Origin of the sequence: Allobosea robiniae (assembly GCF_900102525.1) — a bacterium.
GTDB classification, from domain to species: domain Bacteria; phylum Pseudomonadota; class Alphaproteobacteria; order Rhizobiales; family Beijerinckiaceae; genus Allobosea; species Allobosea robiniae.
The window spans coordinates 110,625-223,513 of record NZ_FNBZ01000009.1 but is presented as its reverse complement, the minus strand read 5'-3'; the positions used below and the strand labels follow the sequence as shown (position 1 = coordinate 223,513).

The 112,889-nt window shown below is 66.7% G+C and carries 99 protein-coding genes (2 of these 99 cut by a window edge); 45 read left to right on the top strand and 54 right to left on the bottom strand.

What is annotated here, in order from left to right:
- The 3 genes from BLQ70_RS23230 to htpX all read right to left on the bottom strand — a co-directional run.
- Positions 1-895, bottom strand: the 5' portion of a protein-coding gene (locus tag BLQ70_RS23230) for a heparinase II/III family protein (protein ID WP_244512132.1). Its footprint begins 824 nt before the window's first position; only the first 895 of its 1,719 coding nucleotides appear in the window; it begins with the start codon at positions 893-895; its stop codon lies beyond the left edge, outside the window.
- 84 nt (positions 896-979) lie between these two features.
- Positions 980-2,344 carry an RsmB/NOP family class I SAM-dependent RNA methyltransferase gene (locus BLQ70_RS23225; RefSeq protein ID WP_091861953.1) on the bottom strand — a complete coding sequence of 455 codons (1,365 nt, stop codon included), beginning with the start codon at positions 2,342-2,344 and terminating at the stop codon, positions 980-982.
- Position 2,345: 1 nt separating this feature from the next.
- A complete protein-coding gene (gene htpX, locus BLQ70_RS23220; protein ID WP_091861950.1) occupies positions 2,346-3,275 on the bottom strand; it encodes a zinc metalloprotease HtpX in 930 nt (309 codons plus the stop codon).
- A gap of 116 nt (positions 3,276-3,391) precedes the next feature.
- Between htpX and BLQ70_RS23215 the strand changes: the two genes are divergently transcribed.
- Both BLQ70_RS23215 and BLQ70_RS23210 read left to right on the top strand, forming a co-directional pair.
- Positions 3,392-3,613 (top strand): DUF1674 domain-containing protein, encoded by a 222-nt coding sequence (locus BLQ70_RS23215; protein WP_091861947.1) that lies wholly within the window; start codon positions 3,392-3,394, stop codon positions 3,611-3,613.
- Between the two features lie 84 nt (positions 3,614-3,697).
- Entirely contained in the window at positions 3,698-5,002 is a 1,305-nt protein-coding gene (locus tag BLQ70_RS23210; protein WP_091861944.1) for a class I SAM-dependent methyltransferase, read from the top strand.
- Positions 5,003-5,085: 83 nt separating this feature from the next.
- On the opposite strand, the gene BLQ70_RS23205 is transcribed toward BLQ70_RS23210, so the two are convergent.
- A complete protein-coding gene (locus BLQ70_RS23205; RefSeq protein ID WP_061965698.1) occupies positions 5,086-5,403 on the bottom strand; it encodes a DUF2853 family protein in 318 nt (105 codons plus the stop codon).
- 241 nt (positions 5,404-5,644) lie between these two features.
- On the opposite strand from BLQ70_RS23205, the gene BLQ70_RS23200 reads away from it, so the two are divergent.
- Positions 5,645-6,592: a 2-hydroxyacid dehydrogenase gene (locus BLQ70_RS23200; RefSeq protein ID WP_091862052.1), complete on the top strand. Its 948-nt coding sequence runs from the start codon at positions 5,645-5,647 to the stop codon at positions 6,590-6,592.
- Between the two features lie 4 nt (positions 6,593-6,596).
- On the opposite strand, the gene BLQ70_RS23195 is transcribed toward BLQ70_RS23200, so the two are convergent.
- The 4 genes from BLQ70_RS23195 to BLQ70_RS23180 form a co-directional block, all read right to left on the bottom strand.
- On the bottom strand, positions 6,597-7,109 hold the full coding sequence (locus tag BLQ70_RS23195; RefSeq protein WP_091861941.1) for a L,D-transpeptidase: 513 nt from the start codon (positions 7,107-7,109) through the stop codon (positions 6,597-6,599).
- A gap of 110 nt (positions 7,110-7,219) precedes the next feature.
- Positions 7,220-8,044, bottom strand: coding sequence for a heme ABC transporter ATP-binding protein (locus BLQ70_RS23190; protein ID WP_091861938.1), 825 nt, complete (start codon positions 8,042-8,044; stop codon positions 7,220-7,222).
- Positions 8,037-9,116 (bottom strand): FecCD family ABC transporter permease, encoded by a 1,080-nt coding sequence (locus tag BLQ70_RS23185; protein WP_091862049.1) that lies wholly within the window; start codon positions 9,114-9,116, stop codon positions 8,037-8,039. Before BLQ70_RS23185 ends, BLQ70_RS23190 begins: the two co-directional genes overlap by 8 nt.
- A gap of 23 nt (positions 9,117-9,139) precedes the next feature.
- Positions 9,140-10,099: a heme/hemin ABC transporter substrate-binding protein gene (locus tag BLQ70_RS23180; protein ID WP_244512131.1), complete on the bottom strand. Its 960-nt coding sequence runs from the start codon at positions 10,097-10,099 to the stop codon at positions 9,140-9,142.
- Between the two features lie 360 nt (positions 10,100-10,459).
- Between BLQ70_RS23180 and hmuQ the strand changes: the two genes are divergently transcribed.
- The 3 genes from hmuQ to BLQ70_RS23165 all read left to right on the top strand — a co-directional run bounded on the left by hmuQ (position 10,460) and on the right by BLQ70_RS23165 (position 12,937).
- Entirely contained in the window at positions 10,460-10,807 is a 348-nt protein-coding gene (gene hmuQ / locus BLQ70_RS23175) for a heme-degrading protein HmuQ (RefSeq protein ID WP_091861934.1), read from the top strand.
- Positions 10,808-10,817: 10 nt separating this feature from the next.
- Entirely contained in the window at positions 10,818-11,339 is a 522-nt protein-coding gene (gene hutX / locus BLQ70_RS23170) for a heme utilization cystosolic carrier protein HutX (RefSeq protein WP_091861931.1), read from the top strand.
- Positions 11,340-11,479: 140 nt separating this feature from the next.
- Positions 11,480-12,937 carry a hypothetical protein gene (locus BLQ70_RS23165; RefSeq protein ID WP_091861927.1) on the top strand — a complete coding sequence of 486 codons (1,458 nt, stop codon included), beginning with the start codon at positions 11,480-11,482 and terminating at the stop codon, positions 12,935-12,937.
- Between the two features lie 3 nt (positions 12,938-12,940).
- On the opposite strand, the gene BLQ70_RS23160 is transcribed toward BLQ70_RS23165, so the two are convergent.
- Positions 12,941-13,663: a fused DSP-PTPase phosphatase/NAD kinase-like protein gene (locus BLQ70_RS23160; RefSeq protein WP_244512130.1), complete on the bottom strand. Its 723-nt coding sequence runs from the start codon at positions 13,661-13,663 to the stop codon at positions 12,941-12,943.
- Positions 13,664-13,829: 166 nt separating this feature from the next.
- Between BLQ70_RS23160 and ppa the strand changes: the two genes are divergently transcribed.
- The gene (gene ppa, locus BLQ70_RS23155; RefSeq protein WP_061965715.1) at positions 13,830-14,366 is read left to right on the top strand and encodes an inorganic diphosphatase; all 537 of its coding nucleotides are present in this window, start codon (positions 13,830-13,832) and stop codon (positions 14,364-14,366) included.
- 54 nt (positions 14,367-14,420) lie between these two features.
- Here the strand turns inward: ppa and BLQ70_RS23150 are convergent, their stop codons facing one another.
- Complete coding sequence (locus BLQ70_RS23150; RefSeq protein WP_091861924.1) at positions 14,421-15,296, bottom strand: HpcH/HpaI aldolase/citrate lyase family protein; 876 nt, start codon at positions 15,294-15,296, stop codon at positions 14,421-14,423.
- Between the two features lie 91 nt (positions 15,297-15,387).
- Here BLQ70_RS23150 and BLQ70_RS26205 point away from each other — a divergent pair, with 91 nt between their 5' ends.
- The 6 genes from BLQ70_RS26205 (at position 15,388) to BLQ70_RS23120 (ending at position 21,825) form a co-directional block, all read left to right on the top strand.
- Positions 15,388-17,100, top strand: coding sequence for a serine/threonine dehydratase (locus tag BLQ70_RS26205; protein WP_091861921.1), 1,713 nt, complete (start codon positions 15,388-15,390; stop codon positions 17,098-17,100).
- A 74-nt stretch (positions 17,101-17,174) separates the two neighbouring features.
- Entirely contained in the window at positions 17,175-18,236 is a 1,062-nt protein-coding gene (locus BLQ70_RS23140) for a MaoC family dehydratase (RefSeq protein ID WP_091861916.1), read from the top strand.
- 154 nt (positions 18,237-18,390) lie between these two features.
- Positions 18,391-18,789, top strand: coding sequence for a succinate dehydrogenase, cytochrome b556 subunit (sdhC, locus tag BLQ70_RS23135; protein ID WP_244512133.1), 399 nt, complete (start codon positions 18,391-18,393; stop codon positions 18,787-18,789).
- 11 nt (positions 18,790-18,800) lie between these two features.
- On the top strand, positions 18,801-19,193 hold the full coding sequence (gene sdhD, locus BLQ70_RS23130) for a succinate dehydrogenase, hydrophobic membrane anchor protein (protein ID WP_061965723.1): 393 nt from the start codon (positions 18,801-18,803) through the stop codon (positions 19,191-19,193).
- A 4-nt stretch (positions 19,194-19,197) separates the two neighbouring features.
- Positions 19,198-21,030: a succinate dehydrogenase flavoprotein subunit gene (sdhA, locus tag BLQ70_RS23125; RefSeq protein ID WP_091861908.1), complete on the top strand. Its 1,833-nt coding sequence runs from the start codon at positions 19,198-19,200 to the stop codon at positions 21,028-21,030.
- A 9-nt stretch (positions 21,031-21,039) separates the two neighbouring features.
- Positions 21,040-21,825, top strand: coding sequence for a succinate dehydrogenase iron-sulfur subunit (locus BLQ70_RS23120; RefSeq protein WP_091861905.1), 786 nt, complete (start codon positions 21,040-21,042; stop codon positions 21,823-21,825).
- 310 nt (positions 21,826-22,135) lie between these two features.
- Here BLQ70_RS23120 and BLQ70_RS23115 read toward each other — a convergent pair whose 3' ends face one another.
- Both BLQ70_RS23115 and BLQ70_RS23110 read right to left on the bottom strand, forming a co-directional pair.
- Entirely contained in the window at positions 22,136-23,377 is a 1,242-nt protein-coding gene (locus tag BLQ70_RS23115; RefSeq protein ID WP_244512129.1) for an NAD(P)/FAD-dependent oxidoreductase, read from the bottom strand.
- Entirely contained in the window at positions 23,374-24,177 is an 804-nt protein-coding gene (locus BLQ70_RS23110; protein ID WP_082617262.1) for a glutamine amidotransferase, read from the bottom strand. Before BLQ70_RS23110 ends, BLQ70_RS23115 begins: the two co-directional genes overlap by 4 nt.
- Positions 24,178-24,426: 249 nt before the next feature.
- Here BLQ70_RS23110 and BLQ70_RS23105 point away from each other — a divergent pair, with 249 nt between their 5' ends.
- From BLQ70_RS23105 to BLQ70_RS23095, 3 genes are all read left to right on the top strand, one after another.
- Positions 24,427-25,065: a TetR/AcrR family transcriptional regulator gene (locus BLQ70_RS23105; RefSeq protein ID WP_091861902.1), complete on the top strand. Its 639-nt coding sequence runs from the start codon at positions 24,427-24,429 to the stop codon at positions 25,063-25,065.
- Between the two features lie 65 nt (positions 25,066-25,130).
- On the top strand, positions 25,131-26,312 hold the full coding sequence (locus BLQ70_RS23100) for an efflux RND transporter periplasmic adaptor subunit (RefSeq protein WP_170843507.1): 1,182 nt from the start codon (positions 25,131-25,133) through the stop codon (positions 26,310-26,312).
- An 11-nt stretch (positions 26,313-26,323) separates the two neighbouring features.
- The gene (locus BLQ70_RS23095; protein WP_091861895.1) at positions 26,324-29,545 is read left to right on the top strand and encodes an efflux RND transporter permease subunit; all 3,222 of its coding nucleotides are present in this window, start codon (positions 26,324-26,326) and stop codon (positions 29,543-29,545) included.
- Between the two features lies 1 nt (position 29,546).
- On the opposite strand, the gene BLQ70_RS23090 is transcribed toward BLQ70_RS23095, so the two are convergent.
- The gene (locus BLQ70_RS23090) at positions 29,547-30,065 is read right to left on the bottom strand and encodes a winged helix-turn-helix transcriptional regulator (protein ID WP_091861892.1); all 519 of its coding nucleotides are present in this window, start codon (positions 30,063-30,065) and stop codon (positions 29,547-29,549) included.
- Positions 30,066-30,165: 100 nt separating this feature from the next.
- On the opposite strand from BLQ70_RS23090, the gene BLQ70_RS23085 reads away from it, so the two are divergent.
- Positions 30,166-30,726, top strand: coding sequence for a dihydrofolate reductase family protein (locus BLQ70_RS23085; RefSeq protein WP_091861889.1), 561 nt, complete (start codon positions 30,166-30,168; stop codon positions 30,724-30,726).
- 9 nt (positions 30,727-30,735) lie between these two features.
- Here BLQ70_RS23085 and BLQ70_RS23080 read toward each other — a convergent pair whose 3' ends face one another.
- Positions 30,736-31,638: a DMT family transporter gene (locus BLQ70_RS23080; protein ID WP_091861886.1), complete on the bottom strand. Its 903-nt coding sequence runs from the start codon at positions 31,636-31,638 to the stop codon at positions 30,736-30,738.
- A 166-nt stretch (positions 31,639-31,804) separates the two neighbouring features.
- Between BLQ70_RS23080 and BLQ70_RS23075 the strand changes: the two genes are divergently transcribed.
- Together BLQ70_RS23075 and obgE are read left to right on the top strand one after the other, a co-directional pair.
- Positions 31,805-32,671, top strand: a complete 867-nt coding sequence (locus BLQ70_RS23075) for a LysR family transcriptional regulator (protein ID WP_091861883.1) — start codon at positions 31,805-31,807, stop codon at positions 32,669-32,671.
- 44 nt (positions 32,672-32,715) lie between these two features.
- Complete coding sequence (gene obgE, locus BLQ70_RS23070) at positions 32,716-33,759, top strand: GTPase ObgE (protein WP_061965742.1); 1,044 nt, start codon at positions 32,716-32,718, stop codon at positions 33,757-33,759.
- A 15-nt stretch (positions 33,760-33,774) separates the two neighbouring features.
- On the opposite strand, the gene BLQ70_RS23065 is transcribed toward obgE, so the two are convergent.
- Complete coding sequence (locus tag BLQ70_RS23065; RefSeq protein WP_091861880.1) at positions 33,775-34,551, bottom strand: hypothetical protein; 777 nt, start codon at positions 34,549-34,551, stop codon at positions 33,775-33,777.
- A 7-nt stretch (positions 34,552-34,558) separates the two neighbouring features.
- Positions 34,559-35,695 carry a DSD1 family PLP-dependent enzyme gene (locus tag BLQ70_RS23060; RefSeq protein WP_091861877.1) on the bottom strand — a complete coding sequence of 379 codons (1,137 nt, stop codon included), beginning with the start codon at positions 35,693-35,695 and terminating at the stop codon, positions 34,559-34,561.
- Positions 35,696-35,815: 120 nt separating this feature from the next.
- Between BLQ70_RS23060 and BLQ70_RS23055 the strand changes: the two genes are divergently transcribed.
- On the top strand, positions 35,816-37,636 hold the full coding sequence (locus tag BLQ70_RS23055) for an ABC transporter ATP-binding protein (RefSeq protein WP_091861874.1): 1,821 nt from the start codon (positions 35,816-35,818) through the stop codon (positions 37,634-37,636).
- 9 nt (positions 37,637-37,645) lie between these two features.
- Here BLQ70_RS23055 and surE read toward each other — a convergent pair whose 3' ends face one another.
- The 9 genes from surE to BLQ70_RS23010 form a co-directional block, all read right to left on the bottom strand.
- Positions 37,646-38,410, bottom strand: a complete 765-nt coding sequence (gene surE / locus BLQ70_RS23050) for a 5'/3'-nucleotidase SurE (protein ID WP_091861871.1) — start codon at positions 38,408-38,410, stop codon at positions 37,646-37,648.
- A gap of 2 nt (positions 38,411-38,412) precedes the next feature.
- Positions 38,413-39,558 (bottom strand): MBL fold metallo-hydrolase, encoded by a 1,146-nt coding sequence (locus tag BLQ70_RS23045; RefSeq protein WP_091861867.1) that lies wholly within the window; start codon positions 39,556-39,558, stop codon positions 38,413-38,415.
- 10 nt (positions 39,559-39,568) lie between these two features.
- Positions 39,569-40,660, bottom strand: a complete 1,092-nt coding sequence (locus tag BLQ70_RS23040; protein WP_091861863.1) for an ABC transporter ATP-binding protein — start codon at positions 40,658-40,660, stop codon at positions 39,569-39,571.
- Positions 40,648-42,360 carry an ABC transporter permease gene (locus BLQ70_RS23035; protein ID WP_091861860.1) on the bottom strand — a complete coding sequence of 571 codons (1,713 nt, stop codon included), beginning with the start codon at positions 42,358-42,360 and terminating at the stop codon, positions 40,648-40,650. The genes BLQ70_RS23040 and BLQ70_RS23035 overlap by 13 nt, the downstream gene beginning before the upstream one ends.
- Before the next feature lie 17 nt (positions 42,361-42,377).
- Positions 42,378-43,385 (bottom strand): ABC transporter substrate-binding protein, encoded by a 1,008-nt coding sequence (locus BLQ70_RS23030; protein ID WP_425284630.1) that lies wholly within the window; start codon positions 43,383-43,385, stop codon positions 42,378-42,380.
- Positions 43,386-43,517: 132 nt separating this feature from the next.
- A complete protein-coding gene (locus BLQ70_RS23025; RefSeq protein ID WP_091861857.1) occupies positions 43,518-44,747 on the bottom strand; it encodes a dihydrolipoamide acetyltransferase family protein in 1,230 nt (409 codons plus the stop codon).
- Positions 44,747-45,769 (bottom strand): alpha-ketoacid dehydrogenase subunit beta, encoded by a 1,023-nt coding sequence (locus BLQ70_RS23020; protein WP_091861854.1) that lies wholly within the window; start codon positions 45,767-45,769, stop codon positions 44,747-44,749. The genes BLQ70_RS23025 and BLQ70_RS23020 overlap by 1 nt, the downstream gene beginning before the upstream one ends.
- Positions 45,759-46,760: a thiamine pyrophosphate-dependent dehydrogenase E1 component subunit alpha gene (locus tag BLQ70_RS23015; RefSeq protein WP_091861849.1), complete on the bottom strand. Its 1,002-nt coding sequence runs from the start codon at positions 46,758-46,760 to the stop codon at positions 45,759-45,761. Before BLQ70_RS23015 ends, BLQ70_RS23020 begins: the two co-directional genes overlap by 11 nt.
- Positions 46,757-48,118 (bottom strand): NAD(P)H-dependent oxidoreductase, encoded by a 1,362-nt coding sequence (locus BLQ70_RS23010; protein WP_091861845.1) that lies wholly within the window; start codon positions 48,116-48,118, stop codon positions 46,757-46,759. The genes BLQ70_RS23015 and BLQ70_RS23010 overlap by 4 nt, the downstream gene beginning before the upstream one ends.
- 114 nt (positions 48,119-48,232) lie before the next feature.
- Here BLQ70_RS23010 and BLQ70_RS23005 point away from each other — a divergent pair, with 114 nt between their 5' ends.
- Both BLQ70_RS23005 and BLQ70_RS23000 read left to right on the top strand, forming a co-directional pair.
- Entirely contained in the window at positions 48,233-49,294 is a 1,062-nt protein-coding gene (locus BLQ70_RS23005) for a sugar-binding transcriptional regulator (RefSeq protein ID WP_091861842.1), read from the top strand.
- The gene (locus tag BLQ70_RS23000; RefSeq protein ID WP_091861839.1) at positions 49,284-49,640 is read left to right on the top strand and encodes a hypothetical protein; all 357 of its coding nucleotides are present in this window, start codon (positions 49,284-49,286) and stop codon (positions 49,638-49,640) included. The genes BLQ70_RS23005 and BLQ70_RS23000 overlap by 11 nt, the downstream gene beginning before the upstream one ends.
- A gap of 4 nt (positions 49,641-49,644) precedes the next feature.
- Here BLQ70_RS23000 and BLQ70_RS22995 read toward each other — a convergent pair whose 3' ends face one another.
- The 10 genes from BLQ70_RS22995 to BLQ70_RS22950 all read right to left on the bottom strand — a co-directional run bounded on the left by BLQ70_RS22995 (position 49,645) and on the right by BLQ70_RS22950 (position 60,203).
- Positions 49,645-50,166 (bottom strand): hypothetical protein, encoded by a 522-nt coding sequence (locus BLQ70_RS22995; protein WP_091861836.1) that lies wholly within the window; start codon positions 50,164-50,166, stop codon positions 49,645-49,647.
- Positions 50,167-50,177: 11 nt separating this feature from the next.
- On the bottom strand, positions 50,178-51,107 hold the full coding sequence (locus BLQ70_RS22990) for a nucleoside hydrolase (protein ID WP_091861832.1): 930 nt from the start codon (positions 51,105-51,107) through the stop codon (positions 50,178-50,180).
- A gap of 4 nt (positions 51,108-51,111) precedes the next feature.
- A complete protein-coding gene (locus BLQ70_RS22985) occupies positions 51,112-51,876 on the bottom strand; it encodes an ATP-binding cassette domain-containing protein (protein WP_091862034.1) in 765 nt (254 codons plus the stop codon).
- Between the two features lie 73 nt (positions 51,877-51,949).
- On the bottom strand, positions 51,950-52,894 hold the full coding sequence (locus BLQ70_RS22980) for a sugar ABC transporter substrate-binding protein (protein ID WP_061965773.1): 945 nt from the start codon (positions 52,892-52,894) through the stop codon (positions 51,950-51,952).
- Between the two features lie 38 nt (positions 52,895-52,932).
- The gene (locus BLQ70_RS22975; protein ID WP_244512128.1) at positions 52,933-53,889 is read right to left on the bottom strand and encodes an ABC transporter permease; all 957 of its coding nucleotides are present in this window, start codon (positions 53,887-53,889) and stop codon (positions 52,933-52,935) included.
- 69 nt (positions 53,890-53,958) lie between these two features.
- Entirely contained in the window at positions 53,959-55,476 is a 1,518-nt protein-coding gene (locus BLQ70_RS22970) for a xylulokinase (protein WP_091861829.1), read from the bottom strand.
- Between the two features lie 178 nt (positions 55,477-55,654).
- Complete coding sequence (locus tag BLQ70_RS22965; RefSeq protein WP_091861824.1) at positions 55,655-56,662, bottom strand: Gfo/Idh/MocA family protein; 1,008 nt, start codon at positions 56,660-56,662, stop codon at positions 55,655-55,657.
- A gap of 13 nt (positions 56,663-56,675) precedes the next feature.
- Positions 56,676-57,692, bottom strand: coding sequence for a Gfo/Idh/MocA family protein (locus BLQ70_RS22960; protein WP_091861821.1), 1,017 nt, complete (start codon positions 57,690-57,692; stop codon positions 56,676-56,678).
- Between the two features lie 2 nt (positions 57,693-57,694).
- Entirely contained in the window at positions 57,695-58,870 is a 1,176-nt protein-coding gene (locus BLQ70_RS22955; protein ID WP_091861818.1) for an extracellular solute-binding protein, read from the bottom strand.
- Positions 58,871-59,018: 148 nt separating this feature from the next.
- Complete coding sequence (locus BLQ70_RS22950) at positions 59,019-60,203, bottom strand: ROK family protein (RefSeq protein ID WP_170843506.1); 1,185 nt, start codon at positions 60,201-60,203, stop codon at positions 59,019-59,021.
- Positions 60,204-60,319: 116 nt separating this feature from the next.
- On the opposite strand from BLQ70_RS22950, the gene BLQ70_RS22945 reads away from it, so the two are divergent.
- The 3 genes from BLQ70_RS22945 to BLQ70_RS22935 are packed head-to-tail and all read left to right on the top strand — an operon-like array spanning position 60,320 to position 63,319.
- On the top strand, positions 60,320-61,066 hold the full coding sequence (locus BLQ70_RS22945) for a 6-phosphogluconolactonase (protein ID WP_091861812.1): 747 nt from the start codon (positions 60,320-60,322) through the stop codon (positions 61,064-61,066).
- 2 nt (positions 61,067-61,068) lie between these two features.
- Positions 61,069-62,091 carry an N-acetylglucosamine-6-phosphate deacetylase gene (locus BLQ70_RS22940; protein WP_091861809.1) on the top strand — a complete coding sequence of 341 codons (1,023 nt, stop codon included), beginning with the start codon at positions 61,069-61,071 and terminating at the stop codon, positions 62,089-62,091.
- Between the two features lie 34 nt (positions 62,092-62,125).
- A complete protein-coding gene (locus BLQ70_RS22935; RefSeq protein WP_061966052.1) occupies positions 62,126-63,319 on the top strand; it encodes an extracellular solute-binding protein in 1,194 nt (397 codons plus the stop codon).
- 210 nt (positions 63,320-63,529) lie between these two features.
- On the opposite strand, the gene BLQ70_RS22930 is transcribed toward BLQ70_RS22935, so the two are convergent.
- The gene (locus tag BLQ70_RS22930) at positions 63,530-65,074 is read right to left on the bottom strand and encodes an ABC transporter substrate-binding protein (RefSeq protein ID WP_091861806.1); all 1,545 of its coding nucleotides are present in this window, start codon (positions 65,072-65,074) and stop codon (positions 63,530-63,532) included.
- A 146-nt stretch (positions 65,075-65,220) separates the two neighbouring features.
- Positions 65,221-66,360: a C45 family autoproteolytic acyltransferase/hydrolase gene (locus tag BLQ70_RS22925; RefSeq protein WP_091861803.1), complete on the bottom strand. Its 1,140-nt coding sequence runs from the start codon at positions 66,358-66,360 to the stop codon at positions 65,221-65,223.
- Here BLQ70_RS22925 and BLQ70_RS22920 point away from each other — a divergent pair.
- On the top strand, positions 66,250-67,350 hold the full coding sequence (locus BLQ70_RS22920) for a GntR family transcriptional regulator (protein ID WP_210184342.1): 1,101 nt from the start codon (positions 66,250-66,252) through the stop codon (positions 67,348-67,350). The two genes, BLQ70_RS22925 and BLQ70_RS22920, sit on opposite strands and share 111 nt — an antisense overlap.
- A gap of 105 nt (positions 67,351-67,455) precedes the next feature.
- Positions 67,456-68,094: an SGNH/GDSL hydrolase family protein gene (locus tag BLQ70_RS22915; protein WP_091862031.1), complete on the top strand. Its 639-nt coding sequence runs from the start codon at positions 67,456-67,458 to the stop codon at positions 68,092-68,094.
- A gap of 6 nt (positions 68,095-68,100) precedes the next feature.
- Here BLQ70_RS22915 and acnA read toward each other — a convergent pair whose 3' ends face one another.
- The 5 genes from acnA to BLQ70_RS22890 all read right to left on the bottom strand — a co-directional run bounded on the left by acnA (position 68,101) and on the right by BLQ70_RS22890 (position 74,598).
- Positions 68,101-70,725 (bottom strand): aconitate hydratase AcnA, encoded by a 2,625-nt coding sequence (acnA, locus tag BLQ70_RS22910; protein WP_244512127.1) that lies wholly within the window; start codon positions 70,723-70,725, stop codon positions 68,101-68,103.
- Positions 70,726-70,887: 162 nt separating this feature from the next.
- A complete protein-coding gene (locus BLQ70_RS22905) occupies positions 70,888-71,802 on the bottom strand; it encodes an FCD domain-containing protein (RefSeq protein ID WP_091862028.1) in 915 nt (304 codons plus the stop codon).
- Between the two features lie 144 nt (positions 71,803-71,946).
- Positions 71,947-72,369 (bottom strand): cupin domain-containing protein, encoded by a 423-nt coding sequence (locus BLQ70_RS22900; RefSeq protein ID WP_091861794.1) that lies wholly within the window; start codon positions 72,367-72,369, stop codon positions 71,947-71,949.
- Positions 72,370-72,392: 23 nt separating this feature from the next.
- On the bottom strand, positions 72,393-73,478 hold the full coding sequence (locus tag BLQ70_RS22895; protein ID WP_091861791.1) for an isocitrate/isopropylmalate dehydrogenase family protein: 1,086 nt from the start codon (positions 73,476-73,478) through the stop codon (positions 72,393-72,395).
- A gap of 301 nt (positions 73,479-73,779) precedes the next feature.
- Entirely contained in the window at positions 73,780-74,598 is an 819-nt protein-coding gene (locus BLQ70_RS22890; RefSeq protein ID WP_091861788.1) for an IclR family transcriptional regulator, read from the bottom strand.
- A 95-nt stretch (positions 74,599-74,693) separates the two neighbouring features.
- Between BLQ70_RS22890 and BLQ70_RS22885 the strand changes: the two genes are divergently transcribed.
- Genes BLQ70_RS22885 through BLQ70_RS22835 form a run of 11 tightly spaced genes read left to right on the top strand, consistent with a single transcriptional unit; the run spans position 74,694 to position 87,870 of the window.
- Positions 74,694-75,455 (top strand): SDR family NAD(P)-dependent oxidoreductase, encoded by a 762-nt coding sequence (locus tag BLQ70_RS22885; protein WP_091861785.1) that lies wholly within the window; start codon positions 74,694-74,696, stop codon positions 75,453-75,455.
- A 9-nt stretch (positions 75,456-75,464) separates the two neighbouring features.
- Positions 75,465-76,409 carry a polysaccharide deacetylase family protein gene (locus tag BLQ70_RS22880; protein ID WP_091861778.1) on the top strand — a complete coding sequence of 315 codons (945 nt, stop codon included), beginning with the start codon at positions 75,465-75,467 and terminating at the stop codon, positions 76,407-76,409.
- Positions 76,410-76,412: 3 nt separating this feature from the next.
- Positions 76,413-78,458, top strand: coding sequence for a hydantoinase/oxoprolinase family protein (locus BLQ70_RS22875; protein WP_091861775.1), 2,046 nt, complete (start codon positions 76,413-76,415; stop codon positions 78,456-78,458).
- Positions 78,458-80,446 carry a hydantoinase B/oxoprolinase family protein gene (locus BLQ70_RS22870; protein ID WP_091861772.1) on the top strand — a complete coding sequence of 663 codons (1,989 nt, stop codon included), beginning with the start codon at positions 78,458-78,460 and terminating at the stop codon, positions 80,444-80,446. The genes BLQ70_RS22875 and BLQ70_RS22870 overlap by 1 nt, the downstream gene beginning before the upstream one ends.
- Entirely contained in the window at positions 80,443-81,186 is a 744-nt protein-coding gene (locus tag BLQ70_RS22865) for an SDR family NAD(P)-dependent oxidoreductase (RefSeq protein ID WP_091861769.1), read from the top strand. Before BLQ70_RS22870 ends, BLQ70_RS22865 begins: the two co-directional genes overlap by 4 nt.
- A gap of 25 nt (positions 81,187-81,211) precedes the next feature.
- A complete protein-coding gene (locus tag BLQ70_RS22860; protein WP_091861767.1) occupies positions 81,212-82,780 on the top strand; it encodes an ABC transporter substrate-binding protein in 1,569 nt (522 codons plus the stop codon).
- 34 nt (positions 82,781-82,814) lie between these two features.
- Positions 82,815-83,819, top strand: a complete 1,005-nt coding sequence (locus BLQ70_RS22855) for an ABC transporter permease (RefSeq protein ID WP_091861764.1) — start codon at positions 82,815-82,817, stop codon at positions 83,817-83,819.
- The gene (locus BLQ70_RS22850; protein WP_061965816.1) at positions 83,816-84,658 is read left to right on the top strand and encodes an ABC transporter permease; all 843 of its coding nucleotides are present in this window, start codon (positions 83,816-83,818) and stop codon (positions 84,656-84,658) included. The genes BLQ70_RS22855 and BLQ70_RS22850 overlap by 4 nt, the downstream gene beginning before the upstream one ends.
- A 2-nt stretch (positions 84,659-84,660) precedes the next feature.
- Entirely contained in the window at positions 84,661-85,665 is a 1,005-nt protein-coding gene (locus BLQ70_RS22845; protein ID WP_210184341.1) for an ABC transporter ATP-binding protein, read from the top strand.
- The gene (locus BLQ70_RS22840) at positions 85,658-86,644 is read left to right on the top strand and encodes an ABC transporter ATP-binding protein (RefSeq protein ID WP_091861761.1); all 987 of its coding nucleotides are present in this window, start codon (positions 85,658-85,660) and stop codon (positions 86,642-86,644) included. Before BLQ70_RS22845 ends, BLQ70_RS22840 begins: the two co-directional genes overlap by 8 nt.
- 56 nt (positions 86,645-86,700) lie before the next feature.
- Positions 86,701-87,870 (top strand): MFS transporter, encoded by a 1,170-nt coding sequence (locus tag BLQ70_RS22835; protein WP_139163623.1) that lies wholly within the window; start codon positions 86,701-86,703, stop codon positions 87,868-87,870.
- A 117-nt stretch (positions 87,871-87,987) separates the two neighbouring features.
- Here BLQ70_RS22835 and BLQ70_RS22830 read toward each other — a convergent pair whose 3' ends face one another.
- The 5 genes from BLQ70_RS22830 to BLQ70_RS22810 form a co-directional block, all read right to left on the bottom strand.
- Positions 87,988-89,649 (bottom strand): ABC transporter ATP-binding protein, encoded by a 1,662-nt coding sequence (locus BLQ70_RS22830; RefSeq protein ID WP_091861755.1) that lies wholly within the window; start codon positions 89,647-89,649, stop codon positions 87,988-87,990.
- Complete coding sequence (locus tag BLQ70_RS22825; RefSeq protein WP_091862023.1) at positions 89,646-90,464, bottom strand: ABC transporter permease; 819 nt, start codon at positions 90,462-90,464, stop codon at positions 89,646-89,648. Before BLQ70_RS22825 ends, BLQ70_RS22830 begins: the two co-directional genes overlap by 4 nt.
- Before the next feature lie 50 nt (positions 90,465-90,514).
- Positions 90,515-91,459, bottom strand: a complete 945-nt coding sequence (locus BLQ70_RS22820; RefSeq protein WP_091861752.1) for an ABC transporter permease — start codon at positions 91,457-91,459, stop codon at positions 90,515-90,517.
- Between the two features lie 116 nt (positions 91,460-91,575).
- Complete coding sequence (locus BLQ70_RS22815) at positions 91,576-93,117, bottom strand: ABC transporter substrate-binding protein (protein WP_091861748.1); 1,542 nt, start codon at positions 93,115-93,117, stop codon at positions 91,576-91,578.
- Between the two features lie 29 nt (positions 93,118-93,146).
- Positions 93,147-94,031: an alpha/beta hydrolase family protein gene (locus BLQ70_RS22810; protein WP_244512126.1), complete on the bottom strand. Its 885-nt coding sequence runs from the start codon at positions 94,029-94,031 to the stop codon at positions 93,147-93,149.
- Positions 94,032-94,222: 191 nt separating this feature from the next.
- Between BLQ70_RS22810 and BLQ70_RS22805 the strand changes: the two genes are divergently transcribed.
- Positions 94,223-94,888 carry a GntR family transcriptional regulator gene (locus tag BLQ70_RS22805; protein ID WP_170843504.1) on the top strand — a complete coding sequence of 222 codons (666 nt, stop codon included), beginning with the start codon at positions 94,223-94,225 and terminating at the stop codon, positions 94,886-94,888.
- A gap of 13 nt (positions 94,889-94,901) precedes the next feature.
- Here BLQ70_RS22805 and BLQ70_RS22800 read toward each other — a convergent pair whose 3' ends face one another.
- The 3 genes from BLQ70_RS22800 to BLQ70_RS22790 form a co-directional block, all read right to left on the bottom strand.
- A complete protein-coding gene (locus BLQ70_RS22800) occupies positions 94,902-96,443 on the bottom strand; it encodes an ABC transporter substrate-binding protein (protein ID WP_091861739.1) in 1,542 nt (513 codons plus the stop codon).
- A gap of 84 nt (positions 96,444-96,527) precedes the next feature.
- Positions 96,528-98,081 (bottom strand): ABC transporter substrate-binding protein, encoded by a 1,554-nt coding sequence (locus BLQ70_RS22795; protein ID WP_091861735.1) that lies wholly within the window; start codon positions 98,079-98,081, stop codon positions 96,528-96,530.
- Between the two features lie 44 nt (positions 98,082-98,125).
- Positions 98,126-99,268, bottom strand: a complete 1,143-nt coding sequence (locus BLQ70_RS22790) for a C45 family autoproteolytic acyltransferase/hydrolase (RefSeq protein ID WP_210184340.1) — start codon at positions 99,266-99,268, stop codon at positions 98,126-98,128.
- Positions 99,269-99,351: 83 nt separating this feature from the next.
- Here BLQ70_RS22790 and BLQ70_RS22785 point away from each other — a divergent pair, with 83 nt between their 5' ends.
- Positions 99,352-100,242 (top strand): GntR family transcriptional regulator, encoded by an 891-nt coding sequence (locus BLQ70_RS22785; protein WP_091861729.1) that lies wholly within the window; start codon positions 99,352-99,354, stop codon positions 100,240-100,242.
- A 108-nt stretch (positions 100,243-100,350) separates the two neighbouring features.
- Complete coding sequence (locus tag BLQ70_RS22780) at positions 100,351-101,616, top strand: aminopeptidase (protein WP_091861726.1); 1,266 nt, start codon at positions 100,351-100,353, stop codon at positions 101,614-101,616.
- Between the two features lie 15 nt (positions 101,617-101,631).
- On the opposite strand, the gene BLQ70_RS22775 is transcribed toward BLQ70_RS22780, so the two are convergent.
- Together BLQ70_RS22775 and BLQ70_RS22770 are read right to left on the bottom strand one after the other, a co-directional pair.
- Positions 101,632-102,669 carry a DmpA family aminopeptidase gene (locus BLQ70_RS22775; RefSeq protein WP_091861723.1) on the bottom strand — a complete coding sequence of 346 codons (1,038 nt, stop codon included), beginning with the start codon at positions 102,667-102,669 and terminating at the stop codon, positions 101,632-101,634.
- Between the two features lie 22 nt (positions 102,670-102,691).
- Positions 102,692-103,660 (bottom strand): hypothetical protein, encoded by a 969-nt coding sequence (locus tag BLQ70_RS22770; RefSeq protein WP_091861720.1) that lies wholly within the window; start codon positions 103,658-103,660, stop codon positions 102,692-102,694.
- 203 nt (positions 103,661-103,863) lie between these two features.
- Here BLQ70_RS22770 and BLQ70_RS22765 point away from each other — a divergent pair, with 203 nt between their 5' ends.
- The 4 genes from BLQ70_RS22765 to BLQ70_RS22750 all read left to right on the top strand — a co-directional run bounded on the left by BLQ70_RS22765 (position 103,864) and on the right by BLQ70_RS22750 (position 110,953).
- Positions 103,864-104,649 carry an IclR family transcriptional regulator gene (locus BLQ70_RS22765; RefSeq protein WP_061965842.1) on the top strand — a complete coding sequence of 262 codons (786 nt, stop codon included), beginning with the start codon at positions 103,864-103,866 and terminating at the stop codon, positions 104,647-104,649.
- A complete protein-coding gene (locus BLQ70_RS22760) occupies positions 104,646-108,494 on the top strand; it encodes a hydantoinase B/oxoprolinase family protein (RefSeq protein ID WP_091861717.1) in 3,849 nt (1,282 codons plus the stop codon). The genes BLQ70_RS22765 and BLQ70_RS22760 overlap by 4 nt, the downstream gene beginning before the upstream one ends.
- A 55-nt stretch (positions 108,495-108,549) precedes the next feature.
- Positions 108,550-110,220, top strand: a complete 1,671-nt coding sequence (locus tag BLQ70_RS22755) for an OPT/YSL family transporter (RefSeq protein ID WP_091861714.1) — start codon at positions 108,550-108,552, stop codon at positions 110,218-110,220.
- Positions 110,221-110,281: 61 nt separating this feature from the next.
- Positions 110,282-110,953: an AroM family protein gene (locus BLQ70_RS22750; protein ID WP_091861711.1), complete on the top strand. Its 672-nt coding sequence runs from the start codon at positions 110,282-110,284 to the stop codon at positions 110,951-110,953.
- A gap of 154 nt (positions 110,954-111,107) precedes the next feature.
- On the opposite strand, the gene BLQ70_RS22745 is transcribed toward BLQ70_RS22750, so the two are convergent.
- Both BLQ70_RS22745 and BLQ70_RS22740 read right to left on the bottom strand, forming a co-directional pair.
- A complete protein-coding gene (locus BLQ70_RS22745; RefSeq protein ID WP_091861707.1) occupies positions 111,108-112,529 on the bottom strand; it encodes a L,D-transpeptidase family protein in 1,422 nt (473 codons plus the stop codon).
- 198 nt (positions 112,530-112,727) lie between these two features.
- On the bottom strand, positions 112,728-112,889 hold the end of the coding sequence (locus BLQ70_RS22740) for an acetyl-CoA carboxylase carboxyltransferase subunit alpha (protein ID WP_091862017.1). 792 nt of this gene lie beyond the right edge of the window; only the last 162 of its 954 coding nucleotides appear in the window; its start codon lies off the right edge, out of view; its stop codon occupies positions 112,728-112,730.

The following is a 112,889-nucleotide window of genomic DNA, read 5'->3' as shown; positions in this document are numbered from 1 at the left end:
CGTCATAGGCCGCAAGCGTCGCCATCAGGTCGGGCGGGGTCGTGCCCATGCCGTTGAACAGGGCAAGCGCCCCGTCGCCATGCCGGAACAGGCGCAAATGCGGCATCATCCGCTCGATCGCGGTCATCACCCCACGCGGTGGCTCGAGCCCGCGAGCGGCGAAGGTCTCGCGCAGGGGCAGGAGGTCGAGCAGGAATTCGATCAACAGGCGTGGGTTGCGCGAGAGATGGCCGCCATCGGGCAGGATCTGCTCGTCGAGTTCCTCGGACAGCAGGATCTCGATCCGGCGCCGGTGGCCATCCTGCCCGTCGAGGCAGATCGCGGCAAAGGCGATGGCGATCAGGCCGTTCAGCCGGTCGGCCCCTTCGACGGCTCCGGACAGCGCCAGGCTCAGCCGGTCCGTCAGGCGCGAGACATGGCGCAGATAGCGCTCGTAGAAGGCATGGTCGGCGCCTTCCAGCAGCAGCGGGGAATGCGACAGGAAGGCGATCAGCCGACGTGCAGCGACCGCAGGGCGCCGCGCGATGTCATGGCGGTCGCGACGCCTGGCGATGAAATCCTCGACCAGGCTGCGGGCATTGGCGCGGGCGATCGCGGTGTCGGCGGCGCGCATATGGCGCAGCCAGCCGAAGCCGTAGAGCGCCTCGGCCCAGGCATCGCTCGGCGGCGTCGCGTCGAACGGCGATTCACCGTGGCTGCGCAGGGTGCGCCCGGCGAAGGCGTAATAGCCTGCATAGAAATCGCCGGCCGTCGTCGGGTCGGCGGTGCGCAGGTCATGCGGGGCGAAGAGCAGGCGCGTGGCGTTGCTGCGGCCGAAGGGCCAGAGCCTGCGGGTGGCGCCGACGAACTGGCCGCGGGTTCGCCGCGCCGCCCGTCCGATCGCGGCCTGGGCCAACCCCCGTCGCTCAGCCCACCCGCTCAAATCCCCTGTCGACTCCGTGCCCGGGCGCGGCGGTGCGCCGCGCGAATCCTGGCTCCGTCATAGCCTGATCAGGCGGGTTGCGTAAAATCCCGCCCATCCCGAAAGGCGTGGGGTTTCGCCCTGCAATTGGTGCGGCAGGGTCCGGATATCGCCATTCGAGTCGATCGCATCAGCCAAACCGCCGATTTCCTCCGGGCGGACGGGTTCGCGACGAAACTGGGGATTGCGGGCGAGAAAGGCCGCGGTCTGTTCTTCGCCTTCCTGCGGTTCGAGCGAACAGGTGCAGTAGACGAGGCGTCCGCCGGGCTTCGTCAACGCGGCGGCGGCATCGAACAGGCGCGCCTGAAGGGCAGCCAGCCGGTCGCGATCCTCGGGCAATTTCGTCCAGGCGACGTCGGGATGGCGGCGGATCGTGCCAGTCGCGCTGCAGGGCGCATCGAGCAGGACCGCGTCGAAGGGATCGGCCTTCCAGGTCACGGCATCGGCCGTGACCACTTCGGCGGAGAGGCCGAGCCGCGCCAGATTGGCCTTGAGCCGGCGCAGGCGCGGGCTCGAGCGATCGAGCGCGGTGACGCTCGCGCCGGCCGCGGCGATCTGGGCGGTCTTGCCGCCGGGCGCCGCGCAGAGATCGGCGATGCGCTCGCCGGGTTTTGGGGCGAGGAGTTTGACCGGCAGGGCGGCGGCGGCGTCCTGCACCCACCACGCACCCTCATCGAAGCCCGGCAGGCCGGCGATGGCCTGGCGCTCGCGCAAGCGCACCGAGCCGATCGGCAGGGCGATGCCGTCGAGCTTCTCCGCCCAGCCGGCGGGATCGGCCTTGACGCTGAGGTCGAGCGGCGGCTCCTCGCGATGGCTCTGCGCCATCGCGGCGGCGGTATCCTCGCCATAGGCTGTGCACCAGCTTTCGACCAGCCAGTCGGGCGTATCGCCGAAGACCTCCGCCTGGGCCTCGGCGAGGACCGCATCGCGCTCGCGGGCGAGGCGGCGCAGCACCGCATTGCCGAGTGCGGCATAGCGGGCCGAGCGCGCGTCCTCGTGCAGGTGGCGGATGGCGAGATCGACCGCCGCGTGGTCGGGCACGTCGAGGAACAGGATCTGGGCGGCGGCGGCTGTCAGGATCGGCTCGAACGGGCCGGATTTGCGCGGGCTGCCGCGCTCGAGGCGTGCGTCGATGGCGTGCTGGATCGTGCCGAGGCGGCGGAAGGCCGTGACAGCGATGGCGCGGGCGAGGCTCGCATCGGCGGCATCGAGCCCAGATTCCGGCAACATCCGCTCCAGGGTCTCATCGAGGGCGGTGCGGGCGCGCAGGACCTCGTCGATGACCGTGGCCGCAAGCCGGCGCGCCGGCAGGCCCGGGGCATCGTCGAGCTTGGGCGGCGTTTCCGGCCGAGCGGGGCGGCGCGAGGAGGATTGATCTGCCATCTCAGCCCCACGGGCCCGGCTGGCGCGGGGCATTGCCCCAGGGATTGCTGTCGGCCTGGGCGGTGAAGCCGGCTCCGCCAGCACTGCGGCCGATGCCGAGCGCACGCGCCTGCTCCATCAGGGCGGCAATGCGGTTGCCGGTGTCGGGGTGTGTCGAAAACAGATTATCCATGCCGCCGCCGGTCAAGGGATTGATGATGAACATGTGCGCCGTAGCAGGCTTGGCCTCGGCTGTCTCGCTGGGGATGTGCTGAACGCCGGCCGCGATCTTGGCGAGTGCGTCGGCGAGCCAGACCGGATTGCCGCAGATCTGGCCGCCGAGCTTGTCGGCCTCGTATTCGCGCGAACGCGAGATCGCCATCTGGATCAAGGCGGCGGCCATCGGCGCGAGGATCGAGAGCAGGATCTGGACGATGAAGTTCGGGCGGTTGTCGCGCGAGCCGAAGAACATGCCGAAGGTGACGAGCGAGGAGATCGCGCCGGCGAAGGTCGCGGTGATCGTCATGGTCAGCGTGTCGTGGTTCTTGATATGCGCGAGCTCGTGCGCCATCACGCCGGCGAGCTCCTCATAGGTCAGCGTGCGCAGGATGCCGGTGGTCGCCGCGACGGCGGCGTTCTGCGGGTTGCGGCCGGTGGCGAAGGCGTTGGGCTGGTCTTCGTGGATCAGGTAGACGCGCGGCATCGGCATGTTCGCGCGGGCGGCGAGGTCGCGAACCATGCCGTAGAGCTCGGGCGCGGTCGCAGCATCGACCTCCTGAGCATTGTGGGCGGCCAGCGCCAGCCGGTCGGAATTCCAGTAGCTGAAGAGATTGGTCACGACGGCAAAGCCGAGCGCCATCAGCATGCCGCCGCCGCCGCCGAGCAGGTAGCCAACCGCGCCGAAAAGCGCCGTCAGGCCCGCCATCAACATACCGGTGCGCACGTAGTTCATCGAAATCCCTTCTCTGGCGCCATCTGGCGTCGGCCCTCGCATCTGCGAGCATCGTGCCCTATGTGGTGAGGGCAATCCCGATCCTGCAAGAGAATCCTGCAAGGAAACGCGCCGAAATGCCCGATAAGACCGATCAGGACAGGCCGACGGATGCGCCGGAAGCCAAGATACTGTCCCCCGCCGCGCAGCGTGCTCTGGCGGAAGCGGCCGCGCGCCGCGCTGCAATCGATACCCATGCTGCCGAGATCGCCAGGCAACGCGAGGTCAACGGCCGCGGCGGGCTGGAGCCGGTGCGTTACGACGACTGGGAAGTGAAGGGCATCGCCAGCGATTTCTGATGGACGGGGCTGCTATGGCCCCGAAACATTGCCAATCCGCGGCTCTGCGTCCAAACAGGCGCCGGATAGCAGCGGATGTGCCTCATGGATAGCAACGACAAGCGCCTCGCGGCCCTGCGCCGCCTTCTTGCCGAGGCGCATGACAAGCTCGGCCTGAAGCTCGGTTTCCGGCTCTGGGACGGGAGCATGGTTCCAGCTTCCTGGCCGGCGGACGGACTCGCAATCGCTATCGCCGACCCCGGCGTTCTGGCCGCGCTGATCCGCAAGCCCAAGCTCGATACCCTGCTCAACCTGCATATCGCCGACCGGCTCTCGATCGTGAACGGCTCGCTCTTCGATCTCGCCGCGGCGCGGCCGGAAGGGAAGGTCGGCAAACTCGCGCGCAACATCCCGAAGAGCGCGGTCTTCGATGTCATCAGGCGCTTCATCTTCGCGCCGGGCACGGCCGAGGCCGCTGTCAGCCATCCCAAGGGCGACGAGATCGCGCGGGACGGCGCGCCGGCCACCAACAAGGCCAACATCGCCTACCATTACGACGTCTCGAACGATTTCTACCGGCTCTTCCTCGACGAGGAGATGGTCTACACCTGCGCCTATTTCAGCGAGGATCACGGCGATCTCGAGCGCGCCCAGCGCGACAAGCTCGACATGATCTGCCGGAAGCTGCGCCTGCAGCCCGGCGACCGCTTCCTCGATATCGGCTGCGGCTGGGGCGCGCTGGTCTGTCACGCCGCCCGCTATTACGGGGTCGAGGCTCATGGCGTGACGCTGGCGGAGGAGCAGCTCGCGCTGGCGCGCGAGAAGGTCGAGAGGCTCGGGCTTCAGGGCAAGGTCACGCTCCACCTCAAGGATTTCACCGAGATGGAGGGGGAGTTCGACAAGATCTCCTCGATCGGCATGTTCGAGCATGTCGGCATCCGCAACCATCCGTCCTATTTCCAGGCGGTGAACCGGCTGCTCAGGCCGCGCGGGCTCTATCTGCATCACTGCATCTCGCGCCGCGCCAAGAAGACCGAGAAGGCCTTCAACAAGATGCCGGCCGAGTATCGCGCGCTGGTGCGCTACATCTTTCCCGGCGGCGAGCTCGACCATCTGGGCATGTCGATCGCCAATCTCGAGCGCCACGGCTTCGAGGTCCATGACGTCGAGGGCTGGCGCGAGCATTACCAGCGTACGACGCGGCTGTGGTGGGAAAGGCTCGACGCCAACAAGGACAAGGCCGAGGCTGAGGTCGGCCCGGAGCGGACGCGGATGTGGCTGCTCTATCTCGCCGGCTGTTCGCTGGCCTTCGAGCGCGGCGGGGCGCTGGTCAACCAGACGCTGGTTTCGAAGCGGCGCAAGGGGCCGTCCGGCCTGCCGCTGACGCGCGCAGACCTCTATCGCGCCTGAACGGCACTTCGGCCGGCTCGATGCCGGCCTCCCGTCTTCTCCGATGTCGGGAAGGTCGCCCGGCGCGCGGCCGGGCCGAGGTCTTACTTCTTGACGAAGAGGTCGAGCTTTCCGTGATGCTCGGCCAGCAGGTAATAGAAGGTCAGGCGGGACTTGGTCTTGTCGGCCTTCATGTGCTCGCAGATCGCCTTGACGGAGCCGTCGAGATCGCCGGACTTCAGGCCGAGCTTCTTCTTCAGGAAGTTTTCGCGGACGCGATCGAGTTCGGCCGGATCGGAGCAGGCGACGTAGCGGGTATCGGGTTTGCTCATCACCAGTGCATAGGATTTCGACATGCCGGCGAAGGCCGCTTCGTTGAGCGCCTTCTTGGCAAACTTCTTCACGTCGGCGAGATGGTCCATCTGGTAGCCCCTTCCTGGCCCGTACGGGAGTACGGGTGGTTACGTGTCGCGGGCGGAGGTTAACGCGGTTCTTTGCGGGGGGCGAGGGGGCAAAGGATGAGATTTCGAGATTTCGGAACGGCCCGGGCCAGCCTTTGGTCGAAGGCCGGGATTGCGTGGCGCGGATGACGGGGCCAACGCCAGCATGGGTTGAGCCGGCGCCGATCCGGTGCTGCGATGCAGCATCCCCCGGAGCATGATGATGAAGCCGACGATCCTGATGATGCCGCGTCTCGCCGCCGAAGCGATCGCCCGCCTGAAGCAGAGCTACACCGTGATCGGGCCGGTTGATGGCGACGCCGCGGCCGCGATCCCGGCGGAGGCGAGGGACGCGCGCGTGCTGGTGACCTATGGCGGGCGCCGGACCGGCGCCGAACTGATGGACGCCTTGCCGAAGCTCGAGCTGATCGCCTGCTATGGCTCCGGCGTCGAGGGGGTCGATGCCGCCGCGGCCAAGGCGCGCGGCATCAGGCTCTGCAATGCCGCCGACGCCAATGCGCGCAGCGTCGCCGAATTCGCGATGGGCCTGATGCTCTGCGCCATGCGCGGCATCGGGCAGGGGGAGCGCTTCCTGCGCGACGGCCTCTGGGGCAAACCGGGGCGCGATCCGGTCGCCAACACGCCGGACCTCGCCGGCCGCAAGATCGGCATTTATGGGCTCGGCGCCATCGGCAGCCGGATCGCGAGCCGCGCCGCAGCCTTCGAGATGGAGGTGGGCTATCACAGCCGCTCGCCCAAGCCGGACCTGCCTTACCGCTTCCATGACAGCCTGCCCGGCCTTGCCGCATGGGCCGACGTGCTCGTAGTCGCTGTCCGGGCCAGTGCCGAAACCCGCAACGCCATCGACGATGCCGTGCTGAACGCGCTTGGGCCCGCGGGTTATGTCGTCAATATCGCGCGCGGCCTCGTCATCGATGAGGACGCGCTCTGCGCAGCGCTTGAACAGAAGCGGATCGCCGGCGCGGCGCTCGACGTCTTCGCTGCGGAGCCGCATGTGCCGGAGCGGCTCCGTGCGCTCGACAATGTCGTGCTGACGCCGCATATCGCGGCGAGTTCGCAGGATGCCAAGAAAGAGCAGTTGCGGATGCTGCTCGGCAATCTGGAGGCGTTCTTCGCGGGACGGCCGATCCTTTCGCCGGTCACCCTCTGAAGGATCAGGGCAGGACGACGACCGGCGTTCCCATCTGGACACGTGCGTAAAGGTCGATCACGTCCTGGTTGTGCATGCGGAAGCAGCCATAGGATGCGGCCTTGCCGACGGTGTTCGGCATGTTGGTGCCGTGGATCGCGTATTGCCCGCCGGGACCGAGGCCGATGACGCGCGCGCCCATCGGGTTGCGCGGCGAGCCGCCGGGAATGACGTCGGGCAGGCGGGGATTGTCGCGCTTGACCTCGGCCGGCGGCGCCCAGGCCGGATCGACCTGCAGTTCCTCGACATATTTGACGCCGCGCCACTGCTTGCCGGCCTTGCCGACGGCGATGGTGTAGCGGATCGCCTCGCCGGGCGAGACGACGTAGTAGAGCTTCCGCTCGCCGGTGCGGATCACGATGGTGCCGGGGTCGAAGCGCCCGTCGCGCATTCCGACGACCTCGCGGGCCTGCGCAGGCAGCGCAGCCGCAATGGCGGCCGACAGGGCAAGGGTCGCGACAGCGATATGCCGGAACATGTCTGGAACTCCCTGGAAACTGCGGGAGTTGTGCCGCCGCAGCCGTGAAGCGCGGGTTGAGCGATATAGTGAAGCGATGATTCAGGATGAATCACCGGTGAATCAGCTCTTTAGGCCGCCGGCCGAGCCCGGTGCTGCTGCGGCAGCAGGAAGGGCAGGCCGGGCGCGGGCGCGCGGCTCAGCGTCAGGTCGACCTTGAAGACCTGGCGCAGCAGCGCGTCGTCCAGCGTCCTAGCCGGCGGGCCCTGCGCGATGATCCGGCCCTGATCCATCACGACGAGATGGTCGGCATAGGTCACGGCGAGATTGAGGTCGTGCAGCACGATCAGGACCGCAACGCCGCGGGCTGCGATGGCGCGGGCCATGTCGAGCAAAGCGAGCTGGTGGCAAAGATCGAGGCTGGCGATCGGCTCGTCGAGGAACAGCACCTGCCGCTGCGCGACGCTGCGGCCGGCTTCGAGCTGGCAGAGCACGCGGGCGAACTGCACGCGCTGCTGCTCGCCGCCGGAGAGCGTCTGATAACGCCGCCCGGCGAGATCGATCACGCCGGCGGCAGTGAGGCTCTCGGCGACGATCGCCTCGCGCCGCTGGCGGGTCAGGGCCCGGCCGATGCCGTCGACGCCGAGGCTCGCGACCTCGTAGACGCTGAAGGGGAAGGCGAGGCGGGCATGCTGGGCCATCACGGAACGCAGGCAGGCGAGACGCCAGGCCGGCACCGCCGCGAGCGGTTCGTCGGCGATGCGGATATCGCCGCCGGCCGGCTTGAGCTCGCCGGTCAGCAGCTTGAGCAGGGTCGATTTGCCGGCGCCGTTGGGGCCGATCAGGATGGTCGTTGTGCCCCCGGTGAGCTCGAGGCTGGCATCGCTGACGAGCTTGCGCCCGCTGGCGAGGAAGCTGACGCCATGGCCGGAGAGGATCGGGTTCGCGTCAGACATCGATCAGGCTCGTGCGGCGGAGCAGCAGCCAGAGGAAGAAGGGCGCGCCGATCGTGGCGGTGACGATGCCGATCGGCAGTTCGGCGGGGACGACGATCAGGCGCGCGACGATATCGGCGCCGACCAGCAGCATCGCACCGCCCAAGGCCGAGAGCGGCAGCAGCAGGCGATGGTCCGGGCCGACGCAGAGCCGGATCAGATGCGGCACGACGATGCCGACAAAGCCGATCAGGCCGGCCGTGGCGACGCTGGCGCCGACGGCGAGCGCGACCAGCAGGATCGCCAGCGCCTTGATGCGCTGGACGGGGATGCCGAGATGGTAGGCCTCGGCCTCGCCGAGCATCAGCCCGTTCAGGCCGCGCGCCAGCAGCGGCATCAGGAGAAGCAGCGGCAGGATGATCGGCGCGACCACCGTCAGCTTCGTCCAGCTCGCGCCGCCGAGGCTGCCGAGCGACCAGAAGGTCAGGTCGCGCAATTGCCGGTCGTCCGACATGAAGGCGAGCAGGCCGGTCAGCGCGCCCGCGAGCGCACCGAGCGCGACGCCGGCCAGCAGCATCGTGGCGACCGAGGTGCGACCGCCGCGGGTGGCGATGAGATAGAGCGCCAGCGTCGAGATCAGGCCGCCGCAGAAGGCGCCGGCCGGCAGGGCGGCGAAGGGCAGCTTCATCATCGTGCCGGCGAGCAAGCGGTCGCCCAGCACGATGGTGGTGGCTGCCGCCAGTGCCGCACCGCTGGAGACGCCGACGAGGCCGGGATCGGCAAGCGGGTTGCGGAACAGCCCCTGCATCAGGGCGCCGGAGACGGCGAGGCCGGCGCCGACGAGCAGGCCGAGAAGCACGCGCGGCAGGCGGATATTGAGGACGACGAGGACATCGCGGCCCTCGAGCAAGGTGGTGTCCCCGGAAAGCCGCGCCATCAAAATCTCGGCGACGCGGCCTGGCGCGATCGAGATCGCCCCCTGGCCGATGGCGACGACGGTCAGGAGCAGGCAGGCGAGGCCAAGACCCGCAACCGCGAGCAGGCCGGTGCGGCGCCGGCCGGCGATCAGCGTCGTCAGGGGCGATGAAGCCATGGTCGGGGAGGGTGCCGCGAGGGTCACGGGGCGGCGGCGGTCTTGAGCGGCGGAATAGCGGCTTCCGGGTAGATCGCGGCCATCAGGTCGCGCGCCGCCATCGGCGTGCGCGGCCCGAAGCCGAGCAGATAGAGCCCGTCCATATGGACCAGCCGCTTGCCGGTCGCTGCCGGGGTCTGGGAGAAGGCGGGCATCGTGAAGAGCTCGTCGGGCGTGGTGTTATGAGCGCTGCTGTTGCGCATCATCAGCACCATGTCCGGCGCGGCGGCGGCGATCGCCTCGTCCGTCATCGGCTTGTAGCCCTCGATCGCATCGGCGACGTTGATGCCGCCGGCGAGCGTGATGATGCCATCGGCCGAGCTGTTGCGGCCGCCGACCATGGCGCGGCCGTTCTGGAGCGAGAGCAGGAAGAGGACCCGCTTCTTCTTGGCGATGCCGGAGCGCAGCGTAGCGAGCTCGTCGAAGCGCGCCTTGGTCTGTGCTGCCAGGCGCTCGGCCGGGGCGGCTGCGCCGATCGCGGCGCCGATCGCGGCGATCTTGCTGGTGACCCCGTCCGGAGTGAGTCCGTCATGGATGCGGGCGATCTTCACGCCGGATTCGGTCAGCAGCGAGACGGCATCGGGAGGGCCTGCGCCATCGATCGCCATGATCAGGGAAGGCTTCAGCGAAAGCACGCCCTCGGCCGAGAGCGCGCGGACATAGCCGACATTCGCCTTCTGCTTCAGCGCCTCCGCCGGGAACTGGCTGGTCGAATCGACACCGACGATGCGGTCCTGCAGGCCGAGCGCATAGATCACCTCGGTGATGACGCCGCCGGCGACGACGATGCGATCCGGCGTCTGGGCAAGCGCCGCGCCCGGCAAGGCGGCGGGGAGTGCGAGCCCACCGAGGCCGAGCGCGCTCAAGGCGAGTGCTGCGGTCATCTCGCGACGGTTCGGCTGCCGCAGGCCGCCATGGGCTTTGGTGATGCGCGAGCCAGACATATCGCAACTCCGTTCGGGCCCAGACGGTGGATTCTACCGACGCGGGCGCCAGGCAAGAAGGTTGTAGCCAGTTTAAAATCATTCAATACAAAGTAGATCCTGTTTTTAATTATTCAAAACAAGATCTTCTTTGCGGTATTATTGACGCTGATATGAGGCTTTACTACAAGGGGTCAAGGGCAACGCCGATGCGCGGCCGGCTTCGTCGGGCGATCTCGCCGGATAGTCGCCTGCCGGCCATGTGCATTTCCGGGTCGAGCCCTCCTTCCGGAGGCGCTTGAACGGATGGCGGTTGCCCTGCCGCGATCGCGGCATCGTTCGTTTCCGCCGGCTCCGGCGCGTCAGATGCAGGGTTTACCGATGTTCATCGCCATGAATCGCTTCAAGGTCGTCAAGGGCGAGGAGGCCGCCTTCGAGACGGTCTGGTCCTCGCGCAAGACCCGGCTCGACGAGATGCCGGGCTTCCTCTCCTTCCATCTGCTGAAGGGACCGGAGAAGGAAGATCACACGCTCTATTCCTCGCATACGAGCTGGGCCTCGAAGGAGGATTTCACGGCCTGGACCAAGTCCGAGCAGTTCCGCGAATCGCATCGCAATGCCGGCCAGCCGCGCCCGAAGCCGATGTATCTCGGCCATCCCGAATTCGAGGGCTTCGAAACCGTGCTGAGCGAGAGCAACCCGCGCCTGCCCCGCCAGGCGGCCGAGTGAGGCTGACCCGATGACGACCGCCGACACCGTCGCGCAGGACCCGATGGAGCACGCGCGCGCCCTGCTCGCGGCCAAGCCGGACGGCCTGATCGAGGCCGTGGCGCGCGAGGCCAAGGTCTCGACGCGCGCGGTCCTCGAACTCCTGCCCGCCGGGCAGCGTCAGCTCGTGGCACCCGAGCGCTTCGAGGACGTCTGGAAGGAGCTGGCGAGCTGGGGGACGGTGCTCTTCCTGATGCACACGCCCGACATCGTGCTGGAATGCGAGGGCTCGCTGCCGGTCGGCAGCTTCGGCCATGGCTACTACAACATCCATGGCGACAGCCCGATCGGCGGGCATATCAAGGCCGAGAACTGCCGGGCGATCTATCTGGTCGACCGCTCCACCGCGCAGGGCCGGCGCGCCTGCTCGGTGCAGTTCTTCAACGGTTCCGGCGAGGTGATGTTCAAGGTCTTCGTGCGGCGCGATGCCGCGCGGGAACTGCTGGCGGACCAGCTGGCGCGGTTCGAGGCGCTCAAGACAAAATTCGCCTGAGCCGCGAAAAAAACGCCATGGTGCGGTTTATGCTTCGCGCGGTACAAGCTGCGCGAAGCGGCATCAGTGACGGACATGAGCGAAATTAACCAATCGTTAACCATGTTGACGCAGCCTTCGCGGCAGAAGGCCCGTCGGGCATGACCGCATCGCGCGACCGCGAGCTCTCGGGCGACGCGGCGGCCACGCCCGACGAAAGGCTGTCCGACGGTTCGACGATGGGGGGCGATATGGCCGCGCATGTCACCATGGATCGAGCCCATCTGCCGCATGGCCGCCCCGAGCTGAGCATTGCGGCCGGGCGGAGGTTCGTGGCGAGGCGGGTTCCGGCTCTGCGGTCGAATCTGGGTTCGGCGCTCCTGCTCGGCCTGCGCTTCATTCAGGCCCGGCTGATCTCGGTCTGGGGCCTGATCATTGCGGCCGCCCTGTGCCCGCCTTTCGTCTTCGCCGCCTTCGCCGTCTTTTCATCGGCTGCGAACTTTATCTCGATCGCCTCGCTCCTGCGATTGGAGGCGGTGTTTTTCCGGAGCAGCGATCGCTTCCGGCTTGGCCTTGCCTTCCGGCTTGCCGCTGCCGTCGGGGTGGCCTTCCTGGCGATCACCACCCTGGTCCTGATCGGGCTCGCCGCGACTGGCTGGGTCGCGCCTGCCGTCGCCTTCTTCTTCCTGGTTTCGCTGGCGGCGCGTTCGGTCCTGCGTTTGCTCTGGTCCGAGGCGACGGCGGAGGGGGATTTCCGCGCCATCGGCAACAGCAATGTCGTGCAGGCGGTGGTCCAGCCGGCGATCATGCTGATCCTGATCGCGATCTTCGGGCCGAAGGCGCTGACCCTGTTCATGGCCGATGCGCTCGGGCATGTGCTGGCGGCGGCCTATCTTCTGCGGCGCCGACGGGATTCGGTCGCGGAGCTTGTCCAGCCGGGTCTGTGGTCATGGCGCAGCCTCGCCGAGGCAGCCATCCGCTGGCGGGATGCGCCGCGCGCGCTGCTGCCGTCGGCGCTGCTGGCCTATGGCTTCGCGATCGCGCCGCTGATGGCGCTGCCCTATGCCAGCAACACCGTGCTGGCCGCGCAGATCGCCCTGTCGATGCGGCTTCTGGACATGCCCACCCAGATGTTCGGCACCGTGTCGATCCCGCTCGTGCTGAACCGCCTGCGCGCCCATGCCGGCCCGCGGCGGCGTTTCTGGGCACGCATCATGGCGCTCGGCCTGATCGTCGGCGCGACGGTCCTGTTCGGCGTCATCGCCTTGGTCTCGCTCGTGGCGGATCATTGGCTGGACGGGACGCAGTGGCAGAATCTCGGTGAGGTCATCGCATTGCTGGCGGCGTTCTATATCGGCATTGCCGTGCTCGGGCCGCTGCAGGAAGTGGCGACGCTTTCGCGCCAGCCATTCTGGCAGGTTGTGATCAACGGCGTCGCGCTGATCGCTATCGTGGCGGCGATGGCGTGGTTCCGCGCATTGTCGCCGGAGCTGCTGTTGACGATCGGCGCCATCTCGATCCTGCGGACGCTGACGCATACCGTCTTCATCTGGCTGCATCTCGACGATTCCGCCGAAGCGCCGACCGATGGCCTCGCCGCTTCGGGGGCTGCCCGCTGAAGGTTATTCTCTGCGGATCAACTTGTCGGCGACCAGCGAGGAGAGAAGACCCGGCTTGAACTCGCGCTCCAGCCGCTCCGGGTCGTAGATCGTGGCGACCCAGTCCAGGAAGGCGATGCCCTTCGCCTCACCCTCGCGGCGATAAGCCTCGAAGAAGGCATCGAGGATGCCGGTCTTGGCGAAGCGGAAATGGCCGTAGCGCAGCGAGAGCTGGCGCATCGCCTCGTCGAGCGGGCGCCCTTCATGGATCAGCAGGTAGAGCGCCGAGAAGAAGCCGGCCCGGTCGGCGCCTGATTTGCAATGCACCAGTGCCGGCTCGTTGAGACTCTCGAAGAAGGCCTTGGCACCGAGAATGGTCTCGCGCTCCGGGGCGCCACGCGAGCGCAGCACGAAATCGACCAGCTTGATGCCGTGGCGCTCGCACGCCTCCTTCTGGAGCGGCCAGGAGCCGTGCTCACGCCCGCCGCGCAGGTTGACGATGGTCCTGACGCCCTTGCGCGCGAAGGCGGCGATCTGGCCGGGCGCGGGCTGGGCCGCGCGCCAGAGCCGCGGCGTGACCCGGTGCGCATTGAGATAGGCGAGCCGGAAGATGCCGTGGTCGACCAGCAGCATGTTGGCCCAGGCGCGCAGGCGCTGGCCGCGGCCCTCGATCGGCCGGTCCCAGCGGGCGATGCGGGCCATGCGGCGGGCATAGCGCTCTTCGTCGGGGCGCAGGCGGCTCAGCACGGCCTGATCTCGGGGCTGTTCATGAGGCGCCGGATAGCAGCGCGGGCGCGCCTGCGCAAATCATCAGGCAATGAGCGATCACGGAAGGGCTTGGCGTTTTCGCCGCGAACTTGCATAAGGCCCGGCAAAATTCCCAAGCGAAAATTTCCAAGCGACAGGTTCCAGCATGCGCATCGACGCCATCTCCATCGGCAAGAACCCGCCCGAAGAAGTCAATGTCCTGATCGAAGTGGCGATCGGGGGCGAGCCGATCAAGTACGAGATGGACAAGGAAGCCGGCACGCTCTTCGTCGACCGCTTCCTCTACACGCCGATGCGCTATCCCGGGAACTACGGCTTCATCCCGCATACGCTCTCGGAAGATGGCGACCCCTGCGACGTGCTCGTCGCCAATACGCGCCCGCTGGTGCCGGGCTCGTATATCGCGGTGCGGCCGATCGGCGTGATGCTGATGGAGGACGAGGCCGGCGGCGACGAGAAGATCATCGCCGTGCCCGTGCCGAAGCTGACCAAGCGCTACGAGAACGTGCACAACTACACCGACCTGCCGCAGATCACGCTCGACCAGATCCAGCACTTCTTCGAGCACTACAAGGATCTCGAGCCCGGAAAATGGGTCAAGCTCAAGGGCTGGGGCGATGCCGCCATGGCCAAGAAGCTGATCACCGAGGCGATCGATCGGGCGAAGGCCGCGAAGGGCTGAGTCCGCTCGTCCAGACGCTTTGAAAGGGCCGCGCTCAGCGCGGCCTTTTTTATTTCAGGCCGCGATCGCGTCCGCCAGCGCGACCGTGCGGCGCGCCATCTCGGCATGCAGCAGTTCGACCATGCGGCCGTCGAGCTGGATCGCGCCCTTGCCCGCGTTCTCCGGCAGGTCGAAAGCGGCAATGACCGCCCGGGCCTTTGTCAGTTCGGCCTCGTCAGGCGCAAAGACCGCGTTGGCGACCGCGACCTGCGAGGGGTGGATCAGCGTCCTGCCGTCGAAGCCGAGATCGCGGCCCTGCTCGCATTCGGCCAGGAAACCGGCCTCGTCCTTGATGTCGTTATAGACGCCGTCGAGGATGTCGATGCCATGGGCGCGGGCGGCCAGCAGCGCGCTCGTCAGCCAGGGCAGCATCGGGGGGCGGCCGGGCACGAAGCGGGCGCGCGTCTCCTTGGCGAGGTCGTTGGTGCCCATGACGAAGCAGGAAAGCCGCGTCACGGGATCGCGGGCGGCACGGGCGATGCGCTCGACATCGAGAATGGCGAGCGGGGTCTCGATCATCGCCCAGATCGCGATGGCAGGGTCCGCCCAGAGGCCGTTCAGCAGGCCGCCGACCTCGTGCAGGGTTTCCGGCGCCGAAACCTTCGGGATCAGGATCGCCTGCGGCTTCGCCTCCGTGGCGGCGGCGAGATCCTCAGTGAACCACGGCGTGCCGGTGCCGTTGACGCGGATCACCAGCTCCCGCCGGCCATAGCCGCCGGCCTTCACGGCGGCGCAGACCTGTTCTCGCGCTGTCGCCTTGGCGTCGGGAGCGACGGCGTCCTCGAGGTCGAGGATCAGGACGTCGGCCGCGATCTCGCGGGCCTTTTCGAGCGCGCGGGCGTTGGAACCCGGCATGTAGAGGGCGCTGCGGCGGGGGCGTATCGTGCTCATCGTCTCTCCTGACACGGGCCGGCTTGTGCTGCGCTGCACAGTAGAGCAACGCAGATGCAATGCCAGCGCTGCGAAAGGCGGAGGAAACGAGATGGCGTGGCTTGCCGGCGTCGATGGCTGTAAGGGCGGCTGGATCGCGGCGATCACGTCCAGCGAAGGGCGGGGTGCGCCGGTGATCCGTGTTGTGCCTCACTTCACTGATCTCTTCACGAGCGAGGTCGTGCCCGATCTGGTTGCGGTCGACATGCCGATCGGCCTCCCCGACCGGGTGAAGGGCTCCGGGCGCGGACCCGAGCAGGCGGTGCGCGCGCTGCTGGGCGACAGGCAATCCTCGGTGTTTTCGATCCCGGCGCGTCGGGCGGTCGAGGCAACTGATTATTGGGAGGCCTGTGCGCTGGCACTCGCGGCCTCCGATCCGCCGCGCAAGGTCTCGAAGCAGGGCTTTCACCTGTTCCCGAAGATCCGCGAAATCGATGGCCTGCTGCGTTCCGAGTCCGGATTGCGGGAGCGGGTCTATGAGGTTCATCCCGAGCTCGCCTTCCGCACGATGCGAGGCGCACCGCTGGTCCATCCCAAGAAGATCAAGGGCGTGGTCAATCCGGAGGGCATGGCCGAGCGGTGCAGCCTGCTGATGGCGGCCGGCATTCCGGCCGAGACTGCGAACTCCCGTCCGCCGCGCGGGGCTGCAGCCGACGATCTGCTCGATGCGCTGGCGGCGCTGGTCGTCGCCCGGCACATTGCCGCCGGGCGCGGGCGGCCCTTTCCCGATCCGCCGGGACGCGATAGCCACGGTCTTCCGATTGCGATCTGGACGTTTCGTCCAGCCTCCGAGCCTCGTCAGGATATCGTCATGAGCGCACGCCCCGTCACCCGTCCGATGATTGAGGAAGCAGCGGCGCGCATCGCCGGCCATGCCCGGATCACGCCCGTGATGCGATTGGGCACAGGGGCTTTCGGCTCCGTGGCGGATGTCTCGCTCAAGCTCGAATGCCTGCAGCACGCCGGCTCGTTCAAGACGCGCGGCGCCTTCAACAACCTGCTCTCGCTGCCGGTGCCGGCCGCCGGTGTTTCGGCTGCGTCGGGCGGCAATCATGGCGCCGCGGTAGCCTATGCCGCGATGAAGCGCCGGGTGAAGGCGACGATCTTCGTTCCGGAAATCTCGCCCGCCGCCAAGATCGAGGCGATCAAGCGCTTCGGCGCCGATGTCGTGGTCGGCGGTGCCCAGTATGACGACGCACAGGCGGCCTGCGACCGGTTCGTCGGCGAGACCGGAGCGCTCAAGATCCATCCCTTCGCTGCGGCGGAGACCATCACCGGCCAGGGCACGCTCGGCCGCGAATGGGACAGCCAAGAGCCCGATCTCGACACCGTGCTCGTCGCGGTCGGCGGCGGCGGGCTGATCTCGGGCATCGCGAGCTGGTTCACTGGGAGCAAGGTCAAGGTCGTCGGCGTGGAGCCGGAAGGCTCGCGTGCTTTGCAGGCGGCGTTCGATGCGAAGGGCCCGGTCGAGGTCAAGGTCGCCTCGGTGGCGGCGGATTCGCTGGGCGCCCGCAATGTCGGTCAGCTCGTCTATGACGTGACCCGGGACAGCGTCGATCACGTCGCTCTGGTGCCGGATGCGGCGATCACCGAGGCGCAAGGCGTGCTCTGGCGCGATTTCCGCCTTGCGGTCGAGCCCGGCGGGGCGGCGGCGCTGGGTGCTCTGCTCTGCGGGGCCTACAAGCCTGCGCAGGGCGAGCGGCTCGGCGTGCTCGTCTGCGGTGCCAATGTCGACCTGGCGAAGCTGGCTACGATCGTCGGCTGACGTTCGGCCTTTCGTCGGGGCTGGACGATCGCCTTCGTTGCAACGCACACTCGTCCGCGATCAGGAGGCGATGCATGCCCGGCTCGACGCCAAAGACCAGTTCCGGCCGTTTCTTCGAGGATTTCCACCTCGGCGACAGCATCGTCCATGCCACGCCGCGCACGGTGCGGGCCGGCGACGCGGCGCTCTATTCGGCGCTCTACGGCTCGCGCTTCGCGGTGCAGTCCTCGGACGCCTTCGCTGGCGCGATCGGCTATCCGACGGCGCCGATCGACGACCTGCTCGTCTTCCACATCGTCTTCGGCAAGACGGTGCCGGATGTCTCGCTCAATGCGGTCGCCAATCTCGGCTATGCCGATGGACGCTTCCTGAGGCCGGTCTATCCCGGCGACACGCTCTCGACGACCTCTGAGGTGATCGGGCTGAAGCAGACCTCCGCCGGGGATGCCGGCATCGTCTATGTCCGCTCGATCGGCCGCAACCAGCGCAATGAGATCGTGCTGAGCTATGCGCGCTGGGTGCTGGTGCGCAAGCGCGAGCCGGGCACGCTCGCTCATGCCGAGCAGGTGCCGGAGCTGGCCAAGGCCGTGCTGCCGGAGCAACTCGGCGAGGGTTGCCCCCGGATCGAGCTCGCTGCTTACGACGATGCGCTCGCCGGCTCGCGCTTCCGCTGGGGCGATTATGCCGTCGGCGAACGGATCGACCATGTCGATGGCATGACCGTCGAGGAGGCCGAGCATCAGCTTGCGACGCGGCTCTACCAGAATACGGCACGGGTGCATTTCGATGCCCACGCGGCGCAGGGGACCCGCTTCGGCAAGCGCCTGATCTATGGCGGCCATGTCATCAGCCTGGCGCGGGCGCTGTCCTTCAACGGGCTCGGCAACGCCTTCCATATCGCGGCGATCAATGGCGGGCGCCATGTCGCGCCGCTCTTCGCCGGCGACACGGTCTATGCCTGGAGCGAGGTCCTGGGCAGCGCCGAGATTCCGGGGCGCGGCGATGTCGGGGCGCTCCGGCTTCGGCTGGTCGCGACCAAGAACCGCGCTTGCGCGGATTTCCCGCTGAAGGCCGGAGATCAGTATGATCCGAGCGTGATTCTCGATTTGGACTATTGGGCGCTGCTGCCGCGGTAAGCTTTTCGTAAGAAAATGACGATTTTCAGAATCTGTAACTTCGTTATGCGCATGCCGCATTGCAGCGCCGGGACGGTTTCGTTAGACAACCAGTCACTCTAGAATGATCCCAAATGGGTCCGTCCCTATCGACGGACCGCTTGATCGGAGAACGATATTGGCCGAGGTCAAGCCCGCAGCCCGCCCGCTTTCGCCCCACCTGCAGATCTATCGCTGGTCCTGGACGATGGCGATGTCCATCGCCCACCGCGTCACCGGCACGGGGCTTTATCTCGGCACGGTGCTGATCGCCGCCTGGCTGGTCGCCGCCGCGTCCGGCCCCGCCGCCTTCGACATGGCGCAGGGGATCGCCGGTTCCTTCCTCGGCCGGGTCGTGCTCTTCCTCTACAGCTTCTCGCTGATCCACCACATGGTGGGGGGTCTCCGTCACTTCGTCTGGGACATGGGCAAGGGCTACGAGCCCGAGACCCGGATGAACATGGCGAAGTTCTCGCTGGTCGCCTCGGTGAGCCTGACGGTCCTGATCTGGATCGTCGCCCTGGTCCTGCGCTGAGGAGCCCCGCCATGCTGTCCAATTCCTCGATGCGCACCCCGCTCGGCCGCGTCCGCGGCCTCGGCTCCGCCAAGTCCGGCACCGGCCATTTCTGGCTGCAGCGCGTCACCGCCGTCTCGAACCTGATTTTGACGGTGATCTTCATCGGCGTCGTCATCGCGCTGGTCGGCCGGCCCTATCCGGCGGCGATCGCGCTTCTGTCGAACCCCTGCGTCGCGATCCTGATGCTGCTCTTCATCCTCTCGGCCTGCATCCATATGCGGATCGGCATGCAGGTCGTCATCGAGGATTATATCCATGGCGAGGGGGCCAAGGTCCTCGCCGTCATGGCCAACACCTTCTTCGCCATCGCCGTCGGCGCCGCCAGCGTCTACGCGGTGCTGAAGCTGTCTTTTGGAGGCTGATCCGATGGCGATCACAAAATCCCGTCCGGTCCCGGCCTATACCGGCACCGCCTATCCGATCACCGACCACACCTTCGACGTCGTCGTCGTCGGTGCCGGCGGCGCGGGTCTGCGCGCCACGGTCGGCTGCTCGCAGGCGGGCCTGCGCACCGCCTGCATCTCGAAGGTGTTCCCGACCCGCTCGCACACCGTTGCGGCCCAGGGCGGCGTCGCCGCCTCGCTCGGCAACATGGGCAAGGACACCTGGCAGTGGCACATGTACGACACCGTGAAGGGGTCGGACTGGCTCGGCGACCAGGACGCCATCGAATATCTCGTGCGCAACGCGCCGGCCGCCGTCTACGAGCTCGAGCACTGGGGCGTGCCCTTCTCGCGCACCGAGGACGGCAAGATCTATCAGCGCCCCTTCGGCGGCATGACCACCGAATTCGGCGAGGGCCCGCCGGCCCAGCGCACCTGCGCCGCGGCCGATCGCACCGGCCACGCCATGCTGCACACGCTCTACGGCCAGGCGCTGCGCTACAATACCGAGTTCTTCATCGAGTATTTCGCCATCGACCTGATCATGGACGAGGACGGCCATTGCCGCGGCGTGATCGCGCTCAAGCTCGATGACGGCACGCTGCACCGCTTCCGCGCCCAGCAGACGATCTTAGCGACCGGTGGCTATGGCCGCGCCTATTTCTCGGCGACCTCGGCCCATACCTGCACCGGCGACGGCGGCGGCATGGTGCTGCGCGCCGGCCTGCCGATGCAGGACATGGAGTTCGTGCAGTTCCACCCGACCGGCATCTACGGCTCGGGCTGCCTGATCACCGAAGGCGCACGCGGCGAGGGCGGCTACCTCACCAATTCCGAGGGCGAGCGCTTCATGGAGCGCTATGCCCCCTCCGCCAAGGACCTCGCCTCGCGCGACGTCGTCTCACGCTCGATGACGATGGAAATCCGGGCCGGCCGCGGCGTCGGCAAGGACAAGGACCACATCTACCTGCATCTCGACCATCTCGACCCGAAGATCCTGCACGAGCGCCTGCCCGGCATCTCGGAGAGCGCCAAGATCTTCGCCGGCGTCGACGTGACGCGCGAGCCGATCCCGGTCCTGCCGACCGTGCACTACAACATGGGCGGCATCCCCACAAACTTCCACGGCGAGGTTCTGACCAAGGTCGGCGGCGATCCGGATACGGTGGTGCCCGGCCTGATGGCGATCGGCGAGGCGGCCTGCGTCTCCGTCCACGGCGCCAACCGCCTCGGCTCGAACTCGCTGATCGACCTCGTGGTCTTCGGCCGCGCGGCCGGCCTGCGCTGCGCCGAGACGGTGACGGCGGGCGAGAAGCAGCCTGAGCTGCCGAAGGGGTCTTCCGATCTCGCGCTCACACGCCTCGACAAGTACCGCAACGCTTCGGGCGGCACGCCGACCGCGGCGCTGCGCGACCGGATGCAGCGGACGATGCAGAACAACTGCGCCGTCTATCGCGAGGGCGACACGCTGGAAGAAGGCCACAAGCTGATCCACGAGGTCTGGAACGGCATCACCGATATCGGCACCACGGACCGCTCGCTGATCTGGAATTCCGACCTGATCGAGACCCTGGAATTCGACAACCTGATCACCCAGGCGGTCGTGACCATGGATTCGGCGCTGAACCGCCCGGAAAGCCGCGGCGCCCATGCCCGCGAGGATTATCCGAATCGCGACGACAAGGACTGGATGAAGCACACGCTCGCCTGGATCGACGACGAGAAGCGGACGATCACGCTCGATGACCGGCCGGTGCACACTTACACGATGTCCAACGACATCGAGTACATCAAGCCCAAGGCGCGGGTGTACTGAGGAACTCCGATGGCTGAATTCACTCTTCCGAAGAACTCCCGCCTCATCGAGGGCAAGGCCTGGCCAAAGCCGACCGGGGCCAAGAAACTGACCGAGTTCAAGGTCTATCGCTGGAGCCCGGACGACACCGAGAATCCGCGCACCGACACCTATTATGTCGACCGCGACGATTGCGGGCCGATGGTTCTCGATGCGCTGATCTGGATCAAGAACAAGGTCGACCCGACGCTGACCTTCCGCCGCTCCTGCCGCGAGGGCATCTGCGGTTCCTGCGCCATGAACATGGACGGCAAGAACGGGCTCGCCTGCACCACCGGCATCGACGAGTGCGGGGCCAAGGGCAAGGTCGCGATCTATCCGCTGCCGCACATGCCCGTGGTCAAGGACTTGGTGCCCGACCTGACGCGCTTCTATGCCCAGCACGCCTCGATCGAGCCCTGGCTGAAGACGACGACGCCGGCCCCCGAGAAGGAATGGCGCCAGGCCAAGGACGACCGCGAGAAGCTCGACGGTCTCTACGAGTGCATCCTCTGTGCCTGCTGCTCGACCTCCTGCCCGAGCTACTGGTGGAACGGCGACCGCTATCTCGGTCCCGCCGCGCTGCTGCAGGCCTATCGCTGGCTGATCGATAGCCGCGACGAGGCGACCGGCGAGCGGCTCGACGATCTGGAAGATCCCTTCCGGCTCTATCGCTGCCATACCATCATGAACTGCGCGAATGCCTGCCCGAAGGGCCTGAACCCGGCCAAGGCGATCGCGGAAGTCAAGAAGATGATGGTGGCGCGTCAGGTCTGAGCCGGCACGAACGCTACTGGCGCGGCCGTCTGACGCGACGGCCTGCGCTTCCGGTGCTCACGTACTGATGTACGCTCCGCTCCGGTTCTCGGCCGCCACGCCAGCCGACTCACGCCAGCGCATTCGCGCTCGGCTCAGCCAGCGTGTCATCCCGTGCGCGCTGCGGCGCAGACACGGGATCGTTCTCCGATAAGGGCGCGTTCTCGTGAGGGAGCGCGCTTTTTCGTTAAAGGGTGCCTTTTCCTGAAGACGGTCCCGCATCTGCGCAGCAGCACTGCGTGCCGCAGCGCGTGCGGGAAGACACCCGTTATCAGCGGATATAGCGCCCCGGCCGGAACGGTGTCGGGTCGATCGGCGGCTTCTCGCCGCAGACCATGGCGGCGATCATCTCGCCGGTGATCGGGCCGGTCGAGAAGCCGATATGCTGGTTGCCGAAGGCGAGCCAGAGCCCGGGATTGCGGGGCGCCTCGCCGATCATCGGCAGGGAATCCGGCAGGGTCGGACGGGCGCCGCGCCAGGTTTCGCCGACGACCTCGCCGAGCGGGAAGGCTTCACGCGCCGCTGCCGTCGCGCCGTCGATCTGGCGGTGCTGGTCCGGTGCGTCGCGGAAGGAGAGATCGACACCGCTGGTGACGCGAAAACCCTGCTCCATCGGCGCCATGTAATAGGCGCCGTCGACATCGTAGATCGGTCGCGACAGGCCGGTGCCGGCGTCCGGCTTGAGATGGCGGTGATAGCCGCGTTCGACATCGAGCTTCGGATCGATCCCGAGCGGCTTCAGCAGGTCGCCGCTCCAGGGGCCGAGGGCGACGACCGCGATATCGGCGTCGAAGCTGCCTGACGCGGTGCTGGCACGCCAGCCCTTGCCGTTGCGGGCGAGCCCGGTGATCGCGGCCTGTTCGATCCGGCCGCCACGCTCGGCGAAGAGCGCCGCATAGGCCTCGGTGACGGCGCCGGGGGAATCGACCGAGCCGACGCAGGGGATCAGGAGCCCGGCCGGGAAAATCGGGTTTAGGCTGGGCTCGATGCCGGAAATGCCTTGCCGGTCGAGGATCTGCGATTCGATGCCGTGGCTTTTCAGGAAATCATGCTCGGCCCGGGCGGCCTCATGGCCGGCCTCGGTGCGCCAGAGCTTGAGCGTGCCGGTCTCGCGCAGGCGGTGCGACACGCCGGCCTCGGTCATCAGGGCGCGGTGGCGCTCGACCGTGCTCGCCGTCAGCGCCTGCAAGGCGGCGATGCGAGCTGCCCCCTGCGAGGGGCGGGCCTCCCAGAGGAAGCGCAGCAGCCAGCCCGGCCGGCTGAAGGCGCGGCGCCAACTCAAATTAAGCGCCGGATGGCGGTTGCCGAGATAGCCGGCGATCTTGGCGTAGAGCGAGGGGTTGTTGAGTGGAGCGATCGAGGAGGCCGCGAGCACGCCGGCATTGCCGTAGGAGGTTTCCCGGCCGGGCGGCTTGCGGTCGATCAGCGTCACCGTGATACCGCGCTTCTGGAGCGCGAGCGCGCAGGAGACGCCGACCATGCCGGCGCCGAGAACGAGAGCTTTGCGGGTCAAGGCGATGTCGTTCCGGCTGCCGCCGGCTCCTTCAGCCAATGGTCGAGGAAGGCGTCGAGCCAGAGCCGGATCGCCGGATCGTGCTGGAACCAGCCGGGCACATGGGTATGGCCGAGCTGTGCGCCGGGCATCAGCGTGCGCTCATAGCCGCGCACCGACCAGCGATACATCATCGCCGGCGTCACCTCGGGGTGGAACTGGAGGCCGTAGGCCTTGCTGCCGGCGCGGATGGCCTGCACGGGGAAATCCCCACCGGTGGCGAGGCATTCCGCCCCGTTCGGGCAGTCGAAGCCGTCGCGATGCCATTGATAGACCGTGCCGGGCCATGTGAAACCGGCCGCCGCAGCATGGCTGTGGCCGTTTTCGGTGATCGCGAGCGGATAATAGCCGACCTCGGCGCGGCCTTCGCCATGGGTATAGACCCGCGCGCCCATATGCTTCGCCAGCATCTGCGCACCCAGGCAGATGCCGAGGAAGGCGGCGTCCTCCTTCAGGCAGGTGCCGATCCAGTCGATCTCGGCCTTGACGAAATCCTCGGGATCGTTGGCGCCCATTGGGCCGCCGAAGATCACGGCGCCGGCATGCTCGCGCATCGTCCGCGGCAGGGGATCGCCGAAGCGCGGCTTGCGGATGTCGAGCGCGTGGCCGCGCGCCTGCAGCAGGCGGCCCACGCGGCCGGGCGTCGAGTGCTCCTGATGCAGCACGACCAGCACCGGCTTCGGTGCGGGCCTCGGCCTGCGGGCGGTGAGGGGGGAGCGGGTGCGGCGAGCCGGACGCAAGGGGAAGGCGTGGTCGTTCATCACGAACTTCGAGGTCGCTCGCGCGTCGACATCGGAAGGGACGGCGCGCGGAGCCATGCCAGGTCGTTTTCAAACATGCGGTTCCAGACGGAACGAAGCAAGCAATTTATACGCGGGAATGCGGCAATGATCCGGCCATTCCTGCATAGCCCTGTCGCGACACTGGCGACCGCAAGGGCGATTCGCTTGACGGGCGCTGCCTAATCTGAGATGAGAATGAACATTCATTCTCATTCATGCCGAGTCCTGATGCCGCCCCTGGTTTCCGCATCGCAGCCCGTTGCCGTCCTGACGGAGCGCCATATCCGCATCCTCGATGCGGCCGAGCGCGTCTTCGCGCGCGCCGGTTTCCATGCCGCGACGATGCAGGATGTCGCGGCCGAAGCCAGCATGAGCCCGGGCAATCTCTATCGCTATTTCTCGTCGAAGGACGCGATCATCGAGGGGATGACCGAGCGCGACCGCAGCCTGATCGCGGAGGATTTCGGCAAGCTCTGTCCGCGGAACGGCTCGCTGCTCGACCAGCTTGAGGAGCTCGGCCGCAAGCATCTCGTGCATCAGCCGCGCGAGAAGGCCGTCATTGCCGTGCAGATCTGGGCGGAAGCGGCGCGCAACCCCGGGATGGCGCGGATGTGCGCGGATATCGAGGGTACCGTGATCGAGGGGCTTGCCGCGGCGATCCGCGAGGCCAAGGCCAATGGCGAATTGCCGCCACGGCTCGACGAGGGCCGCTTCCTGATGGCGATCTCGATGATGGCGGACGGGTTCTTCTGCCGGCGCGCGATGGACCCGAATTTCGACATCGCTGCTGCCGCCGACACGCTCTTCACCGGCATGCGCCAGCTTTCCCAGACGATGCTCCTGCCCGAAACGGAGACGCAGCCGTGATCTCTGCTCCCGCTAGGCTTGCCCCGTTTCCGACCGGCCGCATGGCCGCAACAGGATCGTTTCCGATGTCCCTTCGTTCGATCGTTCCGCTGAACGCGATGATCGCGCTGGTCCTGCTGGCCGCGCCGCTGCCGCTGCAGGCGCAGACCGCCGGGCAGGCCGCAGCTGCGGCCGCCGGACCCTCCGTCACGGTGACGCAGGCGCAGAGCACCGAGATCGTCCAGAGCGTGGTCGTCTCCGGCTCGATCGTCGCGCGCGACGAAATCCTGGTCGCGCCGGAAGTCGACGGGCTCTCGATCGTCGAACTGCTGGCGCAGGAGGGGGACAAGGTCGCGCGCGGGCAGGTCCTCGCGCGGCTGGACCGGACGACGCTCGAGGTCCAGAAGGCGCAAAACGACGCCCAGATCGCACGGGCGGAGGCGCTGATCGCTCAGGCCAAGGCCCAGATCGCCGAGGCCGACGCCAATCTCGTCCAGGCCAACAATGCCTTCGACCGGACCAAGGCGCTGCGCGAGAGCGGCAATACCAGCGTCGAGACGTTCGACCAGCGCGCCGCCGCCGCACGGTCCGGTCAGGCACGCGCGAATTCCGCCCGGCAGGCACTGGCGATCGCCAGTGCCGATCTCGCTCTGGCCCAGGCGCAGGGCAAGGACATCGCCGTCAAGCTGGAGCGCACCGAGATCAAGGCGCGGCGCGCCGGCATCGTCAGCCGACGGACGGCGCGGCTCGGCGCGATGGCGAGCATGCTGCCGCAGAGCGAGCCGCTGTTCCGGATCATCGCCGACGGCGCGGTCGAGCTCGAGGCGCAGGTCGCCGAAGTCGAGCTCCCCAAGCTCAAGCTCGATCAGGGCGTGGCAGTTCTGCCAGCCGGCGCCAGCGAGGCGCTGGCGGGCCGCATCCGGTTGATCGCGCCGGAGGTCGACAAGGCGTCGCGGCTCGGCCGCGTGCTCGTCGCGCTCGACGGCAATCCGCCGGTCGCCATCGGTTCGTTCGCGCGCGGGATCATCGAGACCGGCCGCAAGCGTGCCCTGACCCTGCCGCTTTCGGCCATCACCTATAACGGGTCGGGCGCGACCGTTCAGTCCGTCAAGGACGGCAAGGTCACGACCAAGCCGGTGACGCTCGGGCTGGTCGGCCATGGCCGCGCCGAGATCGCCAGCGGCATCACCGAGGGCGAGACCGTGGTGGCGCGCGCCGGCACCTTCGTGCGCGATGGCGACATCGTCACGCCGGTCGCGACGAACTGACGGGCAAGCGCATGAACGTCAATTTCTCCGCCTGGTCGATCCGGAAACCGGTTCCGGCCATCCTGATCTTCGTGGTGCTCTGCGTCCTCGGGTTGCTCGCCTTCTCGAAGCTGCCGGTGACGCGCTTCCCGAATATCGACATCCCGCTGGTTTCGATCACCATCACACAGTCGGGCGCGGCGCCGGCCGAGCTCGAAAGCCAGGTCAGCAAGCGCGTCGAGGACACGGTCGCCAACATCACCGGGGTGAAGCATGTCACCTCGACGCTGACCGACGGCCAGGTGCTGACACTGATCGAGTTCCGGCTCGAGACCAATACCGACCGGGCCGTCAACGACGTCAAGGATGCGGTCGCCAAGATCCGCGCCGACCTGCCGCGCACCATCGACGAGCCGATCATCCAGCGCATCGATGTCGAGGGGCAGTCGATCCTGACCTATGGCGCAGCCTCGACCGGCATGACGCTGGAGCAGCTCTCCTGGCATGTCGACGATGTCGTCGCGCGCGAATTGCAGGGGCTGAAGGGCGTCGGCCGGGTCGAGCGCTATGGCGGCGTCGACCGGGAAATCCGTATCTCGCTCGATCCCGACCGCCTGCTCGCGCTCGGCATCACCGCTGGCGAGGTCAACCGCCAGGTCCGCGCCACCAATGTCGACCTGGCCGGCGGGCGCGGCGAGGTCGGCGGGCAGGAGCAGGCGATCCGCACGCTGGCCGGCGCGCGGACCGTCGCGGAGCTGGCCGAGACCAAGATCACGCTCTCGGGCGGGCGCGAGGTGCGCCTGAAGGAGCTCGGCCGCGTCGAGGATTCGAATTCCGAGCCGCGCGCCTTCGGCCGCCTCAACAAGAGCCCGGTCGTCACCTTCGCGGTGTTCCGCTCGAAGGGATCGAGCGAGCTTTCGGTCAAGGACATTGTGGCGCAGCGCGTCGAGGAGCTGAACAAGCGCTTCCCCGACATCAAGATCACGCCGATCGACGACGCCGTCGCCTATACCCATGGCAACTACAAGGCGGCGATGGAAACGCTGCTGGAAGGTGCGGGGCTTGCCGTCCTCGTCGTCTTCCTGTTTCTGCGCAACTGGCGCGCGACGCTGATCACGGCGGTAGCGCTGCCGCTCTCGGCCATTCCCACCTTCTGGGCGATGGAGCTGATGGGCTTCTCGCTCAACCTCGTCAGCCTGCTCGGCATCACGCTGGTGACCGGCATCCTGGTCGATGACGCCATCGTCGAGATCGAGAACATCGTCCGGCACATGAAGATGGGCAAGTCGCCCTATCGCGCAGCGATGGAGGCGGCTGACGAGATCGGGCTCGCGGTCATCGCGATCACGCTGACCATCGTCGCGATCTTCGCGCCGGTCTCCTTCATGGGCGGTGTCGCCGGCCAGTATTTCCGGCAGTTCGGCCTGACGGTGGCGGTCGCCGTGCTGTTCTCTTTGCTCGTCGCGCGCCTGATCACGCCGATGATGGCGGCCTATCTGATGAAGCCGGTCCATCATGCCGATCCCAGGGACGGGTTCGTCATGCGCGGCTATGTCGGCCTGCTCAAGGGCACGCTGAAGAAGCGCCGCATGCCGTTCTTCCCGCGCCTCGACGGCACCGGGCGCTGGCGGACCCTGCCGTTCAACACCGCCTATGCGACGCTGGTGATCGGCTTCATGTTCCTTATCGGCTCGATCCAGGCAACGCAGATGCTGCCGACCGGCTTCATCCCGGACGAGGATACCTCGCGCGTCGTCGCCTCGGTCGAATTGCCGCCCGGCTCGACGCTGGAGGATACCCGCGTCACCAGCGACAAGCTGGTCGATGCGCTGAAGACCATCCCCGAGGTGCGCGACGTCTTCGTGCTCGGCGGGGCCTCGCCGACCGGCCAGCGCGAGGTGCGCCGGGCCGCCGTCTTCATCCTGCTCAAGCCCAAGGCCGAGCGCGATATCGCCCAGAAGGAGCTCAAGGTCACCATCGCCGAGAAGCTCGCCAGCGTGCCGGACGTGCGCGCCTGGTATGTCAACGAGCGCGGCGAGCGCGAGATGGCCTTCTCGATCCTGTCGAAGGACGGCGAGGCGCTCGACGCTGCCGTCGCCAGGATCGAGGCGCGGATGCGCCAGGTCGACGGCTATCTCAATGTCGCGACGGCGGGCTCGCTGAGCCGGCCGGAACTGCGCGTCACGCCGAAGCTCGAGGAGGCCGCCACGCTCGGCGTCACGCCGGAAGCGATCTCGGAAGCCGTGCGCGTCGCCACGATCGGCGATGTCGGGCCCAACCTCGCGAAGTTCAATGCGGGCGACCGGCTGGTGCCGATCCGTGTCCAACTTGACGAGGCCGCCCGCACCGACATGCGCAATATCGCGGCGTTGCGCGTGACCAACGCGACCGGCGTCTCGATCCCGCTGACGGCGGTGGCCGAGATCGGCTTCGGCGAGGGGCCGAGCTCGATCGACCGCTATGACCGCGTCCGCCGCGCCCAGATCGGTGCCGACCTGAAGCGCGGCTTCGAGCTCGGCACCGCCCAGGACAAGTTCAACGAGATCGTCAAGGAGGTCGGCCTGCCGGATGGCGTCTGGATCGCCGCGACCGGCGATGCCGAAATCCAGGGCGAGGTCGTGCAGGGCTTCGTCACCGCGATGACGACCGGCCTGATGCTGGTGCTGGCGGTGCTGATCCTACTGTTCGGCTCGGTCTTCCAGCCGATCACGATCTTGCTCTCGCTGCCGCTCTCCTTCGGCGGCGTGGTGATCGCGCTGCTCGCGACCAACAACGCCGTCTCGATGCCGGTCTATATCGGCCTGCTGATGCTGATGGGCATCGTCACCAAGAACGCGATCATGCTGGTCGATTTCGCGGTCGAGGAGGTCGGGCGCGGCAAGGACCGCTTCACGGCGCTGATCGAGGCCGGCCGCAAGCGCGCGAGGCCGATCCTGATGACCACCATCGCGATGGCGGCGGGCATGCTGCCCTCGGCCTATGGCGTCGGCGATGGCGGCGAGTTCCGCGCGCCGATGGCGATCGCGGTGATCGGCGGCCTGATCGTCTCGACCGTGCTCTCGCTCGTCTTCGTGCCGTCCTTCTACATGGTGATGGACGATCTCTCGCGGGCGACGGGCTGGCTCTTCGGGCGCTTCTTCGGCAAGGCCGAGGACGAAAGCCAGTGGGAGCCGATCGAGGAGCATGCGGCGCCGGCGATCGCGACGGCGGAAGCGATGTCGAAGCCGGCCACGCCAAGGCTGGCGGCGGAGTGAGTCAAGCCGGGGTCGCAGAGATCTCGGCCGCCTGACGCCGCGCCAGCGCATCCCGATAGGCCTGCGTCAGCTCGGCGAGCACCGACTGCTCCGGCGGGGCTGCGTCGAGATGGAGATGCCTCAGCTCCTGCATGAAGCGCTCCCAGAGGGCCGGGCCGCCTTCGCTCAGGAGTTCGGCGCGGATCGAGAGTTCCTCGGTCACGGCTAAGAAGGTTCGACCCCATTCGCCCATCGCCGCGAAGACGGGGACGAGCGCGATGCCCATCTCGGTCAGGCTGTAGATTGCCTTCTGCTTGTGGCTGGCGTCGTCGCGGCGCGAGAGCAGGCCCTTCTCGACGAGGCGCTTCAGGCGGTCGGCGAGAATGTTCGAGGCGATGCCCTCGTCCGATTTCGCCAGCATCTCGCGAAAATGCCGGCGGTTGCCGAACATGATGTCGCGCAGCACGATCAGGCTCCAGCGATCGCCCAGGATTTCCAGCGTCAAATTGATCGGACAGCCCGAACGGCCGGTCTCGCGCATGCTCGTCTCCAAAACCGCTTGCAATATAGGATCGGTTTCGCTATCCATCAACTGGTTGCAAATCGAAACTGGTTTTAATCGAGCACAGCAGGAGGATGTGATGGCCAAGGTGATCGTCTGGAATCTGATGACGCTGGAAGGGTTCTTCGAGGGCAGGGAGAAGTGGGATCTCGGCTTCCACCAGGATGCCTGGGGCGAGGAACTCGCCGCGCTCAGCAGCGAGTTCGGGCGCAAGGCCGGGCTGCTGGTCTTCGGCCGCGTCACCTATGAGGGGATGAAGGCTTATTGGACTTCGACGGAAGAGGAGGGCGAGACCAAGGCCTTCATGAACGCCCTGCCGAAGCTTGTGGCGTCACGCAATCTGACCGGTTCGGACTGGAACAACACGACGGTGACGGTGGATATCGTCGGGGAGATCACGCGCCGGAAGGCCCTGCCGGGGAAGGACATCTATGTCTTCGGTAGCGCGGAGCTGACGGAATCGCTGCTGGCGGCCAGCCTCGTCGACGAGATCATGATCGCGATCGCGCCGGTCACGATCGGGCAGGGCACGCCCCTGTTCAAGTCGAACGCGGAGAAGCGCCACTATGCGCTGATCGCGGCCCGACCGCTCAAGAACGGCACCGTGATCCTGCATTACGGCGTCAAGCGCGCAGCCTGACGGCGCGATTCAGCCGCGCCGGACCAGAAGCACCGCGGCAAGGATGGCGACGCCGCCGAAGGCCTGGACCGGCGTCGGCTGCTCCCCGAAGAGCGCCCAGGCGGCGAGAACGCTGACCAGTGCCGGCCAGACCATGACCAGCGAGGCGGCGCCGGCGCCATAGCTGCCGAGCGAGAGCGTGATCAGGCCCTGGCCGAGCGCATGCGAGACGAGGCCGAGTGCGGCTACAGCCAGCCACCCCTGCAGGCTCATCGGAATGACCTGTTCACCCAGCATAATTGCCGCCACGAGGCAGAACACGGCGCAGATCGCGCTGGAAACGAGGCTGACATAGCCGGCACCGGCGCCGTCACGGGCGCGGCGCACCGCCAGGATATAGGCGGCGTAGGACAGGGCGGCACCGAAGGCGAGGCCGTCACCGAAGAGATTGCCGGTGACCTGCCCGGTGCCGACGAATTTCGGCAGCACCAGCAGAACCGCGCCGGCGACCGCCAGCATCAGCGCGCCGAGGATGCGTCGCGAGGGCTTGTCGCCAAGCAGCAGCCAGCCGCCGAGCACGACACCGACCGGGGAGAGATTGCCGAGCAGCGAGGCATTGGCGATCGTGGTATGGCCGAGCGCCGCGTTGTAGAGCGTGACGTCGATGCCGAAGGTCAGGCCGGCCAACGCGACCGCGATAAAGGCGCCGCGGCCGATCTTCTCGCTCGCAGGCCTGCGCTGCTCCAGCGCCGTCCAGGCGACCAGCACCGGCAGCGCGAAGAGCATCCGCCAGAAGCCGGCGGCGGCCGGGCCGACATCGGCAAGGCGCACGAAGATGCCGGAAAAGCCGATGCAGGTGGCGCCGATAAGCAGCGCGAGGAACATCGCCAGCGCGGGCGATGCGGGCCGGACGGGGATCGCGGGAGCGGACATGGTGTCTTCTGATGGATCGTGAGGCCAGCTTCGGTCGCGACGGCGCGACCGGCTCAGCCTCGTTCAGCCGAGGATATAGTGCGCTTCCATCGATCGGAAAAACGGATTATTCTGATTTAACCATTCTTAAAACCGATGGATCTCGCGCGTCCCAAGGAGGCACGTCATGACCGCCCATTTCGACCTCGCCGCGCTCGGCATGCTGGTGGCGGTGGCGGAGACCGGTGGCTTCACTGCGGCCAGCGCCCGGCTCGGCCGGACGCAGTCGGCGATCTCCGTGCGTATCCAGGATCTGGAAAGCCAGCTCGGCCACAAGCTGCTGGAGCGCTCGCGCCGCGGCGTCACCCCGACCGATGCCGGTGAGCGCCTGCTCGCCCATGCGCGGCGCCTGCTCGCGGTGGAGCGCGAGGCCCTGGCCGACCTTGCCGGCGAGACACCGACCGGCCGGCTGCGCATCGGCGTGCCCGACGATTATATGGACGCCTATCTCAGGCCATTGATCGCGCGCTTCGCGGCGGAGCATCCCAAGGTGGAGCTCGAGGTGCATTGCGATCTCTCGAAGCGGATCGAGCCCGCGCTCAAGGCCGGCGATCTCGATCTCGCGGTGGTCTCGCAGGATCCGAGCCGGCCGATGGGCGAGGTGCTCAGGCGCGAGCCGATGATTTGGGTCGCGGCGCGCGGCCATCGCCCGGAACTGCAGGAGCCATTGCCGCTCGCCCTGTTCTCCGAGGGTTGCCGGGCGCGCTCGCGCGTCCTCGCGGCGCTGAGCAGCGCCGGCAAGGCGTATCGGCTGGTCTTTTCCTGCTCGCATACCTCAGGCGTGCTCTCGGCGGTGGAGGGCGGCTTCTGCGTCACCGCGATCACGGAAAGCGCCGTGCCACCCTCGCTGCGCCGCCTCGGCGCGGCGGAAGGGCTGCCGCCGCTGTTCGAACTGACGGTCGGCTTGCTCATGGCGCCGCGCCCGGGGCTCGCGGCGCAGCGCTTCGCCGATGCCCTGCGCGAGGAGATGAGCGCTTTCCGGCAGGCGGCGTGATCCGGTCCATTGCCCTTTCCTCCGCTCATCACTAGTGAAACAGCATGAAATTCCTCGACCAGGCCAAGATCTATGTGAAGGCGGGTGACGGCGGCGCCGGCTGCGTCTCCTTCCGCCGCGAAAAGTTCATCGAGTTCGGCGGGCCCAATGGCGGCGACGGCGGGCGCGGCGGCGACATCGTCATCGAATGCGTGCAGGGGCTGAACACCCTGATCGACTTCCGCTTCCAGCAGCATTTCAAGGCCCGCACCGGCGAGCACGGCATGGGCAAGGATCGCCATGGCGCGAATTCGCAGGCGATCGTGCTGAAGGTGCCGCCGGGCACCGAGATTCTCGAGGAAGACGGCGAGACCAAGATCGCCGACCTGACCGAGCCCGGCCAGCGCTTCGTTCTGTGCAAGGGCGGCAATGGCGGCTTCGGCAACGCCTATTTCAAGACGGCGACCAACCAGGCGCCGCGCCATGCCAATCCCGGCCTGCCGGGTGAGGAACGCTGGGTCTGGCTGCGCTTGAAGCTGATCGCCGATGCCGGCCTCGTCGGCCTGCCCAATGCCGGCAAGTCGACCTTCCTCGCCACCGTCACGGCGGCGAAGCCGAAGATCGCCGATTATCCCTTCACCACGCTGCATCCCGGCCTCGGCGTCGTGCGCGTCGACGGGCGCGAGATGGTGTTGGCGGATATCCCCGGCCTGATCGAGGGCGCGCATGAAGGCCATGGCCTCGGCGACCGCTTCCTCGGCCATATCGAGCGCTGCCGCGTGCTGCTGCATCTGGTCGAAGGCACCAGCGAGCATGCCGGCAAGGCCTACAAGACTGTGCGCGAGGAGCTCGAGGCCTATGGCGAGGGGCTGGCCGACAAGCCGGAGATCGTCGCGCTCTCCAAGGTAGACGCGCTGACGCCGGAAGTGCTCAAGGAGCAGGTCGCACGCCTGAAGCGGGCGGCCAAGCGCATGCCGATCATCCTCTCGGCCGCCTCGGGCGAGGGCGTCGATGCCGCGCTCAGGGCACTCTTCGCCGTGGTCGAGGAAGCCCGTCGCGTGGAAGAGCGCGAGAACGCGCCGGTCGAGGACACCGGCTGGCGGCCCTGAGGCTGGGCCGGCGCTCTAGCGGAAATCCCGCCAGGCGCCGACGCGGTGGGTGCTTTCGCGGTCGCGTTCCGCTTCGCCGAAGGGCGCGACCGGCCAGTCCCAGCTTTCATCCGGGAGCGGTAACTCGACGCCGCGCGTGAGATCGAGGCGATCGGTGATCGCGCCCGCACGGTCGCGCTCGACCATCTCGACATCGTTGAGCAGGACGACACGGCCGTTGAAGCGGCGGAGATCGGCGAGATGCCAGGCGATGCAGCGCGCCGGCAGGTCGACCGGTAGCTGTCCAGCACGGTCGGGGTGATCGTCCAGCCAATCCTCGACGGGCCAGGCGAGCTGCGACATCAGATTGGCGGATATGACGAGATCGAGGCTTGAGTCGGCGGCCAGATCGGCCAGCGGATCGACGCGCCCGTCGTTCTCCTCGGCCAGCCAGCCCATGACGCCGGTGAGGTCGCGGGTCAGGAGCATGACCTTGGGCCGGAAGCGCATGCGCAGCCGGATCTGCGGCAGGTGGACGGCATCGACCAGCAGAACCTGCTCGAATCGCCGGCACAGCAGGTCGAGCGGGATGTCGCGCAGCAGGCCCGAGCCGAGAACCGCCACCTTGCGGCGCTGCGACAGCTCCGTGACAGCCTCAGCGACCACGCTGCGGCAGCGTTCGTGATGCGGAGCCCAGGCCCGGCGCTGGCGGTTGCCGCGCGACCAGAGCGCGACGCTTTCTCCCACAAGGCCGAGCCGGCGGGTCATCCGCGCCGCCGGCGTCGCCAACCGCAGGAAGAGCTCCGCGAGCATCGCCCGCTCAGATCAGGGCACCACGCGCAGCGACCGGCCAGAGGGCCTCGACATGGGCGTCGGGCCCGTGCAGGCCGCGGACGCAGACATACCAGTCGTGCAGGTTGACCGTCGGGTCGCAATGGCCGGGGATCAGCAGCAAACTGTCGCCGCGATGCGGCATCGCGATCGGGTCGCCGGTGAGGACGCCGTGCTCGTCGGAGGGTTTGGTATAGATCACGCCCTCGCGGCGGAAGGGCACGGGCATACCCGAATCGACCGCCGCCGACTTGTGGCCGGCATCGACGATGGCGCGGTCCGGCACCGGCTTGCTCATCACCCCGGCGAGGACGAAGAGAGAGTGTTCAAAGGTGCGGAAGGGCGTGCCGTCAGCCTGGCGATTGCGGGCGTAGTCGGCGTCCATGAAGATGTAGGAGCCGGCCTGGATCTCGTTCCAGATGCCGGACTGGGTCTCCAATTCATGGGTGCCGGTGCCGGCGCCGGTGACGACCTCGCATTTCAGGCCGGCATGGCTGAGCCGTTCGACCGTGTTGCGGGCGGCGAAGCCGGCCCGTTCGATCGCCTCGCGGCGCTCGTCGATCGAACGCATGTGCTGGGCGGAGCCGTGATAGGCGTGGATGCCGGCGAAGCGCAGGGTGTTGGAGCGAGCGATCGCCTCGGCCAGCCGGACGGCGCCCTCTCCGGGCGCAACGCCGCAGCGCCGGCCGCCGACATCAATCTCGACATAGACATCGAGGGTCACATCGTTGCGGGCCGCCGCTTCCGCCGCCTCGCGCACGCCGTCGGGATGGTCGACGCAGAGGCCGATCTTCGCGCTGCGGGCGAGGCGGGCCAGACGGTCGAGCTTGGCCGCGCCGACGATCTCGTTGGTGACCAGCACGTCGCCGACGCCGCCTGCGACCAGCACTTCGGCTTCGCCGACCTTCTGGCAGCACTGCCCGACCGCGCCATGGGCGATCTGCCGCAGCGCGATCTCGGGGCTCTTGTGCGACTTGGCATGGGGCCTGAGCCTGATGCCATGGGCCTGGGTGAAAGCGGCCATGGCGACGAGATTGCGCTCGAACGCATCGAGATCGAGCACGAGGGCGGGGGTTTCGATCTCGGCGAAGCTCTGGCCGGGCTGGGCCGGCGGGGATAGCGGCATGAAGTCTCCTGAATCGGTTATGGCCATGGGAAGACAGCTTCGTGTCCGTAGCAAGGCCCCCCTGTCGCAGCCAGCCATGCACCAGTGGCGCTTGTCGGGCTGTCATGATAGGCCCCGGCCATGAAGATCGGCCGCGTCACCGACGACACCCTTGCGCTCTTTGCCCGTGTCTGGCGTGAGCAGATCAGATCCTACCTCCCGCAGATGCTGATGATTCTCGGCCTCGTCGTGATCATCGCGGCGACGACGAGCTTCTATCCGCTCCTGATCAAGGCGGCATTCGACGCCTTCGCCGATCCATTGATGGCCGAATCGACCGGCTTCGTCCGGCGCATGGAGCGATTGGTCTCGAAGTCGATCGGCTACGAGATCGGCGTCATCAACGCGGTCGCGACCGTCGTCGTGATCGTCACCGCCATCAAGGGTTTCTCGCTGCTCGCCCAGACGGTGATGACCAACAATGTCGTCAGCCGCATCGAGGCGGACATGCAGACGGCCCTCTACGGCCATCTGATCGATGCCGACCTGGCGCAATTGCAGCGGGAAAATCCGGCCTCCCTCACGCAGCGCTTCACCACCGACTTCACCTTCGTCAAGGAAGCGCTGACGCGCATCGTCAACATCGCTATCCGCGACGTCGTCACCGCGATCGCGCTGGTCGGCGCGCTGATCTGGATCGACTGGCAGATGACGCTGGTCGTGCTCCTGATCGCACCGGTGATCGCCCATCCGATCGGCCGGATCGGCCGCAAGCTCAGGCGGATGGCCAGCTCCCAGCAGGAACAGACCGGGCTGATGGCCAATCTCGTCACCGAGAGTCTGCAGGGCGCGCGCGTCGCCAAGACCGACCGGCTCGAGCCCTATCTGAAGACGCGGGCGGCCAATGCCTTCGAGACGATCCGGGCGCTGAAGATGAAGGCGGCCAATGCGCGCGGGCGCCTCGACCCCCTGCTCGAGGTCGGCGGTGGGCTCGCGGTCGCCGGCGTGCTCGCCGCCATCGGGGTGCGCATCACCGCCGGCAATTCGACGGTCGGCGATTTCACCGGCTATGTCTCGGCGCTCCTGCTCGCGGCCCAGCCGATGCGCTCGCTCGGCAACCTCAACGCCATCGTCCAGGAGGCCGGGGCCTCGCTGAAGCGCTACTACGCGCTGATGGACGAGAAGCCGCAGGTTCTCGACCGTCCGGAAGCGAAGCCGTTGACGGTCACTGCCGGCGAGGTCGCCTTCCGCCAGCTGCGCTTCCGCTATCGCGAGGACCAGCGTGCGCTGGAGGGCATCGACCTCGTCGCGCAGGGTGGGAAAACGATGGCGCTGGTCGGCCGCTCCGGTTCCGGCAAATCGACGCTGCTGGCGCTGGTGCCGCGCCTCTACGACCCGACCGAGGGCCGCATAGAGATCGACGGGCAGGACCTGCGCAACGTCACCCTGACCAGCCTGCGCCGCCAGATCGGCGTTGTCAGCCAGGATGTCGTGCTGTTCGACGACAGCGTGCGGGCGAATATCGCCTTCGGGCGGCCGGACGCTTCGCTGGACGAGATCGTCGCCGCGGCGAAGGGCGCCGCCGCGCATGATTTCATCATGGCGATGCCGGGCGGCTACGATGCTTCGGTCGGCGAGCGCGGCCACAAGCTCTCGGGCGGCGAGCGCCAGCGGATCGCGATCGCCCGCGCCATCCTGAAGAACGCGCCGATCCTGCTGCTCGACGAGGCGACGAGCGCGCTCGACACCGAATCCGAACGGCTCGTCCAGCAGGCGCTGGCGGCGCTCATGAAGGGGCGCACCACCATCGTCATCGCGCATCGGCTCTCGACCATTCGCGAGGCCGACATGATCGTGGTGATGGACGAGGGCAAGGTCGTCGAGACCGGCAGCCATGATGAGCTGTTGGCGCGCGACGGCGCCTATGCCCGTTTGCACCGGATGCAGTTCCTGGAGGGGTGAGCCGTCGGCTCAGCCTGCAGGCTGTCTCAGCGCATTGTTGAACTCAGCAGCGAAGCCCGCGTCCAGCGGCGCGCCGTCGCTCCAGCAATGGCGGACGATGGCGATGCGGCCTGAATCGATCAGGCTGTTCTCGTCGCCCGGACGGCTGGTATGCGGCCGGCCGCGCCGGATACGCCAGGTGACCCGGTCGACCTCTTCCGAGACGATATCCGCAGCGCTCGCGATCTTGTCGCGACCGATGCCGGCAAGGCCGATCTCGGCCGGCAATTCCTTCGGCAGGTTGACGCTCAGGAATGTGCCCTCGCGGGTCCATTGCGCGCGCGTCTGCCAGAGGTTTTCGATCAGGGCCGCGAGCGCTGCGACGTCGCGCTCCTCGGACGTGCCGCCCTTGGTGCGGGAGAAGCCGATGGCGGGGAGGTTCCAGAAGCTCGCCTCGCGGGCGATCGAGAGCGTGCCGGAATAGGCGGCATCCTCGGCGGCGTTGCGGCCGTCATTGACGCCGGAGAGCACCAGATCGGGCATGCTGCCGTCGCGGAACAGCACGGTCATGGCGGCGACGACGCAATCGGCCGGTGTGCCGTTCAGCGCATAGACCTGCGGCTCGCGCCGGCTGAGCGTCAATTCCTTGTCGAAGGAGAGATGGTGGCTCGCTGCCGTCCATTTCCGTTCGGGCGCGACGACCCAGATATCGGTCGCGAGGCGCGCGGCGGCTTTACGCAGCAAAGCGATGCCGGGAGCATCGATGCCGTCGTCATTGGCGATGAGGATGCGCATGATCAGATCTCGATGGTATCGCCGGGCTTGAGGCCGGTGACGAGCTTGGGGATGTCGGTGGCCAGCAAGGCTGCGGTCGCGGCATCGCAGGAATGGGCGAGGATGCGGCCGGCGCCGCTTGCCGCCGCGATCGCGATGTTCTCGGGCAGTGTCGGATGCGTCGGGAAGCGCAGCCAGTCGGCCTCGCCTGCGGCCAGCATGAGATCGGCCGGGCTGCCCTTGGGAATGCCGCCGGTCAGCAGGGCCGGATGCTTCTCGCGGCGGGCCTGTGCGAGCGCGGCTTTGGAGGGACCGGAGAGCCCCATGCCGTCATCGACGAGCAGTGCGGCTCGGGGCAGCTTCTGCCCTTCCTCCCAAAGCAGCGCTTCGGCGAAACGCGCCGAGAGGGCATCGGCGGCACCGGGCTTCAACCATGTCGAAGCGGCGATCTGCTGGGCCAGAGCCTCGCGCATCGAGGGGTGGATTGCGATCGGGCCCTCGATCAGGCCGATCAACTCGACGGAGCGGCCGGAAAGGGGGGTCGGCAGCACGGCGCCCTGCGGATGGGCCGCGAGCCAGCCTTTGATGGCTGCGCCGCGTTCGATGGCGGGGATGCGATCGGCGCCGTAAGACGCATCGATCAGCACGAGATCGCTGGGCGGGAGAGCGTCCATGGCGAAGACCGGGCTATCCGGAACGACGTCGCCGCAATAGCCGAGGCTGCGACCGCCTGCGCACAGATGGCACCAGATGCCGCCGACGACGTGGCCGCTGCGGCCGGTGCGGATGGTGATCGGGCCGAGCACGAAATCGGTGCCGGGCGCGATGATCTCTGCGGTAGCAGCTTGGGCAAGCGCCCTCTCGTGCGGCGTGGCGTAGGCGGCAAGTGTGGCGTCCGTCTCGGCGACCGATTCCGCGGTCATCAGGATGCGGCCGGAAAAGCCGTTGGCGAGACACCAGCCGAGCGCCGCGACATGATCCTCATGGGCGTGGGTGACGATGATCGCGTCGATGCGTTCGAGCTCGGCGCGCGTGATCGCCGGATGGTAGGCGGTGCCCTGTGCGCTGGTGTCGACGCCGACATCGAGCAGAAGACGCGTTCCACCATGTTCGATGCCGACGCAGGTCCGGCCTTTTTCGCCGATCCCGCCATGGACTGTCAGTTTCATGGCGCCGGTCTCACGCAGCCTTGTCCAGGGAGGCGCTCTCCGGGATGATCCAGCCGTCGGTGATGGCGATGCGGATGGCCTCGCCGGCCTGGGCCGGGGCGGGCTCGTTCGCGTCGAGATGCAGGACGATGTCCTGGCTGGCGGCAGGTCGTACCTCCATCCGGAAGAAGCCGCCCTGGTAGGACAGGCGCTCGACCGTGGCGGCGAGGCCGCCTTCGCCGGCCGAGGCGATGCCGATGTCGCGGGCGCGCAGGCAGAGCTTCGCCTGACCGGAGATCGCCTGATCGGGCCGGCAGCGCACGATAGCCTCGACGCCGAGCACGCTGACCTTGCAGCGGCCGGCCTGCGGCGCGGAGAGGACGGTCGCCGGCAGCACCATGCCTTCGCCGATGAAGCCGGCGACGGTCACGTTGGCGGGCTCGCGGAACAGCAGCGAGGGCGTGGCGAGCTGGAGCAGGCGGCCGCGATCCATCACGGCGATGCGATCGGCCAGCGCCATGGCCTCGGCCTGATCATGGGTGATGTAGACCATGGTCGTGCCGGTGCGCTCGTGGAAGCGGGAGAACTCCTCTTCCATCGAGGCGCGCAGGTGCACGTCGAGATTGGCGAGCGGCTCGTCGAGCAGCACCAGCGAGGGCTCGGTGACGAGGCAACGGGCGAGCGCGACGCGTTGGCGCTGACCGCCGGAGAGCAGGCCCGGCCGGCGCTCGGCGAAGCCGTCCAGGCCGACGAGATCGAGCGCGGCGGCAACGCGCTTGGCTCGCTCGGGATCGCGCACGCCGGCGACGGTCAGGCCATAAGCGACGTTCTCCGCCACGGTCATATGCGGCCAGAGCGCATAGGACTGGAAGACGATGCCGAGTTTGCGATGCTCCGGCGGGATATGGGTCTGCGCCGAAGAGACGAGCCGGTCGCCGATGCGGATCTGGCCGCCGTCGAGCTTGTCGAAACCAGCGATCTGTCGCAGCAGCGTGGTCTTGCCGCAGCCGGAGGGGCCGAGCACGGCGAGGAACTCCCCATCCTCGACCGCGATCGAGACGTCGTCGAGCGCGAGATAGGAACCGAAGCGCTTCTGCGCCCGGTCGATGGTCAGTCGCGCCACGGCAGGACTCCCTGGGGCAGTTTATGGGCGAAGAGGGTGGTGGAGGCCATCAGGCTGATGGTGACGAGCACGGTCACGGCGGCCAGCGCCGAGGCATAGGTGGAATCGCCGCCCTGCTCGAAGGAGAAGACGACGACGCCGAGCGTCTCGGCGCCTGAGGACCAGAGCAAGGCCGAGACGGTGAGCTCGTTGAAGGCGGTCAGGAAGACCAGGAGCGCGCCGGCCACTGCAGCCGGGGCGACCAGCGGGAAGATGATGGTGACGAGCCGGCGCGGCAGGCCGGCGCCGGCGATCTGGGCGGCCTCCTCCAGCGTGCGGTCGATCTGGAGATAGCCGCTGATGACGGGGCGCAGGCCCAGCACGAGGAAGCGGGCGAGATAGGCGAAGACGATGATCCAGATGGTGTTGTAGAGCGAGACGTTCAGCACCGGCAGCGGCTTGAGGAAGAGCAGGATCGCGGCGATGGCGAGAACGACACCGGGCATGGCGTAGGGCAGTTCCGCTGCGAGATTGAGCAGGCGCAGGGCGCGGGACTTCTTCCAGACAATGAAATAGCCGAGCGGCACGCAGATCAGGACGATCAGGGTGGCCGCACCCGCCGACATCAGGAAGGAGTTGACGAAGGCGCGCTTCGAGGCGGCGTGCTCGAAAAGGACATAGGCGTAGTTGGCGAGCGTCGCGGTCCCGGCGTTGAGCGGCACGCCGAAGGCGGGGATCAGCGAGGTCGTGAGCAGGCCGAGAAAGGGCAGTGCCAGCACGAGAATGGCGAAGCTCCAGAGCCCGATCTCGACCGGCCGACGCCAGCGGCCAAGCTCGAAGGGGCGCGCTGCGCTCGAGGTCGTGGTGATCCGGAAGTCGCGGCGGCGCAGCATGAAATCCTGCATGAGGATGCCGATCATCGCGATCAGGCCGATCAGCAGGGAGAGGATCGCGACCTCCGAAAGCACGCCCGGGCCAAGGCCGGCGAGGCGCTGGTAGATCAGCGTCGGCAGGACGAGGAAGTTGCCGGGAATGCCGAGGAAGGCGGGAATGCCGAAATTCCCGAGGCAGGAGACGAAACACAGCGCGATGCCGGCGACGAGTGGCGGCGTCATCAGCGGCAGCACGACGGTGCGCAGCACTGTGAGGGGGTGTGCACCGGCGGCAAGGCCGGCCTCGATCAGCTCCTTCGGCAGGGCGCGCAGGCCCGCGCGCAAGGTCAGGAAGACCAGCGGCGCATATTGCAGGCCGAGCAGCAGGATGATGCCCTCGCGCGAATAGAGCGGGTTGCGGCTGCCGAGCGGCGGCGCCATGCCGATCAGCTTCAGCAGCGTGCTCGATGGCCCGAAGATCTGCAGCCAGGCCAGCGCCGTGACCTGCGGCGCGATCATCAGCGGCAGGACGAAGCAGAAAGTGAAGGCGTTGCGGGCGCGGATGTCGGTCAGCGTTGCCAGCAGCGCGACGGTGCCGCCGATCAGCGTGGCGAGGATGGTGCCGGCGATGGCCGTGGTGAGGCTGTTCCAGGTCGCCGTCCAGGTCGCCGGGCTCGCCATCACCTTGCCCAGCGCCGTCGCCGAGAGCTGGCCGCCGGGGGCGAGGCCCTCGACGATCAGGCGCCCGATCGGCAGCAGCGAAAGCAGCGCGACGAGGCCGACGAGCCCCCAGAGGAGGCCCGTCTCCTCGACGCGCGTGCGCAGCGTCGCGGGGTCGGCGATAGACATGCGCAACGCTTCCGGGCTCAGTTACCGAACATCGTGGCGAAGCGAGCCTTGTCGGCCTCCGTCGCCTTGACCACGGCGGCGATGTCGGAGGCCATGACGTTGATCTTGGTGCCTTCCGGCAGCCAGGCGGGCGAGCCGATGCTCGGCTTGGCCGGGATGTAGCCCATGGTCAGAGCAAGCTTCTGCCCGTCATCGGAGAGGATGAAGTCGACGAAGGCTTTTGCGGCAGCCTCGTTCTTGGTCGTCTTCACGATGGCGACGGGCTCGGTCACGGCCGGGGCGCCTTCCTTGGGGAAGACGAAGTCGACCGGCGAGCCCTGCTTCTTGGCGTTGAAGGCCATGAAATCGACCAGCACGCCATAGGACTTCTCCCCGGTGGCGACGGCCTTGAGCACGGCGCCGTTGCCGCGCACGGCGACGGCCTCGTTGGCCTTCAGACCCTCGAACAGCTTCCAGCCGAGATCGGGACGGGCCGTCATGGTCGAGAGCATGATGGCGGCGGCACCGGAATAGAGCGGGCTCGGCATTGAGATCTGGCCCTTGTAGGCGGGCTTGTCGAGATCGGTCCAGGAGGTCGGCTTCTCCTTGGCGGCGGTGTTGTAGGCGATGCCGGTGGTGATCAGCTTCGAGCCGAAATAGGTCTTGTCGGCGTCGAAGGAACCGGGCTGGAGGCCTTCCGTCTTGGCGCCGGGATAGGCGAGGAGCTGCTTTTGCCCCTTCAGGATTTCCATGCTCGCGGCATCCGCGATCAGGAGGACGTCGGCGCCGGGCTGGCCGGCCGAGATCTCGGCGGCGAGCTTGCCCATCACCTCGGTCGTGCCGGAGCGGAAGATATCGACCTCGACATTGGGATAGGCCTTCTTGAAGGCGGCGACGGTCTGGGCCGCGTCCTTCTCGGGCTGCGAGGTGTAGAGCACGAGCTTGCCCGAGGGCGCCTGTGCGAAGGCGGGCGCGGCGGCGAGCAGGGCAGCGGCAGCCGTCATCATCAGGCCGTGCCGGGTAAAGTGGCGTCGTGTCAGGGTCATGGTTTCATCTCCTCCGTTGTCGCGATGCCGACCTTTACGCCAAATGCGCCGGCCGATCTTCGTGTCTGGTCGTCATGTCAGGTCGTCTCTCGCCGGCCACCCGCAATGCGGCGCGACCGGCGGCATTATCCTTCACAGGAGCAGCTCGGGGTTTTCAAGGGCCTCGCGCAGATCGGCCATGAAACGGGCTGCCGCGACGCCGTCGACGATGCGATGATCCGAGGACAGCGTGAAGTTCGCCATCGGCCTCAGCACGATCTGGCCCTCGCGCCCGACCGGCTTGTCGACGGTGCGGCCGACGGCGAGGATCGCGCCTTGCGGCGGGTTGATGATCGCGGTGAACGAGTCGACGCCGTACATGCCGAGATTGGAGATGGTGAAGGTGCCGCCGCCGAGCTCGGCCGGGGTCAGCGTGCGCTTGGCCATGCCCTCGCGCAGCCTCGCGAACTCGCGGGTCATGGCGGGCATGTCCATGCTGCCGGCATCGCGCAGCACGGGCACGACGAGGTCGCCGTCGCGCTCCATGGCGATGCCGATATCGATGCGCTCGTGGAAGCGGGTCGCCTCACCCTCGACGGACGCATTGATCACCGGGTGGTCGCGCAGGATGCGGGCGGCGACGCGGGCGATCAGCACGGTGAGGCTGGGCTTGGGGGCGCCGATGCGCTCGTGACGTTTGGCGAGGCGGCCAAGCAGGTCGCGCGCGGCGCTCATCTCGATCTCGGACGTCAGATAGAAATGCGGGGCGGTGCGCATGCTCTCGGAGAGCCGGTTCGCGACGATGCGGCGGATCGCCGAGAAGGGCTGCAGGCGGCCTTCGGAAGCGCCAGCGGCTGGCGCGGGGCGCGCTTCCTGCGCCGGAGCGCAGCGCGGCCGCTGCTCCAGATGGCGCTTCACGTCGGATTCCCCGATGCGTCCGCGCGGGCCGGAGCCGGTCACGGTCTTGAGGTCGAGGGCGTTCTGGCGGGCGATGCGGCGTGCTAGCGGGGTCGCGCGCAGGCCTGACGAGGTTGGTGCAACCGTGATCACCGGAGCGGCCGGCGTTTCTGCTTTTGAAAGGGTTGTGGCAGCCGCCACGGTAGCCGCAGCGGCTGCCGGCTCGGACGGTGTGGTGGCGGCCTCACCGTCGAGGTAGATCCACGCAACGGGGGTTCCCACCGAGATCGGTACGCCGGTCTCGGTCTTGATGTTCCGGATCGCGCCGCTGGCGGGGGCCTCGACCTCCATCACGGCCTTGTTGGTGCCGATCTCGAAGATCGTGTCGCCCTGGCGGACAAGGTCGCCTTCCTTGACATGCCAGGCCTCGATCGTGCCTGTCTCCATGTCCATGTCGACCTTGGGAAGGATGACCTCGACCGGCATCAGGCTTCCCCGCGGCGGACGAGATTGGTGGCGGCGGTGACGATGTCGTCCTCCTGCGGGACGGCCGCCTTCTCCAGAACCGGATTGTAGGGGATCGGCGCATCGGCGCCGCCCAACCGGATGATCGGCGCATCGAGGAAATCGAAGACCTCGCTCTCGGCGATCATGGCCGAAATCTCGGCGCCGATGCCCATGGTCTTCACGCCCTCGTAGACGACCAGCAGGCGATGCGTCTTGCGCACGCTCTCGGCGATCGTGGTGAAGTCGATCGGCCGGATCGAGCGCAGGTCGATCACCTCCGCCGAAATGCCGTCTGCGGCCAGGCGCTCGGCCGCGGCCTCGGCCTTGCGGGCCATGATCGAGGAGCCGACGATGGTGAGGTCCGTGCCCTCGCGGCGGATCGCGGCCTTGCCGATCGGCACGCGATAGGCTTCCGCCGGGACATGGCCCTTGGTCTTGTAGAGCAGCTTGTGCTCGAAGATCAGCACTGGGTTGGGGTCGTCGATCGCAGCGAGCAGCATGCCCTTGGCGTCATGCGGCGTGCTCGGCTGGAGAACCTTCAGGCCGGGAACATGGGCGAACCAGGCTTCGAGGCTCTGGCTGTGTTGGGCGGCCGCGCCGGTGCCCGAGCCACCGGGCAGGCGCACGACCATCGGCACGCTCGCCTTGCCGCCGAACATGAAACGGATTTTTGCCGCCTGGTTGACGAGCTGCTCCATGGCGAGCGTGACGAAATCCGAGAACTGGATCTCCAGCACCGGGCGCATGCCGGTGATCGCGGCGCCGACCGCCGCGCCGGCAATGCCGAGCTCGCTGATCGGGGTGTCGATCACGCGGTCCTTGCCGAAGCGGTGGACGAGGTCGCCGGAGACGCCGAAGGCGCCGCCATAGACGCCGACATCCTCGCCGAAGAGGAAAACGCGCTCGTCGGCTTCCATCGCCTGACCGAGCGCCTCGCGCACGGCCTCGGCATAGGAGAGCTCGCGGATTTCGCTCACGGCTTCGAGCGTGTCAGAGGGCATAGACGTCACGGGTCAGGTCTTTCGGATCGGGGTCCGGGCAGGTGCGGGCGAATTCGACGGCGGCGTCGATGTCGCGCTGGGCACCCTCTTCGAGCTTCATCAGCGCGGCCGCGTCGAAGCGGTCATGCGCCTTGAGTTCGTCCTCGAGCCGCCGGATCGGGTCCTGGTTGCGCCATTCCTCGATCTCTTCCTTGGTCCGGTAGAGATTGCGGTCGCTCTTGGAGTGTCCGCGCCAGCGATAGGTCTTGCACTCGATCAGCGAGGGGCCTTCGCCGGAGCGGGCGCGCGCGATCGCGACCTTGGCCACGGCTGCGACGCCGGCGAGGTCGTTACCATCCAGGCAATGGCCGGGCATGCCGTAGGCGGAAGCGCGGTCGGCGACGTTGGCCACCGCCATGGCGCGACCGATATCCATCGACATGCCGTATTTGTTGTTCTCGCAGACGAAGACGACCGGCAGCTTCCAGATCGAGGCCATGTTGAGCGCCTCGTGGAAGGCGCCCTCGTTCGAGGCACCATCGCCGAAGAAGACCATGCAGACGCGGCCGTTCTTCTGCGCCTTGATGCTCATGCCGACGCCGACGGCGATCGGCAGGCCGCCGCCGACGATGCCGTTGGCGCCGAGATTGCCGCCTTCGACATCGGCGATATGCATCGAGCCGCCGCGACCCTTGCAGTAGCCGGTCTCCTTGCCGAAGAACTCGGCGAACATCAGCTTAGGCTCGGCGCCGCGGGCGATGCAGTGGCCATGGCCGCGATGGGTCGAGAGGATGTAGTCATGCGCTTCGAGCGGCAGCGTCGTGCCAACGGCACTGGCTTCCTGCCCGATCGAGAGATGCATCGTGCCGTGGATCAGGCCGCGCATGTAGCTCGCCTCGGCCGCCTCCTCGAACTTGCGGATCAGGTGCATGCGGGTCAGCGCCTGCGCCACCGTCGCATCGTCGAGCGCGGCGAGTTCCGGCCGCTGGTTCGGCTTCTGATGGGCGCTCATGCCTGGGCTCCGGAGGTCAGCGCGGCGATCATCGCGTCCTGCGCGCGGCGGACCTCGACGATCTTCAGTCGTTCGTCGGGCGTGGCGTCGGCCAGCGTGATGAGTTCGCCCTTGCGGACGGGCCGGGTCATGGTCGCGCCCTGGGCGAGGCCGATCGGGAGCGCTTTGCGGGTCTGGGCATCGGCGCGAGAGAGGGCGAAGCCGCGATAGCCGTATTCGCCGATGGCATCGAGCGTCTCGCCGGCCGCGAGATCGCGCTTGGCGACGCAGCCGACCTCGGAGGTCGGCACCGGCAGCGGGCGCATATGGCTCTGGTTGAAGATGACGGCGGCAGCGGCCGAGAGCGGGACTTCGAGACTCGTCAGGTGATAGGGCCGGAAGAAGGAATAGTAGGGGCCGGGGCCGAGATGCAGGTCGCTCATCCGCTCGCGGACGCGGGGATGGCGCATCTCTGCGATGGCGAAGACGCCGGGCGCGACGCCCTTGGCCACCGAGAAATCGACGACGCCTTTCTGCGAGAGCAGGCCGCCCTCTTCCTTCGGGCAGAAATACTTCTGCAATTCGTCCTTTGGCGCAGCCGGACCGTGCATGCCGGGGATATCCGGCACGAAGCCGCAGGCATTGGCGATGGCGACCATCTCGACCATCGTCTTCGAGCCGTCGACGAATTCGACGAGCATGCGCGGGTTCATGTTCCGGCGCGTGGCTTCCTCGACATAGTCGGCGGGCACCGCATCGATGCGGAACGGGTTGTTCTTGCCCTTCCCGGCGGCAACCACCGGATAGCCCATGGCGCGGACGAAATTGATCAGCTCCATCGCGGCAGCGGGCTCGTCGCCGGCGCCGAGCGTGTAGACCACGCCCGCCTTCGCCGCCTCGACCGCGAGATAGGAGCCGATGGTGATGTCGGCCTCGACATTCATCATCACGATATGCTTGCGCGCGGCGATGGCAGTCAGCGCGACGCGCGAGCCGGCTTCGGGATTGCCGGTGGCGTCGATGATGACGTCGACATGGGGCGAACGGCAGATCAGGTCGAGCGAGGTCGTGGCGGCGATGCGGCCCTTGCGTCTGCTGGCGTCGAGCCCGGCCTCATCGGTGACATTGTCGACCTCGCCCTTGCGCCCGGCGAGCGCGGCGGCCTCCGAAACGCGATCCGGCGCGATATCGGCGACGGCGGCGATCTCGATGCCGGTCATCTGGGAGATCTGGACGACGATATCGGTGCCCATCTGGCCGGCGCCGATCAGGCCGACGCGGACCGGCTTGCCGGCCTTGGCGCGCAATTCGAGGGCCTCGGCCAGGGAGAGGCCGGCGACGGGCGCGCCCAAAGGCGGCTGCGGCTGGATCGCGGCCATCGTCGACACTCTCCCTAGGACATATGTTCTTATATAGGAACAAAAGAACATGTCTTTCGTCCTGTCAAGCGCACAGATGTTCGAACGGGTTGCCTTGGACCACGCGATGCGGTGATGCTGTCGCACGTGCTCGCGGTGGCGCGGCAGGGAGCGCTCGTGGAAGACGCATTCGGAGCAGGACAGATCCAGGGCGATGTGCCGGTCGCGGAGGCAAAAGTCCGGGCGGCATGGCTCTACTATGTCGAGGGCCTGACCCAGGAGCAGATCGCCGAGGCACTCGGCCTGAGCCGGATCAAGGTGATCCGCATGCTGGCGGCGGCGCGCTCCGAAGGGCTGGTCAAGATCAGGATCGATGCGCGCTCGGCCCGGCAGGCGGGGCTGGAGCGCGGGCTCGTCACCGCCTTCGGGCTGAAGGAGGCGGTGGTGGTGCCGGCGGCGCGCGATGCGGCGAGCGTCTCGGCGCTCGTCGGCTATGCCGCGGGCTTGTGGCTTTCCGACAAGCTGACCGACAACATGTCACTGGCCGTCGGCTGGGGGCAGACGCTGCATCTGGCGCTGCGCGGCATGCAGCCGCGCCAGGTCGAAGCGATGTCGGTGGTCTCGCTGCTGGGCGGGCTTACCCATTCGCGCAGCATCAATCCCTCGGCGGTGGCGCGCCGCGTCGCCGACATGTTCGGTGCCGACTGCTTTCAATTGACGGCGCCGGTCTTCGTCTCGAATGCCGAGATTCGCGATGCGCTCTGGCGCGAGCCGACCCTGCGGGACCTGCTCGACCGGGCGCGGGCGGCGGATGTCGCGCTGGTCAGCGTCGGCGATCTCGTCCCCGATTCGACGCTGTTCCGCGAGGGGCTTCTGCCGCAATCCGATCTGGCCGGTTTGAAGAAGGCCGGGGCGGTCGGCGACCTCGTCTGCCATTTCATCGATGCCGAGGGCGAACTGGTGGACCATCCCGTGAACCGGCGTATCATGGCGGTGAGCCCGGCCGATCTCAGGGGCATCGGCCTCGTCGCGATCGCGGCCGGCGGCGCCCATAAGGAACATGCGATCCGCGCGGCCTTGCGGGCGAGCGCGGCGAAAGTGCTGATCACAGATGAAGGCGCTGCGGAGGCCCTGCTGGCCGGCGGCGCGAAACCGGCGACAGAGGGAGCCGATCGGGAAACACGCCATGGCCAATAATTTCGAGCAGTTCGCGCGCAACTCCCTGCAGTTCCGGCCCTCCGATATCCGCCTGATGCTGGAGCGGGTGCATTCCCATGTGGTGAAGCCGCGCATGTCGGCCGAGGAACTGCTGGAAGTCGTGCAGGGCCTCGGCTTCGCGACGGTCGAGGCCTTCGGCGACCAGATCGGGCTGGAGCGCCGGACATCCGAGAGCTGGGCGCGCTACGGGCTATCGCGCGACGCGGCGCAATTGCTGCTGGCGCTTTTGAACTACCGCCAGCGCCTGCTCGACGCGATGGATGATTTCGAGAAGACGACCCAGATCCCGCTGGATGGGTTCTTCGAGAACCAGCAGCTGCCGTAACGCGTCAGCGACAGAACTCCGCGCAGCCGGCTTCCCAGAATGCTTTGCCGGATTCAAGCGCCGGCACGGACGGGCGCGGCTTGCGGCCGGGCAGGTCGGCGGGGACGGGCTTCACCTGTTCCCACCAGCCATGGGCACATTGCGAGCGGAAGGCCATCTGGTCGGAGATCGAGGTGCCCTCCTGCTCCAGAACCTTGTCGAGCGCTGCGCAGGTTTCGCGCAGGCGCGTGTCATGGGCGTCGCTCGGATCGTTGACGTAGTCGTGGAAAGCTTCAGTGAAGTTCTCCATCTCGCGGGCGATATGCGGCCAGTCGGAGCGCCCGAGATTCCAGGCGTCCATCCATTCGCGCACGACGGTTTCGACAGCCTCGGCCTTCGGCTTGTCCTTGACCTTGCGAGCCGTGGTCAGCATGTGGCGCATCAGTTCCGCGCGGGCATGGGCGTGGCGGGCGCGGAGCGCTGCCTCCTGCATCTGCGCGATGGCTTCCGCCGCTTCCTGCTGCAGTGCTTCGACGAAATGCGGCATGTCCGGGTCTTTCAAGGCAACGTGGCGAGGCGTTCGATCATGCGCTCGAACAGGTCGTGGGCCTTCACGGCTGAGACGACATGGGCGTTGGGCTCGCGCCTGAGGCGGCCATTCCAGTCGATCGTGGTGCGTCCGCGCAGAGGACCGTCGCCGGTCTCGACCGTGACGAAGCAGTCGCGGCCGTCGAACAATTCCGGCCAGAGCAGGAAGGCGATGACGCAGGGGTCGTGCATCGGGTGGCCGTCGCTGCCGAGCCCGCCGGGGCGTGGACGTGTCAGCATGCCATGGACGGCCTTGCCGGCGGCGTTGCCGAGGGCGCCGATGCGGGCGATCTGTTCATGCTTGGCGATGGCCTGGAGCGTGACGCCGAGGCCCAACATCACGATCGGCCGGCCGCAGTCGAAGACCACCGCTGCCGCATGCGGGTCGACATAGGTGTTGAACTCGGCGGCAGGCGTGATGTTGCCCAGCCCGATGGCGCCGCCCATCAGTACGATGCGTTTGACCTTCGGCAGGATGTCGGGCGCGAGCCGAAAGGCCAGCGCCAGATTGGTCAGCGGCCCGAGCGGGCAGAGCGTGATGCCGTCCGCAGGAGCCGCGCGGCAGAGATCGATGATCGCCTGCACGGCATGGCCGGGTGCGGCGTCGCTCCTTGGTTGAGGCAGGTCGGCGCCATCCAGCCCGTCCGGGCCGCAGACGAATTCCGCGGTTTCGAGCGAGAAGACCAGCGGGCCCTCGGCGCCACGATACACGGGGACATCGCCCCGGCCGGCGAGATCGCAGATGCGCAGGGCATTCGCGGTGGTCTGCGCGACCGGGACATTGCCGGCGACGGTGGTGATGGCCCTGAAATCGACCTGTTCGGCGCTGGCGCAGGCCAGCAGCAGGGCGACGGCGTCGTCCTGGCCGGGATCGGTATCGATGATGATGGCTTCACGCATCGCTTCACGCTGCCTTGGCGTTGCCGGCCATGATCATATGGGCGATGTCGTCGGCGGTGAGGTCGCCGAGCGGCCGGTCCACATATTTGCGGCCAGCGCCCATGATGACGACGCGGTCGGCCAGCGCCACGACATCGCGCATGTTGTGGCTGATCAGGATGACGGTGCGCCCGTCGGCCTTGAGCTTGCGGATGAGATCGAGGACGAGCGCGCTCTCCTTGACGCCGAGCGCGGCCGTCGGCTCGTCCATGATGATGATCTCGGCGTTCCAGCGCAGCGCGCGGGAGATCGCGACCGCCTGGCGCTGGCCGCCCGAGAGCCGCTCGACCGGCCGGGTCATATCGGTGACGGCGGCGGAGAGCTGTGAGAGATAGCGCTGCGATTCCGCGATCATCCTCTTCTTGTCGAGGATGCGTAGGAAGGGCAGCAGCAGGGGCTTGGTCAGTTCCGAGCCCATGAAGACGTTCTGGGCAATCGAGAGGCGCGGGGCCAGCGCGAGGTCCTGGTAGATCGTCGCGACGCCGTTCTCCAGCGCATCGTGCGGCGAGGCGAAGGTGACCGGCTTGCCGCGCAGGCTGATCGTGCCGCTGGTTGCCTCCTCGGCGCCGGAGATCACCTTGATTAGGCTCGACTTGCCGGCGCCATTGTCACCGCACAGCGCCACGACCTCGCCCTTGAAGATGTCGAGATCGACATCGCGGACGGCGACGACCGGGCCATAGGCCTTGCCGATGCCGCGCAGCGAGAGGAGGGAGGTGGGGTCGGTCATGGTCTGTCCGGGCATTGGCAGGCGCAAGGTTCCGTCACGCCCAGGGCAGGCCCGAGCATGACGGCCTGCACGCTCACTTCTTCAGGAACTGCTGGACGTTGTTCTTGTCGACCAGCACGGCTTCCGTGAAGAGATAGGGGCCGGAGGTGATGCTCTCCTTCGGCTTTTTTTCGACGACGATCGCCTGGATGGCGTCGACCGCTTGCTTGCCCATCTCGTCGAAGGGAACGGCGACGGTCGCCATGAAGGTCGAGTTCGGATCGGCGATGCGCTCGTAGCTTTCCTGGCCGCCATCGACCGAGACGAGCGGGATCTGGCCCTTCTTCACCCCTTGAGCCTGCAGCAGGTCGTCGATGATGTAGGCCTGGCCGTCGAAGGAGGCCCAGATGCCGTTGATCTTGCCCTGGTTCTGCAGCAGCAGCGCCTGCATGCCGGCGCGGACGTCGTCGCGCCAGCTCTGGGTACGGGCCATCGAGAACTTGCCGAGCTCCTTCACCGCCTGGTTCTCGGCGAGCACGGCGTCGAGCAGGCGGCCGCGGATGCGCGAGGCGACGTTGAGGTCGAAGCGGGCCGAGACGATATTGCCCTGATAGCCGAGCTGGCCGAGCAGGTAGAGCGCGGCATCGGCGCCGACCTTGTACTCGTTGGTCTGGATGTCGAAGAGCGCATGCGGGCTCGAACCCGACTGCACGGTGATCACGGGGATCTTGGCGTCCTTGGCCGCCTTGAACTGGGCGTCGGCCTCGACCGGCTTGCCCATGGCGATGATGATGGCGTCGACCTTCTTGGCGATCAGCGCGTCGAACTGCTCGGCATGCTTGGGCAGCGCGCCTTCCGAGTTCAGCAGCGTGACGTTCCAGCCCTTGGCCTTGGCGGCGGCGGCAGCCGCATTGGCGACGCGGGCATGCGTTTCCGAGGTGAACTGGAAGCCGATGATGCCGAGCTCGAAGGCCTGAGCCGATTGGCCGAGCGCGACGAGCGCGGCGGCGGCGACCAGCAATTTCCTGAAACCGAACATGAAACCCACTCCCCTCATTTTGTTTGTTGTTGTCGCGATCAGACCTTGAACGCCGCCTTCTTCATCGCGCTGGCCGAGAAGGCGACCGAGCCGATGATGATCGCGCCGAGCACGATGTCCTGGATGTAATAGGGCGCGCCCATCAGCACCAAGCCGTTGCCGAGCACCTTGAGCACCAGCGCCGCAAAAACCGTGCCGGGGATGTTCGGCTTGCCGGGCTCGAACATGGTCATGCCGAGCAGCACGGCGGCGATGGCATAAAGCAGGTAGTCGCCCGCCATGTTCGGCGCGGCCGAGGACAGGTTGGCGGCGAGCAGCATGGCCATGAGGCCGGCGAAGACGCCGGAGAGCAGGAGGCCGATGCGCTTCATCCGTGCGGTGGCGATGCCGGCGAGCCGCGCGGCCTCGTCCGCCTCGCCGGTCGCGACCATATGCGCGCCGGTCCGGGTCCATTTGACGAGGCCGTAGGCGAAGAGCGTGGCGCCCGCCATCCAGAGCACGAGGTTGGGGATGCCGAAGGAGTAGCCGCGGGCGAGCCCGGTGAAGCCGACCGGCCAGCGCCCGACGAAGGCGACGCCCTGCGTGATCATGAAGGCGAAGCCCTTGGCGATCGCCGCGGTGCCCAGCGTCATGATCAGCGAGGGGATGCGCAGGACGGTGACGCCGTAGCCGTTGAGCGAGCCCAGCACGATGCCGACGCCAATCGCGGCGCTCACCGCGACGGCCGGAGGATATTGGGCATGGACCAGCCAGCCGCAGACGACAGCCGCGAGGCTCGCCATTTCCGCGACGGAGAGATCGAGTTCGGCCACGGTGAAGGCCAGCGCGAAGCCGAGCGCGAGGATGGCGAGGAAGCTCGTATCCTTCAGCACGTTGATGATGTTCATCGTGCTGGCGAAGTTCGGCGCGAAGATCAGGAAGAACAGGATCAGCGCGAGGCCGGCGAGCGCCGTGCCGTAGCGTCCGATCAGTTCGCGCGGGTCGATGCGGCCCAAGCTCAGCTTCCCTTCTTCGCGATCATGCGTGCCGGCGCCCTGCTTCGAATCGCCGGCATGAAGCGTCCTTTACGTGGCGCTTGTCGCGTTGGCGAGGCCGGGCAGCGCGGCCGTGTTCTGCGCCAGCGCTACGAGATCGGCCGAGATCGGGGCCAGCGCCGCTTCGCTCTGCCGATAGAGTGCATAGAGCGCGTTATAGGCCGGGCGGCGGGCCGGGTCGGGCGCATAGCAGCGGGCGATGGTCACGAGGGCATCCTGCGCGGTCTCCAGCGAGGCGAAGCGGCCGAGGCCGGTCCAGGCGATGATCGCCGCACCGAGCAGGCCGGGCTCTCTCGCCGTGCCGACCGCAATCGGGCGGCCGCAGATATCGGCCTTGACTTGCGCCCAGACCGGATTGGCGGCCGCGCCGCCGCCGAAGCGGATCTCCTCGACGCGGGTGCCGAGCGCCCCTTCCGCCCGCTCCAGCACGAGCCGGTTCAGGCAGGCGACGCCTTCGAGCACGGCATAGGCGAGATCGGTCGGGCCGTGCCGGCGGCCAAGCCCGATGAAAGCGCCGCGCAGGTTCGGGTCCCAATAAGGCACGCGCTCGCCCTGCAGATAGGGCAGGAAGATCAGCGGCTGCGAGTGGCGCGGACCTGCGAGAAGGCGCTCGATCGTCTCGCCGACAGGGCCTTGCCCACCGAGCAGGCCCGCGAGCCAGGCGGCTGTGTCGGCGCCGTTCTGGCTGGGGCCGCCGACATGCCAGAGGCCACGCCAGTCGACGGAGATCAGCCCCTCGGCCTCCGCCTGATCGGGACCGAGCACGCCGAGCACTTCGGTGGTACCGGAGATGTTGTAGGCATAGCCCGGCCGCAGCGCACCGAGCCCCGCGACGGCCGCCCAGGTATCGTTGCAGCCGCAGAAGACGGGGATGCCGGCGAGCCTGTCGAAGGGGGCGGGCAGGCCGGTGATGACGGAGCCGACGATATCGATGGGTTCGAGGATCGCCGGAATGACGCTTGGCGAGAGACCCACTGCTTCAAATGCCGAGTGGCCATCGACGCTTTCAGTGCAAGCGATCAACCGCGCCAGCGAAACCGGGTCGCTCGCTTGTCGGCCGGTCAGTCGGAAATTCAGGTAGTCCTTGGGTTCCAGCACGCAGGCGAGCGCTTGGGCGTGTTCCGGCTCGTTCTCGACCAGCCAGGCGAGGCGCGCGAGCGGGTGAAAGGCGTTGATCCGCCCGGCTTCGGGATGATCGGGCAGCCTCTCGCGCAGGCGAGCGGCAATGCCGTCGGAGCGCGCGTCCTTCCAGGTCATGGCCGGGCGCAATTCCTGCCCTTGATGGCCGAGGAAGACCTGCGTCCGGGTCACGCCGCAAATCGCGATGCCCTGGACGCTTGCGAACAGATCTGGTGCTTGTTCGGCGAGCTTGGCGGTAGCCTCGAGCAGCTGTGCCCACCAGGCCGTAGCCCAGACTTCCGAGTGGTCGAGATGGTCGTTCAAAGCGGGGCCGGGAACGGCATGGTCCGCTCTCGTCACACCATGCTCATCGATCAGCGCGGCGCGGAAGCTGCTGCCGCCGAGATCGCAGGCGAGAACGACGTTCATCGGAGGCACCTGGACAGCAACATAGGTGTCATTGCGGACAAGCCGCGAAGCGGCGCCGATCCGGAATCCATCACAAGGCTCTGCGCTCTGCGATAGGCTCCGGGTCAAGCCCGGAATGACGGCGTTTCATCATTGGAAACACACCGCAAATCGTCACGAAGTCAAGAAACCGATGGCGTCATGCCAGCCGTGCCGCCTTCAGGATGTCGTCGACCAGGCGCTGTGAAGCGAGCGCTTCCTCGCCGGTGACGACGGGGTCGCGGCCCTGAGCGATCGCATCGAGGAAATCGGCGATGACGGCGCGGTGGGCGTCATGGGGGAAATCCATGATGTTGGCGCCGCTGCCGGTCGAGCCCTCGGCCTCGACGATCTCCTCGCGCCCGTCGAGAAAAGCGAGGCGCAGGCGCCCGCCGATGAGGGCGGCAAAACCCTTGGTGCCGGTGATTTCGATGCGCTCGGGATAGCCCGGATAGGCGGCCGTGGTCGTCACCAGCGTGGCGGGGGCGCCGTTGGCGGTCTCCAGCAGCGCGGAGACGTAATCCTCGGTCTCCATGCGGTGGAGGGCGGTCGTGCGGGCCTGCGCCGCGACCACTTTCGATACGCCGACAAGCGAGCGGAACAGGTCGAGCGAGTGGATCGCCTGGGTCAGCAGTACGCCGCCGCCGTCACGGCCGAGCGTGCCGCGGCCGGGCTCGTCATAGTAGCTCTGTGGGCGCCACCAGGGCACGGAGAGGAAGGCGGCTTCGATGGTGCCGAGCTCGCCCGATTGCAGGGCGGCCTTCAGGCGCAGGCTGGCCGGGCGGAAGCGGTGCTGGAGGGTCACGCCGAAGGTCCTGCCCGTCCGGCGGGCGGTATCGACGAGGCGCTGGCCGCGCTCGCTGGTGAGTTCCAGCGGCTTCTCGACGAGAACATGTTTGCCGGCTTCGAGGCAGAGCGCGGAGACGTCGAGATGGCTCGACGGGGGTGTCAGCACGATGCAGGCATCGACCGCCGGGTCGGCCAGCACGGCGTCGAGATCGGTCGTGGTCGGGAACGGGAATTGCCCGGCATAGGCCTTAGCCCGATCCGGCGTGCGGCTCACGGCCCAGCGCGTCTCGGCGCGATCAGCGAGGTCGAGCAGGCTTTTCGAATGCGGCAGAGAGGCGGGGCCGAGCCCGATCACGGCGATGCCGAGCTTGCGTGTCATGTCAGGTGCTTCCTCAAGCGCGGGGCTTCGCCGGCAGCCACACCGCCTTGGCCTGCGCCTCCAGCGCGAGCCGGCAGACGGTGAAGACGTGGCGCTGGCTCATCGCGGTTTCGCTGCGCGCGCCGATATCGGCAATCAGGTTGCGGAAGTAGGTCAGCGGCTCGCTGGAGGCGTCGATATGGCGGGTGCCGGCCTTGTCGACGAGGAAGACATGGTCGGTGCCCGGGCGGCCGGCGATGTCGACATATTTGCGCAGCTCGATCGTGCCTTCGGTGCCGAGGATGGTCAGGCGGCCGTCGCCCCAGGTCGGCAGGCCGTCGGCCGTGAACCAGTCGACGCGGATATAGCCGCCGGCCCGGTCGCTGCGCAGCAGGACTTCGCCGAAATCCTCGAAATCGGGCAGGTCGGGCACGCCGAAATGGCCGGTGCCGGAAGCAACGATCTCCGCATCGTCCGAGCCGGTGAAATGCAGGAACTGATCGATCTGGTGCGAGGCGATGTCGGTGAGGATGCCGCCATAATGGCGCTTGTCGAAGAACCAGCCTGGCCGGATCGCGCGGTTGAGCCGGTGCGGGCCCATGCCGAGCGTCTGCACCACGCGGCCGATCGCGCCGTCCGCGATCAATTTGCCGGCGATGAGCGTGGCTGGAACGGTGAAGCGCTCGGAGAAGCAGATCGAGAAGATGCGGCCGGTTTCGGCGACCGCCTGCTCGACGGCGGCGAGCTGGTCGAAATCGGTGACGCCGGGCTTGTCGACCATCACGTCCTTGCCGGCCCGCATGGCGCGGATGGCCAGTGCGGCGCGCTCCGCCGGGATTCCGGCGCAGACGATCAGGTCGATCGACGGGTCGTCGATCAGCCGGGCGGCCGTGCTCTCGGGCAGGTCGGGGAAGCGCTCGCGGAAGCCTGTGAGGACGCGCTCGTCGCTGGTCGCGGGATCGAAGCCGACGCAGGTCGCGCCGGCTTCGAGGAGACCGTCGACCATATGGTAGATATGGCGGTGGTCGAGGCCGATGGCGGCGAACTTCATCGCTATTGCGGCGCGCCGTGGCCGACGCCGACCTCCTGGTCCCAGCGCCGGAAGGCGGCGACGAGACGCTCAGGCGTCAAGGGCGGGCGGGTCGGCAGGCTGGTGATCAGCCCGTCATATTCCGTCCGGCCGTACTCGGCGAGGATATCGCGGCTCTCCTGCGGCGCCATGGCGAGCGTCACGCCCTTGACCGCCGGACCGGGGTAGAAATAGCCCTTGTCGTAGGTCACGGCCTGCGCTTCCGGCTTGAGCATGTAGGCCATCAGCGCGACCAGCGCCGGCATCTTGTCGGCCGGGACACCCTTGGGGATGCACATGAACTGGGTGTCGGGAATCCAGTGCGTGTTGGCGAGGACGAAGACCTTCGCCTCCTTCGGCACGATGCCGAGCACGCGCGGGTTGATGTCCCAGCCCAGCGTCGAGACGATGACGTCGCGGGTGCCCTCGCCGAGCTCCTTCATCGTCGCGGCGGTGCCGCCCGGATAGTAGTCGATGCCGGTGCCGAGTTCCTTGAGATAGGCCCAGCTCTTGTCCCAGCCCTTGATCGGATCGGTCGGGTCGGCATCGCCGAGGATGTAGGGCAGGCCCATGAGCCAGGTCCAGCCGGGGCCGGAATTGATGGGGCGGGCATAGGTGAATCGCTTCGGGTTCTGCTTGACATAGGCAAGCAGCTCTTCCGCCGTCTTCGGCACGGTCTTGAGGCGATCGGGCGCGTATTCGAAGAGCGGGCCGGAGGGCGAATAGACGACGGCGACGCCCTCGTTCTGGCCGAAATTGCGCTGCATCATCAGCGCCTGCTCGTGATAGACCTCCTCGGGCTTCGGCAGGTCCTTGGCATGGGACTTCCAGACATCGACCCAGAGCCCCTGCTGGATGCCGTCCGACATGGCGCCGGGGCCGGTGAGCACGAGGTCGATATCGACCCGGTTGGCCGCCTGCTGCGCCTTGAGCTTCGCCGGCAGTTCCGGAGAGGGCGCGCGCGAGAAATTCAGGCGCGAGATCAGCTTCGGATTGTCCTTGGCGAATTTCTCGATGGCCGCCTGCGTGAGCTGAAGATTGCCGGCGACATCGATGATGTTGAGCGAGACGGGCGCGTTCTGCGCCAGCGCTCCGCCGGCTTTCAGCGCAGCGAGGCCGGCAGCTCCGGCCATGACGGTGCGACGTGTCGGATGGTTCATGATCTCTCCCTGGGTTGCGGCTCTCTTTTGCGATGCCATCAGCGACATCCGGAGCATTTGACTGGGATACTAGTGCACCACTTTGGGAGGCGCCAGCGGATTCGGCGGCATGGCTGGCTCCGCGCCGGGACATGGCGAAGCGGGTCGATCAGGCCTGTTCGAGCAGCAGCGCCTCGGTCGCGCGGCTGAGCAGGGGGGCGGCGGCACCGTGGATCTCGTAGAGATGGCTGGCGGGCACGCCGGCGAGATCGGGCACGGCGAAGCCATCCATCGTGCCCTCTGCCCGGAACAGCGTGTTGAACCGGGCCCAGAGCTGCGGATTGGCGGAGAAGGGGCCGCTAACCGCGATCCGGGCCGGGAAGAGCAGGCGGCAGGCATTGGCGAGCGCGCGGGCGAGCAGCGCTGCCGCCATCTCCAGTTCGGGCAGGGCCAGCAGGTCGAGCCCGGCGAGCTGCCGGGCGAGACGCACCTCGTCCTGGTCGAGATCGGGCCAATGCCGGCGCAGCGCGGGGAGCAGCGACCAGAGCGCGGCGCCGGTTTCGAGGCAGGCGGTGTTGCCGCAGCCGCAGCGGCGCTCCCCCAGCGCGGCGAGGCGCCAATGGCCGATCTCGCCGAAGGAGCCGGTCGGCGCGAAGGGCTCGCCGTCGACCGCGTAGGCGAGACCGACGCCCCAGCCCCAGTGCAGCAGGATCGTCCCGCCCGCGAAATTCTCGGGCTCGCGGGCAGCGCGGGCGCGCAGTTCGGCATCGAGATTGCGGCAGATCGTGACCGGGCCAGCCACGGGTTCGAGCACCGCGGCGATGTCGAGCCCGCGCATGCGCGGCCAGCGCGAGGCCAAGAGCCATTGCCCCTGCTTCAGGTCGATCAGGCCGGAGAGCGAGACGGCGGTGCCGGCATGGCTCATGCCCGGTGGCATCGCGTCGATGAGGTCCCGTGCCAGTTTGGCCATGGCCTCGGCGATGGCGGCGTTGTCGGCATCGGCGGCGATGGGGCGGCGGCGCTCGGCGACGAGATGGCCGTTGAGATCGACCAGCGCGCCCGACAGCGACTGGCTGGAGACATAGATCACGGAGGCGCCGATGCGGCGGGTATGGGCGACGAGGATCGCCGGTGGCCGCCCGCGCCCGCTCGTCTCGCCGGTGGCCTCGATGACGAGGCGGCGCGCGATGAGATCTCCGACAACGCGCGAGACGCTGGTCGAGCGCAATTGCAGGATACGTCCGATATCGGCGCGGGAATGGGCCTCGCCATTGAGGATCAGCCGGTAGATCCGGGCGCAATCCCGGTCATGGGCGAGGGCCAGGCGGGTTTCGTCGAGCGTCAGCAGGGACAAGGCGGGCTCTATTCGGAACGGTTGCGTTCAAAATTAATCATTGCGTTTCGGCCGAAGCTTCATAAGCTCGCTTTCAGAATATCGGAAATTTTCTGACACAAAAGGTTCAAAATTCGATGATCGAGATGCATGTCGCTTCCGACAAGGAAGAGCTCGGCCGGCAGGCGGCGGCGGCTGGTGCGCAGGCGATCCGCGACGAGCTTGCTCGCCATGGCGAGGCGACGATCATCGTGGCGACCGGCGCCAGCCAGTTCGAAATGCTGAACCATCTCGTCGCGGCCGAGGGCATCGACTGGTCGAAGGTCACGGCCTTCCATCTCGACGAATATGTCGGCCTGCCCGAGAGCCATCCGGCGAGCTTCCGGCGCTATCTGCGCGAGCGCTTCATGGCGCCGCTGAAGAACGCGCCGACCTTCATCCCGGTCGAAGGCGAGGGCGATCCCGCGGCGGCGGTGAAGCAGCTCAACCAGCAGATCGCCGGCAAGCGCATTGCGGTCTGCTTTGCCGGGTTCGGCGAGAACTGCCATCTCGCCTTCAACGATCCGCCGGCCGATTTCGACACGGAAGAGCCGTATCTGGTCGTCAATCTCGACGATGCCTGCCGGCAGCAGCAATTCGGCGAGGGCTGGTTCCCAAGCTTCGACGCCGTGCCGCAACAGGCGATCTCGATGAGCATCCGCCAGATCCTGAAGAGCGAATTGATCGTCCTTTCGGTCTCGGACACGCGCAAGGCCGCGGCCACGAAGGCGGCGCTGGAAGGCCCGGTCAGCAATCTCAGCCCGGCCTCGATCCTGCAGACGCACAAGCGGACCGTGCTGTTCATCGATCCGCCGGCTGCCTCGCTGCTGAGCCGGAAAGGCTGAGAATGCGCACGCCCGGCCTCGTCGACCTGCAGGTGAACGGCTTTGCCGGGGTGGATTTCAACTCCGGCACGATCACTGCGGCCGAGCTCGACCGGGCGCTGGAGGCGATGCTGGCGACGGGCGTCACGATCTGCCTGCCGACGATCATCACGGCGCATCCGCATGAGCTGGAACAGCGCTTCCGGGCGCTCGACGCGGCCGTGACAGGAAGCAGGCTCGGACCGCTGATGTGCCCGGGCTATCATCTCGAAGGCCCGTTCCTGAACCCGTCGGCCGGCTATGCCGGCTGCCATCCGCCCGACGCGATGACGGCGGCGACCACCGACCTTGTCGCACATCTCGAAACATTGCTGTCGCGGCCGATCCTGATGGTGACGCTGGCGCCGGAGGTCGAGGGCGGCGTCGCGCTCGCCGGCCAGCTGGCAGGGATGGGCAAGATCGTCGCGATCGGCCATTCGGCCGCCGATTTCGAGGCTGTCGAGGCCGCCGCTGCCGCGGGAGCAACGCTCTCGACCCATCTCGGAAACGGCCTGCCGCAGCAGATGCACAAGCTGGTCAATCCGCTCTTCGCGCAGCTCGCCGAGGATCGTTTGATGGCCGGCTTCATCGCGGACGGCATCCATATCCATCCGAAGGCGCTGAAGAGCCTGATCCGGGCCAAGGGCTTCGAACGTTCGATCCTCGTCACCGATGCCGTGGTCGCGGCGGGCGCGGTGCCCGGCCGCTACAGCTTCGCCGGCATGCCGGTCGATCTCGCCGCCGACGGCTCGGTGCGCCAGCCCGGGGGCACCTCGCTGGCGGGTTCGGCACTGAAGCTCGACGATGCCGTCCGCAACGTCGTCGCCTGGGGCATCGCGACGCCCGACGAAGCGGTCGCGATGGCCTCGACCCATGCGCTCGCCTGCATCGCCGGCGCATTGGCCGGGGCCGGCATCAGCTTGCCGGAGAGCGCGATCGACTGGTCGCCGGAACTCCATGTCCGCAGCGCTCGCATCGGCAGCGAGCGCCGCGATTTTGCCGCCTGAAGACGTCACCAACCAAAGCAAGAAGGGGAGAATCATGAGCGAATTTCCGAAAGGCGTGGATCGCCGCACCGTCCTGGGCGGGCTGAGCGCGCTGACCCTGGGCGGAGGCAGTGCGCTGGCCGCCGTGCCGGCACTGCCTTCCGCGCCGGTCGGCATCAACATCATCGATGTCGGCGGCGCGCTGGCGCTGATGCAGCAGGCCTTCGACGACTATCGCACGAACAATCCGAAGCTGGTCTCGCGCATCACCTATGTGAAGGCGCCGGCGCCGGAACTGGCGAGCAAGATCAAGGCGCAGCAGGATGCGGGCCGCTCCGATCTCGACCTCATCCTGACCGGCTCGGACGGGCTCGCGGCCGGCCTGGAGCAGAATCTCTGGCTCAAGATCTTCCCGGATTTCGCCGAGAAGTTCCCCAATATCGAACAGAACTACGAGCCGGCGGCGCTCAACCTGCACAAGGCGCAGGGCGCAGGCTTCGGCACGGTGGTGAACTACTATCCGTCCGGGCCGTTGCTCGAATACATGCCGGCGCGCGTCAAGCAGGTGCCGACCACCGCCGAGGAGCTGCTCGCCTGGGCCAAGGCCAACCCCAACAAGTTCATGTACGCCCGTCCGACCAATTCGGGGCCGGGCCGTACCTTCATGATGGGCCTGCCCTATCTCCTCGGCGACAAGGACCCGCAGGACCCGGTCAATGGCTGGGACAAGACCTGGGCCTATCTGCAGGCGATCGGCGAATATATCGAGTATTATCCGGCCGGCACCGGCGCCACGATGAAGGAGTTCGGCGACGGCTCGCGCGACATCATCATCTCGACCACGGGCTGGGACATCAATCCGCGCGCGCTCGGCATCGTGCCGAAGGAAGCGAAGATCCAGACGCTGAAGGGCTTCCACTGGGTCTCGGACGCCTTCTTCATGTGCGTGCCGAAGGGCATCCCGAACGACCGGCTCGCCGTCGTGCTCGACATCATGGCGCATGTGCTGACGCCGAAGATGCAGGCCTATTCCTATGACGAGGGCTATCTCTACCCCGGCCCGGCGGTGAAGAATGTGCCGCTGTCGCTCGCGCCGCAGCGCAGCCAGGAGGTGATCGCGGAGTTCGGCCGGCCCGAATATGCCGATCTCATCGCCAATAACCCGATCGAACTGCCGCTGAAGCCCGACAAGATGGTCGTCGCCTTCCGCAAGTGGGACGAACTGGTCGGCGCCAAGCGCAAGCGCTGATCCATACCGCCATCTTTTCGCTCTGCCCTTGCGGTGGGGCGAAAGGAAAGGCCCGGAAGCCATCGCCGATGGATTCCGGGCCTTTTTCGTTTCGAAATCAGTAGGCGATTTCCTTGTCGTTTTCGGCTCTCCTCCAGAACAATCTGACACCGCCTTCCGATGTGGCTTCGAGACCCGGGGCGGCCATCCTGCATGACGAGGCTGCGAGCCTTACTGCTTGATCGATATGCCCCAAGGGCGGGGCGTGCCGAGTGCCCAGCTCCTGTAACCTTCGATATTGCTCCTGGAGGCGCTGAGGCGCGTGCCGGAGAACAGCGTGATCATCGGAATGTCCGCGCGGTACATGTCCTCGAGCTTGTCGAAGATCGCCTGGCGCTGCGCCGGATCGGCGATCGCCATGCTGCGCGTGACGAGATCCGCCGCCGCCTTGCTGTCCCAGGCCTTGCGGGGCTGGGTGGCCTTTTCGCCGGTGAACATCTCGAAGGACAGCGACGGGTCGAGGCGCGCGGAGAAGGAGTGCGACATCATCTGGTAGTTGCCGGCCAGGTAGCGATCCTGCTGGACGCCCCAGTCGACGACTTCGACCTCGATATTGATGCCCGCTTCCCTGGCCATCGCCTGGACGAGGATCGCCTGGTCGAACATCTCCGGATAGCGCTTGTTCGCCAGCAGCTTGATGGCCTGCCCGCGATATCCTGCCTCCATCAGCAGCTTTTTCGCCGCCGGGATATCCCGGCGGATCGGAGCGGCCTGCTTTGCCTTGTGATAGGCGCTCGAGCGCGGGATCGGCGAATGGCTCGCCCTGGATTGCGAACCGGTCACCTCGTCGGCGATGGTTTCCAGGTCCAGCGAGAGAAGGATCGCCTGGCGCATCCGGACGTCCGACAGCAACGGGTCCTTCGTCTGGATCAGAAGGTCGCTGATGCTCATCGTCGGGACGCTTTCGATGACGATGTCCTTGCGCGAGCGGTATTCCTGGAGATCGCTCGTGGCGATGTCCCAGTTGATGTCGATCCCGTTCGACAGCAGTGCAGCCTTCGCCGTGGCCTCGTCGGGGATGACGAGATAGTCGACCTGCGCGACGAGAGGGGTCTTGTCGCCGGTGAGGCCGTCCCGCGGGCCGGGGCCGGCCGTATAATGCTCGTTGGCGAGGAGGCGGATGAACTGGCCGCGCTTCCACTCGCCGAGCTTGTAGGGCCCGGTCGTCACTGGCTCGCGCCAGCTTCCGTCCGGGTTGAGCGAACTCGAATGGAAGATGCCTGTCCCGCCGCAATCGGGCCGGGCCAGGGTGGCGAGGAACAGCGCCGAGGGTTTTTCCAGCGTGAAGACGACCGTTCTGTCGTCCGGTGCCGTGACGCCCGTGACTTTGACCGCGCCGCGTCCGTCGACCTCGCTCAGGCAACGCCAGCCGGTCTTCGGGTCGGTATAGCGCTGCCAGGCGAAGAGGACGTCCTTGGTCGTCAGGGGTGCGCCGTTGCTGAACTTGACGCCGTCGCGCAGCACGAAGGTGTAGGTCTTGCCGTCCTCCGAGACGGCGACGGATTTCGCGAGCACCGGCCCGACCGAGCTGTCGTCCCTGAAGGCGACCAGCCCTTCGAACAGGTTGGTCTGGATGGCATCGGTGATCGCGTCGCGATTGGTACCGGGATCGAGCGTGCGCGCATCGGCGCCCAGCCGAATCCGCAGCGCCGGCTGTTGAGCTGCCGCGGGAAGCGCAGCACCCAGCAGGCCCAGGACGATGACAAGCTTCTTCATGACGCCCCTCATTGTTTTTGATTCAGATTCGCTGGAGCAACGGATCGAAAAACGGCCTGCGCTTTCGGGAACGATCCGATGCAAAGGGGGAATCCGGGCCGCCCTGCACGTTCGGGATGCAAGGGGAAGCCGGAGCCGCGCGATGCTCAGGCCGCCGACCGGGTGCTGCCCGCCACGTCCTTGGGCGCGAGGTTGTAGCGCGTGAAATTGCGATGGAGCGCGGGGAGCAGGGCCACGTCCATGATCGCCTTCGCCGGCTGCATGACGATCATCGCCACGGTCACGGACTGATTGTTGCCGGAGAAGCTGGGACGCGGCGGCCGGCAGACCGACCAGGGCGACTGATAATCGTCGAACAGCGCCATCTTGACGTGATCGACCGTGATCTGCCCGACATGCGGCTCCAGGCTTTCGCGCACGCGGGTGTCGCGATAGAGCGAATCCGGCATGTTGGCGATGCCGGTATCGGTCAGCTTCGACAGGGCGATGGGGCTCTGGAAGTGATTGGCGTGCACGATCAGGCCATCCTGCGGCTGGATCATGAAGGTCTCGTCCGGCACGCATTCGAAATCGATCGCGATTCCCTCGCTCTGCGTCACGATGATGTTGTTTGAGGCCGATTTGGGCGTCGTATAGACTGCGTGCATCGCCCGGCCGAGCAGGTCCTGCTCGAGAACCTTCCTGCGGATCAGTGCCAGCGGAACGCCGAGACGACGGTAGTCGCGTTCGCATTCGAGATAGTTGCCGGTAATGCTGATGCCGGCGGTGTTGAACCCGAAGCGCGCGAGCACGCCGGCTTCCGTGAAGGTGATGATGTCCGGCCCATCCTCATTCCTGATTTTCAGGACAACGGCCGTGTCGACGCACTCCGTCTTCCAGTCCCAGTTCTGGGCGTGAATCAAGGCGCCCTCCTTGGAGGCCTTGGGCAGCACAACCAGACCGGTGCACTCATCATGAAGCTCGCGGCTTGCCTCGGTCCTGCCAGCGAGCTTGAGCAGTTCCGTCCTGGCGTTCAGCAACATGACGGAGGCGAAATTCACACCGGCGCCTTCAGCGATCCCGTGCATCTCCTCGACATAATTCGCGTCGAAAGCCGCCACCTGGCTTTCGAAGCCGAGCGCGGTCTCCTCGATGACCGCCTGGCTGACGTTCTTCTTGCGGATCTGATCGGTATAATGCTGCACGCCCAGCCTGATGCGGGCGGCGGCCTGCTCACCGTACTGGCGACCCTGCTCGCGCGGCGCACCGGAAACCTCGATCGTCGGGCATTCAACGGGAGCAGCCATGTTCGATTCCTTCGCCGGTGCGATTGCACTAGTGGTCGTCGACAGTCATGTAACAGAATGTTTTTCTGGAATCAAATGAACACAGATCGCGCCCTGACCAATCTGCAGCGCAGGCTGATCGACCGGATTCTCGAATTCGTCCGGCACGAAGGGTTGCGTCCCGGCGACCGCATCAACGAGCAGCAGATCGCCTTGCGGCTGGGGGTGTCCCGCACGCCGATCAGGACGGCTCTCGCGCTTCTCCAGGACGATGGCGTGGTGCTGCGGCGCCCGGGCACCGGCGTTGTGCTGGTCAACCTGCCCGATGACGGCGGCATCGGAATCGAGACCCGCGAGCTGGCCCCTTCAGCCGCCCGGGAGGAGGCGCTGGTTCTCCGGATCGCGACCGAGAGGGATCGGCAGGAGCTGGGCGACGAGTTTTCCGTCGTCGAACTGGCTGAGCGATACGGCGTCGCCCGGGCCGCCCTCGTTCCGATCCTGGAACGTCTGGCGGGGCTCGGCATGATCGAAAAGAAGCCGGGCTATGGCTGGCGCTTCCTGACGGACTGGAACCTGACCATCGTCGATGAAAGCTATCGGTTCAGGATGGTGATCGAGCCCGCGGCCTTGCTGGAGCCCGGCTTCAGCGTGTCTCGCAAGTGGCTCGACGACACGCGCGCCGCGCATGAGATCTTTCTCAAGAAGGCCTGGACGGAAGACATGAGCGTGGCGCTGTTCGAGACGAATGCCGCTTTCCATGAGGATCTCGCAGCCGCTTCCGGAAATCGCTTCTATCGAGAAGCCGCTCGCCTCCAGAGCAGACTGCGCCGGTTCGCGATGTACAATTGGAGAAGCGGGCGTGTGCGCGTTGAGAAGAACTTCACCGAGCATATGGCGATCCTGGATGCGATCGAACGGGGTCGTCTCGACGAGGCTTCGGATCTGATGCGAGCCCATCTGCGGATCGCATGGGAATCGACGTCCCGGAGGTTCAGTCCGGCCGCCTCCTAGAGCATTTCCGGCGAACATGGGTTCGCTCGAGGGGCCCGGCAGATGGAGGCCAGCGTGCCGGCCGGCCCGGCATGGTCAGTCACATGGGCAGTTGTCGGGGTCGACATGATCGAGAAGAAGCAAGTTCTGGCATTCGGCGACAGCTTGACCTGGGGCCGAGACCCGGAGGCCAAAGCCAGGCATCGTCACGCGGATCGCTGGACCAGTGTCGTCGAGGCCGAACTTGCCGATGTGCGGGTCATCGCCGAAGGGCTGAGCGGTCGCACGACCTGCTTCGACGATCACGCCGGGCCGGCCGACCGCAACGGCACGCGCGCGCTCCCTGTTCTCATCGGCAGCCATGCTCCGCTCGATCTCGTGATCATCATGCTGGGCACCAACGATCTGAAACCGCATGTTTGCGGCAGCGCGCTCGCGGCCTCATTCGGCATGGCGCGTCTTGTGGAAATCGTGCGGACGTATCCGCATGGCCGCCAGCCGCCAGCGATCCTGTTGATGAGCCCGCCCCATTTCGGCGCAAGCCGGGCGCCGGACGGACAGCCCGGCGGCGGCCGCAGCATCGTGGAATCGCAAAAGCTGGCACCGCTCTATAAGGCTGTCGCCGAGCGCGCGGATTGCTCCTTCTTCGATGCCGCGTCCGTTTCCGTGGCCTCGAAGGTCGACGGCGTGCATCTGGATGCCGTCAATACCCGGGCGATCGGGACGGCCCTGGCTCCGGTCGTCGCGGCCATGCTGACGCGCTGATCGTCATCAGATCCGCGATCCGGCATCCTCCAAAAGACCGCCGAGAACATGCGGGATCAGCCCGCCCGATTTCAGGAGAGTGATCTCGAGCGAGGTCTCGATCGCGGCCCGCAGGGCGATTGCGACGGTTTCGCCGGAGGGGCGAATGAGCGTCAGCGGGACCGTGCATCGTGGCATCAGGTGATCCGGGCGAAGATCGACCGCAAAAAGATCGGCCGAACCGATGGCGAGGGTGCCCGGATCGACGCCTTCGGGCAGCAAGAGCGGCAGGATGCCCATCCCGATCAGGTTGGTGCGGTGGATGCGCTCGATGCTCGCAGCGATCACGGCGCGAACGCCGAGCAGCGCCACGGCCTTCGCAGCCCAGTCCCGCGAGGAGCCCATGCCGTAGCGCTCGCCCGCCACAAGGACGAGCGGGGTGCTCTCGCTTGCATAACGCTCGGCCGCTTCGGTCAGCGGCACGATCTCCCCGGACGGCTCGTGCCGCGTGAAGCCGGCCGGTGCATCCGCCGGCAGCAGGCGGTTGACCGCCATCCGGTTGGTAAATGCGCCCCGGACCATCACCTCGAAATTGCCGCGCCGCGAGGCGAAGACGTTGAGATCGGCGGGATCGCCACCGCCGGCGATGATGTGTTGCCCGGCGGGGCTGTCCGGGCGGATCTGGTTTGCCGGCGAAATATGGTCGGTGGTGACGTCGTCGCCCAGCACGATCAGCGGCCGGGCATGCCCTTCCGCCGCAGGCAACCCTTGCGGGCGGACGAAGGGCGGCTTGCGCAGATAGGTCGAGGCGGGGTTCCACGGGAATTGCGGTCCACTCGGCGCATCGAGATCGATCCAGAGCGGCCGGGTCGCGGCCTCCTGATAGGCCGCGTCGAAATCGGCCATATCCCAGCCGGAGGCGACGGCCTCGTCGATCTCGGCGCCGGTCGGCCAGATCTCGCCGAGCATCACGGGCTCGCCGGCCCGGTCGAAGCCGAGCGGCTCCCGCGCGATGTCGATGTTGACGGTGCCGGCGAGCGCGAAGGCGATGACCAGCGGGGGCGAGGCCAGAAAGCCGTTCTCGAGATCGGGATGGACACGACCCGGGAAATTGCGGTTGCCGGACAGGACCGCGACCGGGCGGAAGCCCTCGCGGCCCAGCTCGTTCCTGACGACATCGAGCAAGGCTCCGGAATTGCCGATGCAGGTCGTGCAGCCATAGCCGACGATGCCGAAGCCGAGCCCTTCGAGATCGTCGAGCAGGCCGGCGCGACGCAGGAACCGTTCCGCCGTGGGCGATCCCGGCGCCAGCGAGGTCTTGACATGGGCCGGCGGCAACAACCCGCGCGCGCGGGCCTTGCCGGCGAGAATGCCCGCAGCCGCGAGCATGCTCGCATCGGATGTGTTGGTGCAGCTCGTGATCGCGGCGATCACGACCGCCCCATCGGGCAAAGCGCCTTTACGCGCGGGACGCAGAGCCGGGGTGAAGGCTGAACGGGTCGAGCCGGCGGTGAGCCGATCCTGCGGGCGCCGCGGCCCGGCGACGCTGGCTTCGATCGCGTTGAGATCGATGGCGGTGGTCTGCGTGAAACGCGGCTCGGCCTCGGCATCGAACCAGAGCCCGCTCGCCCTGGCATAGGCCTCGACCAGCGCGCAGTCTTCAGGCGGCCGGCCGATCCGCGCGAGATAGGCCAGCGCTTTGTCATCAATCGGGAAATACCCGGTCGATGCCCCGTATTCCGGCGCCATGTTGGCGATCGCGGCGCGTTCGCCGACCGACAAGCTCCGCACGCCCGGCCCGAAGAACTCGACGAAATCGCCGGTGACGCCGATGGCGCGCAGCGCACGGGTCACTTCCAGCGCAAGGTCGGTCGCGAGCACGCCGTCGCGCAACCGGCCCGTGAGCTTCACACCGATCACGTTGGGAATGCGCAGCACGACAGGCACGCCGAACAATGCGCCTTCCGCCTCCAGCCCGCCGACGCCCCAGCCGAGCACGCCGAGCCCGTTGACGGTCGGCGTATGGCTGTCGGTCCCGAGCAGGGCATCCGGGAAGGCCCGACGCTCGCCCCGATGCGTCTCGCTGACGATCACTCTGGAAAGCCGCTCCAGATTGATCGTGTGCATGATACCCGATCCCGGCGGGTGCACCCGGACGCCCGGCATGGCCGCCGCCGCCCATTTCATCAGGCGATAGCGCTCGGCATTGCGCGCGAATTCCTTCTCCAGGTTCCGCTGGAAGGCATCGGGCCGGGCGAAGACATCGACGCCGGAGGAATGGTCCGTCGAGACGTCGACGGGAATACGCGGCATCAGCAGGTCGGGATCGCGACCGTTCTCGGCGAGCACGTCGCGCATCGCCGCAATATCGACCAGCGCCGGGCCGCAGGTCGTGTCATGCATCATGATCCGGTTCGGGAGGAACGGAATCTCGACGAGACTTGAACCCTGAGCGAGCCAGTCACGAAAGGCCTGAGGCAGATGCGCCGTCTCTTCAGCGGGGGCCGAGCGCATCGCATTCTCGAACAGAATCCGCAGCACGTGCGGCAGGCACCGGAAATCCGCACCCAGCAACGACGCGACATCGAGGCGGTAGAACTGTTCGCCCGCCGCTTCGAAACCCGTCCACCGGGCCTTGTCGTTCAACGTCACGATCTCGTTCGGGCCTGAGCCCGCCTTATTGAAATGCCGGGTCGAAGGAAGACCGGAACGCCATGGCGGGAGCCTAATGATATTGATTGGCTTTATCAATCTATAAAACCAATGTTGGCGTGACGGATTTTCCCTGGAGTGCCGTTGGACTTGTCTGTGGAGCTAGGCCGTGCGCCCTGGGTCGCTGGAGCGCGGATGCACGACCGGCGATTTGGAGGCGAGCGCCCCGCTGAGATGCCGGCGCATCAGATGGGCCGCCTCCAGATTGTCGCCCCTGGCGAGGAGGTCGAGCATCTCCAGATGCTCGCGGCTCTGCACGGCAATGCGCTGCGGGTTCACCTTGAGCCGGTATTCCGCCAGCCGCCGCAACTGGTTGGCACGCTCCAGCGCGTAGAAGAACATTGGATTGCCGGACATCCTGATGATGCCCTCATGGAACGCGGCGCCGGCCGCCGTCATCGCCGCAGGCGCCAGCCCGCCGAGGTCGCCCGATGCCAGCCGCTCCTGCGTCCGGCGCAGGGCTGCGGCGACCGTACGGTCGAACCGGAAGCTCGGCTCGAGCAGGGCGGCAGGTTCGATGACCGCGCGAAAACGGTAGATTTCCTCGAAGGCCTCGACCGTCTTGGCGACCTGGCGCAATTTCCAGCCATAGCCGGGCTTCGGCTCGGCCCAGCCTTCGCGAGAGGCGCGAGACAGGAGGTCCTGCGCCTGCGCGCGCGTCAGGCTGTAGCGATCCCGGATAGCCTGCTCGGTCTGGTCGGCGCCGATCCGGTCCTTGAGCCAGTCTTCCGCCAGTTCGTAATAGGGATCGCTTTCGCAAGGGCCGACAGGCTCCAGCCCCGTCTCTCCGGCTGTTCGCCCCGCGGCCGGCAGCACGAAGAAGCCGCGGTTCCGGCGGTTTTCGATGACGCCCCGGTCGCAGAGGATGGCCAGCGCCTCGCGCACCGGCGAACGCGAGACCTCGAAGTGCTTCGCCAGCACCTCCGTCGCCAGATGCGAGCCCGTGCCGAATTCGCCCATACCGATGCGCGCGATGATGTCGTTGGCGATGCGAAGAGCGAGAGGGCTATGGGGCATGTCCGGCGCCATTGAAACGCGGGAGTGATCGCAGGTCATGGCGGCGATGGCAAATCGCGCGGGGGCGCTCTGGCGTATATTTGGCTTTATATCATGAAATGGCCAATATCGGGCTTGGCTGAACCGCGAGCGGGAGCGGCATCCTCAGTTCGCGATCGGGGCCTTGTGCTCTTCGTCGATGGAGCGGGTGTCTCCCGTTTCGATCAGCGTGCGGGTCGCATCGATCGACGCGTAGATCCAGAGGATCTTCATGCCTTCGCTGTCGGAGACGTTGCGGAAGCAATGCGGAAGATTCGCCGGGATGAAGGTTATGTCGCCGGCCTGGATCGGATATTCGACACCGTCGATCTCCGCGATGGCCGTGCCTTCGAGGAGCATGACGCTTTCCTCGCAATTGTGCCTGTGCATCGGGATCGCGGCACCCGGCTCGAAGATCGTGATGCCGTTGATGAAGCTGGTGGATCCGGTCCGCCGCGTCACCAGGGGAATGGTCCTGGCACCGCCGCCGCGCTGGCGGGCCGGGATTTCGGACGGCCGCAGAACGGCCGGCTTGGCTCGTGTCGGCATGCCTCTTCCTTTCGCGTTTGAACTCAGAGGGCCGCGACGCGGGCGGCCATGGACGGGATCGCCGCGATCACGGCGCCGGCGAAGGCCTTTGTGCCAAGCTCCCCGCCAATGTCCCGCGTACGCGTCGCCGGATTGTCGAGGGTGTGTTCGACCGCCGCCTCGATCAGGCGAGCGGCATCCAGAAGCTTCCGGTTTCCGTCGCGCTGCCCGCGCCACTGCAGCAGCATCGCGGCTGACAGGATGAGCGATGTCGGGTTGGCGATATCCTGGCCGGCGATGTCAGGGGCCGAACCATGCTGGGCCTGGGCGACGCAGATCGTGTCGCCGGCATTGATCGAACCACCGAGGCCGAGGCTGCCCGACAGTTCGGAGGCCTCGTCGGAGAGAATGTCTCCGAACATGTTGGTGGTGACCATGACGTCGAAACGATCGGGTGTCCGGATGAGGAGCGCGGCCGTCGCATCGACGATCAGCTCTTCGAGCTCGATGTCGGGATATCCGGCTGCGACCTTGCGGACTTCCCGGAGGAACAGGCCGTCCGAAAGCTTGAGCACATTCGCCTTGTGAACGGCGGTGACCTTCTTTCTGCGGAGGCTCGCCAACTCAAATGCAGTGCGGGCGACGCGCTCGGAGGCCCTGGCGGTGATCTTGCGGACCGAGAGCGCCATGTCCGGATCGGGCATGAATTCCCCCGAGCCCGCGAACATATTGCGGTCCGAGTAGAAGCCTTCCGTCGCCTCGCGGATGATGACGAGATCCATGGGCCTGCGCAGGATGCTCATCTCCGGACGCGACCGGCAGGGTCGAACATTCGAATAGAGCTCGAACTTGACGCGAAGCTCGCCCGACGGATTGATCCCGCCCTGGTCCCGCGAGGGGTACTCGTAATGGGAAACCGGCCCCAGGATCACGCCGCCGACCTGCGGGATGCGCTGCATCACTGCGTCGGGCAGGGTGGTGCCCTGTGCCTTCAGGCTGGCGAGACCGATCTCGTGCGGCTCGAATTCCAGCCCCAGCGACAAAGCCCGGTCGGCCGCCTCCAGAACCCGCAGCGTGGCCTCGGTGATCTCGGGCCCGATGCCGTCCCCGGGCAGTATGATGATCTTCATCGGAAGCCTTCTTGCGTTCGAAGTCCGTGAACGGAATCCGTCACTGCGCCAGGCGCCGGCGGCTTGGGGTCTGTCCGCCTGCCAGCCCGGCGCTGCAGCGGCACGGCTTCGCCTCAACTAACAAATTGTTTTTCTGAGCGCAAATATGCATTTCTTTTTACGCGCCCGGGCTGGCGCGAAATGCTCGCATGCGCGTGCAGAGAACACGTCCCGGCCCAGGAACGTGCGAGACGGCTGCGCCGAACGCCATCTCCGGCAGCCAAGGATGAAGGGCCGCTCGTTTCTACGCTGGCAGCCCAGCCTAACCGTCGCTCAAGGCTCGCGGCGGCCTCGGTACTGTCGCTAGGATGGCCGGATTCGGGCTGCTTTTGTGGCCGAGCCGTTCGCTTATACGACGCGCGCCATTCCTGAGAAGCTCTGCAAGCTCGTTCGCGCGGGCATGGTATCGCAGCGTCACAACACCAAGGTTGAGAGCGGCTATCACCTTGCCCTCTCTCCCCCAGATCGGCGCGGCAAGTCCTGTGGAGCCAGTGACGTGCTCCTCGTCGCTGACGGCGATGCCTTCCGCGCGGATCGTCTCGAACATTCCCCGTATCGTGCCGGGGTCGGTGATCGTCTTGGGTGTCCTGGGTACGAGATGCGCTCTCGCAAAGTACCCGTCAGTGAGAGCCGGGTCCCAGTGCGCAAGCAGGACGCGGCCGGTTGCCGAGCAATAGGAATCGGACAGGCCATCCAGTTCGATATCGTAGCGCACAGCTTGCCGGCTCACGCATTTGGCGATTCGTCGGCAATCGCCGCGCACGGTCAAAACCGCCAGCATGACGGTCTCACCTGTTTCGTCGCGAAGCTGTTCCATGATCGGATGGGCAGCCGACAGCAGACGGGCTTCGAGGGCCCGCGATGCCGATTGATGCCGACTCGCATGGACGAGCACGTAGCGCTCGGTTGCGTCCTGAATCGCATACCCGCGTGAGACCAGGGTCTGCGCCAGCGCATGAGCGCTGCTCTTCGGAAATCCCAGCGCGGCGACGATCTCCTTGAGCTTCACGGGCTCCGAGCAGCCGGCGAGATACTCCAGCAGGTCCAGCACACGGGCTGCGGATTTGACCTCAGTGTTCATGGACGTGAACCGAATCTCTCTTGGCGAACCAATTTGCCGGCGATAGGCTCACTCTTAATCAAGAGGAAATCAACACTCTTGAAAGAGGGCATGCCATGATTTCAAGCAACGCTGCGTCCGTGGCGATTGTCACGGGTGGCGCGCGAGGTATCGGACGCGCTTGCGCTCTGTCTCTTGCAAAAGCGGGGCTGGATATTGCGCTCGTTGATCTGCTGTCTGACGAGCTGTCTCGCACTGCTGAAGAGATAAAAGCGCTTGGGCGCCGCGCGTTGACTTTCCAATCGGACGTCATCTTCAAAGAAGAGGCGAGCCGTATTGTCACGGAAGTCGCCGGCCAATGGGGGCGCGTCGACGTCCTTGTGAACAATGCCGGGAAGGGGATGCCGAAGGGCATCTTCGAGATCACCGAAGCCGAGTTCGACCACACGATCGCTCTCAATCTGAAGAGCTGCTTCAATTACATCCAGGCTGTCGCGCCCATCATGCAGCGTCAGGGTCATGGCCGCATCGTCTCGATGTCGTCGCTGAACGCGCATTCGGGTGGCGTGACGGCTGCCGTCAGCCGGTTCGCCTACGCTGCCGCAAAGGCGGGGATCATCGGGATGACCCGGGCTCTCGCCAAGGAACTCGGCCCCGAGATCCTGATCAATGCCGTGTGCCCGGGCATCATCGAGACGGAAGTCGGCAACACGCTGACCCGGGCTCGCGGCCCCGCGATCGCCGATGCCGGCATCGCTCTGAAGCGAATGGGCAAGCCCGACGATGTGGCTGAGCTCGTCACGTTCCTCGCAACTTCGACCCCCTGCTTCATCACGGGCCAAGACATCGTGGTGGACGGGTTCCAGTTCAATCGCTGAGTGATCCCCATGAACGTCACGCTCCCCCCTGATACCAAGCCTTGGACATGGAGTGAGGAGACCTGGCGACAGGTCGTCAGTCATGTCCGGGCGGGGCGTTCGCTCAAGCCTGGAGTCTGGAAGGATGGCGCCCGCTTCGCAGTCGCCCTGTCCTTCGACTCTGATCACGAGACGAACGAGCTCCGGGAGGGCGGGCGCTCCTACTCGAAGCTCAGCCAGGGGCAATACGGCAATCGATCGGGCATTCCGCGCATCCTGGCGACGCTCGCCCGGCATTCCGTCCCAGCCAGCTTCTTCATGCCGGCCGTTGCGGCGCTTCTGCATGACCGGGAGGCGCGTTCGGTTGCGGATGCCGGGCACGAGGTCGCGATCCATAGCTGGATCCACGAGCTGAACTCGGTTCTCGACTACGACACCGAGCGCGATCTGGCGCTTCGTGCCCGCGACACCTTGACGAAGCTGACCGGGCGCGAGCCGAAAGGGATGCGCACCGCATCATGGGATTTCAGCCCGTGGACGTTGAAGATCGTGCGCGAAATGGGGTTGCTTTACGATTCCTCCCTGATGGCGGACGACGAGCCCTACGAGCTTCTCGACGAGGGGCAGCCGACCGGAATCGTCGAGCTGCCTGTCGAGTGGATCCGCGACGATGCCGTTTATTTCGGCATGGATCGCTTCAAGGGGCTGAGGCCTCACAGCGGCCCTCCGATGGTGCTCGATATCTTCCTGCGGGAGCTGGACGTCGCCGCGGAGGAAGGCGGTCTCTTCCAGCTGACGATGCATCCGCACATCACCGGGCACCGCTCGCGGATCTTCATTCTGGACGAGGTGATCAGGGCGGCGAAGGCGAAGGGCTCCGTCTGGTTCGCCACGCATGAGGAGATCTGCCGGTATTGCGCCTCCGAAGCGGGCCTTAGCGCGCGGGCCCCGTCAGTCGACAGCAGCCGGAGCTGAGCGATGGGCTATCGCATCGGCGTCGATATCGGCGGCACCTTCACCGATTTCAGCGTGCTGGACGAGGCGACGCTGAATCTGCGGACACTCAAGGTTCTGTCTCGTCCCGATGCTCCTGGAGCCGAGGTGCTTCAGGGGCTGGACGAGATCGAGAAGCGCTTCGGCATCGCGCCTTCGCAGGTCAGCTACTTCACCCACGGCTCGACTGTCGGCGTGAACAGCATCATCCAGGGCAAGGGCGCCAAGCTCGGGCTCATCGTCACCGCAGGTTTCCGTGACGTGCTCGAATTGGCTCGCCTCAAGATACCCGATCCCTACGACCTGTTCTCGCGCCGGCCGGTTCCGCTCGTTCCGCGAGACCGGGTGGTTCCCTTGCTGGAACGCATCAACGCCGATGGCGTAGCGGAAATCGTTCCGGATCCGGCAGCGATCGCCGCGGCGCTTGAGCAGGCAGAAGCAAGAGGCGCCGAAGCGATCGTCATCGCCTTGCTTCACAGCTACAAGAACCCGGCTCACGAGCGATCGGTCAAAGCGGAGATCAATCGCCTGCGCCCCGACCTGCCGGTTTTCTGCTCCGCAGACGTCTGGCCGATCGTCAGGGAGTACGAGCGGACCATCACAGCCTGTATCCATGGCTCGGTACAGCCGCGTGTGTCCCATTATATCGGCCGCCTCGAGGACGCCCTGATCGAGCGGGGCGTCGTTCCGGCTCCGATGATCACCAAGTCGAACGGCGGCGTCATGACCGCAGCGGCCGGCAAGGTGCGCAGCATCGAGATGCTGCTATCCGGCACGGCTGCCGGCGTGATCGGCGCAGGCTTCACGGCCAAGCTGGCCGGCTTCTCGAGGGTCATGAGCCTCGACATCGGCGGCACGAGCGCCGACGTCGCCCTCCTGAAGGACGGTATGCCCGACTTCCGCTCCGGCGAGCTCGTCGGGGCGTATCCGATCTATCTTCCGACGGTCTCGGTGTCTTCGATCGGCGCCGGCGGGGGCTCGATTGCGTCGGTGGACGCGTTGGGGGTGCTGCGCGTCGGGCCCGAAAGCGCCGGCTCGACGCCGGGGCCGGCCTGTTACGGCCGAGGCGGCGAACGAGCGACGATCACCGACGCCTTCGCGACGATCGGCGTTCTGGGGGCCGGCGGGCTCGGATACGGAGCCGTCAATGTCGACCGCTCCCAGGCACTTGCTGCACTTGAGCCGATCGCCAGGGGCCTCGACCGCTCGTCGGAGCTCGCCGCCGAAGCCATCATCCAGCTGGCCGTCGCCAACATGTATCGCGAAACGAGCCGGCTGTTCTCCCAGGTTGGCGAAGAGCCGAGCGGCTACACGCTGCTGGCCTTCGGCGGTGCTGGTCCGATGCTCGGCTGCCTGCTGGCCGATGCCATGGGGATGCAGTCGGTCATCATCCCCCAGACTCCCGGTGTTCTGGCCGCGCTGGGAGGCCTTCTGGCCGATCTGCGATCGGACTTCGTGCGCGTCGTCTTCCTCGATGTCGGCCCGAGCTCAGCCGACGGCTTGCGTCGGGCGATGGACGACCTCACCAAGGAAGCGCGCGCCTGGCTGTTCGAAGGCCAGGGCTATGCAGGCGAGGCCGCGCTGTCGATCACGGCAGACATGCGCTACCGCGGCCAGTCCTACGAGATCGAGACGCCCCTGGAGCAGTCCTGGGTCGTCGATGGCGATCATGGCGCCATCGCCGCTGCCTTCCACAAGCGCCACTCCGAAATCTACGACCATTCGGACGATGCGGCGGATGTGCAGATCGTTGCAATCCGTGTCGTCATTGCTGGCGTCACGCCCAAGCCTCACTTCGCGGAACAGCGCGTGACGCAGCAACAGGTCCAGCCTAGGAAGCTGATCCCGATCGCCCATCAGGGCTCCATCGTCGAGGCCGGCCTCTTCGATCGCAACGACCTGTCCCCGGGCTCGTCCTTCGCCGGTCCGGCCGTGATCCTGCAGGACGATACGACGACCTGGGCTCCGCCCGGTTTCGAGGGCCATGTCGATGGCTTCGGCAATCTGATCTTGAAGCGGAGTGCGATCTGATGGCGGCGCTGGATCCGGTAACGCTGCAGATCCTAAAGAGCCATTTCGAGGCTGCGGCCGAGAGCATGGCGTTCACACTCCTGCGCACGGCCCATTCCGCTTTCGTCAAGGAGACGGAGGATTTCACCAGCGGATTGACGACGCCGTGCGGGCAAACCTTCGCCAGCCCGAAGGACCTCGGCGCGACCTGGTTCATCGGGCTCGACTACAAGGGCGCGATCGACGCCGTCGCGGATTACAAGCCTGGCGACATCTGCATCACCAACGACCCGTATTCCGGCTACGTCTGCACTCACGCCCCCGACATCCACCTGTGGATGCCCGTCTTCCATGAGGACAGGCTGATCTGCTTCGCGGTCGGCCATATCCACAATACCGATATGGGCGGCGCCGTGCCGGCCTCGCTGTCCCGCGCGCTCACTGAGGTGCAGCAGGAAGGGATCCGGATTCCACCCATGAAGCTGGTTGAAGCCGGGGTGATGGATGAAAGCGTGTTGCGCATCATGCTGCGCAACGTCCGCATGCCGGATCAGAACTGGGGCGACCTGAAAGCCCAGATCGCCTCGCTCAAGACCGGTGAACGCAAGATCCGCGAGGCCGTCGCACGATTTGGCGTCGATACCGTCTGCGCCGCGACCTATGGCGTGCTCGACCTGGCGGAGAAACAGGCGCGTCAGCTCTTCGCGTCGATGCAGGACGGGGATTACGATTTCACCGACTACATCGACGAGGACAGCCCCGGCGGCATCCCCTGCCGCCTGAAACTCTCCGTCAAGGTGCGAGGCGACGAAGCGGTCTTCGACTTCACGGGCAGCGATCCGCAGCTCCAATCGGCGCTGAACATGCCGACCGGCGGTCTGCCGCGCCATATCCTGCCGCTCGTCGGCTACAATTACGTCGTTTACTCGCTCGATCGAACGGTCGCCCTCAACATGGGGCTTCTGCGACCGGTTCAGTGCATTCTGCCGGAAGGGTCCGTCGTCAATCCGGTCTACCCGGCGGCCACGGGCATGCGCAGCCTGACCTGCGCACGCATTCAAGGCATGGTCATCGGTGCCTTCTCGCGTGCGATGCCCGATCGCCTGCCTGCCGGCCCCGCGGGCGGCGGCGGCATCCTGAACGTGCGCACCACGGACAGTCGTACGGGGCGCCTGGCCATGGCCTCCATCAATCCCATTACCGGCGGCGGTGGCGGGAGTTCGTTCGAGGATGGCCAGGACGGTTCGAACTCCTTCCTGAAGAACACGCCGGTCGAGATCACCGAGGCCGAGGTGCCGATCCGTGTCAGGAGCTATGAGCTCGTGCCGGATTCCGGTGGTCCTGGTCGCTATCGCGGCGGCCTTGCGGCTCAGATGACCTTCCAGATGTTCACGCCGAATTCGGTCGTGACCGCCCGGAACCGCGACCGTGTGCGTTTCTCCTGCTGGGGGCTCGAAGGCGGACTGCCGGGCTCGACCTGCAGCTTCCAGCGCGCCAACGGCAACACGAAGCCGGAAGACCTGGGGAATACCGACGTGGTTCGCTGCGGTCCGGGCGACGTGCTGACCATTTCGGCTGCGGGAGCAGGCGGCTGGGGCGACCCGTTCGAGCGCCCGGTTCAGGACGTCCTGGGCGATGTCCTCGGGGGCAAGGTCACCGAGGGTGGCGCCAGGGCCTATGGCGTAGTGGTCAAGGACGGTGTCGTCGACGAGGCCGCCACCGAGGCCCTGCGGTCGGCTCCGCGGGAACGCATCAAAGGCATGACCTTCGACCCCGAGAGGCTGAGCTTCGAGCGTATCTGGTCGGATGCGGTTTGGGACCGGCTGTCGCAGCAGTTGTTCGCCCTGCCGGTCGAGTGGCGCTTCTTCGTCAAACACGAGCTCTTTGCGGCGGTGAATGCGGATGGCGCCGCTGACAGGGATCCGGTCGCGGCTTTGGAACGGGCCTTCGTCAATGTTCTGGCGCAGTACCCGCAGATCCTGCCTCGTCAGCTGGAGGATGCGGCGTGAATATCGAGTTCGCCAATCAGACGGTGCTCGTGGCCGGCGCTGCCCGCGGGATCGGCCGCGGCATCGTCGAGGAATTCGCAGCGAGGGGCGCCCAGGTTTTCGCGGCCGACCGGCTCAAGGAAGAGATGGCTGGCCTGCCTGCGCACCCGACGCAGCTCGACCTGCTCGACAAGGCGGCGGTCAAGGGATGGGTTGCGGAGGCCGAGAGGATCAGCGGGCGAGCGCCTGACGTCCTTGTCTATGTGGCCGGCGGGGTTCTCGGGCAAAGCGCGAAGCCGCTCGAGGACGTCGAAGAGGCTGACTGGCGCGCCGTGCTCGACGTCAATCTGACCGGCGCCTTCCTGTCGTCCCAGGCGGTTTGCCCCGGCATGAAGGCCCGCGGCAAGGGGCGGATCGTCCTGATCGCCAGCGGTGCGGGCTTGCGCACCTCGCTGACGGGCATCCAGGCTTACGCCTCCGCCAAGGCTGGCGAGATCGGGCTGGCGCGCCAGCTCGGGCAGGAGCTCGGGCCATTCGGGATCACGGTCAACGCGGTTGCTCCCGGGTTCCAGCGCACGAGCCCGGACTATGAGCGGCAATGGCAATCATACTCGGCCGAGCGGCAGGAAAACATGATCGCCAACACGGCACGACGCCGTCCGGGGACACCGCAGGACATTGCCTACACGGTGATGTTCCTTGCTTCCGACTATGCGGACTTCATCACAGGCCAGGTCGTTTCGGTGACCGGCAGTCCTTGAAACACGATAACAATGGAGGGACGGCATGACGACGACACGGAGAGACGCACTTAAAGCGGTTGCGGGATCGGTCGCCCTGGCATCGCTCTCGATCGAGGGAGTTCTGGCACAGGCTGGCGGCAAGTTCGTCTATGCGAACAACAGCCCGTACGACAATCTCGACCCGCACACGATTTTCGACACGGCCCGCGCCGCTTCGCGCTTCAATCTCTATGACGGGCTCTACCGCTGGGTCGACAACCCTCCGAAGATGATCCCATGGCTCGCGGAAAGCCATACCGTCTCGGATGACGGCAAGGTCTACACGTTCAAGCTGCGGCAGAATGCCAAGTTCCACGATGGCAAGCCGCTGACATCGGCTGACGTCGTCTATTCGATCGAGCGCATCCTCGCCCTCAAGAAGGGCCCGGCCAGTCTCTACCTCGCCAGCATCAAGCCCGGATCGACACAGGCGCCCGACCCGCACACGGTCGTCTTCAACCTGAATGCCCCATCGGCGATCTTTCTCACGACCGTGCCCGACATCCTCGTGGTCAACAGCGCGCTGGTTAAGGCCAATGAGAAGGATGGCGACTGGGGCGAGGCCTGGCTCGCCAGGAATGAGGCGGGTTCCGGATCCTATGCCCTGCGCCGGCACGATCCGGCCGTAGGCTTCACCGCACGCCGCTTCGCCGATCATTTCGCGGGCTGGACCGGTCAGCCTTTCGACGATCTGGAATTCCGCACGGTTCTCGAGACGAACACGCGCGTGCTCGGCCTGATCCGCGGCGATTTCCAGGGCGCCGACGGCTACCTTCCCTACGATCAGATCCAGCGGCTCCGGCAGTCGAGCAACGTGCAGATCATCGAGCAGGAATCGATGCGCGTGTTCATCCTGGCGCTGAACTGCACCAAGCCGCCGATGAACAACCCCAATTTCCGCCGCGCGCTGGCCTACGCCTTCGACTATGACGGCTTCATCAAGAGCATCATGAAGGATTCGGTTTCGCGCAATCCGGGGCCGAACCCGAACAATATCTGGGGCACGCCGCCCGGCCTCAAAGGCTACAGCTACAATCTCGACAAGGCCCGCGAGGAGCTGAAGAAGGTCACGGAGCCGCTGCGGCCGATCACCATCAATGCCCTTGCCGGCTTCAGCGAGTCGGAGCAGGCGGCCACGCTCTTCCAGAGTACCCTGCGCCAGATCGGGGTCGAGGTCGTGGTCGAGGTCTCGCCCTGGTCGCTCGTCTCCACCCGCATGCGCAAGGCCGATACGCAGGCGGATATCGTGCCGCTATGGAAGAGCACCTACTACGTCGATCCGAATAACTGGGTCGGCGAGCTCTATGGCACGCGTTATCACGGCACGCGCACCTTCTCGTATTACAGCAATCCCGAATTCGACAAACGGCTCGATCGTGCGCTCGTCTCGGCAGACCAGGATGAACGGCGCAAGCTCTACGAGGAGATGACCCAGATGGTGAACGACGATGCCGCCGGCATCTTCGTCTACAATACCCGCTGGTACGGACCCTATTCGAGCAAGGTCGAGGGCATCCGCTTCTCACCGGTCAGCAATGGCCAGGATATTCGCTGGGCATCCCTGAAGCGCTGAGCGGTCCTCGACTTCTCCAACCGGAGGCATCGCCATGAACTGGCTGTCAATGGTGGCGAACCGATTGCTTTGGTTCGTACCGACGCTCGTGGGGCTGCTCGCGATCGTGTTCGTGCTGTCGCGCGTGATCCCCGTCGACCCCGCGGTTTTGGCCGCGGGGGAGAATTCCTCGCCCGAGCAGGTGCAGCAGGTGCGCGAGCGGTTCGGGTTCGACAAGCCGTTGCCGGTGCAGTTCGTGAATTACCTGCGCGACATCGCGCAGGGCAATCTCGGTGTCAGCCTCTTCACCCAGCAGCCCATCATCGACGACCTGAAATCGCGCCTGCCCGCCACGCTGGAGCTGACCATCTTCGCGGTCCTGATAGCGGGTTTCATCGGCATCCCCCTTGGGGTCCTTTGCGGCCTGCACCGCAACTCGTGGATCGACCACGTGCTTCGGGTCGTGACGGTTTCGGGTCTGGCCGTGGCGTCCTTCTGGCTGGCGATGCAGTTCCAGTTCCTGTTCTCGATGAAGCTCGGGTGGCTGCCGCTGTCCGGTCGCATCGAGGGATTTCCGCCGGAGACGGTGACGGGCCTCATGCTGGTCGACGCGATGATCGAGGGCGATCGCGAGATGATCGGCTCCGCATTCCGGCACATCGTCCTGCCGACGCTCACCCTGGCCCTGCCCGCGGCGGCCACGGTCGTCCGCTTTACCCGAAACGGCGTCATCGGCGTGATCGGCTCGCCCTCCGTAGCCTACCAGACGGCGATGGGGCTGCCGCGCCGCCTGATCGTCTGGAAATACGTGCTGCGCATGGCATTGACCGCCACCGTCACGCAGCTCGGCCTCATCTTCGGCATCCTCCTGGCAGGCGCGGTCGTGGTCGAGACCGTCTTCGACTGGCCGGGTCTCGGTGCCTATGCCGTGCGCTCGATCCTGCAGTCCGACTACAACGCGGTGATGGGTTTTACCCTCTGCACGGGGGCCTTGTTCGTCCTCATCAACCTGCTGGTGGACATGCTGCAGGCCGCGATCGATCCGCGGGGGGCGGCATGATGGATCTCCTCAAGCGCCTCACCAGGGACAAGGCTGCTTTCATCGGGTTGAGCCTGTTGAGCCTTCTCGTGCTGGCTGCGCTGTTTGCGCCGCTGTTGGCTCCCTTTCCCAACGATGTCTTCGATTTCCACATCGGGAACCGACTTCAACCGCCCTCGGCCACCGCTCTTTTCGGCACCGACCGTATGGGCAGCGACATCTTCAGCCGGATGCTGTTCGGCGCCAGGATCACGTTGATGCTGGCCGGGATCGCCATCGGCTCGGCACTGGTCATCGGCGTGCCGATCGGCCTCATCGCCGGCTATTACCAGAACTGGGTCAGCGACGCGCTGATGCGGATTGCCGAGATCTTCCTGGCCGTGCCCCAGATCGTCCTGGCCATCGCCATCGCGCAGACGCTCGGGCCATCGATCGAGAACGTCATCCTGGCGCTCTCGTTGACCTACTGGCCATTCTGGGCGCGGTTGGTCTATGCCGAGACGCGGTCGATGCGAAACGAGGTCTTCGTGGAGTCCGCGGTTGCGCTCGGAGCATCGCCCTGGCGCGTCATTGTCCTGCACATTCTGCCGAACATCGCCTCGCCCATCATCGTGCGGACGTCGATCGGCATGGGCGCGACGATTCTCACCGCGGCAACGCTGGGCTTTCTCGGGCTTGGAGCGCCGCCGCCCACGCCCGAATGGGGCCGGATGATCGCCGAGAGCCGCGAGTTCCTTCCCGAAGCCTGGTGGTACGCGCTCGCTCCGGGCATCGCGATCTTCCTGACGGTGCTGGGCTTCAATCTCTTTGGCGACGGCCTGCGCGACATCCTCGACCCGCGCACGCGGCGCAGCGTCTGATCATGAGCAATCTTCTCGATATCCAGGCTCTGTCCCTGGGCTTCCGAACCGAAAAGGGCATCGCCAAGGTGCTCGACCGGATCGATATCAGCGTGAAGCCGGGAGAGATTGTCGGCCTGGTCGGAGAATCCGGCTGCGGCAAGTCAACGCTTGCCCGTGCGATTCTCGGGACGCTTCCCGAAGGCCAGACGGAGATCAACAGCGGACATATCCGGCTCGACGGTGTTGATATGCTCTCGGGTGGCAAGGCGGCCGAACATCTGCGCGGCCGCGTCGTGACCTTCGTCCCGCAGGATCCTTTTGCGAGCTTCAATCCGCTGTTCCGGATCGGTACCCAGATCCAGGACCTGATGCGCTTCAAGGCCCCGCGGGATGGAGCGGGCAGTTTTGGCCGCTCGCGGAAGGCCGACGAGGCCAGCGCGATCGCCATGCTCGATGCGGTCCAGCTGCCGCAACCGAAAGCGATCCTGGCGAAATATCCTCATCAGCTCTCCGGCGGCCAGCGGCAGCGCGTGATGATCGCCATGGCACTGCTCCCCCAGCCCCGGATGATCATCGCCGACGAGCCGACGACGGCTTTGGATGTGACGGTTCAGGCGCAGATCCTCGGGCTGTTGCGCCGGCTGGCCGTCGAACGCGGCGTATCCGTCCTGTTCACGACCCATGACCTTGGTGCCGCCTGGGAAATCTGCGACCGGATCGTGGTGATGTATGCCGGGCAGACGGCGGAGATCGCTCCGCGCGAGCAGTTCTTCGGCGATCCCCGCCACCCTTATACCCGCATGCTGCTCGACAGCCTGCCGTCCCCGGGGCGCGATCCCGTCGGCATTCCCGGCGGTGTCCCAAGCCCGCTCAAGGCTCCCGACGGTTGCCGCTTCAATCCCCGCTGCCCCCGCGCAACGGACATCTGTCACGAGAGCAGGCCGGCGCTGACGACAGGTTCCGATGGCCACGCGGTTGCGTGTCATCATCCCTGGTTGGCCAAGGCGGAGGGTGCGCATGTCTGACAGCGATAATCCCGCGATCCTGGAAGTCGACAACCTGGCCCGGCACTTTCCGGTCCGGGGTTTCCTCAACCGGCAGGTCGGCAGCCTGCGCGCGCTGGACAATGTCTCCTTCGCGGTCGAGCCGGGCGAGATCCTGGGCATTGTCGGGGAATCCGGCTGTGGCAAGTCCACGCTCGGCAAGACGCTCATGGGCATTCACGAACCCAGCGAGGGCGAAGTCCGGATGCTGGGCGAGAGGATCGCCTCGCCGGGCCAGAAGCGCGCTGCGCGAATCCGGGCGCGGCTGCAATATGTCTACCAGGACCCCGGCGCTTCCCTCGACCCGCGCTGGACGCTGCGTCGTTCGCTCCACGAGCCGCTGATCATCCACACGGACTGGCCGAAAGAGAAGCGGGAGGAAAAGGTCAGGGAGATCGTGAAGGCGGTGGGATTGCCCGTCGAGCATCTTGACCTTTACCCCCACGAGATCAGCGGCGGCCAGCAGCGACGGGTCGGTTTGGCCCGGATCCTGGTTCTCGGACCGGAACTGGTCATTTTCGACGAACCCACATCGGGGCTCGACGTTTCCGTCCAGGCGACCGTGCTGAGGCTGTTCCGCGACCTGAAGTCAGAGTTCGATCTGACCTACCTCTTCATCAGCCATGACCTCGCCGTCGTGCAGTCGATCTGCGACCGTGTGATCGTCATGTATCTCGGGAGGATCGTCGAGATCGGGCGGACCGCCGAGGTTTTTGCCGCACCACGCCACCCCTACACGCAGGCTTTGCTGTCGGCTGCCCCTGTGATCGGCGGGCCCCGCGTCACTGAAAACTTTTCCCTGCAAGGTGAGCCGCCCGATCCGTCCAATGTTCCGAGTGGGTGTCGCTTCCGTACGCGCTGCCAATACGCGACATCGGAATGCGCCGACATCGACCCGGAGCTGGATGATGAAGACGGTCACGGCGTTGCCTGTTTGCGCTGGCGCGAGTTGAGCGTGTGAAACCTGGGCATTTGGAGACCGGGTCCGCTCCATCATGGCAGCTCGCTCTCGCCACCATGGTTGCGGTACAGATGGCTACGGCCTTCCTCAGCCGCATCCCTCCCACGATTGCGCCGATCCTTGCCGCCGAGCGCGGCTGGTCGGATTCAGTGGTGGGCTATCTCGCCAGCCTGAACACGCTGGGGTCGATTCTCTTCCTCGCCCTGGGCGCGCCCTATCTGAGAGCTCTCGGCTCCGTGCGGGCGCTCCAGGCCGGGTTGATGATCGGAATCCTGGGGCTGGCGCTTTTTCTTCCGAGCTGGACGATAGCAGCATGTATGGCCTCGCTCCTCATCGGAGTTGGCTACGGGCCGTCTTCGCCCGCGGGTAACGATGTGCTTCATCGGACGGCACCTCATGGCCGTCGCAGCATGATCTTCTCGATCAAGCAGGCTGGAGTGCCCCTCGGCGGGGTCATCGCGGGGCTCGCCCTGCCACCTCTCGCAGCAGCCTATGGCTGGCGCGTCGCCCTCCTGGCATCGGCAGTCTTCGTGCTTGCCATCATCGCCAGCGTCCAGCCGATGCGAGAGGCGCTCGATCGTGATCGGGAGAGGGGCCTGAAATTCGGGCTCGGAGCCATCCTCTCCCTCTCCAATCTGGTGACGCCGATCAGGACGCTGGCAGCGTCCTCGATGTTGTTTCGCCTGGCGGCAGCCGGTGCCTGCCTGGCCATAGGGCAGGGGATCTGGTTCGCCTATCTCATGACCTATGCGGTCTCGCAGCTCGGCTACAGCCTCGAGACCGCCGGCGCGCTCTACGCGTTGATGCAAGCTACGAGCGTCGCTGGCCGTGTCTTTCTCGGTTGGCTATCCGATCACCTGGGAGCTCCGCGGCTCCTGTTGCGCGTGATCGGATTGGCGTCGGGCGCGACGTCACTGACTTTAGCCTTGGCGACGCCGGAGTGGTCCTTCCCCATATACTGCGTCATCGCAGCGATCGCCGGCGTTACCGTATCCAGCTGGAACGGCGTCCAATTGTCCGAAATTGCGCGTGCGTGCCCGCCAAGCCTGGTTCGGGAGGCATCTGCCGCCGCGACACTCGTCATCTTCCTCGGTTATGTCGTGGCCCCATCGGCGTTTGCGATGGTGCTGAGCTTCACCGGCCGCTTCGACCTCGGCTTGTTCGCCTGTGCGCTGTCGGGCGTGATCTGCTTCTTCATCGTGCCTCTGGACAAGCGCGGCGCGTAATGTCGCGAAGGCCGCCGCTCCGGCCGCCTTTGTTTCGGGTTTGGATCGTCCCGATTTTACGCCGTCATTCCGGGCTTGACCCGGAATGACGGCGCGTTTCTTTCAGGCGAGAGGCGTTCACCCGACGATTTCCTGGTCGTTCTCCGCCCGCCTCCAGAAGAGCCTGACGCCGCCTTCCGATGTGGCTTCGAGACCCGGGACGGCTGCGAGGAGCTTCTGGGTATAGGGGTGTGTCGGATTGTCGAAGATGTCGTCGCGGGGGCCTTCCTCGACGATGCGGCCGTCCTGCATGACGATGACGCGGTCCGCGACCTGCTCGACCACGCCGAGATCGTGGCTGATGAACAGGCAGGAGAAACCGTGCTTCTTCTGGAGCTCGTCGAAAAGCTCCAGCACCTGCGCACGCACGGTGACGTCGAGCGCCGAGACCGGCTCGTCGGCGATGACGAAGCTCGGCCGGCGCACGATCGCGCGGGCGATCGCAATGCGCTGGCGCTGGCCGCCTGAGAGCTCGTGCGGATAGCGCTCGGCGAAGCCGTTGCCCAGGCCGACCTCGGTCAGCACCTCCGCGACGCGGGCCTTGCGGTCGGCCGGGCTCATGTCGGGGACCAGCCTGAGCGGCTCGGCGACGAGCTGCCGGATCGTCATGCGCGGGTCGAGCGAGGAGTAGGGGTCCTGGAAGACCATCTGGCAGTTGAGGCGATAATCCCAGTAGGCGGCGTCGCTCTTCTCGATCGGCTTGCCGTTGAAGCGGATCTCGCCGCCGGTCGGCCTGACCAGGCCGGCGATCGACTGGCCGAGCGTGGTCTTGCCCGAGCCCGAGCCGCCGACCACCGCGACGACCTCGCCGGGCTGCACGTCGATGCTGATGCCGTGCAGCGCGCGCTTGGCCTCACTCTTGCGGAAGAAGCCCTGCCGGCCGGGATATTCGACGACGAGGTCGCGAACCGCGACGATCGGCGTCCTGGCCTCCGGCAGCGGGCGCGCCGGCGAGCGGTGCGGCATCGCCGAGAGCAGCTTGCGGGTATAGGGGTGCTGTGGCCGGGCCAGGATGTCCTCGGCCTTGCCCTGTTCGACCACGTCGCCCTGTGACATCACGACGATGCGGCTGCAATAGCGCGCGACCATGCCGAGATCATGCGAGATCAACAGCACGGCGGTGTGGTTCGCCTTCGTCAGCTCGACCATCAGCTCCATCACGTCGCGCTGGACGACGGCGTCGAGCGCGGTGGTCGGCTCGTCGGCCAGCAGCAGCCCGGGCTTCAAGAGCATCACCGAGGCCAGCATGATGCGCTGGCGCATGCCACCGGAGAACTGATGCGGATAGGCGGTGAGCGCGCCTTCCGGATCGCGCAGGCCGACGCTCCTGAGCATGTCGAGGATCAGCGCCCGGCGGGCGGGGGCGTCGAGCTTGCGGTGCAGGGCCAGCCCCTCGTCGAGCTGGCGCCCGATCAGCATCGAGGGGTTGAGCGAGGTCATCGGCTCCTGGAAGACCATGCCGACCTTGGAGCCGCGCATGGCGCGCAGGTCCTTCGGGCTCATCGTCATGACGTCCTGGCCGTCGAAGCGGATCCTGCCGCCTTCGAGCCGCACCGCCGGCGGGATGAAGCCCATCACCGCGCGAGCGGCGAGCGTCTTGCCCGAACCGGATTCGCCGACAATGCCGACGATCTCGCCGGGGAAGACCTGGAAGGAGACGTCGTTGACGACGGTGCGGCCGGAGCCGCCGATCTTCAAGGTGAGGCCGGCGACGTCGAGGAGTGGAGCTGTCGTGTTCATCGCGAGCCCCTCATCCGCGGGTCGAGCCGGTCGCGCACGGCGTCGCCGAGCAGGTTGATGCCGAGCAGGGTCAGCGAGATCGCGAGGCCCGGGAAGATGCCGAGCCAGACGGCCTGGCCGATATAGGGTCTGGAACCGGCGAGCATGTTGCCCCAGGTCGGGGCCGGCGGCGGCACGCCCAGTCCCAGGAAGGAGAGCGCGCTCTCGGCCAGCAGGACATAGCCGAACATCGAGGTCGCCAGCACGGTGAGCGGCGCGATGCAGTTCGGCAGGATGTGGCGGGCCATGGTGAAGGCCTCGGCATTGCCCATCACGCGCGAGGCCGCGATGAACTCGCGCTCGCGCAGCGAGAGCACGGTGCCGCGCACGACGCGGGCGACCGACGGCGTATAGGCGATGCCGAGCGCGACGATGATGCCGTATTTGTTGGCGCCGACCACCGCGAGCAGGCCGAGCGCCAGCAGGATGCCGGGGAAGGCGAGCAAGGCGTCGTTGAAGGCCATGATGATCCGGTCGGTCCAGCCGCGCATATAGCCGGAGAACAGGCCGATCAGCGTGCCGAAGACGACGGCCAGAGTCACGGTCAGGATCGAGATCCAGACCGAAGTCGCGGCCCCCGCCATCAGGCGCGAGAGCACGTCGCGGCCGAACTCGTCGGTACCGAGCCAGTGCAGCGCGCTCGGTGCGGCCAGCTTCTCGCGGAAGGAGAGCTTGAGCGGATCATAGGGCGTCCAGAGCGCGCCGGTGCCGGCGGCGAGCAGCAGGATGCCGATCAGCGTGCCGCCGACGATCGCATTGGGAGCGGGGAGCTTCATGCGGCGGGGCTTCTTCATGGAGGCGCCACCCGTCGTTGTGCTGTCGATGCTCATTGCGCCGTCACCCTTGGATCGAAGACCGGGTAGCAGAGGTCGATGACGAGGTTCACCAGCACATAGGTGAAGGCGACGAAGAGCATGCAGCCCTGGATCACCGGATAGTCGCGGGCAAAGATCGCATCGACCAGCAGGCGCCCGAGACCGGGGATGGTGAAGACCGTCTCGACCACCGCGATGCCGCCGAGGAGATTGCCGAGCACGAGGCCGATCAGGGTCCAGGTCGGGCCGAAGGCGTTCTTGAAGGCGTGGCGCCAGAGCACGGCGCGCTCCGAGAGGCCCTTGGCGCGGGCATGGGTGATGTAGTCGAGCCGGAGCACCTCCAGTGTCGAGGCGCGCGCCATGCGCAGGATCACGCCGATCTCGTGCAGGAACAGCGTCATGATCGGCATGACCAGATAGAGGATGCCGGCCCACGGGTTCTCGGCGATCGAGACATAGCCGACCACCGGCAGCCATTCGAGCTTGAGCCCGAAGAACAGCAGGAGCAGGAGACCCAGCCAGAAGGTCGGGATCGAGAGCAGCAGCGTCGCGGTCGCGACGAGGCCGAGATCAACAGCGGAATCCTGCTTCCAGGCGGCGATGACGCCGGCGGGCACCGCGACGCAGCTCGCCAGCAAGACCGCGACCAGCACGATCTGGGCGGAGATCCAGAAGCGCTGCAGGATCAGCGGCAGCACCGCCTGCTGCGACGAGATCGACTGGCCGAAATCGCCGGTCAGGACATTGCCGATCCAGATGCCGAACTGCACCGGCAAAGACTGGTCGAGCCCGAGGCGGGCCCTGAGGTCGGCCAGGCTCGCCGGCGTCGCAAGATCGCCCAGCATCAACTGGGCCGGATCGCCCGGGATCAGACGGATCAGCACGAAGACCGACACCGCCACGATCAGCAGCGTCGGCAAAGCCATCCCTATCCGTGTCAGCGCAAATCGAAACATCAAAGGCCCTCCCAAGCCTCAGAGCATCCCCGCATCTTCTTCTATGCGAACCGGGGCTCGCTTCGCTCGAAAATGCTCAAGGCCGGCTCCACCGGATGGCGGAGCCGGCAATCGCCTCACTTCGCGACGCTGACTTCCCAGAGGCGCAACTGGGACGCCCAGGGCGTCACGCCGCTCACCTTCTTGGAATGGGCGATGATGTCGAGGTCGTTATGGGTAAAGATGGTCGGGACCTCGTCGATGAAGCGCTTGTGCAGGTCGTCGAAGATCTTCTGACGCTCGGCGGTATCGGTCACCACCATCGACTTCTGGATCAGGGCGAGCGCCTCCGGCTCCTCCCAGATCTTGCGCGGCTGCTTGTCCTTCGGGCCGGCGATCTGCTCGAATCCGAGCGCGGGGTCGAAGCGGCTCGAATAGGAGAAGGACTGCATCTGGTAGTTGCCCTTGTTGTAGCGATCGAGCTGCGTCGCCCATTCCAGCACCTCGATCTCGGCATTGATGCCGACCGCCTGCATCATCGCCTGGGCGATGACGGCGGTGTTGAAGCTCGGCACCGAGGAGCGCTTGTTGGCGAGGATCGTGATCTTCTCGCCCTTGTAGCCGGCCTTCTGCAGCAGGGCCTTGGCGGCGGCGGGATCGTATTTGAAGCCCTGCTTCTCGACATCGCCATAGTATTTCGAGGTCGTGTAGACCGGCGAGTTGTTTGGCTTGCCGAGACCGTTCGAGACATTGGCGACGAGCTCGGGGAAATCGATCGCGGCGGCGATCGCCTGGCGCAAGGCCTGGTTCTTCATGACGGGGTCGCGCGTCTGGATGATCAGGCTGTGGCGCACCGGGTTCGGCGCGATCGCGAGCGTGAGGTTCGGCGCGTTCTTGAGATCGGGAACGTCCGATTCCGGCATCAGCGCCATGTCGAGCGAGCCTGAGAGCAGGCCCGCCTTCACCGTCGCCGCGTCGGGAATGACCATGAAGCGGGCTTCCTTCACCAGCGGGCGCTTCGAGCCGATATAGCCGTCGCGCTTGTCGCCCTTGGGCGAGACATACTGGTCGAAGGCGAGAAGCTGGACCGATTGGCCGCGCTTCCAGTCGCCCAGCATGAACGGGCCGGTGCCGATCGGCTTGTCCCAGCTGCCATCGGCCTTGACCGAATCCTTGTGGATCACGGCGGTGCCGCCGCAATCGGCGCGGGCGAGCGAGTCGAGGAAGAGGCCGTTCGGCTCGTTGATCTCCATCACGACGGTGTCGGCATCCGGAGCCGAGATCTTCTCGACCTTGAGGCCGTTGCGCCCGTCGAAATCGGACCGGCAGCGCCAGTCGGTCTTCGGGTCCATGTAGCGGTTCCAGCTCCACAGCACGTCGGCCGAGGTCATGGTCGCGCCGTTATGGAACTTCACGCCCTTGCGCAGGCGGAAGGTGTAGGTCTTGCCATCAGGCGAGATCTCGACCTTCTCGGCCAAGAGCGGGCCGACCGAGCCGTCCTCAGCATAGCCGACGAGGCCCTCGACCATGTGAAGCACGACGGAATCGGTATTGCCGTCGCGGTTCACGCCGGGATTGGTCGAGCGGATATCGGCGTTGAGCACGGCCGTCAGCGTCTGGGCCTGGAGGGCGCCAGCCGAGAGGGCGAGCGCGGCGGCGGAGACAAGGAAGCGCTTCATGATGTTTCCCCTGTTGTTCTTATGATCGTTCAGCCGGCCTTGCGGGCGGTGCGGATCCGGCGAAGCTCGCCGGCGAAGAAGTCCTCGACCATCGGCACGACCTTGACGCCGTCATGCGGCGTGTTCGGCACGAGGTCGAAGCGGGCGGCGATGCCGTTCTCGGCGAAGTTGTCGCGCAGGCTGGCCAGCCGCTCCGGCCGGTTGGTGCCGGCATGGTTGGCGTCCGGCATCCAGTTGCGGCCGCCCGGCTTGTGGGTGATCTCCCAGGTCTCGAGGTCGGCGGCGCCGACGATCATCTGCACTGCGACCTGCTTCATCGCGGGGATGTCGAGCTCCTGGCCGAAGAGCGCGGCGAAGTTGCGCGTGCCGACCCACCAGTCGCGGCTGGGATCGAGCAGGGTGACCGAGCCCGGCGCGCCGATCGAGACGCCCCAGAGCTTGTTTGGCTGCAGCATCAGGAAGCGATGGGCGAAATGGCCGCCGCCGGAATAGCCGAACAGGCCGAAACGATCGAAGGCGACGCCATAACGCCGAGAGACCTCCTCGACGATGGCGAGCAGCACATGATCGTAGCGGAGGTTGCCCTCGCGCATGTACTTGAAGCCGTCCTTGTTGTCGTCGCCCATCACGCCGATCGGGAAGAGCGGCGCCAGGATGATGCAGTTGTTCCAGCGAGCGAAGGCCGAGAAGGCGTCGCGATAGCCGGTGAAGCCGCGGCCGGTGCCGTGCATCGCCACGATCAGCTCGGGCTTCTCACCACCCTGGCCCAGCGTGGGCGGGACATAGAGGCAATAGGCGAAGCGCGGATCGTGCTTCGAGGCATAGATCGGGGTCGGGCCGTAATCGTAGAGCGCCTTCGCGCGCGCGGCCGCCTCGACATCGGGTTTGGCGGTCTGTTCAGCCACGGCGTTCACGGCGTTTCTCCTCTGGCGAAATTATTGGCGCCAATTATGTTGCATGGTATGGTCCGCTTCGCAACCAACTTCTTCCAGCCTGCGCGAATCCTGCTAGAGCATTGTTTTGTCGCATGTTCGCTGGCGCGGGCCTTCGGTTTTCCACGCGAACCGATGTCCACTCCGCTCGAAAATGCTTTAGAGAGCCTGCCATGACGTCCGAGCGGAAACGCAAGAACACCAGCACGCGGCGGGCGATGCTCGCCAACGAAATCGCGCAGGCGATCCGCTTGCGCGCGTTCAGGCCGGGCGAATGGCTGCGTCAGATCGATCTCGAGGAGCGCTTCGAGGCGACGCGCTTCGACGTGCGCAGCGCGCTGGACGAGCTCGCGGTGCGCAAGACGATCGAGCATGTCCCGAACCGGGGCTATCGCGTCGCCGAGGTCGACCTGAAGACCTATGAGGAAATCCTCGCGGCGCGGATCATCCTGGAGAAAGCGACGGCGGACGGCATCGTCGCGCGGATCGACGCCGCCGCGATCGCGCGGCTGGACGGGCTTGCGGCGCAATTCTCCGCCGCGGTCCTGACCGGGAGCCGCACCGAGCAGAGCGAGATCAACCGCGCCTTTCATCAATTCATGTACTCCTTTTGCGGCAATGCCGTGCTGGAGGAGATGATCTGGGCCCTGCGGGACCGCGGACGCGGCTCGCAGATCACGGTCTGGAGCTCGCATGAACTGCTCCAGAAGAGCGACCGCGAGCATTACGAGATGATGGCGGCCCTGAAGGCGCGCGATGCGGGGCGGCTGGCGGCCCTGATCGCGACCCATATCGTCAAGGGCGCGCCCGTCGGCCCGGCCCCGGTCGAGCCGGGCTGAACGACCGCCACCCTTACTTGGCGACGGCGACTTCCCAGAGGCGCGGCTTCGAGGCGACCCAGGGCGCGAAGCCCTGCAGCCGCTTCGAGACGACGGCCGTGTCGACCTGATTATACAGGAAGATCAAGGGCGCATCGGCCAGCATCATCACATGGAGCTGGTCGAAGATCTTCCGGCGCTCGGCCTCGTCACTGACCAGCGTCGCCTTCTCGATCAGGGCGTCGGCCTCGCGGTTGTCCCAGACCTTGGAAGGCAATTTGTCCTTCGGGCCGGAGAACTGGTTGTAGCTCTGGGCGGGGTCGATGCGGGCGGAGTAGCTGAAGGACATCATCTGGTAGTTGCCCTTCGAGAAGCGATCGAGCTGCGTCGCCCATTCCAGGATCTCGATATCGGCCTTGATGCCGGCGGCCTGGAGCATCGCCTGCGCCATGATGGCGATCGGATAGCTCGGCACGGTCGAGCGCTTGTTGGCGATCAGCTTGATCGTCTCGCCCTTGTAGCCGGCCTCGGCCAAGAGCTTCTTCACGCGCGCGGGATCGTGCGTGTAGCGCTTCTTCTGAACCTCGTCATAATAGGGCGAGGTGACATAGACCGCCGAGTTGTTGACCTTGCCGAGCCCGTTCGAGACGGCGCCGACGATCTCGTCCTGATCGAAAGCCGCCATGATCGCCTGGCGCATGCGGACGTCGCTGAGCAGCGGGTCGCGGCTCTGCAGCAGGATGCCGTGCTTGGTGGCGCTGGGCGCGGTCAGCACCTGCAGGCCGCTCTTCTTCATTTCCGGCACGTCCTCGTCCGGCACGTCGGCGACGTCGAGCGCGCCCGAGATCAGGCCGGCCTTGACGGTCGCGCCATCGGCGATGGCGAGGAACTTGACCTCGGCCGCAAGCGGGCGCTTCGAGCCGACATAGCCGTCGCGCTTGTCACCGGGTGGCGAGACATAGCCATCGAAGCGCTTGAGCAGGACGAACTCGCCGCGGCGCCAGTCGGCGAGCTGGAACGGACCGGTGCCGACCGGCTTGTCCCAGCTACCGTCGGGCTTGAGCGAGTCCTTGTGCAGGATTGCGACCATGGCGCAGTCGGTGCGGGCCATGGTGTCCAGGAAGAGCGCGCTCGGCTTCTCCAGCTTCATCACGAAGGTCGATGCATCGGGAGCGCTCGCTTCCGTGACCTTCAGTCCGATGCGGCCGTCGAATTCCGGCTTGCAGCGCCAGTCGGTCTTCGCGTCCATGTAGCGGTTCCAGCTCCACAGCACGTCGGCCGAGCTCATCTCGGCGCCGTTATGGAACTTCACGCCCTTGCGCAGGTGGAAGGTATAGGTCAGCCCGTCCGGCGAGATGTCGATCTTTTCCGCGAGCAGGGGCGCGACCGCACCGTTCTCGCGATAGCCGACGAGGCCCTCGACCATGTGCAGCACCACGGCATCGGTATTGTCGTCGCGATTGACGCCCGGATTTGTCGAGCGGATGTCGGCATTGAGCGCGACATTGATGGTCTGCGCCTGAACTGCGCCGCCAAGCAGCGCGAGCGCCAGCGCAGAGGCCGAAAAGCGGATCATTCCCGTTCCCTCGTTGTCTTGTCGTTCGGGCATGCCCCGTGGGGCATGCCGTGCTGTCGGAGGTCGCGAAGGCGAGGTGGCGGCTTACTGGCCGGTGCTGACTTCCCAGGCGCGGGGCAGCGAGCTCAGCGTCGAGACATAGCCCTTGGTCTTGCTGCTGATCGCGCCGCCGACGATGCCGTTATAGAGCATCACCATCGGGACATCGTTGATGAAGCGCTTGTGCAATTCGTCGAAGATCTTCTGGCGCTCGGCCTTGTCGTTGACGACCATGGACTTGTCGAGCAGGGCCTGCACCTCCGGATTGTCCCAGAGCTTGCGCGGCTGCTTGTCCTTCGGGCCGGTCATCGACTCGTAGCTCAGGGCGGGGTCCATGCGACCCGAATAGGGGAAGGCCTGGATCGTGTAGTTGCCCTTGCTGTAGCGGTCGAGCTGCGTCGCCCATTCCAGCACCTCGATCTCGATGTTGAAGCCGACGGCCTGCAGCATCTGCTGGGCGACGACGGCGGCGTCGAAGCTCTCGGGATAGCGCTTGTTGGCGAGCATCACGATCTTCTCGCCCTTGTAGCCCGCTTCGCTCAGGAGCTTCTTCGCGGCGGCAGGGTCGTATTTCCAGCCCTGCTTCTGGACCGGTCCGTAATAGGCGGACAGCGCCGGCACGATCGAGTTGTTGGGCGAGCCGATGCCGTCGGTGACGGCACCAACCAGCTCCTTGGAGTCGATCGCAGCGGCCATGGCCTGGCGCAGCTTGACGTTCTGCAGCAGCGGATCGCGCGTCTGGATGATCAGACCGACGAGGCCCATGCTGGAGACGACGGAGGTCTTGACCTTGTCGTTCTTCTTGAGCTCGGCGATATCGGTATTGGCGATGTCCGGAACGATATCGATATCGCCCTTCAGCAGCGCGGCCTTGGCGGTCGAGTTGTCGGGAATGACGAGGAAGCGGACCTCGTCGACCAGCGGCTTCTTGGCGCCGGTCAAGCCGTCGATCTTGCCGGGCAGCGAGGCGTAATCGGCGAAGCGCTCGAGCCGGATGTACTCGCCGCGCTTCCACTCGGCGAACTTGAACGGGCCGGTGCCGATCGGCTTGTCGAAGGAGCCGTCGGCCTTGAGCGAATCCTTGTGCAGGATGCCGGTCATGGCGCAGTCGGTGCGGGCGAGCGCGGCAAGGAAGAGCGCGCTCGGCTTGTCCAGGTCGAAGACGACGGTCTTGTCGTCGGGTGCCGAGATCTTCTCGACCTTGACCTGGCCGCGGCCGTCGAATTCCGAGAGGCAGCGCCAGTCGGTCTTCGGGTCCATGTAGCGCTTCCAGCTCCACAGCACGTCGGCCGAGGTCAGGGCGGCTCCGTTATGGAATTTCACGCCCTGGCGCAGCGTGAAGGTATAAGTCTTCCCGTCCGGGGAGATGTCGACCTTCTCGGCCAGCAATGGCTTCGGCAGGGCGTCCTCGCCATAGGCGACGAGGCCCTCGACCATCTGCACGACGACGCCGTCGGTATTGGCGTCGCGATTGACGCCCGGATTGATCGAGCGGATGTCGGCACGCAACTGGATCTTGAGCGTACTCGCCCCGGCGGCCGGGACGAGGCCGCCACACAAAAGTGCAGCGGCGAGGACGGTCTTGGTGGTTCGGCGCATCCTATTCCCCTGTTGTTTTTCGGTTGTGACGCGGTGTTGCCGGCTTATTCCGCCGCTTCGGCGAGCAGCACGGGCTCCTCGGTCAGGCTGTAGCGCGTGAAGACGCGGTTCTGGGCCGGCAGCGGCGCGACCTCCATGATCCCCTTCGCCGGCTGCATGATCACCATGGCGACGGTGGCCGAGAGATTGCCGGCCTCGTTCGGACGCACCGGGCGGCAGACCGAATGAGGCGCCAGGAAATCGTCGAAAAAGGCCTGCTTGAGGTCGTCGACGGTCAGCTTGCGGCCGGCCTCGTCGAGCAGCTTGCGGACGCGCCAGTCGCGATAGAAGCTCTCCGGCACGCGCGGGATGCCGGTGTCCTTGATCTTGGTCAGCGCGATCTGGCCGACCCAGTGATTGGCGTGCACGATCATGCCGTCCTGCGGATAGAGCGGGAAGGCCTCGTCCGGGGCGCATTCGAAATCGATGCCAAAACCCTTCACGGTCGAGAGCATCATGTTGTTCGAGCAGGCCTTCGGCGTCGTGGCCACGGCCTTGATTGCGAAGGCGAGGTGCTCCTGCTCCAGCACCTTGCGGCGGATCAGGGCGAGCGGCACGCCGGCCTGGGTGAAGTCACGCTCGGATTCGAGATAGTTGGCGGTGATCGAGATGCCGGCCGCGTTCATACCGCAGCGGGCGAGGCCGCCAGCCTCGACGAAGGTCAGGAAGTCCGGCCCGTCGTCGCGGCGCACGCGCAGCACGATCGCGGTCTCCGCGCATTCCGCCTTCCAGTCCCAGTTCTGGCCGTGGATCAATTCGCCCGAGGCGCTGCGCTCCGGCAGGATGATCGCGCCGGTGCAGCCGTCGTCGAGCTCTTCCTGGGCCTCGATCGGCTTGTTCTTGATGAGGCGGGCCTTGGCGATGACCTCGGTGCGGGCATTGACCATGACGATGTCTTCGAGCGCGACGCCGGCGCCGTCGGCGATGCCGCGCATCTCCTCGATGTAATGCGCGCCGAAATGCTCGATCTCCTTGGCGAATTCGGCGATCAGCGCCGATTTCGCCGCAGTGTCGTAACCGAGCTCGCCGAGCTGGCCGCCATAGAGCTCGATCGAGCGCTTGACGCGCTGCGGGACGGCTGCGCCATGCTGGCGGCCGCGCTCATAGGGCGTGCCCGACACGTCGACGAAGGGGCAGGGCTGGACCATGGCGCACATCTTTCCGGTATGCTGGCGAGAAATCGTGCTGTAGTGTATTTCATCCCGAACTAAAACAATCAAGGTCTTTTCCGATGGCGGCGCCGACCCGGCTGCAACAGGAGATCGCCGACCGCATCCTGCAGCTCGTGCGTGACGATGCGCTGGCGGCCGGTGCCTGGCTCAACGAGAACGCGACAGCGAAGCGGCTCGGGGTGTCACGCACGCCGGTACGTGCCGCGCTGGACCATCTCGCCGAGCAGGGCGTGGTGCGCCGGCATCTCAACAAGGGCATCGAGCTCATCAGCCTGCCGGCCGCGAGCGAGAGCGCCCGAGCGCCGGAGACGGTCGATCTCGCCATGGTCAGGCTCGCGCATGAGCGCGAGAACGGTCTGCTGCCGGACGAGGTTTCGGAACTCGAAGTGATGCGGCGCTACGAACTCGGCCGGCCCGAGGCGCAGAAGCTGCTCGCGCGTCTCGCCGATCTCGACATGGTCGAGCGCAAGCCGGGCTATGGCTGGCGCTTCCTGCACGAGCCGCGCGACCAGCGCCTGCGCGACGAGAGCTATCGCTTCCGCCTGCTGATCGAGCCGATGGCGATGCTGGAGCCCGATTTCCAGCTCGATCCCGGCTGGATCACCGAGATGCGGGTGCGGCATGTCGAGTCGCTCAAGCGGCCCTGGCGGGAATCGTCGAGCATCGCCTTCTACGAGATGAATGCCGATTTCCACGAGGGGCTGGCCGCCGCCACCGGCAACCGCTTCTTCCATTCGGCGATGCGGCGCCAGAACCAGCTCCGGCGCCTGTCGAACTACGACTGGGACCAGGGCATGGAGCGCGTGCGGGTGAACTGCGCCGAGCATATGGCCATGCTCGACCATCTGGAGGCGGGCGAGAACGAGGTCGCCTCGGCGCTGATGCGCAGCCATCTGCTGCGCGCGAGCAAGCTCAGGCGGATGGTCCGGGTGGACGACGCCGAGGGCTGAAAGACCATCGCACGGTCAGCAGATGGCGGCCTTGCCGCCGCGGTGGTTGACCCGGCGACGATTTGGGCCAGCAATGGCGGCAACCCCGAATCTGACAGGTCGAGTGCCATGACTGTTCACCAGCGCCCGCAAGATCAGCGCCCCTCTGCCATCGATCCCGCCAAGCTCGACAAGCTGGCCGAGGTCGCCATCCGCGTCGGCCTCAATCTACAGCCGGGGCAGGACCTGTTCCTGACCGCGCCGGTCGCGGCGCTGCCGCTGGTTCGATTGATCGCCGCCCATGCCTACAAGGCGGGTGCCGGCATCGTCACGCCGATGCTAGCCGACGAGGAGGTCACGCTGACGCGCTATCGCCATGCGTCGGATGCGAGCTTCGACAAGGCGCCGGCCTGGCTCTACAAGGGCGTCGCCGAGGCCTTCTCCGCCAACACGGCGCGGCTCGCCATCGTCGGCGACAATCCGATGCTGCTGGCGAACGAGGACCCGGCCAAGGTCGGGCGCGCCAGCAAGGCGAATTCGCTCGCCTACCAGCCGGCGCTGGAGAAAATCGCCGGCTTCGACATCAACTGGAACATCCTGGCCTATCCAAGTGCGGCCTGGGCGAAGCAGGTCTTCCCGGATGATGCCGAGGAGGTCGCGGTCGGCAAGTTGGCGGAGGCGATCTTCTCGGCCTCGCGCATCGATCAGGCTGATCCCGTCGCGGCCTGGGCTGCGCACAACGCGGCGCTGCGGACGCGGCGCGATTGGCTGAACGGCCAGCGCTTCGCCTCGCTGCATTTCACCGGGCTGGGCACCGATCTGACCGTGGGGCTCGCCGATGGCCATGACTGGCAGGGCGGGGCCTCGCCGGCCAAGAATGGCATCGTCTGCAACCCGAACATCCCGACCGAGGAGGTCTTCACCACGCCGCATGCGCGCCGGGTCGACGGCCATGTCTCGAGCACCAAGCCACTGTCCTATCAGGGCTCGCTGATCGACGAGATCCGGGTGCGCTTCGAGGGCGGGCGGATCGTCGAGGCCAAGGCCTCGCGCGGCGAGGCCTTGCTGAACAAGGTGCTCGACACCGATGACGGCTCGCGCCGGCTGGGTGAGGTCGCGCTGGTGCCGAACTCCTCGCCGATCTCGAAGAGCGGCATCCTGTTCTACAACACGCTCTTCGACGAGAATGCGTCCTGCCATATCGCGCTCGGGCAGTGCTACTCGAAATGCTTCGTCGACGGCGCGAACCTGACGCCGGAGCAGATCGCGGCGCAGGGCGGCAACAAGAGCCTGATCCATATCGACTGGATGATCGGCTCGGGCGAAGTCGATATCGACGGCGTCCACGCGGACGGCCGCCGCGTGCCGGTGTTCCGCAAGGGCGAGTGGGCCTGAGCGGCCCGCACCGTTTCAGCCCGCGTTCGCTCGCAGCCAATCCCCCAATGACGGGCGATGGTGCCCGTCGCGCCCGGTCGTGGCGGGCGCTGCGACCATCGCGTTGAGCACGGCTTCCTGCGTCGCCTCGGCGGCGGCGCGGAAGAGCGTGTCGATGCGGTTCTCGTTGAGGGCGCGCAGCGGCACGAGGTCGTTGGGCTGATCGTGGTCGATCGGGTCGGCGGTGGTGAAGGCGACGGCAATGTCGCCGCTGCCATTGCCCCAGAAGGCGCCGAGCCGGGCGAGACCGGCGCCGCCGCGGCGCGCGATGCGCTGAAGCTGGCGCGATTCCAGCGGCACGTCGGTCGCGATGATGAGGATCACCGAGCCGCGCTCGGCTTGCGGCTTCGCCTCGGGCGGAACGGGACGGCGACCATCGGGCAGGACGAGATCGCCGGCACTGCCGAAATTGGCGAGCGCCAGTACGCCGAGCGTGTGATCGGCGCCGTCGAGGGCGAAGCGGCGCGAGGCCGTGCCGATGCCGCCCTTGAAGCCGAAGGCGCTCATGCCGGTGCCGGCGCCGACCGCGCCTTCCGCGACGGGGCCGTAAGCGGCGGCGTCGAGCGCGGCGAAGGCATGTTCCTGCGTCAGCGCGCGGGCGCGGATGTCGGAGAGATAGCCGTCATTGCATTCGAGAACGACTGGATTGACCGTGCCGGTCTCGCGACCGATGTCGGGATTGTCGGCGAGCGCGCGCGTCACCAGCGCGTCGAAGCCGGCGCCGACGGCGAGGGTGTTGCCGAGCAGCAGCGGCGTCTCGATCTGGCCGAGCTCGGCGAGCTGCATCAGCCCGGCGCTCTTGCCGAAACCGTTGATGACATCGACTGCGGCGCGCACCTTCCGGCGAAACAGGTTGCCGTCATGCGGCAGCAGGGCCGTGAAACCGGTGCGGAGATCGCCTTCGTTCAGAGTGAAATGACCGAGCTTGACGCCGGGCACGTCGGTGATCGCGTTGAGCGGGCCCGGCTGCAGGATGCCGCAGGTGAGGCCGAAATCGCGAAGGCGCTGGGTCATGGTGGGGTCCGGTGAGGCTGGATCAGCGCTGCAGGGTGGTGCCGCGCCCCTGCGCGCGGGCCTTCTCGACGACGAGATGGGCCAGCGCGAGATCGGCCAGCGCGACGCCGCGGAAGCAGAAGAAGGAACGGCCTGCCGATGCCGTCGGATGCGGAGCGCCCGCAAGCTCCGTCATGTCATGGCCGAAGCTGACGGTCGTCACCGGATTGCCGGCGGCATCATAAGGCGCGCGCGACTGTTCGAGGCTGTCGGTGGCGAGCACGTCGAAGGCTGGCAGCGTCTCCGGCAGCCAGCTCCGGCCGGTATCGACCGCCGCGGCGAAGGCGACCGGCTTCAGGCGCCGCGCATCGAGGAAGGGCGTCATGCCGGGGCCGCCGGGCACCATCGAGATCACGATATCGCTCTCGTCCAGCAGCGCGTCGGCGTCGTCCAGCACCCGCGTCGCGAGACCGCTCGCGCGTGCGGCTTCCATGAGGCGCTCGGCTGAGGCGCGGCTGCGGCTCATGGCCAGTGCCGTCGTCAGGCCCGGGTAGAGCGCGCGGAAGGCGGCGAGATGGGCATGGGCCTGAAGACCGCAGCCGATGAAGCCGATGGTGCGCGGCGTCGCTGGGGCGAGGCGCGAGGCGGCGGCTGCGGTGATCGCCGCAGTGCGGATCAGGGTGATCTCGTCGCCGTCGAGGATCGCGCGCGGCATGCCCGTCGCATAGTCGTTCACGCAGATCAGCGCGCTGACGGCGGGCAGCGGAGAGCCCGCCGCGACCGGCGCCATCGCCACCCATTTCACCGTGGCGATCTGCTGGGTCGACGAGGCTGCCGTCATCGCCTGGAAGCCGTGGCCCGGTCCGAGCGTCAGCGCCGTCTTCGGCAGGCTCCGGTTCAGACCGGCGGCATAGTCGCGAAAACCCTGCAGCACGGCCTCGCGCGCTTCATCGGGCGAGATCGCCAGCGCGCGGACATCGTCGCGCGAGAGATAGAGCAGGTTGTCGCTCATCCGGTGATCTCCAAGACGGCAGGCTCCGATGCCCGGGGCGGTCAGGAGGCCGGGATACAGCCAAGCCGGATCGGCGTCGAGGCGCCCGAATCCCGCTGCGGAAGGAAAGCGGCGGTCACAGGATTGACATCTTCCCTAACTCACGTATTTTTCCTATTACTGCAACTTCAGTTCCATTTAATGGAACTTAAAGGGTTAGCGCGATGTCCATCCTGTCGTCGGCCGTGGATGTGCTTCGCTGTTTTTCCAGCACGCGCCACGACGTCACGGTGACGGATCTCGTCACGCTCCTGGGCATGCCGAAGAGCAATGCCTCGCGCCTGCTCCGGGCGATGCGCGACGAGGGGCTGCTGGAGACGGTCGGGGAGAGCAAACGTTACCGGCCTTCGCTCCTGCTCAACCAGGTCGGCCATCTCTATCGTTTCGCCGCGTCGCTGATCGACCGGGCCGATGCGATCGTGGGGCGGGTTTCCGACCAGATCGGCCATACCGGCTATATCAGCGTGCGCCGTGGCAACGAGATCGTCGGCGTCACCGCCCATCCCGGCCGTCATGCGCTCAGGGTCGTCACCTCGATCGGCGACCGCATCCCGGCCTTCGCCTCAAGCACCGGTCGTGCCCTGCTGGCCCGCCTTTCCGACGAAGAGGTTCGCGCGCTCTATCCCGCCGGCTTCACGCCGCCCTCGGCGACCGCGCCGCAGGATATGGACGAGCTGCTGGCGCGTCTCGCCATCGTGCGCCGCGCCGGCTTTGCCGAATCCCATGACGAGGCGGTGCACGGCGTGCGCGCCATCTCGGTTGCCGTCGGTGATCCCACCACCGGCGACGAGGTCGCGCTCTGCCTGTCCTTCCCGGCCGCCACGGTCGAGCCGGCCGAGCGCCTCGCCATCATCCGTTCGCTGGGTCAGGGCGCCGCCGAGATCGCGGCCCTGATCCAGGACAAGCGTTTCATACCCCTGAACCTCTCAATCGCGGAGACCGCTCCATGAGCAATCGTTGGCGTATCGGCTTCGATATCGGCGGCACCTTCACCGACTTCATCCTGTACGATTCGCAGGAGCGTTCGGTCCGGCTGCACAAGCGCCTGACCACCCCGCATGACCCGTCTGAAGCGGCGCTGATCGGCCTCGGCGAGCTCACCGAGATGGCCGGCATCACGCTCGCCGATGTCGGCGACATCGTCCATGGCACGACGCTGGTCACCAATGCGGTGATCGAGCGCAAAGGCTCGAAGCTTGGCCTGATCACCACCAGGGGTTTTCGCGACATCCTCGAAATGGGGACGGAGCAGCGCTACGACATCTACGACCTGTTCCTGACCTTCCCCGATCCGCTGGTCTCGCGGGAACACCGCCTCGAAGTGGCCGAGCGCATCGACCGCGATGGTCAGGTCGTCACCACGGTCGATGCGGACGCCGTGCGTAAGGCCGCCCGTGAGCTGGAAGCCTCCGGCTGCGAGGCGATCGCGGTCTGCTTCCTCAACAGCTACCGCAACCCGGCGCATGAGCAGGAGGCTGGCCGCATCGTCCGCGAGGCTTGCCCGGAACTAACCGTTTCGCTGTCGAGCGAAGTCGTCGCCGAGATCTGGGAATACCAGCGCTTCGTCACCACGGCGGCCAATGCCTATGTGCAGCCGCTGATGCGCCGCTATCTGCAGCGGCTTGAGCGCGAGCTCGCGGCCCGCTCCTTCCGCGGTTCCCTGACGCTGATGCATTCGGCCGGCGGCCTCGTCTCGCCCGAGACGGCGCGCACCTTCCCGATCCGCCTGCTCGAAAGCGGCCCGGCCGGTGGCGGCCTCGCCACGGCCCTATTCGGCGAGCTCGCCGGCCATAAGGACGTGATCTCCTTCGACATGGGCGGCACCACGGCCAAGGCCTGCATGATCGAGGACGGCCGCGCCGAGATCGCGCCGATGCTGGAGGCCGGCCGCGTCAACCGCTTCGCCAAGGGCTCCGGCCTGCCGATCAAGGCGCCCGTCATCGATATGATCGAGATCGGCGCCGGGGGCGGCTCGATCGCGGCGATCGACGAGGTCGGTCTGCTCAAGGTCGGCCCGCATTCGGCCGGTTCCGATCCGGGCCCGGCCTGCTACGGCATGGGCGGCACCAAGCCGACCGTGACCGACGCCAATCTCGTGCTCGGCTACTATGATCCCGGCTTCTTCTTGGGCGGGCGCATGGCGCTCGACCTGGAGGCAGCGCGCAAGGCCGTCTCGACGGTGGCGGCGCCGCTCGGCCTCTCGGTCGAGGAAGCCGCCTGGGGCATCCACAAGGTCGTGGTCGAGAGCATGGGCGCCGCCGCCCGCGTCCATCTCGTCGAGAAGGGCAAGGACCCCCGCCATTACGCCATGGTCGGCTTCGGCGGCGCAGGCCCGGCGCATGCCGTCGACGTCGCCCGCGTGCTCGGCGTCAAGCAGGTCATCATCCCGCCGGCCTCGGGCGCGGCTTCCGCGCTCGGCTTCCTCGCCGCGCCGCTCTCCTTCGACATGGTGCGCTCGCTGCCGGTCGAATTCTCCGAAGGCTTCGATGCGGCTTCCGTCAATGCCGTGCTCCGCGATCTCGAAGTCGATGGCCGCAAGCACCTGACCGAGGCCGGCGTGAAGCCCGCCGACGTCACGGTCGAGCGTACGGCCGATATGCGCCTCGTCGGCCAGATGCACGACATCTCCGTGCCGCTGCCATCAGGCACCATCGATGCGGCGAGCCTCGATGCCATCCGCGCGGCGTTCAGCAAGGCCTATTCCGCCCGCTACACCTCGGTCTATGAGGGCGCGCGGCTGGAAGCGATCAACTTCCGCGTCCGCTGCGCCGGCCCGGTCCCGACGCTCTCGCTGTCCGGCGCGGCCGGCGGCGGCGATGCCACGAACAAGATCAAGGGCACCCGCAAGGCCTGGTTCGAGGGCGGCTGGAGCGAGGCGACGGTCTATGACCGCTACGCCCTGCGTTCCGGCGACACCGTCAAGGGGCCGGCGATCATCGAGGAGCGCGAGGCGACCACGATCGTCCCGCCCGGCGACAGCGTCGCCATCGACGATGTCCTGAACCTGATCATCCATGTCGGCCAGGCCAACGCGGCCGAGACGACGATCACCGCCGACATGCCGCTGGCCGAAGCCGCGCGCCGGATCGAGGCCGATCCGATCTCGCTGGAGATCATGTGGAGCCGGATGATCAACGTCGTCGAGGAGATGTGGCTGACCGTCTGCCGCACCGCCTTCTCGCTGGTGATCTCGGAAGCGCAGGATTTTGCCTGCGAGCTGCTCGATCCCGAAGGCGAGACGCTGGCGCATTCGCCCCGTGCGATGCCGGTGTTCAACCTGACGCTGCCGCGCGCGGTCAAGGCGCTGCTGGAGCGCTATCCGGCCGAGACGCTGAAACCCGGCGACGTGCTCATCACCAACGATCCCTGGCTCTGCGCCGGCCATCTCTTCGACATCGCGATCGTCACGCCGGTCTTCCTCGGCAATCGCGTCGTCGGCCTGATGGGCACGGTCGGCCATGTCTCGGATATCGGCGGCACCAAGGACAGCCTGCGGGCCCGCGAGATCTACGAGGAAGGCTTCCAGATCCCGCCGATGAAGCTCTACGAGGCCGGCCGGATCAACGAGACGCTGGTGCGGCTGCTCGGTGAGAACGTGCGCAATTCCGAGCAGGTTCTTGGCGATCTCCACTCCTTCGTCGCCGCGAATGCGATCGGCGCCGAGCGGCTGCAGTCCTTCCTCACCGATTACGGCATGCAGGACCTGCGCGCGCTCGCCCATGTCGTGCAGAGCCGCTCGGAGAAGGCGATGCGCGAGGCGATCCGCGCGCTGCCTGATGGAACCTATCACGGCACGGTCTCGAACAACCCGCTGGGCACGCCGATGACCTATCCGCTGGCGCTGACGGTGAAGGGCGACACCATCCATCTCGACTTCGCCGGCGCGCCGCCGCAACTGCCGCAGGGCGGGCTGAACTGCACGCTCAACTACACGATGGCGCATGCGACCTACCCGCTGAAATGCATGCTGACGCCGTCGGTCCGCGGCAATGCCGGCTGCTACCGCGCCTTCTCGGTCGATGCGCCCAAGGGCTCGATCCTGAACTGCGACAAGCCGCTGGCGGTCAACCTGCGCACCCGCACCGGCTGGTACCTGGCGCCGAACATCTTCCGCGCCTTGTCGGAAGCGGCGCCGAAGCAGGTCCAGGCCTTCACCGGCCTGCCGGTGGCGGCGAGCGTCTATGGCCGCGATGCGGCCGGCGACACCTATTCCGACATGCTCTTCTGCGGCGGCGGCCAGGGCGGCTCGGCCCAGGGCGACGGCAAGTCGGGCCTGCTCTACCCGACCTCGGCGGCGAATACCTCGATCGAGACCTTCGAATCGCGGGTGCCGGTGCTGGTGGTCGAAAAGGCCTATCTCACCGATTCCGGCGGCGCAGGGCAGCATCGCGGCGGCCTCGGCCAGCGCGTGCGGCTGCGCAAGCTCGCCGATGACGGTTTGCCGACGCTGGTCTCGCTCTATCCGGAAGGGGTCAACAACCCGATCCCGGGGCTGTTCGGGGGCAAGGCCGGCGGCGGAGCCTCCGGCCGGGTGATCGACGAGCAGGGCCATGTGCTCAGGGATGTCGGCACCGGCGAACTGGTCCAGGTGCGGCAGCCGCATGAGATCGTCGAGCTCGTGCTCGCCGGTGGCGCCGGCTACGGCCCGGCCTCCGAGCGCTCGCGCGAGGCGATCGCCCGCGACATCGCGCTCGGGCTGGTCTCTCCGGATGCGGCCAAGCGCGATTACGGCGTGCAGGGCGCGCATGCCACGCAGGATGTCGGCGAGGCCAAGGCCGGCATCCTGATTGCTTGATATCCAGGGACGAAACGCCAACAGCCCGACAAGGGCATCATATGGGGACCGAGGCATGACCAATCCGACTGAAGGGGTGCCTCGGCGGCACCCCAGCCTGTTCGAGCCGGCGACGCTGCTGCTCATCGCCGTGCTCTGCGTCTTCGGCGCGATCATCGGCATGCAGCTTCTGGTGTCGCTCGGCATCACCGCCAACACCTCGCTGATCGGCGCGCTCGCCGCCATGGCGCTGGCGCGCGTGCCGCTCGCCATGTTCGCCCGCTACCGCTCGATCCATGTCCAGAACCTGGCTCAGAGCGCGATCTCCTCGGCCACCTTCGGCGCGGCGAACAGCCTGCTCCTGCCGGTCGGCATTCCCTGGCTGCTCGGCCGGCCGGATCTGGTGCTGCCGATGCTGGCGGGCGCCTTCTTCGCGATGCTGCTCGACGCCTATCTGCTCTACCGGATGTTCGATTCCCGCGTCTTCCCGGCGCAGGGCGCCTGGCCTCCGGGCGTCGCCGCTGCCGAGGCGATCAAGGCCGGCGACGAGGGCGGCCGCAAGGCGGTGCTGATGGGCATCGGCTTCGGCACGGGCGTTGCCGCCTCCTTCATCAAGATCCCGCTGGCCTGGATCGGCTTCGCCGGCTCGACCGCGGTTTCGGGGATTCCGATGTCGGCTTTCGGCGTTGCCTTCATCGGCAATGTCTGGGCGCTCACGATGTTCGGCATCGGCCTCTTGCTGCGCGGCTATTCCGGCCAGATCTTCGGCGGGCCGCTGTTCGAGACCCTGATCCCCAAGGGCGACCTGATGGCCGCGTACATCCCGCACGGCTTCATGATCGGAGCCGGCCTCGTCGCGCTGTTTCAGATCGCGATGCTGCTGTTCCGCCGCAGCGAGGCCAAGGCGGGCGAAGCGACCGCGGGTGTCTCGGATACCGAGGTGAAGCGCGCGCTCGGCCTCGGCACGGTCGGCTATCTCGCGATCGCCGTGTTCATCGCCGTGGTCGGTGGGTTGATGAGCGACATGTCGATGGGCATGCTGATCCTGTTCGTGCTCTACGCCGCCTTCGCGGCCTATGTGCACGAGCTGATCGTCGGCCTCGCTGCGATGCATTCCGGCTGGTTCCCGGCCTTCGCGGTGGCGCTGATCACGCTGATCATCGGCATGCTCATCGGCTTCCCGATGCCGGCTCTGGCGCTGCTCGTCGGCTTCTCGGCCGCGACCGGCCCGGCCTTCGCCGATATGGGCTATGACCTCAAGGCCGGCTACCTGCTGCGCGGCAACGGCGCCGATCCCGCCTTCGAGCTGGAAGGCCGCCGCCAGCAGCTCTTCGCCGCGATGTTCGCCTTCGTCGTGGCGGGCGCAGTCGTGTTGGTCTCCTACCAGTCCTTCTTCGACCAGAACCTCGTCGCCCCCGTGAACAAGGTCTATGCCGCGACGATCAAGGCCGGCGTGGCTGATGGCGTCGCCTGGCAGCTCTTTCTCTGGGCGATCCCCGGCGCGATCCTGCAGTTCATCGGCGGGCCGAAGCGGCAGATCGGCGTGCTCTTCGCCACCGGCCTCCTGATCAACTTCCCGATGGCGGGCTGGGCGGTGCTGGCCGGCATCCTCTGCCGGTTGATCTGGGAGAAGCGGCGCGGCGCGAGCGGCGAGGGCGACATGGAGGTCTTCGCGGCGGGCGTGATCGCGGGCGACGCGATCTTCTCCTTCTTCGACTCGGTCGCGAAGAACTTCTGGAAGCGCTGAACGAGACAGGCCCCGAGGCGACCGCGCCCCGGGGCCTTTCCATTCCTGAGGAGGCATCGCCATGAGCAAGCTGGGAACCCTGACGATCGGCCAGGCGCCGCGCGCCGACATCACGCCGATCCTCGACGAGGTGCTGGATGCGCGGCTGGCACGGTGCCATGCCGGCGTGCTCGACGGGCTCAGCCGGGCCGAGATCGAGCGTGGCTTCGCGACGGAAGCCGGCAAGCCGGTGCTGATCACGAAACTGCTGGACGGCAGCGCGGTCGTCATCGACCGGGCTCGTACGGAGGCGGCGGCGCAGGACAAGCTCGCGATGCTGGAGGCCGAGGGCTGCTCGACGATCCTGATGCTCTGCACCGGCCATTTCGCGAGCCTGAGGACGCAGGCGGCGCGCCTGATCGAGCCGGACCGCGTCCTGCCGCTGACCGTGGCGGCGCTGGTGCAGGGAGCGCAGCTCGGCATCATCGTGCCGCTGGCCGAGCAGATCGCGTCCGAGGCCGGGAAATGGGTGCCGCTCGGCCGCGCGCCGCTCTATGCCGCCGCCTCGCCCTATGGCGGGGAAGGTGCGTCGGTCGCGGAGGCCGCTCGTGAGCTTGCGGGGCGCGGTGCCGAAATCCTGCTGATGGACTGCATGGGCTTCGTCGAGCGGCATCGCCGCGAGGCGGCTGAGGCCGGCCTGCCGGTCATCCTCTCCAACAGCCTGATCGCCAAACTGGTCTCCGAGATCGCCTGACGCAAGCAAGCTTTGGCGTGGCTCTGCCGGCTGCACGCGGCCAAAAAACAAAGGCCCCCGAAACGGGGGCCTTCGCGTTTGCGAAAAGGTTGTTCGTATTTATCCGCGGCCCTGTGGCAATTGTGCCACGATCTCAGGCCTGTTTGCTGCTGCTTCAGCGCTGCGCCGGCTGGCTGGCATAAGCCGCTGTCGACCGATCCAGCCTGGACGTCCTGAGGCCATTGGCGCGACGCGGTGGCAGCGGGGCGCTGGTGGTGGTCGGCGATGCCGGAACCACCGACACGACCGGCGCGGAGGCGGTGGCGACGCCCTGGTCGGCCGTGCCGCCGAAGACCGGCATGAAGCTGAGCGCGCGCTGCAGGAACGGCTTGTCCTCAGCCGGAGCGGCGGGGACGACCGGGGTGGACGAGGCGCTCGCCAGCACCGGCCCCTGCTGGGGATTGCCCGGGACGACCTTGGCGAGCTGCGTGGCGGCGGTGGCCGCAGCCGGGCGCGGGGCCAGGGCGGGCTTGGCTTCAACAGGCTTGGCGGGCTCCTCGACCGGCGCGGACGCAACGGCGGCGAGGATCGCGTCGTTCTCGGCTGAGGCGGCGCGCACGGTCGCCTTGGCCTTGCCGCTGTTGTCGAGCACGACGACGCGCGGACCGGAGGCGAGTGCATCCTCGCGGCTGATGCCGACATCCTTCGACCCCCAGGAGGCCGAGCGGTTCAGGGCATCGGCGCCGTTGGAGGCGAGCGCGCGCTTGAAGGAGGCGTGCTGGTCGCCATCGTCATAGATCAGCTTGATCGCGGGCGTGCCCTTGGCGACGAGCGAGGCGACCTGAACCTCGTCCTCGCGGCGCTTCTCTGCGACGGCGGCCGGGGCCTGACCGCCATTGAAGACATAGCGGCCACCGGCGACGGACACGGCCGGCTCGTCCTTCGTGACCTCGAAATAGTCGGAGCCTTCCTTCAGGTTCCTCCAGAAGGCGATGTTGGGGTCGAGCCGGTGCTTGGCCAGGTTCTGCGCCGTCATCCGGAAGGGATAGGCCTGCATCTGCACGGCGCGCTGGCCGGCATTCTGGGCCTCGCGGACCAGCGCATAGATCTCGCCGATCTGGTCGTCCGTCATCGAATAGCAGCCGGCCGAGGAGCAGGCGCCGTGCACCATCAGATGCGCGCCGGTGCGGCCATAGGAGCGGTCATAGGCGTTGGGATAGCCCATGTTGAACGAGACGTAATAGGACGAATTCGGGTTCATCTGCTGGGGCGCGATGGCATAGAAACCCTCCGGCGCCATGCGATCGCCCTCGCGGACCTTCGGGCCGAGCTGGCCGGACCAGCGGCACATCGGATAGGTCTTCAGCAGGGCGTATTGCCCGTCGGCCTTGCGCTTCCAGACTTCGAGCTCCGATTCCTTCTTGAAGGAGCGGATGATGATCGGCTGGTCCTTGCTCATGCCCTTCTCGGACATCAGCGCATAGGTCGCGCTCGGAATCGGAATGTTATGGCGTGCGGAGCCGCGATAGCGGTCTTCCTCGCAGGCAGCCAGCGTCAATGCAACAAAAGCCACGAGCGCGAGTTGCTTGATTGCCACGTCGTCAATCCCATCGAACGGCAGGCCGGGGCGCGACCTGTGACTTCGCATGACGGCCAAATTGTGCCCGTCGACTCGTTTTAGATGCGTTAGCCTTGAGGGTTCCTTACCATAGGCTCACCGAGTCTGGCCACATGGTCAACGCGGGGTAAAGAACCCTGGCTTTCGCGGGTGCGAGATGCTCGCTCCCGAGAGCGCTCAGAGATTGCGGCCGATCGCCAGGAACTTGTCGGCGCGCTGCGCAACGATGTCATCGCCTGAAAGGCCGGCGAGATCGCCGAGCGCAGCGGCGATGGCGTCGCCCGCGCGGTTGATCGCGGCCTGCCCGTCACGATGGGCGCCGCCGGTCGGTTCCTGGAC

Excerpts from the sequence above, each read along its gene's own strand:
- BLQ70_RS23225 (WP_091861953.1), bottom strand. The coding sequence starts at position 2,344 with ATGGCAGATCAATCCTCCTCGCGCCGCCCCGCTCGGCCGGAAACGCCG.
- htpX (WP_091861950.1), bottom strand. The coding sequence starts at position 3,275 with ATGAACTACGTGCGCACCGGTATGTTGATGGCGGGCCTGACGGCGCTT.
- BLQ70_RS23215 (WP_091861947.1), top strand. The coding sequence starts at position 3,392 with ATGCCCGATAAGACCGATCAGGACAGGCCGACGGATGCGCCGGAAGCC.
- BLQ70_RS23210 (WP_091861944.1), top strand. The coding sequence starts at position 3,698 with ATGGATAGCAACGACAAGCGCCTCGCGGCCCTGCGCCGCCTTCTTGCC.
- BLQ70_RS23205 (WP_061965698.1), bottom strand. The coding sequence starts at position 5,403 with ATGGACCATCTCGCCGACGTGAAGAAGTTTGCCAAGAAGGCGCTCAAC.
- BLQ70_RS23200 (WP_091862052.1), top strand. The coding sequence starts at position 5,645 with ATGAAGCCGACGATCCTGATGATGCCGCGTCTCGCCGCCGAAGCGATC.
- BLQ70_RS23195 (WP_091861941.1), bottom strand. The coding sequence starts at position 7,109 with ATGTTCCGGCATATCGCTGTCGCGACCCTTGCCCTGTCGGCCGCCATT.
- BLQ70_RS23190 (WP_091861938.1), bottom strand. The coding sequence starts at position 8,044 with ATGTCTGACGCGAACCCGATCCTCTCCGGCCATGGCGTCAGCTTCCTC.
- BLQ70_RS23185 (WP_091862049.1), bottom strand. The coding sequence starts at position 9,116 with ATGGCTTCATCGCCCCTGACGACGCTGATCGCCGGCCGGCGCCGCACC.
- BLQ70_RS23180 (WP_244512131.1), bottom strand. The coding sequence starts at position 10,099 with ATGTCTGGCTCGCGCATCACCAAAGCCCATGGCGGCCTGCGGCAGCCG.
- hmuQ (WP_091861934.1), top strand. The coding sequence starts at position 10,460 with ATGTTCATCGCCATGAATCGCTTCAAGGTCGTCAAGGGCGAGGAGGCC.
- hutX (WP_091861931.1), top strand. The coding sequence starts at position 10,818 with ATGACGACCGCCGACACCGTCGCGCAGGACCCGATGGAGCACGCGCGC.
- BLQ70_RS23165 (WP_091861927.1), top strand. The coding sequence starts at position 11,480 with ATGACCGCATCGCGCGACCGCGAGCTCTCGGGCGACGCGGCGGCCACG.
- ppa (WP_061965715.1), top strand. The coding sequence starts at position 13,830 with ATGCGCATCGACGCCATCTCCATCGGCAAGAACCCGCCCGAAGAAGTC.
- BLQ70_RS23150 (WP_091861924.1), bottom strand. The coding sequence starts at position 15,296 with ATGAGCACGATACGCCCCCGCCGCAGCGCCCTCTACATGCCGGGTTCC.
- BLQ70_RS26205 (WP_091861921.1), top strand. The coding sequence starts at position 15,388 with ATGGCGTGGCTTGCCGGCGTCGATGGCTGTAAGGGCGGCTGGATCGCG.
- BLQ70_RS23140 (WP_091861916.1), top strand. The coding sequence starts at position 17,175 with ATGCCCGGCTCGACGCCAAAGACCAGTTCCGGCCGTTTCTTCGAGGAT.
- sdhD (WP_061965723.1), top strand. The coding sequence starts at position 18,801 with ATGCTGTCCAATTCCTCGATGCGCACCCCGCTCGGCCGCGTCCGCGGC.
- sdhA (WP_091861908.1), top strand. The coding sequence starts at position 19,198 with ATGGCGATCACAAAATCCCGTCCGGTCCCGGCCTATACCGGCACCGCC.
- BLQ70_RS23120 (WP_091861905.1), top strand. The coding sequence starts at position 21,040 with ATGGCTGAATTCACTCTTCCGAAGAACTCCCGCCTCATCGAGGGCAAG.
- BLQ70_RS23110 (WP_082617262.1), bottom strand. The coding sequence starts at position 24,177 with ATGAACGACCACGCCTTCCCCTTGCGTCCGGCTCGCCGCACCCGCTCC.
- BLQ70_RS23105 (WP_091861902.1), top strand. The coding sequence starts at position 24,427 with ATGCCGCCCCTGGTTTCCGCATCGCAGCCCGTTGCCGTCCTGACGGAG.
- BLQ70_RS23100 (WP_170843507.1), top strand. The coding sequence starts at position 25,131 with ATGTCCCTTCGTTCGATCGTTCCGCTGAACGCGATGATCGCGCTGGTC.
- BLQ70_RS23095 (WP_091861895.1), top strand. The coding sequence starts at position 26,324 with ATGAACGTCAATTTCTCCGCCTGGTCGATCCGGAAACCGGTTCCGGCC.
- BLQ70_RS23090 (WP_091861892.1), bottom strand. The coding sequence starts at position 30,065 with ATGCGCGAGACCGGCCGTTCGGGCTGTCCGATCAATTTGACGCTGGAA.
- BLQ70_RS23085 (WP_091861889.1), top strand. The coding sequence starts at position 30,166 with ATGGCCAAGGTGATCGTCTGGAATCTGATGACGCTGGAAGGGTTCTTC.
- BLQ70_RS23080 (WP_091861886.1), bottom strand. The coding sequence starts at position 31,638 with ATGTCCGCTCCCGCGATCCCCGTCCGGCCCGCATCGCCCGCGCTGGCG.
- BLQ70_RS23075 (WP_091861883.1), top strand. The coding sequence starts at position 31,805 with ATGACCGCCCATTTCGACCTCGCCGCGCTCGGCATGCTGGTGGCGGTG.
- obgE (WP_061965742.1), top strand. The coding sequence starts at position 32,716 with ATGAAATTCCTCGACCAGGCCAAGATCTATGTGAAGGCGGGTGACGGC.
- BLQ70_RS23065 (WP_091861880.1), bottom strand. The coding sequence starts at position 34,551 with ATGCTCGCGGAGCTCTTCCTGCGGTTGGCGACGCCGGCGGCGCGGATG.
- BLQ70_RS23060 (WP_091861877.1), bottom strand. The coding sequence starts at position 35,695 with ATGCCGCTATCCCCGCCGGCCCAGCCCGGCCAGAGCTTCGCCGAGATC.
- BLQ70_RS23055 (WP_091861874.1), top strand. The coding sequence starts at position 35,816 with ATGAAGATCGGCCGCGTCACCGACGACACCCTTGCGCTCTTTGCCCGT.
- surE (WP_091861871.1), bottom strand. The coding sequence starts at position 38,410 with ATGCGCATCCTCATCGCCAATGACGACGGCATCGATGCTCCCGGCATC.
- BLQ70_RS23045 (WP_091861867.1), bottom strand. The coding sequence starts at position 39,558 with ATGAAACTGACAGTCCATGGCGGGATCGGCGAAAAAGGCCGGACCTGC.
- BLQ70_RS23035 (WP_091861860.1), bottom strand. The coding sequence starts at position 42,360 with ATGTCTATCGCCGACCCCGCGACGCTGCGCACGCGCGTCGAGGAGACG.
- BLQ70_RS23030 (WP_425284630.1), bottom strand. The coding sequence starts at position 43,385 with ATGACCCTGACACGACGCCACTTTACCCGGCACGGCCTGATGATGACG.
- BLQ70_RS23025 (WP_091861857.1), bottom strand. The coding sequence starts at position 44,747 with ATGCCGGTCGAGGTCATCCTTCCCAAGGTCGACATGGACATGGAGACA.
- BLQ70_RS23020 (WP_091861854.1), bottom strand. The coding sequence starts at position 45,769 with ATGCCCTCTGACACGCTCGAAGCCGTGAGCGAAATCCGCGAGCTCTCC.
- BLQ70_RS23015 (WP_091861849.1), bottom strand. The coding sequence starts at position 46,760 with ATGAGCGCCCATCAGAAGCCGAACCAGCGGCCGGAACTCGCCGCGCTC.
- BLQ70_RS23010 (WP_091861845.1), bottom strand. The coding sequence starts at position 48,118 with ATGGCCGCGATCCAGCCGCAGCCGCCTTTGGGCGCGCCCGTCGCCGGC.
- BLQ70_RS23005 (WP_091861842.1), top strand. The coding sequence starts at position 48,233 with ATGCTGTCGCACGTGCTCGCGGTGGCGCGGCAGGGAGCGCTCGTGGAA.
- BLQ70_RS23000 (WP_091861839.1), top strand. The coding sequence starts at position 49,284 with ATGGCCAATAATTTCGAGCAGTTCGCGCGCAACTCCCTGCAGTTCCGG.
- BLQ70_RS22995 (WP_091861836.1), bottom strand. The coding sequence starts at position 50,166 with ATGCCGCATTTCGTCGAAGCACTGCAGCAGGAAGCGGCGGAAGCCATC.
- BLQ70_RS22990 (WP_091861832.1), bottom strand. The coding sequence starts at position 51,107 with ATGCGTGAAGCCATCATCATCGATACCGATCCCGGCCAGGACGACGCC.
- BLQ70_RS22985 (WP_091862034.1), bottom strand. The coding sequence starts at position 51,876 with ATGACCGACCCCACCTCCCTCCTCTCGCTGCGCGGCATCGGCAAGGCC.
- BLQ70_RS22980 (WP_061965773.1), bottom strand. The coding sequence starts at position 52,894 with ATGTTCGGTTTCAGGAAATTGCTGGTCGCCGCCGCCGCGCTCGTCGCG.
- BLQ70_RS22970 (WP_091861829.1), bottom strand. The coding sequence starts at position 55,476 with ATGAACGTCGTTCTCGCCTGCGATCTCGGCGGCAGCAGCTTCCGCGCC.
- BLQ70_RS22965 (WP_091861824.1), bottom strand. The coding sequence starts at position 56,662 with ATGACACGCAAGCTCGGCATCGCCGTGATCGGGCTCGGCCCCGCCTCT.
- BLQ70_RS22960 (WP_091861821.1), bottom strand. The coding sequence starts at position 57,692 with ATGAAGTTCGCCGCCATCGGCCTCGACCACCGCCATATCTACCATATG.
- BLQ70_RS22955 (WP_091861818.1), bottom strand. The coding sequence starts at position 58,870 with ATGAACCATCCGACACGTCGCACCGTCATGGCCGGAGCTGCCGGCCTC.
- BLQ70_RS22945 (WP_091861812.1), top strand. The coding sequence starts at position 60,320 with ATGATCGAGATGCATGTCGCTTCCGACAAGGAAGAGCTCGGCCGGCAG.
- BLQ70_RS22940 (WP_091861809.1), top strand. The coding sequence starts at position 61,069 with ATGCGCACGCCCGGCCTCGTCGACCTGCAGGTGAACGGCTTTGCCGGG.
- BLQ70_RS22935 (WP_061966052.1), top strand. The coding sequence starts at position 62,126 with ATGAGCGAATTTCCGAAAGGCGTGGATCGCCGCACCGTCCTGGGCGGG.
- BLQ70_RS22930 (WP_091861806.1), bottom strand. The coding sequence starts at position 65,074 with ATGAAGAAGCTTGTCATCGTCCTGGGCCTGCTGGGTGCTGCGCTTCCC.
- BLQ70_RS22920 (WP_210184342.1), top strand. The coding sequence starts at position 66,250 with ATGCTGCACGCCCAGCCTGATGCGGGCGGCGGCCTGCTCACCGTACTG.
- BLQ70_RS22925 (WP_091861803.1), bottom strand. The coding sequence starts at position 66,360 with ATGGCTGCTCCCGTTGAATGCCCGACGATCGAGGTTTCCGGTGCGCCG.
- BLQ70_RS22915 (WP_091862031.1), top strand. The coding sequence starts at position 67,456 with ATGATCGAGAAGAAGCAAGTTCTGGCATTCGGCGACAGCTTGACCTGG.
- BLQ70_RS22905 (WP_091862028.1), bottom strand. The coding sequence starts at position 71,802 with ATGCCCCATAGCCCTCTCGCTCTTCGCATCGCCAACGACATCATCGCG.
- BLQ70_RS22900 (WP_091861794.1), bottom strand. The coding sequence starts at position 72,369 with ATGCCGACACGAGCCAAGCCGGCCGTTCTGCGGCCGTCCGAAATCCCG.
- BLQ70_RS22895 (WP_091861791.1), bottom strand. The coding sequence starts at position 73,478 with ATGAAGATCATCATACTGCCCGGGGACGGCATCGGGCCCGAGATCACC.
- BLQ70_RS22890 (WP_091861788.1), bottom strand. The coding sequence starts at position 74,598 with ATGAACACTGAGGTCAAATCCGCAGCCCGTGTGCTGGACCTGCTGGAG.
- BLQ70_RS22885 (WP_091861785.1), top strand. The coding sequence starts at position 74,694 with ATGATTTCAAGCAACGCTGCGTCCGTGGCGATTGTCACGGGTGGCGCG.
- BLQ70_RS22880 (WP_091861778.1), top strand. The coding sequence starts at position 75,465 with ATGAACGTCACGCTCCCCCCTGATACCAAGCCTTGGACATGGAGTGAG.
- BLQ70_RS22875 (WP_091861775.1), top strand. The coding sequence starts at position 76,413 with ATGGGCTATCGCATCGGCGTCGATATCGGCGGCACCTTCACCGATTTC.
- BLQ70_RS22870 (WP_091861772.1), top strand. The coding sequence starts at position 78,458 with ATGGCGGCGCTGGATCCGGTAACGCTGCAGATCCTAAAGAGCCATTTC.
- BLQ70_RS22860 (WP_091861767.1), top strand. The coding sequence starts at position 81,212 with ATGACGACGACACGGAGAGACGCACTTAAAGCGGTTGCGGGATCGGTC.
- BLQ70_RS22855 (WP_091861764.1), top strand. The coding sequence starts at position 82,815 with ATGAACTGGCTGTCAATGGTGGCGAACCGATTGCTTTGGTTCGTACCG.
- BLQ70_RS22850 (WP_061965816.1), top strand. The coding sequence starts at position 83,816 with ATGATGGATCTCCTCAAGCGCCTCACCAGGGACAAGGCTGCTTTCATC.
- BLQ70_RS22845 (WP_210184341.1), top strand. The coding sequence starts at position 84,661 with ATGAGCAATCTTCTCGATATCCAGGCTCTGTCCCTGGGCTTCCGAACC.
- BLQ70_RS22840 (WP_091861761.1), top strand. The coding sequence starts at position 85,658 with ATGTCTGACAGCGATAATCCCGCGATCCTGGAAGTCGACAACCTGGCC.
- BLQ70_RS22835 (WP_139163623.1), top strand. The coding sequence starts at position 86,701 with ATGGTTGCGGTACAGATGGCTACGGCCTTCCTCAGCCGCATCCCTCCC.
- BLQ70_RS22830 (WP_091861755.1), bottom strand. The coding sequence starts at position 89,649 with ATGAACACGACAGCTCCACTCCTCGACGTCGCCGGCCTCACCTTGAAG.
- BLQ70_RS22825 (WP_091862023.1), bottom strand. The coding sequence starts at position 90,464 with ATGAAGCTCCCCGCTCCCAATGCGATCGTCGGCGGCACGCTGATCGGC.
- BLQ70_RS22820 (WP_091861752.1), bottom strand. The coding sequence starts at position 91,459 with ATGTTTCGATTTGCGCTGACACGGATAGGGATGGCTTTGCCGACGCTG.
- BLQ70_RS22815 (WP_091861748.1), bottom strand. The coding sequence starts at position 93,117 with ATGAAGCGCTTCCTTGTCTCCGCCGCCGCGCTCGCCCTCTCGGCTGGC.
- BLQ70_RS22805 (WP_170843504.1), top strand. The coding sequence starts at position 94,223 with ATGACGTCCGAGCGGAAACGCAAGAACACCAGCACGCGGCGGGCGATG.
- BLQ70_RS22800 (WP_091861739.1), bottom strand. The coding sequence starts at position 96,443 with ATGATCCGCTTTTCGGCCTCTGCGCTGGCGCTCGCGCTGCTTGGCGGC.
- BLQ70_RS22795 (WP_091861735.1), bottom strand. The coding sequence starts at position 98,081 with ATGCGCCGAACCACCAAGACCGTCCTCGCCGCTGCACTTTTGTGTGGC.
- BLQ70_RS22790 (WP_210184340.1), bottom strand. The coding sequence starts at position 99,268 with ATGGTCCAGCCCTGCCCCTTCGTCGACGTGTCGGGCACGCCCTATGAG.
- BLQ70_RS22785 (WP_091861729.1), top strand. The coding sequence starts at position 99,352 with ATGGCGGCGCCGACCCGGCTGCAACAGGAGATCGCCGACCGCATCCTG.
- BLQ70_RS22780 (WP_091861726.1), top strand. The coding sequence starts at position 100,351 with ATGACTGTTCACCAGCGCCCGCAAGATCAGCGCCCCTCTGCCATCGAT.
- BLQ70_RS22775 (WP_091861723.1), bottom strand. The coding sequence starts at position 102,669 with ATGACCCAGCGCCTTCGCGATTTCGGCCTCACCTGCGGCATCCTGCAG.
- BLQ70_RS22770 (WP_091861720.1), bottom strand. The coding sequence starts at position 103,660 with ATGAGCGACAACCTGCTCTATCTCTCGCGCGACGATGTCCGCGCGCTG.
- BLQ70_RS22765 (WP_061965842.1), top strand. The coding sequence starts at position 103,864 with ATGTCCATCCTGTCGTCGGCCGTGGATGTGCTTCGCTGTTTTTCCAGC.
- BLQ70_RS22760 (WP_091861717.1), top strand. The coding sequence starts at position 104,646 with ATGAGCAATCGTTGGCGTATCGGCTTCGATATCGGCGGCACCTTCACC.
- BLQ70_RS22755 (WP_091861714.1), top strand. The coding sequence starts at position 108,550 with ATGACCAATCCGACTGAAGGGGTGCCTCGGCGGCACCCCAGCCTGTTC.
- BLQ70_RS22750 (WP_091861711.1), top strand. The coding sequence starts at position 110,282 with ATGAGCAAGCTGGGAACCCTGACGATCGGCCAGGCGCCGCGCGCCGAC.